A 113,794-nucleotide genomic window follows, 5' to 3' on the forward strand; every position below is an offset into this window, starting at 1 on the left:
CTTGCGCTTCCGGCAGCCGCTGATCCTGTGCAGCGCGCGGCACCGGCCGCAGGCTCCGTCATCGACCGCAAGGTCGGCGAGGAAGTCCGCTTCGTCGACCTGTCGAACTGGCAGAATGTCGATCTGCGCCAGGATCTGTTGGGCGGCGACGTGCTGCGCACCAATGCCACCGGCCAGCTCGCAATCCTATTCGCGGACCGCACGCAGGTACGCCTCGGCCGAAATTCGTCGCTGCAGGTCAAACAGATGGCACCGGCGGGCGATACGATCCTTAACCTCCAATCCGGTACGATGTGGGCCCGCGCTCAGCGTGGTGGCTCGGGCCTAACCGTTCAGACACCGGCCGCGGCAGCCGCCATCCGCGGCACCGACTGGACGCTGACGGTCAAGGGCGACCAGACCTCCCTGATCGTGCTGGAAGGCCGCGTGGAGCTGAAGAACGAGCACGGCAGCGTCGAGGTCGCGCAGGGTGAAGCAGCCGTCGCCACCATCGGCCAAGCGCCCCGAAAGCTCGTCATCGTTACGCCGGACGACCGCGAGCAGATGCTGTTTTACCTGACGCTGCGCGGCAGCTTCACCTTCATGCCCGCCTCGCCCCTCCCGGTGCAGAAGATGCGCGACGAACGCAGCCGCATCGAAGCCAAGGCACCTGCGGCAAGAAATGCGGAGGACTGGCTGACGCTAGCCGAGGTGCAACTGTCGCTTGACGGCCGGCAGAAGGCGCTGGAATCGCTGGTGAATGCGCGCACGCTCAAGCTTTCCGCCGCCCAGCGCGCCCGTGCCGACCTGATCGACGCCCTGATTGCCGGCGCCGAGATGCGATACGACGAGGCAGCAAGATTGTTCTCGCGGGCCGAACGGGTGCTCGATCCGCAGCGTCGGAGCATCGCGGCCTATGGCAGCTATTATTCGCGTTCGCTGCGCGATCCGAATCATGCCGAAAAGCCGCCGGAAAACATCACGGGACCCTATGCTGCCGTGATGAAGGCCTACACGGCAGGGTTCCTTGAGGATATCCCAGCCGCGATTGCGACGATGAAGCAGGCGGAAGTGCGATATCCGAACGATTCCACCCTGCCCGCCTTACGCGCGCAGCTGGCGATGCTGATCAACGACCGCATCCAGATGAAGGAGGCGATCGATCGATCGCTCTCGATCGACCCCACCGACCCCAATGCGTTGCAGGCCCGCGCCCGCATGCGCGCCGATTACGAAGGCAATCTCGATGGCGCACTTGAGGACCTGAACAATGCGATCAAGGTCGCGCCGGGCTCGTCCACGGCCTGGAACGATCTCGGCCTGCTCCAAGATGCCCGCGGTGCTACGCGTGAGGCGGAAGCCGCACTCAAGAGGTCCATCGAGCTCGATCCGGACGATCCGGTTGGCCATGCAAATCTCGCAATCCTCTATCTCGACCAGTCGCGCATGAAAGAGGCCAAGCGGGAGATCGATTTGGCGCTCGGCGCCGACCCGGCCTTCAACATCGCCATCTTGGCACGCGGCCGCTACTATCTGCAGATGGGCGAGAGGGAGAAGGCGGTCGATGACCTGCTCGCCTCCTCAACTGCCAACCCGGGCTATTCGCAGGCCCAGCTGATGCTCGCCGCCGGCTACTACGAGAATGGCAACCGCGAAGCCTCCGGCCAGGCGCTCGACAATGCCGATCGGCTGGACAAGAACGATCCTTCTGTCGCGGCATTCCGCGCAGCCGTTGCAATTGACGACTATGACTCCGATGGCGCGATGAAGAGTGCCCGTGAATACCTCAAGCGATCGCGCGCGCGGGGAGGATATTACGCCTCGCTTGGAGCCAACCAAAACGGCGGCTCGACGCTCAATGCGGCTTTTCGGCTCCAAGGTTTGGACGCCTGGGGCCAATATTACGGGGATGCGGTCTTCGATCCGTTTTCGGGAAGTGGCTATTTCGACCAGACTTTTCGTGGAAGCGTGAACCCGCTCGCCAATTCATTTCTTTATGGCGGGAACGTGGTCACCAACACCGCAAATGCGTCATCTTATTCATCCTTCATTCAAGGGTTATTGTTCGATCCCCATATGCTTTCAGGTCGTTCGCGGTCGGCAAATCTCGCGCGCATGCCCTTCCTGGAAGGCTCGATTGGCGCCGGAACAATGCTGACCCAAGAAAATGCGGGATTGTTGGGTGAGGCTGAAATTCAGGGCTTTTCCAACGAACCCCGGCCCATCAGCTTTTTCGCAAATTTTCAATGGGAAAAGACCTCGGACACGACCCGCGGATACAATAACGGCACACTTGATTTAAACACCGATACCAAGCTGGTCGCCGGCAATGGCTACGTGACGGCCTCGGTGACTCCGGACGATCGTATCGTCGCTTTCGTCAATCATTCAGATTCAAAATACGATCTCGACATTCCATCAAGAGCATTTCTGCCGCTGGTGCCGGGCCTCTACTATGGGCTGGATAACAAATTTTCCATTGCCGGAGTCGGCTTGAGCCACACGTTCGGATATCGAAATGTCTTAAATACAGCTTTCTTCTATTCATCGATCGATTCTTCGATGGATCAAAACATTCTGGTTCCGCCACTAATTCCCGGTCTGTTCTCAAGCCTGATACACACTAAGCAGGAAAATTACGTTGGCGCGATAAATCACACCTACGGAATGGATGACCTGACCTGGCGCTATGGTGTCGAAGGAGGATGGATCGACACAGAAACGACTACGGGCGTTTCATTGGTTGGCGTTCCTCTCGGTGAGGTGGAGGAACATACCGGTACACGCTATGGCAAGGTGTACATCGATCTCCTTCATGAGATAACGCCCGACTTGAAAGCGGAGTACGGGCTTTTCGGCACCTTTTACCAAGGCGACGAGGTAGATATTCAACGTCTCGAGCCCCGCATAGGAGTCGCGTGGTCGCCGGCGGAGGGCCATTGGCTGCGAGCCGGTTATTTGCGACAAGGCACGAACAGCACCACGCCAACCCTTGCCCCGGTCGGCATCGTTGGCCTGCAGCCTAACACATTCGGCATCGATCTTTCAGGGTATGCTGATACGTTCACTGTTCGGTGGGATGCTGAATGGAATGACTGGTTGTTTACAGCTGTTGACCTCCAGCATCAGGAACTTCGCGATCTCTCAATCGACAACATCATTGCGCTGGAGAGCTTTGGCACTCGCAAAGCGCGCGCAGATCGTGCTTCGTTTACAGCAAACATTGCATTGGGATATGGGTTTGGCCTGGCTGCGACATACGCTCTTAGCGATTCCGAAGATAACGACCCGTCAAGCGGCGGTTATGGCCAAGAATTGCCATTCCTTCCAAAGCACTCCGGACAAATTGCCCTCACGTGGGTGAACGAAGCCAATGTGAAAGCTACGCTTGCGGCCAACTATGTCGGTGAACGACACGGCGATCAATCCGATGAGATCCTTGACGATTACTGGACGCTCGATGCAAATCTTGTCTGGGAGCCACTTGATAAACGGTTCGCGCTGGAAGCCGCAGCTTATAATCTGCTTGATGAGGATTTTGAGGTCGCTTCAGGGTTCAACGGCTGGGGCCGCGTGTTCAAAGGCACGCTTGAAATCCGCTTCTGATGATCGCGGTCGCGGATACCGGGCATAAAATGCGCCAACCAGGCTGGCCGTTCAGCGGCCGGCCGGTGCGGCTGGCAGTACTAGTGCTTTTGACGCTGATTTCCATTTCGCTGCTCTCGCGTCTGCCCGCCTGGTCGCTGCTGGAACTGCGGAGCTTCGACTATCTATCGACCGTCGACGACCCGCTGCCGCCTGCCGATGCGCCGGTGATCGTTGCGATCGACGAGCCGTCACTGGCGGAGATGAATGAGCAATGGCCCTGGCCGCGCAGCCTGCATGCCCGGCTGATCCGGCAGCTGCGCGCAGCGGGCGCCAAGGCGATCGGCCTCGATATCATTATGGCCGAACAGTCTTCGCGAGAGGACGATGCGGCAATAACGGCGGCGGTCGGGCCGGACATTGTGCTTGCCGGTGACGAGACGCTAATCCAGACACCGCAGGCCGACCAGTTGATCCGCGCCACGCCTATGCCGCAACTGACAGAAGCCGGCGCGAGAACCGGCATCGCCTCGATCGACCTCGGCGGCGACGGCGTCTTCCGCAACATCCCGTCCTATCAGGACGGCTTTGCCATAACCCTTGCGCAGGTAGCCGGGAAGGCACCGGGGAGCCTGCCCGCCAACGCACTGATTCAGTCTTTCGGACCATCACGCAGTTATCCGACGGTTTCCTATTATCAGGCGCTGGACCCAGAGAACTTTCTGCCGAAGGATTTCTTCAAGGACCGCGTGGTGTTCGTCGGACTCAGCCTGCAGAATGCGCCGGAAATCGAAAAAGGCGGTGCCGATGCTTTTGCAACCCCTTACACGGTCCATACGGGCAGACTGGTCGCCGGCGTCGAAATCCAGGCGACGATCTACGACAATATCGTGCACCGCTATTCGATCGAGCTGGCGCGCCTTCCAGTGGTTGCCTTCGCCATCCTGATTGCCGCCATTCTCGCTGCTGCGACCGTCTGGAGATCCACGGGCTGGCCGACATTCGCCGCCACAGTTGTCTTCATCGGCGTGGCGGCGGCGCTGAGCTATGCCGGCATCCGCTTCGGCAATCTGTTCGTCTCACCGCTGGGGCCGGTTGTGGCTTATGTGTCCGTCGCCTTCGGCCAGGCGGCATTCGATTTTGCCGAAGAGCGACGCAAGAAGAAGCAAGTCACCCTCGCCTTCTCGCAATACATATCGCCCGATCTCGTCAAACGGCTTTCCGAGGATCCATCACAGCTGAAGCTCGGTGGCGAGCGGCGGACGCTCTCGGTCCTGTTTTCGGACGTGCGGGGCTTCACGACGATTGCCGAGACGCTGAAGGACGATCCGGAGCAGCTTACCAGCCTCATCAACCGCCTGCTGACACCGCTTTCCGATGTCGTGATGGATCACGCCGGGACGATCGACAAATATATGGGCGACTGCATCATGGCGTTCTGGAATGCACCGCTCGACGATGCGGATCATGCGCTAAATGCTGTTGCCGCCTCGCTCGCGATGCAGGAAGCGATCGCGAGCCTGAACAGGCAGCTCGAGAAAGAGGCCAGGATAAACGGAACGCCGCTGCATGCGCTGAAAATGGGCGTCGGCATCAATACCGGCGAGTGCGTTGTGGGCAACATGGGCTCGAACAGGCGTTTCGACTATTCCTGTCTCGGGGACGCGGTCAATCTCGCCTCGCGCCTGGAGGGAGCCTCGAAGAATTATGGCGTCGCTCTGCTTCTCGGCGAGCAGACTGCGAAGCTTGTGGCGGGCACCTATACGGTCGCCGAGCTCGACCGTGTCCTCGTCAAAGGCAAGACGCTCCCCACCCCGGTTTTCACGGTGCTGCATCACGCGGATGCCGCGGCGCTGGCGGCGCACCAGACCTTCGTGGAAATGAAATATGCCTGCAAGCTTTCGCCGGACGATCCCGTATTCGAGACGCTGTCGCAGATGATCCCTGAACTTGCGGCCTATTATGCGATCATTCGCAGCGATGTCTCGGGCACGGAAGGATAATCGTCCCGTTGCGCTTTCCCCGCTTGCGATTTTACGTTTAAGATCGCCGGACTCGATAACAGCAAGAGCATCTCAATGTCCGCAACAAGCCCCGCCACCGTTATCCCACTTCCGCAGCCAGTTCTGCTTCCCATCGAAGGCAGCAGTGACGTCTTTCCGGTGCGCCGCGTCTATTGCGTCGGGCGCAACTATGCGGACCACGCGATCGAGATGGGGCACGACCCGAGCCGCGAGCCGCCCTTCTTCTTCCAGAAGAACGCCGACAACCTGCTGCCTCCCGGCACGCCGTTTCCCTATCCGTCTCTTTCGAATGACGTGCATTACGAGGCAGAATGCGTGATTGCGCTGAAATCAGGCGGCGGGAACATTCCCCTCGGCAACGCGCTTGACTGCATCTATGGCTACGCCGTCGGTATCGATTTCACGCGCCGCGATCTGCAGGCCGAGGCAAAGAAGCTCGGCCGTCCATGGGAAGTTGCGAAGGCATTCGAATATTCGGCACCGGTTTCGGCAATCGTGCCCGCAAGCCGCCTCGGCCATCCGGACGCGGGCCGCATCTGGCTCGACCACAACGGGAAGCGCGTTCAAGACGGTGATCTGAAGCAGATGATCTGGAAGATGTCGGAAATCATCGCTGAGCTCTCCAAGCTCTTCGTCCTGGCGCCGGGTGATGTCATCATGACCGGCACGCCGGCCGGTGTCGGCGCCGTCAAGAAAGGCGATCGCGTCGAATGCGGCATCGACGGTATCGCGACGCTTTCCGTAACCGTCGCCTGAGGAGATTGCCATGCCCGTTTACGCGCTTGGAGGATTGTCGCCGAAACTTCCGCCGAGCGGGCTCTACTGGATTGCGCCGGACGCGCATGTAATCGGGCAGACGGAGCTTGGCGAAGGCGTCGGCATCTGGTTCGGCGCCGTGCTTCGCGGCGACAACGAGCCGGTCACCGTCGGCAACAACACCAATATCCAGGAAGGCGCGATGCTGCACACCGATCCGGGCTTTCCGGTGACGATCGGCGAAGGCTGCACCATCGGTCATCACGCGATCGTCCACGGCTGCACGATCGGCAACAATTCGCTGATCGGTATGGGCGCAACCGTCTTGAACGGCGCCAAGATCGGCAACAACTGCCTTGTCGGCGCCAATGCCCTGGTGACGGAAGGCAAGGAATTTCCGGACGCTTCACTGATCGTCGGTTCGCCTGCCCGCGCCATACGGACGCTCGATGAAAAGGCGATCGATGGGATTAGGCGCTCGGCGGAAAAATATGTCGCCAACTGGCAGCGTTTCGCCCGCGACTTGAAGCGGATCGACTAACGCCCCGCAATTGCGCTAGGCGGCGCAGGTCTCGCAAAGACCGCGGATTTCGATCGTCGTCTTCTCCGCCTTGAATTTCTTGCCGCGCGTCCAGTCCCTCAGCCGGTGATCGACCTCGTGATCGTGGAACTCCATGACATGGCCGCAGCTTTCGCAAATCGCGAAGGCAACGGTGCCGTGGCTGTGGCAATCCTCGTTCGGATGGGCGCACACGACGAAGGAATTGATACTCTCCAGCCGATGCACGACGCCATATTCGAGCAGCTTCTCCAACGCACGGTAGACCTGCAGCGGCGCGCGGAACCCGTGGTCGCGCAGCTTGTCGAGGATCGTATAGGCGCTGAGCGGGCCGTCGGCCTTTTCCAGCACGTCGAAGACCAGCGCCTGGTTCTTGGTCAGTTGCGGTGCGTTCATGAGCCTTGTCCTTGCGGTTCCTTGCGTCCCAGCCGCGGCAGCAGGCTGAGGAGGAAGAGAATGAGTGCGGCAACCACGATCGAAGGGCCTGACGGCGTGTCGTAGGTGAGCGAGCCGAATAGGCCGCCGACGACGGCGGCAGCACCGATCAGCGATGCGAGAACGGCCATGACCTCCGGTGTCGACGAGAAGCGGCGGGCCGCGGCCGCCGGGATGATCAGAAGCGACGTGATCAGCATGATGCCGACGATCTTCATCGCGATGGCGATGACGACCGCCATCAGGAGCATGAAAAAGAGTCGCGCCCGCTCAGGCTGCAGCCCCTCGGCCTCGGCAAGCTCGGGGTTGACGGTCGATGCCAACAGCGGACGCCACAGCCAGGCGATCGCGGCGACGACAAAGAGGCCGCCACCCCAGATCAACGCGATGTCGGTTTTAGAGACGGCAAGGATATCGCCGAAAAGGAAGGCGATGAGGTCGATGCGTACCCAGCTCATGAAGGCGACCATGACGAGCCCGATCGCCAGCGTCGCGTGCGACAAGATGCCGAGCAGCGCATCGGCCGACAGCGCCTGCCGCTTTTGCAGGAAGAGCAGCAGGATCGAAACCGTCGCCGCAACGGCGAAGACGGCAAGCGTCAGGTTGAATTCAAAGAGCAGCGACAGCGCGACGCCGAGCAGCGCGGAATGGGCGATCGTATCGCCGAAATAGGCCATGCGCCGCCAGATGATGAAGCAGCCAAGCGGCCCGGTGGTGAGCGCCAGACCGACACCGGCAAGGATCGCGCGGACGAAGAAATCGTCAAGCATGGCGCTCTCCCGCATGATGGTGGTGGTCGTGATCCGAGCGGTCGTGATCGTGGTGATGGCCGTCGTCTGGATGACAATGGTCCGTCACCGAGCCATCCGAATGCAGCACCCGGCCGTCCGGCAGATGCGTGTGGTCGTGGTGGTGGCTGTAAACGGCGAGCGTCTTTGCCGCGCGGCTTCCGAAGAGGCGCACATATTCCGGGCTCTGGCTGACCGTCTCCGGCGTGCCACGGCAGCAGACGTGGCCGTTGAGGCAGATCACCGTATCGGTCTCCGCCATGACGACATGGAGATCATGCGAGATCAAGAGGATGCCGCAGCCGGTAGAATTACGGATCTGCTTGATGAGATCGTAAAGCGCGATCTCGCCGGAGAAATCGACGCCCTGCACCGGTTCATCCAGCACGAGCAGATCGGGCTTGCGGGCAATGGCACGCGCAATCAGCGCCCGCTGGAACTCGCCGCCGGAGAGGTGCTGCACCTCGGCATTCGGCATATGAGCCATGCCGGCGGCCTCGAGCGCGGCCATTATCTCGCGTTCGGGAAGCGCACCGGTCAACGTCATGAGGCGCCGGACGGTGAGCGGCAGCGTCCAGTCGATCGCAAGCTTTTGCGGCACGTAGCCGACCTTGAGGCCGCTTGCCCGCTCCACCCTGCCCTCATCGGGCTTCAAAACGCCGATCGCCGCCTTGGCGCTTGTGGATTTTCCGGAGCCGTTCGGACCGATCAGGGTCACGATCTCGCCGCGTGAAATCGAAAACTCCACGCCCCGGACAAGCCAGCGGCCATCCCGCCGGACACCCACATTGTGGAGAAAAACCAGCGGCTTCGAGGCAGGGTTTGCGGGAGATAACATCATTTTTCCGACAGTGCTGTTGCGTCATGCTATCGCACACGTTATAGCATTACGCAATTGATGTAATAACATTACACTTGCTATTCAAGCGGAGCGTGAACATGAAACTGGTTATGAGCCTTTCCCTTGCGATTCCGGCGATCCTGCTGGCCGGGGCATCCAAGGCGGCGGATGCGCCGGCAGTCGTTACTTCGATCAAGCCGATCCATTCGCTGGTTTCGGCGATCATGCAGGGGGTCGGCACGCCGGAACTAATCGTCGATGGTGCTGCCTCCCCGCATACCTACAATCTCAAGCCGTCGGATGCGAGCGCACTGCAGAGCGCCAAGGTGATCTTCTGGGTAGGTCCCGGCCTCGAAGCATTCCTCGAAAAGCCGCTGGAATCGCTAGGCTCCGGCGCCAGCATTGCCGAGCTGGAGGATGCGCCGGGCCTTGTGAAGCTGAAGTTTCGCGAAGGCGGCGCCTTCGAAGCGCACGATGACGGCGACGAGGCGGAAGCCGGGCATGAGCACGAAGAGGCCGGGCACGATCATGACGCGCATGCAGAAGGCGATCACGGTCACGGCGAGTTCGACACGCATCTCTGGCTCGATCCGATGAATGCCGAGGCCATGGCTGCGGAAATCACCACGACGCTGGTGGCCGCCGATCCCGCCAACGCGCTGACCTACCAGGCCAATGCCAAGGCGCTGGACGCAAAGATCGATGCGCTGGACAGGGAAATCACCGACATCGTCACCCCGGTAAAGGAAAAGCCTTTCATTGTCTTCCATGATGCCTACCAGTATTTCGAGCACCGCTATGCCGTCCGCGTCGCTGGCTCCATCACGGTGAGCCCGGAAAACATGCCCGGTGCCGAGCGCGTTTCGGAGATTCACAAGAAGGTTGCCGACCTCGGCGCAACCTGCGTCTTCGCCGAACCGCAGTTCGAGCCGCGCCTGGTCAATGTCGTCATCGAAGGCACCGATGCGAAAGCCGGCGTACTCGACCCGGAGGCGGCAACGCTGGAGGCCGGTCCCGATCTCTATTTCACACTGATGCGCGGCATCGCCAACAGCATGAAGGATTGCCTTTCGCGCGAAAGCTGAGCGGGAAAGGGAAATGGCGGCATCTCCCGGCCCCCCTCGCAAGCTCGGAACTGCGCGCAGCATGACGGCGATCGCGATCAGGCCGTTTTGCTGTATCTGCGAGGGATGTGAACCGCTGCCGCGCATCGAGGGACTGAGCGAGCCCGCCGAGAATGAGGCCTGAGTCCCGCGGTGGCTGGCCAAGGCCCGGCCCTAAATGTGCGGTTTTCAAGCGACCTGGCATTCAACGGTGCTCAGATCGAGTAAAGCTCAATCGGCTTCTCAAAGCCCTTCAGGCGGTATGCCCGACCTTTGCTGTTGGCCGTTTGGCTCTGCGCCCGCTCGCAAACGGCCTTGGTGACGAGAATCCGCCCTGCATCAGCAACTGACTGCGCGCGAGCGGCAGTATTCACAACCGTTCCAATCGCAGTCAGGTCGCGATGCGATCGGCCGAACTCTCCGAAGCTGGCCTCGCCAGTGTCGATGCCGATACCAATGCCGAGTTCACTTCCGTCCAGCCCGGCACCTTCAGCCATGTGACGTTCACGACGCAACCGGCAGCGGTGCTGAATCTCCCGCGCAGCCAGCACAGCACGTTCGGCGTGGTCCTGGTGGTGGATCGGAAAGTTGAAAATTGCCATGATGGCGTCCCCGACCGTCTTGTTGAGAAGGCCGTCGTATTCCCAAATGGCTGCGGCACATTCATCGTAAAAATCATCGAGCAGCGACGAGACAGTATCTGCCGGAAGCGACTGCGAAAGCGTCGTATAGCCCCTCAGATCCGCAAAAAGCACGGATACATCAACAGTGATCTTGCGGGCTTTCATCACGCGTGTGAACATGAGTTCGCAAATCGTGCAGGTGTTCGGATTCATCCGGCTCGGGCGGATGCCGAAGGCGCGGAAGGGAATGGAAGCCGGTCCGCGCAGAGGCACCGGGAGGCGCATCTGCTGCCAGCAGCCCTTGCAAATCCTGGATTGAGAATACGACATCTTGCCGCCGCCCTGTTTGCGTGTCGTTTCGCCGATTTTCGCACATCCGGGCCAGAAAATCCTCAAAAAAGCCGGCAGGTGCTTTGCAACCGGGACCGCGTCATCAAAAACGCCCATTCGGCGATTTGCGACAATAAAAACTGGAGCGAAAGAAATTCAACGATGAAGCGACGATCGCAGACATGGAGTGTCGGAACCTGGTTTGGCCACCCGTCTTCAGGACAGACGTGCTATGGAGAACAGCGATGACTATCACTATTACCGCCTTTGAACGGTCGCCCGATGGCGGCAAAGGTCTGGCCCGGGACATGCGCGTTCGCTGGGCGTTCGAAGAGGTTGGCGAGCCTTACGAAGTTCGTCTTCTTTCGTTTAAAGCGATGAAGGAACCCGCGCATCTCGCGCTTCATCCATTTGGGCAGATTCCGACCTATGAAGAAGGCGATCTCGCCCTGTTCGAGTCGGGGGCGATCGTGTTCCATATCGCGGAGCGCCATGCGGGCTTGCTGCCAGACGATGCGAATGCCCGGGCGCGCGCGATCACATGGATGTTTGCCGCGCTCAACACGATGGAGCCGACGATCGTCGATCGCGAAGTCGCCAGGCTCCTGGAGGGTCACGAGACTTGGTACGAGCAGCGTCTGTCAGTCGTCGAGGAACGCATCCGCAAGCGGCTGAGCGAACTTTCCGATCGCCTTGGCGATGCCGACTGGCTAGACGGTGAGTTCAGCGCCGGTGACCTTCTGATGGTGTCGGTGCTGCTCAGGTTGAATGGATCGGGCATACTGGACGAATATCCGAACCTCTCCGCCTATGTCGCCCGCGGTGAAGCGCGGCCCGCATACAAGCGTGCTTTCGACGCTCAGTTGGCGGTTTTCATCGCCGCATCGACGGGCTGAAAAAGCCCGCTCTCTCGCCGGCTCGAAGCGGTCATGGGAGTCTTTTACTCAATTGTGGATCCTGACCCCGGAATCGCGCGACGGAGCGGTGTCGTGATCGGGTAGTGAGCGGACTTCAGATGATGCCGTGCTTCCCTAAAAGAGCCTGCTCGTCGCCTGACACCCAGCCGAAAACTTTCGGCTCCCCATCCAGCTCTTGGACGAAGGAATGAACATCAAAACCTATCGTTACGTCCGGTTCATCCTTGCGGACATAGGTTGCCCTCCACGCGACATGGCCACGCAATGATGTTCATCCATGGGGCGAGAGGTGGACATTGCGTATCGGCATCTTCTTCGTCCCTGTCGCCCGATAGCGCGCATAACCTTGCGCCAACTTGCTTGATTTGATCGTCGTTCTTTCCAGTCATCACCCCAGCAGGCGAGGCATCTATGAAGGCGGAAGCATACAAAGATGCGACCTCATCCGTTTCTATGTCGCTGCGAAAGGACTGCTTGAAACAGCGTTCGTGTCGCTCGAAAAAGCTTCCTTACGCTGGTCGCCATCAACAGCATTCACCATGGCTTCGTGAGAATATCTCCCATAAGTCGAGCCGCCCGCAGCGTCTTTCTGCGAGCGACTTTAGAGCCCAAAGGTGCCTTTTTAAGAACGCCCGATCAGCGGGCAGCGATGATGCTTGAGACAATCCCGCTCGTGACGCCGATCAGCAGGAACTCGTTGTCGACCCTGACCCAGCGGTAGCCGCGCGGCGGCGCCGACAGACGGTGGCGGCGGTAGTCGCGGACTTCGGCCATGTGGCGGCGTTCTGCAGCAGTCATGCGATGACCTTTCGTCCAGCGGTATTTGTGAACCACGACCTTCTTTTCGACAATGATCGGACGGCGGTGCTCGGCAGCACTTGCCTCTGATGCGAAAGCAATCGGCGTAATCAGGAAGGAAACGGAAAGCAGGGCTGTGAATATCTTTCTCATCGGGGAATCCTCGTGTTGAACGCCGCCGAAACTACGTCCACGAAAGTGAACCGAATCTGAAAATTAAATTACACTATTGTAATGGAAACTGACGCTTATAAGCATAATTTTATATCTTAGTTTCGCCTTTTAAAGCGGCCGCATTCAAGTTCGGCTGAAGATCAAAGCCATGTTGACGACGTCGAGATAGCGGCCGTCGATATGAACGGCGTCCCTGCTCACGCCCTCGCTAACGAAGCCGGCCTTCTCGTAAAGGCGGATTGCGCGGGTATTGTCGGCATGGACGCTGAGCTCGACCCGTATAATGTCATATTCCCTGGCCTGCTTCAGCGTGGTCTCCATGAGACGCAAGCCGAGACCCTGTCCGCGGTGGGCAGGGATGATGCCCATGCCGAGCGTTCCTCGGTGCGCATGTGCCGGGCGGGAATGCCGGCGGATATCGCACCAGCCGATCACCCCGCCGTCCTTTACTGCGACAAATTGCGGATGCCTGTTCTCGATCATGTCGAGAACGAATTTCCGTGTGTCTTCGAGCGGCGGGGCCTCAAGGAAGGTGAGATACCTGCGTTCACGCGCAACTAGGTCGAGAGCCTGGTGATAGCTCCCGATGTGCCGGACGGCGATCGGTTCGATGACACTATCGGACGCCAGTATCAAAGCTCTTCGTAGTTGAACCAGTCGAAATCGGCTGTCTTGGCACGCCCAGATGTGTCGAAGGCGAAGACGCCGGCGAAGGCACCCGTGAAGGAGCCGTGCTCGCCGCGGCCACCCTCGTCGGAGACGACGCCGGCATCGAGAACCGGGCCGATCGGCTGCCAGGCGCCCTTTCCTTCCGTCTGCCAGAAGAATTGCAGGTCGTTGTCGCGGATTTCCATGGAAAGCTGGACGCGGCCTTCCGCCGGAAGGGCGACGCCGCTGCCGGCCGGGAAGCTTAGACGACCGTTCGGATAATCCCCATTGCAGGAAAGGATGGTGACGCAGCGGCCGAGCTTTTCGTGCAGCGTCACCGCTACGGCGTGCAACTTGTGGCGATTGTAGTAATGCGTCAGGCCGGCGACCTGCTGGTAGGTGTCCGGGTCGAACTCCACGACAGTCTCGGCGCGGAAACTGTGATGCTCCTGGCGGCGGGCGACGAGCGCCTGCTCGAACCACGAGCCGATGCTTTCGCGGGCGATGAGGCGCAGGTGGCCGGGGCGTCCGGTCAGATCGAAGATGCGCTCCGGCTGCGGCGTGCGCAGCCACTGGAAATCCGCAGGCAACTTGCCGCCATCGAACCTATATTCGGTGCGAACCGGTTTTTCGGCGCGAACCGCGCCCTTGAGGCCCGGAACTTCGACATCCGGCACGGTCGTGCCGTTTTCGAGGTAGAGCCAGCCGTCCGCCTTCCAGACGCATTTCTGCAGGCTGGTTTCGCGGCCAAGCGTGCAGCGGCGCTTCGGCGGCAGCGGCCGCCCGCAAAGATGGGTGTGATAGACTTGCCCGTCGGGCGTCTCGACATACTGCCCATGCCCTGCCCGCTGCAGAACGGCTTCCGGATTGTCCTTGGAGCTGATGAGATGGATATTCGGATGCATCTCGTAGGAACCGTCGATGTTGCGCGAACGCGCCATGGTGACAGCGTGATCATAGCCCGTGCCGCCTTCGGCGGTCGTTAGGTAATAGTATCCGTTGCGCTTGAAGAGATGCGGGCCTTCGACAAGACCGAGCGGGCTGCCGGCGAAGATGTTCCGGATCGGACCTTTCAGCGCCTTCGTGACCGGATCCCATTCCTGCAGCAGGATGCCATCGAAGGCCGGATGCTTGGGTGCGCCGCCATAGCTTTCCGTGCGGTGGTTCCACTGCATGTTGACGAACCACTTGCGGCCGTCGTCGTCATGGAAGAGCGACGGGTCGAAACCCGAGGAATTGACATAGACCGGATTAGACCACTCGCCCTCGATGGTCGGCGAGGTGACGATGTAGTTGTGTGCGTCCTTGAAGTTGCCGTCGAAGCGCTTGACGTCGGTATAGACCAGCCAGAACTGCCCATCGGCATAGGAAAGACACGGCGCCCACACGCCGCAGCTATCGGGGTTGCCGCGCATGTCGAGCTGCGATTGGCGCTCCAGCGGACGGCGCACCAGTGTCCAGTTCACCAGATCGCGCGAATGGTGGATCTGCACACCCGGATACCATTCGAAGGTCGAGGTCGCGATGTAATAGTCGTCGCCGACGCAGCAGATAGACGGATCGGGATTGAAACCAGGCAGAACGGGGTTGCGGATCATGACGGCTGCTCCTCCGGATAGCCGCAGACTGCGGCACGTACATCAAACTGAATGAGAAATGCCCGGCCATTTCCGGACTGGCGTTGCTTGCGCCTATTCTCGCTCTGCGGATTTCGCCCAGAGATTGACGTCGGCCTCGCGGGCGTAGATATCGATCTCCTTCAGCTCTTCCACCGTGAAATCAAGATTGTCGAGTGCCTTGACGCAATCGACGATCTGCGACGAACGGCTGGCGCCGATCAGCGCCGACGTCACCCGGCCGCCGCGCAATACCCAGGCGATCGCCATCTGCGCCAGCGTCTGGCCGCGGCGTTCGGCAATGCTATTCAGCTTGCGGATGTTGTCGATGATCGACGGGCGGATGAAATCACGCTTCAGGAAGTGGTTCTGTGCCGCACGGCTGTCTTCCGGGATGCCGGCGAGATATTTGGTCGTGAGCATGCCCTGCGCCAGCGGTGAAAAGACGATCGAGCCCATGCCGACCTCGTCCAGCGTATCGAGCAGCTGGTCGTCCTCAACCCAACGGTTGAGCATGGAATAGCTCGGCTGGTGGATGAGGCACGGCGTGCCGAGATCCTTGAGGATCGCGGCTGCTTCCCGCGTGCGCGGCGAATTATAAGAGGAAATGCCGACATGGAGCGCGCGGCCGGAGCGGACGATATAGTCGAGCGCGCCGCAGGTCTCTTCGAGAGGCGTATCCGGATCGAAACGGTGCGAATAGAAGACATCGACGTAGTCGAGGCCCATGCGCTTCAGGCTCTGGTCGCAGGAAGCGATCAGATATTTGCGGCTGCCCCACTCGCCATAGGGACCAGGCCACATTTCGTAGCCGGCCTTCGATGAGATGATGAGTTCATCGCGCAGGCCCGCGAATTCGGTACGAAGGATTTCGCCGAAGGCGGTTTCGGCCGAACCTGGAGGCGGACCGTAATTGTTGGCAAGGTCGAAATGGGTGATGCCGAGATCGAAGGCAGTGCGGCACATGTCGATCTTGCGCTCATGGGGCGTGTCGCCGCCGAAATTGTGCCAGAGACCGAGGGAAACGGCAGGAAGCTTCAGGCCGGAGCGGCCCGTGCGGTTATACTTCATCTTCGAATAGCGGTCGGAAGCCGGTTGCCAGCTCATGGTCCTGATCCTTTTGAAACGTGCGCGCGGGCTGGAAAAGCCCGCGCGGAAAATAGCCCGTTGGAAGCCTACTTCAAGAGCGCCTGAGCCTCTTCGATGCCAAGCGCGGCGGGCTGCGTGCAGGTCGTCGTGAGTTCCACGAACCTGCCCTCCTCGCCAGATTTCAGGATCGAGGTCATGACGTCGACGCCATGCAGCGTGCGCTCCAGCGAGCAGCGCGCATCGCGGCCCTCGATTAGCGCGGCGACCATGTCAGCAAGACCTGCCGTGCGGTAGTTGGCGCGCGGGCCTTGCGGGCTTTCCTGGTTGAACCTGCCGAAGGGATGCTCCCAGGCTTCTAGCGGCTTGACATCCTTGTCGCGGCCGCTTGCCTCGACGACGCCGCCGAAGAAGTTCGGGTCGGGAACGAAAAGGGTGCCATCGGTGCCGTAGAGCTCCATATTGGCATGGCGATGCGACCAGACATCCCAGCTCGCCGTCAGCGTCACCGTCGCACCGCTGACGAATTCCAGCAGTGCCTGGACGGTCGTCGGCGTCTTGACCGGAATCGTCTCACCGTGGCGTGGCTGGCTGGTAATTGTGCGTGTCTCCGACGCCATCGAGGTGATCGCGCCGACGCGCTTCACCGGGCCGATGAAATTGATGAGGTTGGCGATGTAATACGGGCCCATGTCGAGGATGGGACCACCGCCCGGCAGGAAGAAGAAGTCCGGGTTCGGATGCCACATCTCCATGCCCGGCCCCATAACATAGCAGGCGCCTGAGGTGATGCGCCCGATGCCGCCCTCGTCGACATATTTGCGGGCAAGCTGGTGCGCACCACCGAGGAAGGTGTCCGGCGCGCAGCCGACGGAGAGCTTCTTTTCCTTAGCGATGCGGCGCAGGTCCTCACCCTGTTCCAGCGTCAGCACGAGTGGCTTTTCAGAGAAGACGTGCTTGCCGGCCTCAAGCGCCGCCTTTGAGACCGGATAATGCGCATCGGGGATCGTGAGGTTCACGACGACGTCGATCTCGTCATTGGCAAGAAGCTGCTCGATGGTCTGAGCGGTGACGCCGTATTCCTCGGCGCGAAGTTCGGCTGCCTGCACATTGATGTCCGCGCAGGCCAGAATTTTCAGCCCCTTGAAGAGGGGTGCGAGCGAAAGGTAGGTGGTGGAGATGTTGCCGCATCCGATGATGCCGACGCCAAGTTCCTTGGTCATGGTTTGCCCTCAGTAGGTCTTGAAGGATGCGATCGAGCGGGTGATCAGGCGATCGATGTCGCTTGGATTGTCGTGCTCGACGACGTAGTGCTTCACCCTGGTGCCTTTGAGCGCAGCGATCAGCTTCGGCCAGGCAAGTGTGCCGTGACCGATATCGGCCCAGCCGTCCTCGTCCTTGTTCTCGCCGACCGGCGCGATGTCCTTGACGTGTACGGCAGTGATGCGTGAGCCGAGCTTCTCGATCCAGCCGAACGGATCCGCTCCGCCGCGGACGACCCAGGCGATATCCGCTTCCCACGAAATATCGGGGGCGCCTTCGAAGATGCGCTCGATTGGCAGCGAGCCGTCGGCAAGCTTCACGAATTCGAAGTCGTGATTGTGCCAGCCGAATTCGTAGCCGGCGTCCTTATAGGGCTTGGCCATTTCCTGCAGGCGCTTGCCAAACGCGAGCCATCCGGCGCCGTCCGCCGGACGCTGGTCGGCGGCAAGATGCGGCGCGTAGATCGAATCCATGCCGAGCGTCTTTGCAATGTTCAGCGATTTCTTGACTTCGCCGTCGAGGAAATCCGGGCTGAAATGGCCGGTTGCCATCGTCAGACCGTTCTTGTCGAGATCGGCGCGCAGGCCCTTCAAATCAGCGTCACCGAGGTCGGCATAGATGCCGCCGAAGCCTTCGACCTCCGAATAACCGGCCTTGCCGAGCTTTTCGAAGATTGCCGAATACGGCTGGAAATTGCGGGCGCTATAAAGCTGGAAACTCAGTTTCGTCATCATTTACTCCTCGGGCCTCGTGCCCTTTCTCAAGATCAATCTGCCGACTGGCAGGAATGCAGGTCGTAGAAACGGAAGTCCGGAAGCTCGCCGTCTTGGAGCGGCTTTGCCGGGGTAAAGAGGATGCGGCGGGTCTCGCCAGCTGCCAGATCGAAGGCATTGTCGGAATATTTGCCGTCGGTCTCGGTCTCGATCATCACGAACAGCGCCAGTCCCTTGGCGGTGACATTTAGGCAAACCGAGCCGTCTTCCTCGACATATTCGCGGGTTACCTGGAGACCGGCAGGCTCCAATTCGAGTGCCTTGTAGGTGCCGTGGACGTAGTGCCCCTCACCGCCCATGCCGTTTGACGCCGTGAAGCGCCAGCCAAGCAGCGTGCCCTCGGGGATATCCGAGACATTGATCGCCGTTGCCGTCACGGCAGCATCCGGCGTGCAGACGGCTTGGATATCCTTCAGATGCCTGCGCTCGCCCTTCATCGTCAGAATGGAAATCGATAGATCGGCGCTGACCTCCGAAAGCGTGTCGTTGACCAGCGAGAATCGGATCGTTTTGCCGTCCTCCGATGGAATGGCGGCCACGGCGACCGGCTGGAAGAATCGCTTGACGAGATAGTGCATTGCCTTCCAGCGCCCGCCGTAGTCGAGGCTCGACCAGGATGCAACCGGCCAGGTGTCGTTAAGCTGCCAGTAGATCGTGCCCATGCAATGGGGTTTGAGCGACCTCCAATATTCCACCGCCGTCTTGATCGCCAGCCCCTGTTGGATCTGGCTGAGATAGACGAAGTTCGGAAAGTCCTTGGGGAAGCGGAAATAGCGGAACATCGTGCCCGCGATCCGCTCATTGCCGCCGGCATTCTTCTGATGCAACTCCATCACCGGCGATGCGACGTTCATGTCCCTCTTATCGGCATAAGTCTTGATGACCGGCAGTGAGGTGTAGGACTGGAAACCGAATTCGGAGCAGAAACGCGGCCGTACCGAGCGGTAATTGTCGAACGACTTGTTTTCGTGCCAGACCGACCAGTAGTGCATGTCGCCGGAGCCATCGGCATGCCAGGCGTCGCCGAAATCCAGGTAGCCGGAGGCGGGGCTCGACGGCCACCAGATCGCAGCTGGCGCAGCCTTCTTCATCGCCTGCTCGATCGTGCGGTTCAGCCGATCATAGGAGACGAGATAGCGGTCGCGGTCCCTCTTCGGCTCGTCGAACCAGGTGAGCGCACCGACCAGTTCGTTATCGCCGCACCAGAGTACGATCGAGGGATGCGAGACGAGGCGTTTGACCTGATAGTCGACTTCGAACGCGACATTCTCGAGGAAGTCTTCTGTCGAGGGATAGAGGTTGCAGGCAAACATGAAATCCTGCCAGACCATGAGGCCGAGCCGGTCGCACAGGTCATAGAACCAGTCGTGCTCGTAAAAGCCGCCACCCCAGACGCGGATCATGTTCATATTCGCGGCTTTTGCCGACTGCAGCAGGTCTTCCGTCTTCTCCGCCGACGACAGCGAAAACAGCGCATCCGCCGGAATCCAGTTCGCACCTCGGCAAAAGATCTCGCGGCCGTTGACCTTGAAAGCGAAGCGGCTGCCGGCCGCATCCGGCGTCGTGATGAGTTCGACGGTGCGAAGGCCAATCTGCTTCGTCACCACATCTGACGGCAGATCGACGGTCAGCGCATAAAGCGGCTGCTCGCCGCTGCCGGAAGGCCACCAGAGGCGCGGTTTCTCGACATAGAAAATATGATTGACCACCGTCTCGCCGGCATTGACACCGACATCGAGTCGGACACGCTCGCCGTCGAGCGCGAAATGCAACGGCACGATGCCGGGATCCTTCGCGAAGAGCGTTGCAGTGACCTGCAGTTCGACGCTGCCGTCGAGGCTGTGCGTCTGGCGCGTCGTGACGTGTTCGATGCGCGCCGTCTCGAGCTTCTTCAGTGCGATCGTGCCATAAAGCCCGAGCGGCGCGATCGCGATGTTCCAGTCCCAGCCGAAATGGCATTGCGGCTTGCGCAGCATATTGCCGTTGGCGATCGGCGAGTTGCCCGGGTGATAGGGTACGTAGAAAGGCTGCCTACCCTGCCGCTCTGCGCCGGCGGCAATGCTCGAATGCAGCACGACGCGGATCGTGTTTTCGCCTGCCTTCAACATGCTCGAAACGTCCGGCCGGTAGCGGCGAAAGCAATTGTCGACCGCGAGCACGACGAAGCCATTGATAAAGACCGAGGCAACGGTGTCGATGTAATCGAGGTCGAGATACCAGTCGCCTTCGGCATCATCGAGCTGGAAGCTTCGCTCGAGCACCCAATCCCGATGCGCGACCCACTGCACCTGCTCTTCGTTGCGGCCGAAATAGGGATCAGGAATGAGTTCTGCCGCGTGAAGCGCCGTATGGACGTCGCCCGGAAGGGTGATCGATGTGGTGACTTCGCCTTCCGCGGAGGCGAGATGCCAGGAACCGGAAAGATCGATGGACGAAGTATTGGACGTAGTCATTATCTGATCTCGAACATTGAAACGAGGGATGTCTTCGCTCGCACAGGAGCACGTGAGCGCCCCTCACCAGCCCTCTTCCCGCCTGCGGGGAGAGGGAACTTGCCGAACGCAATATTGCGATCGGGGAAGGCGTTGCGGCATACCTGCTTCTCCCAGGCTGCGGGAAGAAGGTGCCAGAAAGGGGAATGAGGGGCTGGTTACCGCCCTCGCCCACCGCACACGCGCCGCCTCCTAAATTCTCTCCTCCGTCTCAGCATCGAAGAGCGATGCCAGCGACATGTCGAAGCTGAGCTTCACCGGTGTTCCCACCTTGAAGCGGCGCGCGCCGTTGATGCGCACCGACATCGTGTGACCGGCGTGCTTCAGCCAGAGGAGGTTGTCGGCGCCCATCGGCTCCTCGATGTCGACGGTCGCATCATGCATTTCGGGGCCGAGATTTTCGTCGACCTTGATGTGCTCCGGACGCACGCCGAGCACCACCTTGCGGCCAGGTTGCAGCGGTTGAGCCGTATCATAGCCGTCGAGCGAGAAGCTGACGCCGTTTGATCTGAATACCGTCTTTTCGCTGTTCTTGGTCAGTTCGCCGTGCAGGAAGTTCATTGACGGCGAGCCGATGAAGCCTGCGACAAAAAGATTGCGCGGCCTGTTGTAGATGGTCGTCGGATCGTCGAGCTGCTGAATGATGCCGCTTTTCATGATCGCGATGCGGTCAGCCAGCGTCAGCGCCTCGATCTGGTCGTGGGTGACGTAGATCATCGTGTTTTTCAGCGACTGGTGCAGGCGCTTGATCTCGACGCGCAGCTCCGAACGCAGCTTGGCATCGAGGTTGGACAGCGGCTCGTCGAACAGGAACACATCGACATCACGCACCAGTGCGCGGCCAATCGCCACGCGCTGGCGCTGGCCGCCGGACAGTTCGGCGGGCTTGCGCTTCAAAAGCGGCTGGATCTGCAGGATTTCGGAGGCGCGCGCCACGCGCTTGTCGATCTCGGCCTGCGGCACCTTTGCAACGCGAAGTCCGAAGGACAGGTTCTTCTCGACACTCATCTGCGGATAGAGCGCATAAGACTGGAACACCATGCCGATGCCGCGGTCCTTGGGCTCCTCCCAGGTGACGTTCTTGCCCTTGATGAAGATCTGTCCCGCGGATGCATCAAGCAGCCCGGCGATGCAGTTGAGCAGCGTGGACTTGCCGCAGCCGGACGAGCCGAGCAGGACCAGGAATTCGCCGTCGTTAATGTCGAGGTTCAGGTCCTTGAGGACGCTGACGGCGCCGAAATTCAGCGACAGATCTTTGATGGAAACGCTTGTGTTCATGATCAACCTTTCACTGCGCCAGCGGCGATACCGCGGACGAAGAGACGTCCGGACACGAAGTAGACGATAAGCGGCACCGCGCCAGTGAGCAGCGTTGCGGCCATGTTGACGTTGTATTCCTTCACGCCCTGGACGGCGTTGACGATGTTGTTGAGCTGCACCGTCATCGGGAAATTCTGGTTGCCGGCAAAGATCACGCCGAACAGGAAGTCGTTCCAGATACCGGTGATCTGGATGATCATCGACACGACGAAGATCGGCAGCGACATCGGCAGCATGATGCGGAAGAACACCTGCCAGAACCCTGCCCCATCCACACGCGCAGCCTTGAAGAGTTCGGGAGGCAGTGATGCGAAATAATTTCGGAAGAGCAGCGTGTTGATCGGCATGCCGAAGATCGTGTGCACCAGGACGACCGCCCAGATCGTCGAGAAGATGCCGAGTTCGCGCATGATGATGACCAGCGGATAGAGCATCACCTGATAGGGGATGAAAGCGCCGAAAAGCAGGATCGTAAAGAAGACTTCCGAACCCTTGAAGCGCCAGTAGGACAGGCCGTAGCCATTCACCGAGGCGATCGCCACGGAAATAATGACGCTCGGAATGGTAATCTTGACCGACTTCCAGAAGCCGACGCTGATGCCGGAGCAATCAAGGCCTGTACAGGCCTGGCTCCATGCCTTGACCCAGGGTTCGAAGGTGATCTGCACCGGCGGCGCGAAGATGTTGCCCATGCGGATTTCTGTCATGTCCTTGAGGGAGGTCACGACCATCACATAGAGCGGCAGGAGATAATAAAGCGCGGCGACTGTCAGGATGCTGTAGAGGATGATGGTCGACGGCGCGAACATGCGACGCGGCCTTGCGCCTGCCGGCTCGACGACGCTGGCGATGCTGTTGGTGGTGGTGGCCATGGCCATGATCGTGCTCCCTCAGGATCGCTTCTGGCGGAACTCGGCGAGAGCCCACGGAACCAGGATGATGAAGACGGTGACGAGCATCACGGTCGAAGCCGCAAGGCCCTGCCCGAGATTGGCGCGCTCGAACATGAACGAATAGACGTATTTGGCGGGCACTTCCGATGCGAAGCCGGGTCCGCCCTGCGTCATTGCGACGACGAGGTCGTAGACGCGTACGATGCCGGAAGCGACGATCACCAGTGTGGTGACGAAGACGCCGCGCATCATTGGAATGATGATGAACAGGTATGTGCGCCACGCCGGAATGCCGTCGACGCGCGCCGCCTTCCAGATTTCGGAATCGATGCCGCGCAGACCGGCAAGCATCAGCACCATGACCAGCCCCGTCCCCTGCCACAGGCCGGCGATGACGAGCGCATAGATAACGGTATTCTTGTCGCCGAGCAGCGCGAGGCTACCCCCCGGAAGGCCAAGATCGTTCAAAACCTTCGGCAGGCCGAGGCCGGGATCGAGAATCCACTGCCAGACGAGCCCCGTCACAATGAACGACAGGGCGAACGGGTAGAGAAAGATCGTGCGGAATGTGTTCTCGAACCTGATCTTCTGATCGATGAGAACAGCCAGCAGGAAGCCGATGATGAAGACGAATGTCAGCACGCAGACGCCGTAGGTGGCAAGATTGAGAAGCGACTGGTTCCAGCGCGAATTGCCGAAGAGGCGGCTGTACTGGTCAAAGCCCACGAAATCGCTCGTCGGCAGTAGCCGCGACGACGTGAACGAGTAGAAAACGGTCCAAAGCGTGCAACCGATGAAAATCACGATGACGGTCAGCATCATAGGGATTGCTGCGACCTTCGCATTGAGGTTGCGCAAAAGGCCAAACGGCCGGCCGGCATGAGCCATCAATACCTCCTGTTGGCGGTCAGGGGCGCGACCAGACTGGAAAGCTGTCCGCTCGCGCCCCATAAAACCGTCTCAAGTTATGAGAGCGTCTGTGGCCTTACTGGGCCTGCGAGATGATGTCGGCCTGACGATCGATTGCATCGTCCACAGACATCTTGGAGCTGAAGAATTCGAGCGCGAGATCCTGCAGCTGGCCCTGCGTATCGGAATCGAGCATCTGCTCGGTCGAAGGCAGAACATTGTTGAGGTCCGACAGGATTTCGATGCCCTTCTTCATGCAGGCGTTCGCGGCTTCGAGATCGACGTCGCCGCGAACCGGCAGCGAACCCTTGACCAGATTGAATTTGACCTGGACTTCCTTGGAGAGAAGCATCTTGGCGAGTTCAAGCTGCGCCTTGGTGATTTCCGGATTGCTGTTCTTCGGGAAATAGAACGCGTCGCCGCCCGTATCGAGCTGCGCATTGAAGCCGAGACCGGGCAGGCAATCGTAGTCGGTGCCGGCAACCTTCTTCGCGACGCCGAATTCACCTTGAGCCCAATCGCCCATGATCTGAGCGGCCGCCTTGCCCTCGATCACCATGTTGGTGGCAACGTTCCAGTCGCGGCCGGAATAAGCCGGATCGACCATATCGCGGGCCTGGGCGAATGCGGTCCAGACCTTCTTGTTCTGATCGCTGCGAACGGCCTCTTCGCTCTTCTTGTCGTTGATCTGCAAGTAGAGGTCTTTGCCGCCGATGCCGGCCTGCATGACGTTGCGGATGCCTTCGACCTGCCACGGGGCGCCGGTGGCGAGCGGCGTGATGCCCTTCTCCTTCAGCTTCGGCGCGTCGGCTGCGAGCTCGTCCCAGTTTTTTGGAACAGCCATGCCGTTGTCTTCGAAGACGTGGCGGTTGAGCCACATCCACTGCCAGGAGTGGATGTTGATCGGCACGCAATAGATCTTGCCTTCATAGACGCAGGCGTCGAGCAGCTTGGCCGGACGGATGACGTCCTTCCAATGCTCCTCCTCGGCAAGTGGCGTCAGATCCGTCATGAGGCCTGCCTTGATGAGTTCCTCGGCGTCGCGGCCGGTGTTCATCTGGGTAGCGCCCATGGGGTTGCCGCCGAGAATTCGGCTAATGATGATTGGGTTGGCGGTGGTGCCGGAACCGGCAATTGCGCCATCGACCCACTTGTTGTTGCCACTCGCGTTGAAGCTGTCGGCAAGGACCTTGACGGCGGCAGCTTCACCGCCGGATGTCCACCAATGGGTGACTTCGAGATCGGTCGCGTTGGCCGCGCCAAGCGGCAGCACGACGGAAGCGGCAAGCACAGCCGCCATCGAACGAAAATTCATGAGTTCTCCTCCCTCACTGAAACGTTGCCGGAAAAACTTAGTGCAATCGACATTTTGGCGCAACAGCCCGCTGTCAAGATTTTAAGCGAAACGCGCCATTGCTACCCATGCCTGTTGTTCCTTCACAACTCCGCGACATATGGCGCTAGACTGGGCATTCAAGCTTGCATGATGACGAACGAAACAAGGTATTGATATTAAATATTAATTTCTATTATGGCGCATATCGTCTGAAGAAATCGCCTTCGCACGTGCAAAAGATCCGACCTTGAAACCGGAATTCAACCTAAGCGTCTAGTGCTGGTGCGAACATCATAAAAAGTGCTCGACATTTCCACTGTATCGTTACAGATTTAACGGCTCAAGTGACGAGTGTTGTTCAGCGGGGAATGTGCTTACGGCTTTGCGAAAACATTCTAAAAGCGGATCGGAATCGCGCGAGGGTGACATAAAGGGATGGAAAACAAGGGAAATTCCGGGGGAGCGGCAGCGGCTATCCAGCGCGAACGGCCGACGCTGAAGACGATCGCCTTCATGACGGGCCTGGGCATTACCACGGTTTCGCGCGCACTCAAGGACGCACCGGATATCGGCGCGGAGACCAAGGAGCGCGTGCGTATGGTCGCCCGCCAGCTCGGCTACCAGCCGAACCGCGCCGGCGTACGCCTCAGGACCGGCAAGACCAATGTCATCGCACTCGTTCTTTCCATCGACGAAGAGATCATGGGTTTCTCGAGCCAGATGGTCTTCGGCATTTCCGAGGTGCTGACCGGCACGCCGTACCACATCGTCGTGACACCGCACTCGCACAGCAAAGACCCGATGCTGCCGGTGCGCTACATCCTGGACACCGGCTCTGCCGACGGCGTCATTATTTCCCGTATCGAGCCCGACGATCCGCGCGTGCGGCTGCTCGCTGAGCAGAACATGCCCTTCGCGACGCATGGCCGGACAGATGCGGGACTGGTCCACCCCTATCACGATTTCGACAACGAATCCTTCGCGCACGAGGCGGTGAAGAGGCTCGTCGAGCGCGGGCGCAGGCGTATCGCTCTGCTCCAGCCGGCAAGCAAGCTCACTTACTATGCCCATACGAGGATCGGCTTCCAGACCGGCCTTCACGACTATGGCGCCGAGGAAGTCCCCCTGCGCGTCAACACCGATACGCCGCTGGAGGAGGTCAAGGCCGCGGTCGAAGCGATGATGCGCATGCCGAACGCGCCCGACGGCATCGTCTGTTCGGCCGGAAGTGCCGCTATTGCCGTCAACGCCGGCATCGAGGCGACAAGTAAGCGCGTCGGCTACGATATCGACATGGTTTCCAAGCAGTCCGCGCCGATCCTGAACTGGATCAGGCCGGAGATCATCACCGCCAATGAAGACGTTCGCCACGCCGGCCGCGAACTCGCCAAGGCGGTCATCGCCCGCATCGATGGCATTGAGCCGGAACTGCTGCAGAGCATCAGCAAGCCGGTCTGGCCGGACGATCGCAGATAGGGGTCACGTTTCCTGGTGCGCAGGCGCCGAATTATCCTGCTTCGCCGCAGTTCGGCACGGAAGAGACAACGGGAAGCGGACAAGCCAGCGCGAGGCTCCATGATCCTGCTTCGGTATCTTCAAAATAAAACAAGCCCGATCGAAACCGGGCTTTTCCTTGTTCGATTGATACCTCAGAACGTCGAAGCGCCGCTGCCCCATGGGCCATGGTGGAAATCCTTGCCGTCGAGGCGGTCGAAGCCGTGAGCGCCGAAGAAGTCGCGCTGGGCCTGGATGAGGTTCGCGGTGCCGCGGCCCTGGCGGTATGCGTCGAAATAGGTGAGCGCCGAGGTGAGTGCCGGAACCGGCAGGCCGGCGGCAAGTGCTGCCGCAACGACGCGGCGAAGCGACGGGATCGATTCCTTGACCATTTCGGAGAAGGCCGGCGTGACGATAAGGTTTGCCGCATCCGGCGCCTTGGTGAAAGCGCTGGTGATTTCGTCCAGGAACTGCGAGCGGATGATGCAGCCGGCCCGCCAGATCTTGGCGATCACCGGCATCGGCAGCGACCAGTTGAACTCGCGGGAAGCCTCCGCCATCACGGCAAAGCCCTGCGCATAGGCGCCGATCTTGGCGGCAAACAACGCCAGTTCCAGATCCTTGTCGAGGTCCTGACCGTAGGGAATCGGGAAATCGTATTTCGGCTTTCCGAAAATCCTCTCGGCGGCTTCGCGCTGATCCTTCATCGAGGAGATGCTGCGGGCGGCAACGGCAGCTTCGATAGCCGTCGCCGGAATGCCCATGTTCTGAGCTTCGATCGCCGACCACTTGCCGGTGCCCTTCTGGCCGGCCTTGTCGAGGATCATGTCAACCATCGGGCCCCCGGACACGGGATCGGTCGCGGCCAGCACCCTTTCGGAGATTTCGATGAGGTAGGAATTCAGGCGGCCCTTGTTCCATTCGCCGAAGATCTTGCTGATTTCGCCGGCGCTCTTGCCGAGGCCGTCGCGCAGGATGCCGTAGATTTCGGCGATCATCTGCATATCGGCGTATTCGATGCCATTGTGGATCGTCTTGACGAAGTGACCGGCACCATCGTTGCCGAGCCAGGCGACGCAGGGATCGCCGTTATACTTGGCGGCAATCGAGGTCAGAACCTTCTCGACACGCTTCCAGGAGTCTTCGGTACCGCCGACCATGATCGACGGGCCGTGGCGGGCGCCTTCTTCTCCGCCGGATACCCCCATGCCGATGAAGGTCAGGTCGGTATCCTTGAGGCGGTCGAAACGGGCGATCGTGTCACGGAAATTGGCGTTGCCGGCATCGATCATGATGTCGCCTTTGGAAAGGTGCGGCCGCAGCGCTTCCATCTGCTGGTCGACGGCCGCGCCCGCTTTGATCATGATGATGATCGGACGCGGCGGGCGGATAGCCTCGACGAATTCCTCGATGGTCTTGCAGGGGACGATCTGCTTCTTGAGATCACCGGCGCTTTCGTAGAATTCGTCCGTCTTTTCGGGAGTGCGGTTGAAGACTGCAATCTTGTTGCCTTTTTCCGCAATGTTGAGTGCCAGGTTGGAACCCATGACGGCAAGGCCGATCAGCCCGATTTCTGCCTTTTCCACGATACACCTCCGATGAGTCATTTTGGACCGGTGTTGTGGCACTCTCCGGGAAAAACGGCAAGTCTGGAAGGACGCCGATCAGTTCGCCAGCTCACAGTTCGGAGGCTGACCGGCCGTTTCCTTCAATACGCCGCTTCCTGTCTGCTATAATCGGCGGAGGAAACACCAAGGAATATCCGATGAGCACCCTGCCTGCCAAAATTGTTCACTGTTCGATCAATCGGCACTGGAAGGAGGTCTACGACTTTGCCGGCAAGCCGGAAAACATGTCGCTCTGGGCCTCGGGGCTGGCCTCCGGCCTCGAACCGGAAGGAAGCGACTGGATCGCGCACGGTCCCTTGGGAACGGTACGTGTGAGCTTCGTTCCGCACAACGAGTTCGGCGTCATCGACCATACGGTAACAATCGAAAGCGGACTACGGGTCTACAACGCGCTGCGTATCGTGCCGAACGGCGACGGCTGCGAGGTGATGTTCACGCTGTTGAAACAGCCAGGCATGACGGACGACCAATTCGCCGCTGATGCCGCCCATGTGCAGAAGGACCTCGGCGCCTTGAAATCGCTGATGGAGATGTAACCGATGGAAAAAAGCGCAAACGACCTGAAGATCGACTACATTGAATTCAACGTCGCCGACATAGCGGCGGCAAAGGTCTTTTACGGTAACGCATTTGGTTGGAGTTTCACTGATTATGGCCCCAGTTATTGCGAATTCGATGACGGCCGCCTGACGGGCGGCTTCACAAATATCCAACCGCCGCGCCCGGGTGGTGGCCCGCTTGTGATCCTATACGCCGACAAACTTGAGGAAGCGCTGGAGAAGGTCGAACAGGCCGGAGGCAAGATCGTAAAGCCGATCACCGCCTTTCCGGGCGGCCGACGGTTTCACTTCCTTGACAAGGATGGCTACGAACTGGCCGTGTGGAGCAAGACTTAAAGCGGGAAGCTAGGCAGCGATTGTCGAGATCGCATCGGCAGATTCCAGCACGACAAGCGCACCTAGAACTTGCCCGCATAGGTCGCGCAACGGCGACATGCGGCAACGCGTGCGCCTGCTTTCACCGCGCTGTTCGTAGTTGTATTCGACATGCTGCCCCGCGAAGCAGGCGTCGAACTTGGCCCTCGCTTGTGCCACGAACTGTTCCTCTCCGATGAATTCCATCACATGGCGGCCGATCATGTCGATCGGACTTCGTCCGAGATATGCACAGTTCACCGGGTTGGAATAAAGATAGCGGTAGTCGCGCGTGAGCACCGCAACACGATCCGGGAAGGTCTCGAGAATCGCCGAATTGAGAAAATTCCCGTTGTCGACATTGGTCACATAGGCCTTCGGTGCAGGTAGCGGCAATTCCCGCGGCAATGCAACATCCGCACGCGGCAGCGCGCCGAAACAGCGCTCCAAAAGGGATATGAGCCTGGTTGAGTGATGGCTGACGCTGGCAGCGTCACCGGCATCCTGCTGCAGCAGATAGCCGACAAACTGAAGCTGCATGTACACCTCCATGAGGTTGGCCGCGTGATGGTCCACAATTACTTCGACCAAAAGTTCGAAACCACCATCAAGGGTTGCAACGCGACGATCGTCGCCAAGACGAATTGCCTCTTCGATCTGCGAGCAGCGCGATGAGAAAGCTTGCAAAAGTTCGAGCAAGGCGCCTCCAGATCCCTTATTCTCCAATGGGATTCATATTCTCCCCGCTTTGGCAGAATTCAACGCATATGACATAAACATGAATCCCGCTACTCGCCCTAGTAGCGACGGATAACATGATTAGGATTCAGTTCAACGTGGACGACACATGGGTTTTAGTGGATGAGATATAAGAGGTTGAAAGCCCGTCACTTAAGAACTTCGTGCTTTACCTTCCAACGGTCGTGGTACCAGAGCCATTGGGCCGGGTATTCCCGCACCCAGCTTTCAACCTTGTCGTTCAGCATCTGAGCGGTCGCCGTCAGGTCGAGATTGCCCTTCTCGTCGCGCGGCATGTCCAGCTTCGGTTCGATCTCCAGCCGATAGCGGTTGCCGGCAAGCCGGATGCAGCGCGCGGGGTAAACCTCGCAGTTGAACTGACGGACGAGTTTCGGCAAGAGTGGGTTCGTCTTCGTGTCCAGGCCGAAGAAGGTGGTCTTCAGCCCTTTGCGGAACTTCTGATCGACGAGAACGCCGACACCCTGCCCGGCTTCGAGCTGACGCGCCAGCGCAAAGGCCGAGCCGGCATGCGACGGCACGAGCTTGCCCATGCGGGCGCTGCGGAAATCGAAGACCTTCTGGGCGACATAAGGATTGTTCGGCGGACGGAAGAGAACCGTCACATGCAGACCGAAGGCAGCGCTGCTGACGGGCAGGAGTTCGAAATTGCCCGTATGCGCCGTAAAAACGATGAACGGCCGGGGATTGTCCCGCAGGTCGAGGAAGATCGGGATCCCCGAGACCTCCACCCTGCCCGGACCGGTCCTTTCCGGATCGAAATCGAACAAACGGTCCAGAAAAACGTATTCGGCGGCGAGCCGTCCCATATTGCCCCAACTCGCCAGGGCGATTTCTTTTAGCTCCGCCTCACCCTTCTCGGGGAAGGCGTTGCGCAGGTTGAAGAGCATTAGCTTGTGGCGCGACGTGTGCGGACCGATCTTGCGGGTCAGCCAGTCAGCAAATCGGATCGCGCTGTCTGCCGGAAACAACTTCAGGAAATTCATGAAGCCAAAGGCCAGCTGAGCGATCAGCCATTGGCGGAAATGCTCGAGCTTCAGAACGATCCGGGTGAGGAAAAGCTTCACCGGTTCAGTCCATCTTCAGGATGATCTTGCCGAAGATCTGGCGCGATTCCATGCGTTCGAGCGCACGGTCGATATCGTCGAAGCGGACTTCGGTGTCGATGACCGGATGAATGAGGCCGCGGCCCATCTTCTGCATGGCATTCGCCATATTCTCGATGCGGCAGCCGAAGGAGCCGAGCAACTTCAGCTGCTGCTGGAAGAGCATCATCAGGTTCATGTCGGTGGAAACGCCCGACGTCGAGCCGCAGGTGACGAGGCGGCCGCCGCGCTTCATGCACAGCATCGAGCCCGCCCAGGTGTCCTTGCCCACGTGTTCGAAGACGACATCGACGCCCTTTTTTTTCGTGAGCTTGCGCACGAGGCCCTCGAAGCGGTCCGTGCGGTAGTTGATGACGTGATCGGCGCCGAGCGCCTTGGCCTTCTCGATCTTGTCGTCCGAGCCGACGGTGGTGATTACGGTGCAACCGATCTTCTTGGCGAGCTGGATTGCCGCCGTGCCGATGCCCGAACCGCCTGCATGCACGAGGATCGTCTCGCCGGGTTCGAGCTTGGCATTGTCGAAGAGCATGTGCTCGACGGTCCCGAAGGTGACGGGCGCCAGTGCCGCGCCGATGGCATCGACGCCGGGCGGGGCCGGAACGAGCAGGCGGGCCGGAAGGTTCACCTTCTCCTGCGCAAAGCCGTCAAGATGGAAGCCATGGACGCCGGAGACGTGTTCGCAGAGATTGTCGCGGCCTTCGCGACACGGACGGCAGAGACCGCAGGTGCGCGCGCCATAGATTGCGACCAACTGGCCGGGCAGGACATTCGCGACACCCGGGCCGATCGCCTCCACGACGCCCGAGGCCTCCGCGCCGATGACGAGCGGCATCTTGCGCTTGGCGAATGCCATGCCGCGCCAGCCCCAGACGTCGATATGGTTGAGGGCGACTGCCTTGACGCGCAGCGTCGCCTCACCGGCAGCGGGAGCATCCGGTTCCGGCAAATCGGTGATCTCAAGCTTGCGGTCATCGATCAGTTGCAAAGCGCGCATAAAAAACCTCTCGCCTCGAAGGCGTCTTCTCTCTTTTATTGTGTCGGCAACCGCTTAAGCCGGTTCGAGCGCCATGACAAGGCTGGCGTTCTGCCCGCCGAAACCGAAAGAGTTCGAAAGCACGGCGCAGACCTGCTGTTCGCGCTTCCTGTTCGGTACGACATCGAGAACGATAGATGGATCCGGGTTGTTGTAGTTAATCGTCGGCGGCAGCGTGCCGGTGAGCATGGTCTGCAGCGAGAACACCGCTTCGACCGCGCCAGCCGCCGTCAGCGTATGGCCGATCATCGACTTGTTGGAGGACAGCGGAATGGAGGCCATGCGCTCGCCGAAGACGGCAAGCATCGAGCCATATTCCATCTTGTCGTTTTCCGGCGTCGAGGTGCCGTGAGCATTGATGTAGCCGATGCCGCTTTCATCGATGCCGGCATCGGCAAGCGCGGCATGGATCGTCGCGATCGCCGGGCCGCCATCCGGCGACGAACGGGTGCGATGGAAGGAGTCGGCCTTTTCACCCGCGCCCTTCATGATGCCGAGTACCTTGGCGCCACGCGCGACAGCCGCTTCCAGTGATTCGAGGACCAGCGTCGCTGCACCTTCGGCGATGACGAAACCATCGCGATCCTTGCTGAAAGGCTTGGAGGCCTTGGTCGGCGGATCGTTCTGCGTCGACAGCGCGGAAAGCAGCGAAAAGCGGATGAGCGCTTCGGCGCTCAGCGAACCATCGGTCGCAACCGCAAGGGCGCGATCGGTACGACCCTGGCGGATCGCCTCGATGCCGAGCTGGATCGCGGTGGCGCCAGATGCACATGCGGTCGAAAGCGTCACCGGCAGCCCGCGCGTGCCGAAACGGTCGGCCAGACGCTCGGAGATCGCGCCGAAGAGTGCTGCTTCATGGAAGGCGGGATCCGTGCGCTGGCGCATCGCGGCCAGGAACCGCTCGTAGGCATCGCCCGGATGGTCGGACGGCGGCGAACGGTCGGCGAGATCGAAGCGGGCGCTCCATTCCGGCTCGATCGGCGGCGCGGCGAGAAAGAGCGGACCGTTGAAATCGCCGGAGATACCGGCATCGCAGAGCGCTTCAATCGTCGTTTCGCGGGCGAATGCGTAGGAACGCTCAACGGCGTTCGGCACCGGGATATCGATGAAATCAACAGTGCCGGCAATGCGGGTCGAAAGCCCGTCGGTCGGAAAGCGCGTGATGCCGTGGATCCCGGAAGTGCCGGAGGTCAGCGCCGCCCAGTTGTCCTTGAGCCCTTGGCCGAGCGAGGTGATTATTCCCATACCCGTGACCGCGACGATCGGGCGGCCAAGATGATCCTTGTAAGTCGCTTCTGTCATTTGATCACTCCTCACGCATCCGCGGAAAGAACGGCGACACCCTCGCCGCGCTGGTGGCCGACTGCGGTGACGACAGCGGCCGTGGTACCCGCGCTCATCGGTTTTTCCTGCGCGGCATCAAAAGGCGGCACCTTCGCGTTGCTGTCGACGGCGAGCGCCGCAAAGGCAAGTCCAAGGGTAAACTGCGCTTCGATGGCATGGCCGGACACGCCGCCGAAGCCGCGGATGGCCGCGCCCGGAAGCTGATGCTCCAGAACCGCCTTCTCGCGCTCTGCCAGATCATGCATGCCGGTCGAGCCCGAGAAGATCGCAATTGTTTCCGGCGCAAGATTCTTGGCCGGCTGCAGCAAGCGCTCGAGACGAACCTCAAGGTTTCCGGCATTCCGGTTACCGCGGTCGCCCTCGATGGAATCGATCGTCGCATAGATATGCGCCCCCCGCGCTTCCGCATGCTTGCGCGATTCCAGAACGAGAAACGCCCCGGCCGAACCCAGGATCATCCCGCCGCCTTCGGTATCCTTGCGCGACCAAAGCGGCGCCCATTTGCCCTGCAGGTGAGCGCCGATCGATTCGGGCAAAAGAATCATGTCCTGACGCTCGGCGACAAAGGCACCGCCGACGAGCGCATGCGAGGATTCGCCCGACTTGATCCGGTAGAATGCGGTTTCGACCGCGGAGATGCCTGCAGCCTCCTCCCCCATGAACGTCCGCGACGAACCGGTGACCTTATGGACGATCGAAATATTGCCGGCAAGGAGGTTGGAAAGCTGCGCCAGGAAGAGTGTCGGGCGCAGTTCAGTGGTCAGCTTCTCGTTGAGTAAGAGCTCGCGATCATTGCGCTTGAGGCCCTCGTCGACGATCAGTGTATCAACATTGATGTCACGCTCGCCGCCGCCGGCGGCAACGATCATGTCCATCCTGCCGCAGGTTTCCGCATTCTCCTTGAAGCCCGCGTCATCGAGCGCCAGGCCGGCGGCAAAGACGCCGATGCGCTGCCAGTTCTCCATCTGGCGCTGGTCGCCGCGCTTGGCGATCTGCTGCGACCAGTCGATTTCCGGCAGCGGATGCACCGGATAGGGCTTGAATTTCTCGGTCTCGATGATCGGCTCCGGTGCTCGGCCTGCCGTCAAGAGCGCGACATGCGCATCCTTGCCGACGCCCTGACAAGTGACGATACCGACGCCGGTGATGACGACATCATTTTGAGCCTTGCTCATCCCTTTACTCCCTGCGCGGCGATTGCATCCATCAGGCCGACCTCGACCGCGCGCTTTTTCACGATATCGCCGAGCGGAACCTCGCTGAAGGGCATGGTGCGCAACTTCAGTTGCGCATCGCAGACCTTCTTGCCGCCGCTCGTGATCTTTGCCTTGGTCACGGCAAAACCGGACCCGTCATGCTCCAGAAACGCCTCGATGTCGAGAACCGCCTCTGGCTCGACGAAAGTGCGCATCTTGGCGCCGTCCACCGACATCAGGAACGGCATCGCGGCAAAATCAGTCGCGGCCAGCACCAGCATGCCCGAGGCCTGCGCCATGGTTTCAATGAGAAGCACGCCCGGAACGAGCGGCATACCCGGAAAATGGCCTTCGAAGACGGGGCTTTTCGCCGGCACAACGGAACGCGCCTTGAGCACACCCTTTTCTAGGTCGACCGCTTCCACGCGGTCAATCATCTGGAAATATTCCAGCAGCATCGGATCCTCCGGCCCGGCGGGAAAGCAAGCGCCGGATACGCCTAGTTAGGAACAAAACCGCCCGGCCGCTACGGTTCGCAGAGGCAGGGCGGAGAAAAAAGATAGCTGTGTCGCTCAGGCCTTGGCGGCGCGAAGCTCATCGATCTTGGCACAGAGGTTCTTCAGCACGAAATATTCCTCGGTGGAAACCTTCCCCTCGTTGACTTCCTGCGTCCACTTTTCGAGCGGGATCTTGATGCCGAATTCCTTGTCGATGGCGAAAACGATATCGAGGAAGTCGAGGCTATCGATACCGAGGTCGTCGATCGTATGGCTCTCCGGCGTGATCGTCTCGCGATCGATCTCGCTGGTTTCTGCAATGATGTCGGCAACTTTATCGAATGTAGCGGTCACGCGCTGTACCTCTTTCAATGACGAATTCATCCCCCTCATAGGCAAATCCATTTCAAAAGCCAATGCTTTCGCATGATCTGCTTTCAAATTTGACGGGCAACTGTTGCCGAAACAGCAATTCGCATAGAGGCTCGGAACACCAGGCCAGCATTCTTATCTGGATAGCGCCGAAATTCTCCTGCGAAGCACAGTCAAAGCAGAGCGACGAATGCCAGAAACACGGCGATCGCCAGTATCATGCAACTCGCATTGAATACCGCGATCCCGTCTTCGACGTCCTTGACGGTGGCGGTGCCGCGGCCCGCGCCGTTGATCATAGGTTCGCTGACGACAATGCCGGAATAGACACGCGGACCTGCCAATTGAACATCAAGTGCACCGGCCATGGCCGCTTCCGGCCGGCCGGAATTCGGGGAGCGATGCAGACCGCCGTCGCGGATCGCTACCTGGAAGGCCTCGCGGCTGGCGCTTGCGCCGCGCCGAAGCCAGGCGCCAGCGGCGATCAGCAGGATGGCAAGACGGGCGGCCGGCCAATTCGCCAGATCGTCGAGGCGAGCCGAGGCCCAGCCGAAATCGATGTACTTGTCCGACTTGTGCCCGATCATCGAGTCGGCGGTATTCAGCATCTTGTAGAGGAAGAGGCCGGGCAGGCCGAGGACGACATACCAGAACGCCGGTGCAACGACGCCGTCGGAGAAGTTTTCGGCGAGGCTTTCGATCGCCGCACGGCAAATTCCCGGCTCGTCGAGCGTTTCGGGATCGCGGCCGACAATGCGGGAAATGGCCTTGCGGCCGCCGACGATCCCCTCGCCGCGCAAGGCTTCTGCCACCGCAGAAACGTGATCCGCAAGGCTCTTCTGCGCCATGAAGATCGCGACGCAGGCAACTTCGAGAAGAATTCCCACAAAGCCGAACAGTCCGAAGAACCAGTGCAGCACGAGCCCGGCGGCGGCGCTGAACGCCAATAACACGGTGATCGAGACGGTGCCGTTCAGCCGCCGCTCGGCCTTCGTCAGCGTCTCGCTGTTGAACTGCCGGTCGAAATTGGAAATCGCCTTGCCGAAGAGGACGACGGGATGCGGCAGCCGCGACCACAGCAAATCCGGATCGCCGACGATCCGGTCGAGAAGGAGCGCCAGCAACAGCACGAGGAGATTTTCGTCGATCGTCATCCGTCAAAACTTTCCAAAGCGACCACAAGCCTGTTGTCGGCGGCGAAATCGGGAGGGAGGCCGAAACGCAGCCATTCCGGCGCATAGTCGAACTTGCGGACGAGAATATGGTGGCGGCAGAGATGCGTGTGAATGCGGCCTGCGCGACTGTCTACGACGAGCGAAAAGAGCCGAGTACCGCCGGTCGTTTCCAAACCGGCGCCTTTCAACACGCCCTCCAAGGCATTCTGGCGCTCGGCGATCCTTCGGATGATCGGAGCCGTATCCGACCGCAGCAAGGACGCGGCAATCGACAGCGCCGGGCCGGACACCGCCCAAGGGCCGAGCCAATCCTCGAAACGCTCGCGCATATCGCTTGCAGTCACGACGAAGCCGAGCCGCAGACCTGCGAGTCCGAAGAACTTCCCGAACGAACGGAAGATGACGAGATTTGAAAGGCGCGATGCCAGAGGCACGAGACTCAAATTCGGCTCAGCATCGCCGAAGGCTTCGTCGACGACGAGACAGCCGCCCTGCCCTTTCAGCCGGTCATGCAGCGCGGCTAGCTCGTCCGGCTTATAGCTTTGGCCATCGGGATTGTTCGGATTGACGACGACTGCAAGCGCGTGCCGGTCGTCGACAGCCCCGATCCCATCGATCGCATCCACGATAAAGCCGGCTGACCGGAACGCTTTTTCGTATTCGCCGTAGGTCGGCGAGACGATCGCTACTCGCCCGCCGGGCTCGACCAGTCTGGGCAGAAGCTGGATCACCGATTGCGTCCCTGGAACCGGCAACGGCAGGAGATCGCCGCTGCGGTAATAGTCGCGGGCAGCGGCAACGGCGGATTGCACCAGATATTTGTCCGGCAGGCGATGCCAGGATTCAGCAGGAATGTCCGGCAGCGCCGCCGGGCACGGATTGATGCCGGTCGATAGATCAAGCCAATCCTCCGGCCTTCCGCCAAAGGCAGCGGCGGCGGCCGAGATCCCGCCGCCGTGCATGATCGGAACACTCATGCGGCGGCTCCGGCAAGGTCGATGAGATGCATATAAGACCCAGCGATCTGGCCGCGGCGAAGGCCGGCTTCACCGAGACTGATGCCGAGAGCATCGCTCACCGTGAAGAGCCTGTCGGCGTCGCCTTCGCGAACCACAGTGGAGTAATGATATTCATGGGCCGTCATGCCATGGCCGAAGAATGCCCCGTCGACCGGCTGAACGCGGCGATAGCCGAGATGCCGGCTGCGCTCTTCATAGCTGGTGACAAGCGGCAGCAGGCCGAGCATCTCGTGCCGCGTGCCGCCGGCGTCAATCAGCCCGTCGCCAAGAACCATGTAGCCGCCGCACTCGCCGTAAATGCGCGTGCCGCGCCTTGCAGCCTCGACCATCGCCCGGCGGAAATTCTGCGCATCCGCGATCTCTCCGGCATGCAGTTCCGGATAGCCGCCCGGCAGATAGATCGCGTCGGCATCGGCGGCGGGTGCTTCGTCGGCCAGCGGCGAGAAGAAGGAGATTGTTGCCCCGCGGCGGCGCCAGCCGAGCAGCATATGTTCGTAGCAAAAGGCAAAGGCGATGTCGCGGGCAACGGCAATCCGGCTTCCGAGCGGCGCCAGCCGATGGATATTCGCCGCCGAGGGAACGTTGAGGCCCTGGCGCGCGGTGCGCAGAAGAAACTCGAATTTGCACTCGTCGGATACGGCTTCGGCAGCATGCTCGATAAAGTCCTCCAGCCCCTGATGCTCGCCCGCCTGGACGAGGCCCAGATGCCGCTCCGGAAGCGCCAGCGTCTTGTCGCTGCGGATGACCGCGATGACCGGCATGCGGATCGCATCGAGCGCCTGGCGCAGCATCGTCTCGTGCCGCTCGCTGCCGACCTTGTTGAGAATGACGCCGGCGATGCGGACATCAGCGCGGAAGCTCGCAAAGCCGCTGACGAGTGGCGCGACCGAATGCGACATGCGCGAAGCGTCGACAACGAGCACGACGGATAGGCGAAGCATGGCGGCGAGATCGGCCGCGGTCCCCTTGCCGTCGGCCGCACCGTCGAAGAGGCCCATCATCGCCTCAATGACCAGGATGCGATCGCCGGACCGGTGCAGCGCGGCATTGGCGGAAATCAACTCCGGCCGCATGGCCCAGGCGTCGAAATTCAGGCACGGCGCGCCGCTGGCGGCGGAGTGAAAGGCAGGATCGATATAGTCCGGGCCGGCCTTGCCGGGAGCGACCGCAACGCCGCGGTTGCGAAGCGCCCGAAGCAGGCCGAGCGTGATCGTAGTCTTGCCGGAGCCGGAGGACGGCGCAGCGATCAGCAACCCGCTCATGCCGTCACCTTCCCTCCGGTTCGGCGAAACGGATCGGGCTGTAACCTGCGCCCCGCCAAGGCACCCAGCCAATCGAGCGACGGGCGCAATCTCACGACCTCGCCGACGACGACAATTGCAGGCGGCTCCAAACCGGACGCCGCGACAGCGGCCGGTGCTTCGCCAAGCGTCGTTTCCAGAACCTGCTGCCCGATGGTTGCCGCATTGCTGACGAAGGCGACCGGCTCCGACGGATTTCGGCCCGCCGCGATGAGGTTGGCGCTGATCTGGGCGATATGCTTCATCGCCATATAGATGACGATCACCGGCGAACCGCGGCCGATCGCCTCCCAATTGATCGCATCCGGCACGATTCCGGAAGAATCATGGCCGGTGAGGAACGTGACCGCATGGTTGATCTCGCGATGGGTGACTGGAATGCCGGCATAGGCGAGCCCGCCGATCCCCGCCGTAATGCCCGGCACGATGCGGAACGGGATGTTGTGCTCAACCAGCGTCAGCGCCTCTTCGCCGCCACGGCCGAAGACGAAGGGATCGCCGCCCTTCAGCCGCAGCACGCGTTTGCCGGAGCGCGCAAGTTCGACCAGGCGAAGCGAGATATCCCGCTGATTCGCGGAAGGCTTGCCGCCACGCTTGCCGGCATATTCGAGAACGGCATCGGGCCGCGCGAGCATCAAGCATTCCTCGTTCACCAGCGCGTCGTGGATGATCAAATCGGCTTCCGCCATCGCCTTAGCGGCAAGCAGCGTCAGCAGGCCAGGATCGCCCGGCCCGGCGCCGACGAGCCAGACGTTGCCTGGCTCCAGCGCCGGCAGATGGGAGAATGCGCTTTCGATCATTCAGGTGATCTATGCCCGGCAGCAGGCAAGGTCAACGGCAACGGTGAAAGCCCACCACAGGCTGCCGGATGGAAACTGACTCAATTTTGGAAAGGGTTGAATCCGAACTTAAGGAAAGCATGCCATCCCATTGATCGGATTCAGCAAGAACCGGCCGGAGGAGACGCCGGCCGGTCCGGCAATTCATCAGGCGCGCAGCAGCGTCTCGCGAAGGAGGCCGATCACTTTTTGCGACTCGACGCCGGTGCAGACGATCTGGCTCGGCAGGCCGTCCCAATCGCCGGGCGGGAAGCGGCGGCCGTCCGGCTTCACGATCGTCTGGCCGTCGGCAATACCGCCACAGACGACGCGAACAGAACCCGTGATGGTCGAAAAGAGTTCCGGCGCCACGACATAGACGCAGGCGCAGCTGTCATGCACCATCATTCCGTCATCGACCGCATGCGCGTAGAAATCGATGTAGAACTGCGAGAGATCGTTCAGCAGCTTGACGGCCTTGTCGCCCTCTGCGGCGGCAGCGGCGAGATAGCGCCGGCTCATGGTCGTGACCGCGGTCACGTCGAGGCCGATGACCACAACCTTCCAGGGAGCGGTCAGGACGATGTCGGCAGCTTCCGGATCGCCGTGAATATTGGCTTCCGCGACCGGCGAAACATTGCCCGGCACATAGAAATTGCCGCCCATGATGACGACGGCCTTCACGAGCTTGGCGATCTCCGGATCTTCCTTCAGCGCCAGCGCAAGGTTCGTCATGCGGCCGACGGCAACGAGCGTCACCTCGCCGGGATTGGCGCGCACGGTGTCGACGATGAACCGGTATGCCGGGCGCGGATCGAGCGGCACATCGACCATCTCCGGCACGTCGATATTGCCGAGGCCATTGTCGCCGTGCACGAAGGTCGGCCAGTCGATCTCCTTGCGCGACGGGTCGATCGTCGTACCCGTACCCTTGGCGACAGGGGCTGAAATATTCCACTCGCGCTTCAAAAACAGCGCGTTGCGCGTCGTCGCTTCGATCGAGGCATTGCCGAAAACGGTCGTGATGCCGATCAGATCGACGTCGGGGTGACGATGCAGGAACAGGAGTGCCATGGCGTCATCGACGCCCGGGTCCGTGTCATAAATGACCTTGTGCATGAGATTTCCTTTTATGCAGTTCGTCGCGTGCCGGAAAACGCCTCGCGACGTGGCGACACCATAGCGCCCGTTATTCTTTCTGCAACCGCATGCGGGCGATCGCCGCGGTCGCGTGCGCAGATTTGATCTTGGGCACGGCAAGCTCTGCGTTGCTGCCGCAAGCGGCAAGCGCAGCGGACTCGGCAACGCCGTGGCAGCCGACCCGGGCAAAGACGATGTCGGATGGATTCTTAAGCCGCGGCGTCTCTTCCTCAAGGCGTGCGGCACTGAAAAACAGCACCGGCACGCCGAAATGCCTGGCGGCCTCGAAAATAGCAGGCTCCCCGGCCCGGCCGTCGATCGACGCGATCGCGGCGAGTACACCGGGCGCCAGACCGCCGAGCCGCAAAACCTCGGCTGCAAGCGCCATGACTTCGTCGGGCGGCGTGCCGCGCTCGCAACCGAGGCCGAGGACATGGCGGCGTGAAATATCGAACGTGATTCCGGTCATCGGCCTATTTTGAAATGCATGCCTGTCCCACCAGCCATTGCAGCCGGAAGCCGGAAATGCAACATGGCGCGGACTTCATTCCTGCCTTCGAGTTCCGCCTTGTCCGACATCGCTCCCCATCTTCTTCTTCTCCTCTCACTTGCCGGCTTTTTTGCCGGCTTTGTCGATGCGATCGCCGGCGGCGGCGGGCTCATCACCGTCCCGGCGATGCTGATCGCAGGAATTCCGCCGCTCCAGACGCTCGGCACGAACAAGGTACAATCCGTTTTCGGAGCAGCGTCCGCGACGATCGCCTATGCGCGCAAGGGCCATGTGAACCTTCGAGAACAACTGCCGATGGCCATGTTGGCGGCTATGGGCGGTGCGCTCGGTGCGGCCCTTGCGACGATCGTGCCCGGCGACGTCCTGCGCGCCATCATGCCGGTGCTGCTTGTCGCGATCGCGCTCTATTTCGCCTTCAAGCCGAACCTCAACGACCTCGATACCCACCGCCGCATCACGCCTTTCGTCTTCGGCATGACCTTCGTGCCGCTGATCGGCTTTTACGACGGAGTTTTCGGCCCGGGGACGGGTTCCTTCTTCATGCTTTCCTTCGTGACGCTTGCAGGTTTCGGCATGCTGAAAGCGACGGCGCATACCAAGCTTCTGAACCTCGGCTCGAACATCGGCGCGCTCATCGTCTTCGCCTCCTTCGGAGCAACGCTCTGGACGGTCGGGCTGATGATGGGCGTCTGCCAGTTCCTCGGCGCACAGGTCGGCTCAAGGCTTGCGATGCGCACCGGCGCCAAGCTCATCAAGCCACTGCTCGTGACGGTTTGCATCGCGTTCACGGTCAAGCTTCTGTCCGACCCGACGAACCCCCTCCGCCTCTGGAGCCTGGCAATGGCCTTCGATTACCTGCCGGGAAATTGATCCGCAATCAGAACTCCACGCCGGGCTGTCCCTTGATACCGGAGCGGAACGGATGCTTGATCAGCTCCATTTCCGTGACCAGATCGGCGATCTCGATCAACTCGTCCTTGGCGTTGCGGCCGGTCAGCACGACGTGAGTCATATAGGGTTTCTCGGCCTTGAGAAATGCGGCCACCTCGTTGACGTCGAGATAGTCATAGCGGAGCGCGATATTGATCTCGTCGAGTAGCACCATGGAATTGCGCTCGTCGCGGATCATCTCCTTCGCTTTCTCCCAGGCAGCCCTCGCCGCTGCAACATCGCGCGCGCGGTCCTGCGTCTCCCAGGTGAAGCCCTCGCCCATTGTATGAAACTGACAAACGTCGGAGAAATGCTTCTCGATCAGGTCGCGCTCGCCGGTCCACATCGCGCCCTTGATGAATTGCACGACGGCTGACGGTTTACGGTGGGCGATATGTCGGAAGATCATCCCGAAGGCGGCAGACGACTTGCCCTTGCCTTTTCCGGTATGGACGATGATCAGGCCCTTCTCGTCGGTCTTCGTGGCCATGATCTTGTCGCGCGCGGCCTTCTTCTTGGCCATCTTTTCGGCGTGACGTGCATCGTCCTTCTCGCCGCTTTCCACTGGTTCTTCGCTCATTTTCTTCCCTATGAAGCTATGCCGTTTCTGTGTGACGTGGCGCTTCGAGATCGAAGCGCGCCGAATTGCTGCGCGGCGACCAGAGCCTGCGCTCGATCGCTTCGAGCAGACGCTCCTTCATGTCCGCAAGCGCCGCCGGGTTCTTCTCCGCCATGAAATCGCGGACTTTCGGATCGCCGACGAAGGCCTGGTAGACGGCCTCGAAATGGTGATTGCCGACGGCCCCCGTCGTCGCTGCGAAAGCAAAGAGGTAATCGACCGTCGCGGCGATCTCCAGCGCACCCTTGTAGCCATGGCGCATGACGCCATCGATCCATTTCGGATTGACCGCACGCCCGCGCACGACGCGACCGATCTCCTCCTCCAGCGAGCGGATCACCGGCATTTCGGGCCGCGAGTGATCGTTGTGGTAAATCGCGGGACGTACTCCTCCCAGTTGTTCGGCCGCAGCCGCCATGCCGCCTTCGAATTGGTAGTAATCGTCGCTGTCGAGCAGGTCATGCTCGCGGTTGTCCTGATTCTGCACCACGGCCTGGATGGAGCGCAGGCGCTCCTCGAAGACGCCGCGTTCGGCCCTGCCTTCCTCCGACGCGCCGTAAGCATAGCTGCCCCAGACAAGATAGGATTCCGCCAGATCGGCACGCCGCTCCCAGCCCTTTTCGTCGATCAAAGCCTGCAGGCCCGCACCATAGGCACCAGGCTTGGAGCCGAAGATGCGGTAGCCGGCGCGTTTTTGTGCGGATGCCCCATCGAGGCCGGCTGCGGCAAGGCGCGCGGCTTCGCCGCGCATGCGGGCGGCGATCGGGTTGTCGGTGGCATCTTCATCCAGAGCACCTACAGCACGGATTGCCTTGTCAAGTAGCGCGATCTGCTCGGGAAAGGCATCCCGGAAGAAGCCGGAGATGCGTAGCGTCACGTCGACCCGCGGGCGCCGGAGCAGCGCAGGCGGAATGATCTCGTAGCCGGTGACGCGCCGCGAGGTCATGTCCCAGACCGGCTTGACGCCGATCAGCGCCAGCGCTTGCGCGATATCGTCGCCGCCGGTGCGCATGTTCGATGTGCCCCAGGCCGTCAGCCCGAACGAGACCGGCCAGTCGCCATGGTCTTGAACGTAGCGCCGGACGAGCAATTCGGCGGATTTTTTTCCGAGTTCGAAGGCTGCGGGCGTCGGAACGGCGCGGCTATCGACTGAGTAGAAATTCCGCCCCGTCGGAAGCACGTCCGGACGCCCGCGCGTCGGCGCGCCGGACGGACCGGGAGCGACGAAGCGGCCGTCGAGGCCGCGAAGAAGGCCCGCGATTTCTGCCTTGCCGCAGGCGAGGATGGAAGGCTTCAGGCGGGTTTCGATCTCGGTGAGAACCGATTGGGTTGCAAGCCAGTCCGGCGGGCATGGAATTTCACCGGCGACCAGTTTCGCGGCAAGTAATTCGATGCGCTCGACGGCGTCGCCGTTGGTGCGCCAAGGGGTATTGCAGGTTTCCGCCAACAGCGATGGCCGCGGACCGAGCCAGGGCGCCGACATATCGCAATCGAGGGGGTCGAAGGATAGCGACTGCTCCCGAACGGAGAGAAGGTGGCCCGAAGGATCGGACGAGACGCAAGGGGCGGAACGTTCGGCCTGGCTGGCGCCTGCTCGTTCGCTCCTTTTGTCGCTTACCCCCTCATCTGTCCTGGCAGAGATCGTCTCTTCGCGCAGGAGAAGAGGGAACTCAAAAAACGCATCTGCCGCAATCGCACGGTGCAGGCTGGCATCGCCTCGCTCGCCCAGATTGCGCGGAACGCGGGCCAGTGCCACCGTAAGATCAGTCAGTAACCGGCCCTGCGGCGCAACACCGAACACATGCAGGCCATCGCGAATCTGCATTTCCTTCAGATCGCAAAGATAGGCGTCGAGCTTCTTCAGCGCCTCGTCCCCGCTCTCGCCTTTGGCGATCCCCGCATCCCGGTCGAGACCAATATCGGCGACGAGATCAAGGATCTGCTTGGCGAGCAGCCGAATGCGCCGCGGGTCGCCGCCGGAGGCCTCGTAATATTCGTCGACCAGAGCTTCCAGGTCCTTCAGCGGCCCATAGCTCTCGGCCCGCGTCAACGGCGGCGTGAGGTGATCGATGATGACGGCGCTGGTGCGCCGCTTGGCCTGCGTGCCTTCGCCCGGATCGTTGACGATGAAAGGATAAAGATTTGGCAGCGGGCCGAGGATCGCTTCCGGATAACATTCCGAAGACAGCGCCAGCGCCTTGCCCGGCAGCCATTCCAGATTGCCGTGCTTGCCCATATGGATCACGGCATCGGCGCCGAATTCCTCGCGGAGGAAGGCATAGAAGGCGAGATAGCCATGCGGCGGCACGAGGTCCGGTGAATGGTAGCTTTCTTTCGGATCGATGTTGTAGCCGCGTGCAGGCTGGATACCGATGAGGAGATTTCCGAAGCGGGTGAAAGGCAGGGCAAAACTGCCGTCCGTGAAATAGGGATCGGACGCCGGATCCCCCCAGCGGGCGGCAATCTCGTCTTGAATCTTTTTCGGAAGAGATGCGAAGAACGCTCTGTAGCCATTCAAGGAAAGCGTCTCGCGGATCACCTTGCCATCGTGTCCGGAATTGGTCGGCCCCTCGGCGAGGTGCCGCATCAGCGCATCGCCATCGGCCGGGAAACCGGAAATGGCGTAACCCGCATCCTGCATCGCCTTCAGCACCTCGATCGTGCTGGCTGGCGTATCGAGGCCGACGCCGTTGCCGAGGCGTCCGTCACGGTTTGGGTAGTTTGCAATCACCAGCGCGATGCGCCGTCCCGCTAGCTGCCTGTTTCGGAGGCGCGCCCAGTTGGCGGCGAGTTTCGCCGTATAGCGCATGCGATCGATATCCGGCTCGCTGGCGACGATATTGGCCTCGACGGCCGCGTCGTAACGGGCGGCAGACTTGAACGAAACGGCCCGCGCCAGCACGCGGCCATCGACCTCCGGCAGCGCGACGTTCATGCCGAGATCGCGAGCGGAAAGGCCTTGCGATGACGAGACCCACGCCTGCTTGGATGTGGCGGAGAAAATCGCCTGGAGAACGACGGCGCCGTTTGTTTCAAGCACGCTCGGCGCGCGATCGGCGCCGGGCGCAGACACGGCAAAACCGGTGGTGTTGATCACCACATCGGGCGGCGCTTCTGCAAAGATACGCTCGAGAATGGCGGCCGATAGCGGATCCTTGAGGCTATAGGCGAAGATCGGCAGAGGGCGCAGGCCTTCCGCCGCCAGCGCTTCGATGAGCGCTTCGACGGGGGCCGTTTCGCCGCTTTGCACGAGCGCTCGGTAGAAGCTGATGGCGACGGTGGGTTTGAATCCGGCCTCTTCCTTCGCGTTTGGGATAGCGGACGCGGAAAGAACTTTCCACTCCTCAACGTCAATCACACCTCGACCTGGCCACCAGATACCCGCCTTCATCAGCGGCGCAGCCGCGCCCGGCTTCTCATCGCCGGAGAGCATCGCCGTCGCGTAATCGAGAAAGCTTCGCGAATTCCCGTCGCCGCCTTCGATCAGATAAGACCAGAGCGCGTTGAGATCGTTGAGCGACACGTTCGAAAATGGCGTCAATCCCGCATCCGGCTTCGAATCCCCAGGCAGGACCGCAATCATGGCACCATGCCGCGCCGCGCAGGCGTGCAGCGCCTCCAGCGCGTAGTGGAAATAGCTCGCGCCCCCGAGCGCCCGGACGATGATCAGTTTTGCGCACCTCGCCGTGCGCTCGATATAGGCATCGACGGACATTGGGTGCTTGAGGCTCATCAGGCTGGCGAGCCGGAGCGTGAAAGGTCTTCCGGCTTGCGCGTGAGCCGCAGCGATCGCCGCAAGCTCGGTATCGGCCGCAGACAGGAACAGGATATCGGCGGGCGATTGGCCGAGGTCGACCGCCTCGTCGCCGTCGCTGATCGTTCCTCTCTGGGCAAGAAGCAGATGCATGGCCGAGCCTTAGACGAGTGCCTGGATGGCCTTGCGGACGGTGTTCTGATCCATCTCGTGCAATCCGATCACCACAAGCCGTGTGCCGCGCGCTTCGCCCGGCGCCCAGGCGCGGTCGAAATACTGGTCGATACGGCTGCCAACGGCCTGGACCTGCAACCGCATCTGCTTGCCCGCGACATCGGCAAAGCCCTTCAGGCGCAGAACATCGTGCTCGGCAATCACGCCTTTAAGCTTCTCGGCGAAGCCTGCCGGATCGTCGATCGGGCCAAGGTCGACCACGAAGCTGTCGAACTCGTCGTGATCGTGCGGCGTGCCGTCCTCATGCTCCAGCTCGTGATGAGACTTGCGGTTGCCGATGTCCTCTTCGGTCCCGATGCCGAGGCCAAGCAGCACGCTTGCCGGAACCTCGCCGTTCCTCGCCTCGATCATCGCCGGCTTGCGGGCGATGCGGGAGGCTACTTCGTGGCGCACGCGGCTGAGCCCTTTGCCGTCAAGGAGATCGGTCTTGTTGAGCACGATGAGGTCGGCGCAGGTCAGTTGGTCCTCGAAGAGTTCTTCGATCGGGCTTTCATGATCGAGCGAGGCGTCGTCTGCCCGGCGCGCATCCACCGCATCGTGATCGTCGGCAAAACGGCCGGCCGCGACGGCCGCACTGTCGACGACGGTGATGACACCATCGACGGTCACTTCGCTGCGGATATCCGGCCAGTTGAAGGCGGCAACGAGCGGCTGCGGCAGGGCGAGGCCGGAAGTTTCGATGACGATGTGATCCGGACGCTGGGCGCGCTCGAGAAGCTTCGTCATCGTTGGAATGAAATCGTCGGCAACGGTGCAGCAGATGCAGCCATTGGTCAATTCGATGATATCGTCCTCAGTGCAGTTTTCCGCGCCGCAGCCCTTCAATACGTCGCCATCGACGCCGAGATCGCCGAACTCGTTGATGATCAGCGCGATCTTCTTGCCGCCTGTGTTGGAAAGCAGGTTGCGGATCATCGTCGTCTTGCCGGCGCCGAGGAATCCGGTGATGACGGTTGCGGGGATCTTCTGCTGGCTCATAGGTTCAACCCTTCATTTTCAGCGGCAATCCGGCCGCGATGAAATACACGTCCGCGGCTTCCGCCGCTATCATCTGGTGCAGCCGTCCGGCATGGTCGCGGAAATCCCGGGCCATGCGGTTTTCCGGCACGATGCCTAGGCCGACTTCATTGGAAACGATGACGAGCCGCGCTCTTGCCTTCGGCAACCAAGCCGCAAGTGCTGCGAATTCCGCTGCCATATCGCGCTCCTCCATGATCAGATTGGTGACCCAGAGCGTCAGACAATCGACGAGGATCGCCCGGCCCCCGCGGTCGATAATGGAAAGACGGGCGACGAGCTCCAGCGGCTCCTCATGCGTCGTCCATTGTGGGCCGCGATCGGTTTTGTGGCTCTCGATCCGCTGACGCATCTCCTCGTCCCAGGCCCGGCCCGTCGCGACGTAGTGGCGCTCAAGGCCGCTATCGGCAACAAGCTGCTCAGCAAAACGGGATTTGCCGGAACGCGCGCCGCCGAGGACGAAGGCAGTGCCGCATGTGGGATGAGTCATCTGGAGTCCTGCGGCGTAAGAAACGGCGCTACCGACGCATGGCGCAGCCAACCCTCATTCTTGGGCGCGGAAGACACCCTGGAGATGGTTGTTTCATTCACGGCGCGGACGCGCCGTGGCCGGTTCCTTGTGACAATCCTCGGGTTAGACCCGAGGACAGGAATACGGGAAGTCGAAAGTGCGGTGTCCCGCAAAGACGCCACAAAATGCGGCATGGAATTCCATCGTTCAGCCATGACAACCTCCGTGCTGGCAGCGGGGAACAATGCCCCAGAATGGGCTCTTCGCCCGGCACGCATGGCAGGTCTCCTGGCTCGCGGGTGTCGGCCGACCGGGGCGACCCATCTAAGGTCGCCCCTGATCGCACCAGTGGATCTTCCTCGCCTTCCCGGCTGCATTCTCGTGAAAAGGCGGACGATTCGTAGAAATAGAGGCGTCCTGCCCCGGCTGATCACAATGCATTTCCAGTGGCTTTTCCGGCGCCCCAGCCACTTCACCTCATCCGCAACATGCGAAAGGAGCCGTGAACTGGCCTGAACGCCGGACGGAAGACCCTGACCGCTCTACAGTCGCGGGGTCGGCTGTGATGAAGACGCCCGGCTTGGGTCCGTCCCTTCACATTCCCTTTTCATCCGGAACGGCATCTGCCGTCCCGAAACCATCCGTAAGAATATTCATCGTTAGGCAAGCCGCCCTCCGAAGTCAATTGCGAGCACCCAAACGAGACCGGCGACGAACCGCTTCCAATTCGCGGTGCATTTCGCGCCGGGCTTTCGCCACATTTCGGGAGCAAGCGCCCCTATTGCCCTTGACGCTGTTGGCCGCCACCTAGTTCTTTGCATATGCTCACGAAATTGAATTTCCCGCGCCTCTACCGGCTCTACCGCCTGCTCGACGCCGGGCGGCTTCGTGCGCTTGCCCGCCGCAGTGAAATGGGCATGGTCTTCGCCGGGATCGCCGTCGGCGTGACGTCGGGCCTGGCTGTCACCGGCATGAGCCTCCTCTCACGCGAGCTGCATCGCTTGATCTTCGGCATCAGCGACATCGAACGGCTGAGTTCATCGCAGACAAACGACAAATTCCTGCTTCTGATGGCGCCCGTCTGCGGCGGGATGCTGCTCGGCCTTCTGTTTTTCATTCTCGCGCGAACCCGCAAGAAGCCCATGGTCGATCCCATCGAAGCGAACGCTTTGCATGGCGGACGGCTGTCGCTGACGGATAGCATCATCGTCGCCGTCCAGAATCTGGTTTCAAACGGCTTCGGCGCCTCCGTCGGCCTCGAGGCCGGCTATGTCCAGCTCGCGGCGGGTATCGCCTCCAAGCTCGGACTGAAGCTGCAGCTCCGCCGTGCAGATCTGCGCGTCCTTGTCGGCTGCGGCGCCGCCGGTGCGATCGCCGCGGCCTTCAACGCACCATTGACGGGCGCCTTCTATGCATTCGAGCTGATCATCGGCACCTACACGATCGTGTCGCTGACGCCGGTCGTCGTTTCCGCGCTCGTCTCGACGCTCGTCGCGCGCCTGCTGGCGGGAAGCGATTTCATGATCGATGTCGGTGCCTTCGGCACGGTGGTTCCGGCTGATTATATCCCTGCCCTGTTGCTTGGCGCCTTCTGCGCCGGCGTCGGCATCCTGATCATGCAGGGCGTAGCCTTCATCGAGGAGCTGGCGCGCAAAAGTTCGGTTCCGACGCCGCTTCGCCCGGCGCTCGGCGGCATCGTCGTCGGCCTTCTGGCGATGATTACGCCGCAGGTGCTTTCGGCGGGCCATGGTGCGCTGCATCTGAACCTTGGCCGTGATGTTGCCGTCCCGGTCCTGGTCGGACTTCTCCTGCTGAAATCCTTCGCATCGGCAATCTCCATCGGTTCCGGCTTCAGGGGCGGCCTCTTCTTCGCCTCACTCTTCATGGGCGCGCTGCTCGGCAAGCTTTTCGCCTATTGTGCCCCCTATTTCGCCCATGCGACACTCACGCCCGTAATCTATGCCGTGGTCGGCATGAGTTCGCTCGCCGTTGCGGTCATCGGAGGGCCGCTGACGATGACGTTCCTGGCGCTCGAGATAACCGGGGACTTTCCGATCACCGCGCTGGTACTTGCGGCCGTCATCACCTCGTCGCTCGTCGTGCGCAACACGTTCGGCTACTCCTTCGCGACATGGCGTTTCCATCTTCGTGGCGAAAGCATCCGCAGCGCCCATGATGTCGGCTGGATCCGCAATCTGACGGTCGACAAGCTGATGCGCTCGGACGTGAAAACGGCGAAGGTCAGCATCACGATTGATGATTTCAAGAAGGCCTTCCCGATCGGATCGAGACAGCGCGTCATCCTCGTCGATGACTCCGACAAATATGCCGGCATCGTGCTCGTTCCCGAAATCTACGCGAGCCCGGTCGACACCGACGACGAGGGCAAGGATCTGAAGGATTTCATCCGATACCGGAACGACTTCCTGCAGCCGCAGATGAACGCAAAGCAGGCGGCGGCGATCTTCGACAAGACGGAGAGCGAAGCACTCGCCGTGCTCAACAATCTGATCGAACGCCGCGTCGTCGGCCAGCTCAGCGAAAGCTATACGCTTCGCCGCTACAGTGAAGAGCTCGACCGCAGGCGCCGCGAAGTCTCCGGCGAAATCTAGCCGAGAAGACCGGCCAGCCAGCCTTTGTCGAGATGGGTTTCGAGTTCGTCCGCGACCTCGTCGAGCGCCTGGTCGACGCTTTGGCGGTAGCTCCGCCGTTCGCCGGATAGGCCGAAGCTCTCGAGAAGCTTGCCGCGATAGGCATCGCTGCAGAAAAGGCCATGCAGATAGGTGCCCATGATCTGGCCGCCAGCAGATACCGCGCCATCGGCCACCCCGTCGATCACCGCTGATGGCCTGGCGCAGTCCGGCCCGGTCGTGACGCCCAGATGGATCTGGTAGCCGGCAAGCGGAACGCCGTGTTCGGCCGAGACCGCCAGGCTGTTCCGCACGGTCTTTTCCGGTGCCATTTCGGTCTCGACATCAAGGAATCCGAGACCCGGTGTCGCAGTGCTCACCCCTTCGATGCCGAGCGGATCGCGAACCGTGCGCCCGAGCATCTGATACCCGCCGCAGATGCCTATGACGCGCCCGCCACGCCGGATGTGCGTCTCCAGATCGCGATCCCAGCCGGCAGCGCGCAGATCACAGAGGTCGGCAATCGTCGATTTCGACCCGGGCAGGACCACCAGCGCTGCATCGCCCGGCAACCGGTCTCCCTGCTTCACGAAGACGAGCTCGACATCGGGCTCGGCACGCAGAGGATCGAGATCGTCGAAATTGGCGATGCGCGGCAGAACCGGTACGGCGATCTTCAACGCGCCGGAGGCGCCCCTGGCGAGGCGCTCCAGTACGACGGAGTCCTCCGCCGGCAAGCGGGCGGCGGCCTTCAGCCAGGGCACCACGCCGAAACACGGCCATCCAGTGAAGCGATTGATGGCTGCGTTGCCGTCATCGAAGAGCGAAACATCGCCGCGGAACTTGTTGATGATATAACCGGAAATAGTCGCCCGGTCGTCATCCGAAAGGATAGCGTGCGTGCCGGCAAGAGAGGCGATCACGCCGCCACGATCGATATCGCCCACGAGCACGACGGGCACCTTGGCGCGGGTGGCAAAGCCCATATTGGCGATATCGCCGGGACGCAGGTTGATTTCGGCCGGCGATCCCGCACCCTCAACGATGACGAGATCGGCGCCTTCCGAGACGATCGCAAAACTCTGCAGGACATGTTCAAGAAGCAGCGGCTTTAACCTCTGGTAGTCACGGGCCTTCGCCTGCCCGAAGACCTTGCCCTGCACGATGATCTGACTGCCGTTTTCGGATTGCGGCTTGAGGAGAACCGGGTTCATGTGTATCGACGAGGACGTGCGCGCCGCAAGCGACTGCAGCCACTGCGCCCGGCCGATCTCCCCGCCGTCATCGGCGACAGCCGCGTTGTTCGACATGTTCTGAGGCTTGAAAGGCTTCACCTTGAGGCCGCGATTGGCCGCAAGCCGGCAAAGCCCGGCAACGAGCACCGTCTTGCCGACATCCGAGCCGGTTCCCTGCAACATGATCGACTTGGTCATGCGATGAGGCCTACAACGCGGCACGATCCGCGGTCAATCGTCTGTCCGAAATGCGAAAACCGCGCGGGCTGGCGGGCGCGCGCGGTTTGCCGAAAACTCTGGCGTATTCGCCAATACACGGCGAAACTCGTGTATCCTCCGGGACGCACTACCTGATCCGGAGAAAGCGGCGGTTGTCCCCCGCCGTGGTTCAACTGATAGCGTGACATTCTTACCGGAGTGTTATTGTGGAACTCAGCAATGGTGAATTTCGACTTTTTTTGACATTTTGCCGGTTCTCGATCCGCATGCAGTTCATTGAGGGCATTTCACCTCAAGCTCGACGCAGACTTTCGCTCGTGGATCAGCGGGAATATTAGATCATTCAAATCAGTGATTTAGCTCAAAAATATTCCACCACAGGCGGATTTCAATTGCCGTGTCAAAGGCGTAGGCTGCGAAACTATCGGAATGTTCCAGGCTGGCGGTCGCGATGCAAAAAACGCATGGCACTTGAAATTGCGACGGCCAAACTGCTGCATTGCATTCATTGAACGAATGCATTGGGCGGTTAGCATCACATCCAAAAGCTGCATGTCAGCATCAAAAATTGGGGAACGAGCGAATGAAGATCATCCCGGCTTCGCTGTTTATTGCTGTATGTCTCGTTGCCGGCGGCCGCGCCGCGCAAGCTGATTGCGGTAATGTTTCGATCGCGGAGATGAGTTGGGCCTCGGCGGCGATTGCCGCCAATTTCGACAGCTTCATTCTTAAAAACGGCTATGGATGCAATGTCAGCACCGTGGCCGGCGATACCGTACCCACGTTTGCTTCAATGGATCAGAAGGGCGAGCCCGATATCGCTCCGGAACTCTGGACCGCGTCCGTCAGGAACCAACTCGAGGCGGCAGTAAGGAGCGGGCGCCTGATCCAGGCCTCCGAGATTTTGTCGGATGGCGCAATCGAAGGCTGGTGGATCCCGAAATTCATCGCCGATGCAAATCCCGACATCCGCTCCGTGCAGGATGCCATGAAACGGCCAGACCTCTTCCCCGCGCCGAAAAATGCCTCCAAGGGCGCCGTCCACAATTGCCCGCCGGGCTGGAGCTGCCGGATTTCGACAGCCAATCTCTTCAGAGCCTTGAACGGCGAGAAGGTCGGTTTCGAGCTGATCGACAGCGAAAGCCCGCAAAGCCTGGATGATTCGATCGGCGCAGCCTTCGACGCCAAAGTCGGCTGGCTCGGCTATTACTGGGCACCAACGGCGATCCTCGGCAAATACGACATGACACGTCTCAGTATGGGTGTCAGCCACGATAAGGCGGAATGGCTGGCCTGCACATCGGTCGAAGGCTGCGCGCGTCCGCAGCTGAACGCCTATCCCGTCTCCCAGGCCTTTACCGTCGTCACCAAGGCCTTTGCCGACCGTGCCGGTCCCGAACTCGCCTACTTGCGCTCCCGCACCTGGGACAACAACACCATAAACGACATTCTGGCGTGGCAGGACGAAAACCGGGAAAGCAGCGAGAACGCGGCGCTGTACTTTCTGCGCAACTACCCCGAACTCTGGACACGGTGGATGCCGGCTGACGTCGCGGAAAAGGTGAAGGCCGCTCTTTGAGCAATTCCAGCCTCGCGTAGGCTATCGCTCCTAGGCTGACGGCATGTTCTAGTCAAACGACTGCCGGGCCGTGGCAGCAGCGTAATGGATGACCGATGACGCCAGCCGCTTCCTTTCCCGATCGCGACACTGTTGCCAGCAAATTTGCAAGCGCTTCTGAAGCGGACAGGTCGTATCTTGCTCTGCTCATGGAGAATGCCGCGCAGGACGACAGCCTGATCGCCGGCTTGTATCGGTATCTGGATCTGGCCGCGGCTGCGCCCTTTCTCAATTCTCTGAAACTTGAAAATACTGGAATGTGGATTGGTGAAGCCGCGCCGGCGCGGCTTCAGATCCGTTTGACCGAAGCGGCGAAATCAAGCCAGCATCCGGCCTATATTGCTTTCCGCACTGGCCTTAACCGATCGGGCGGCCTCGAGCGCGCCTATCCTGCCGCAACGGTCTGAAAAGATTTAGCGGCGTGCGGCGCGGTTGACAGAATGGCCGGCATCCTGCGTCGCGTTGACGGCGTTTGCCGTATCACGGCCCACGCCACGGATGGTATTGCCGCAGGAAGAAAGCGCCAAAAGCAGCATCAGCGCTGCGCCGATTTTGACCGTTATTGTCATTTTGGAAATCCTCTTTTGCAAACTAGAAATCGCGCGGCCGAAGCAGCTTGCTGCTTTCGCCGTTCAACGCGCGAAAATCCAATAAAGTTCCTCGCCGTCCGGATCAAGCGGCGGCGGCCTTTGCCTTTTCCGCGAAAGCAAAGCGGATGCTGTCGGCGACCGCCTCCATGGGCCCTGAGAGCTGGGAGGCCGTCAGCAGCCGGATGTCGAACGAGCCGAGTTCAGGCAGGCCTTCTTGCGCACCGAGCATCACCATGCCGTCGGCCACATAGGAGCGCGGCAGCGGCGCGATCGCAAGGTCGGAAAGCACGGCGGCGCGCTGCGCCATCGTATGGCCGCTGAGATAGGCGACGCGGTAAGGCCGCTTGTTGCGTTCAAGCTGCGCCAGTGCCTCCTGGCGCCAGATGCAGCCATCCTCCCAGATCGAGATCGGCAGGGGATCGCGCCTGTGGGCAGTACCGCATTTGGCGCCTGCCCAGACAAGGCGTTCACGAAACACGATCTCCCCGCCGGTCGGAAACGGCCGCGTGGCGCAATTGATCAGCGCCAGATCCAGCCTCTGCTCTTCCATGCGCTTCTTGAGACCGATGCTCATGTCGATCGTCACGTCGACCATGATGCCCGGATAGCTCTCCGCGAAGCTCTTCAGGATACTTGGCAGCAGCCGCTCGCCGATATCCTCCGGCGCGCCGAGCCGCACGACGCCGCTGAGTTCCGGCATGATGAAGCGCGAGACCGCCTCGTTGGACAGCGCCAAGATATTGCGCGCATAGGTCAGCAAGAGCTCGCCGTGCTGCGTCAGCGTCACCGAACGCGCATCACGCAGGAAGAGCGTCGCGCCGAGCTGTTCCTCGAGCTTTTTGATCTGCATGGAAACCGCCGACGGCGTTCGGAACACAGCCTCGGCTGCAGTCGAAAAATTACCCGTTTCCGCAATGGCGACAAAGGTTCTCAGAACATCATTGTCGAGCAAGGGGATCGGGCGGCGAAAGGGCATAGTCATCGTCGCATCTTTCAATTTTTCTGATCTTAAGCACCATATCATTTCGTTTGTTTGAAAGTCAACGCAAAGGTATTTTAGCACCATGGCTCGATAAACAAAGGAGGCCATCATGACCGAGGCTGCACACAGCATTCTGAACATCTTCTTTGCGTTCAGGGCAAAGCAACTGCAGCGCACCGCCCGGGAGAACACGATGCGGCAGATGACCGCGCTGCCCAGCCACCTGATCGCTGATGTCGACCCATATGCGCTCAACAATACCCGAGAAGGAGGCACGCAACCTTCTGCCACTCAACAGACTTCTGCACGTTGGGCGATGCAGACACTGCATGAAATGCGGTTCACGCCCGGCTCGTCCGCCGCCAGCTATCATCGCAATGTGTAGCTGGCTCCTAGGTGTGCAAGTTGGGGTTGCGCCTCCCACCGAACTATTGATGCCGCCAGACTCTCGACGCTGAAATCAGGAGGATCACGGCAAGCGCAGGCAATAGGACGACACTCGGCACAATACTGAGAAGTAACCCGCCGGTGAAGGTTCCGACAGTCGACCCCGCTGCCATCACGAGCAGAAATGCCTTGTTGCAACGGATAACCGAAAAGCTCTGATCCCGGCTGTAGCGGGTGAAGCCGACAAGCATTGTCGGCAGGCTCACCGCGAGCGAGAGGCTTCCGGCCAGCTTGATATCGGCGCCGAACAGGAGCACCAGAGTCGGGATCAGCAACTCCCCGCCTGCCACGCCGAGCAGCGAGGCTACCACACCGATAACGAAGCCTGCGATCACGCCCGCGATGAGCTGGGACGGCCCAGTCAGAACCGGCTGACCTGCACGAACGTCATGGCCGAGGACCAGCACCGCCGCGATAGCAACGAGCAGAACGGCAATAACCTTGTAGAGCGTTTCCGGTTTCAGGCGCGTTGCCCATCCAGCCCCAAACCATGCCAAGCAGGCTTCCAGCGAGCAGGTTGGCGGCGAAAGGCCAGTTTTCGGCGATAACGGCGAACGGCACCGTTCCGGCGCGGAGCGGCAGAGCCGTCGCGACCACGACGAGGCTCACGGCTTTGTTAAGAATGACGGCTTCCAGGGCCGCGAAATTGAAAGGACCAATCAGTAACGGCAAACGAAATTCCGCGCCGCCGAGGCCGATCAGCCCACCGAGCGCGCCAATAATTGCACCTGCCGCGAATGCCATGGGTAAGTTGCGCGATTGAGATGCGGCCGGAGTTTCGTGTGTCATCGATATAGCCCGATGCAAGTACCGACCTTGTAGCGGCTTTTCTTGGCGCAGGCGAGGTCAAGGGTCGCCGCCGCTAATGCTTCATCATGAATGGATGCGGCGAATCCGACAGCAGGAAGTGAGTGAAACGGCCGAGCAGCAGTTCCAGGAGATAGCCATGCTTGAAAGCGCCAATCAAGAGGCACGTCGCATTCGCCGACTTGGCGAAATCGAAGATCGCCTCTCCGACGGACTGGTTCGCGAGTTGATTGCAACGAGGGCGCCGTCAAGCCCCAGCTGATCAGCCAATTCCCTTGCCGTTGACTGGTAGCTTCCGTCCGGCTTGTCGTTGACACAGAGAACCGTCAAGCCATCGCCTGGCGGTGCACCCTGCGCATCATCATGCGGTTTCCAGCCGATCCACATGCCCCGGCAGATTGCCGGCATAGGCATGGGCAGGTGGCGCCCACATCAACTTGTGCTCATTGAAAAGGAGATCGTGAAAAGCGTCGCGGGCATCCATGTCGCCATAGCATCGGGCGACGACGAGCGCCGTCATACGGGCTTCGGCGGTCACGCAGCGATTGAGATCGCCGCGGCAGTCATCGAGAAGGGGCCGTTCTCGGCTGTGCTTGCCCTTCTTCCAATCCTCGAAGGTGCGGGCGACCCGCTCGAACCGGCCATGCGGCTAGCCTTCGGCCAGGTCCGCAGCATCTGCAGATCGATCTCCTCGGGCGCGGCGATCATCCGTTCCGGATCCGCACCGACATGGGCCACGGCATTGTTCATGCCCGCCCTCCTTTCGCGAGTGCTCCCGCCTCGCTCCCGGTCCATCACGTTTGAAAGTTTACTCCTTGGTCCCATGGAGCAAACGCCGCACTGGTTTTGCCATGGAAGTGACGGAAGGAACTATTCCATGTGCTTCATGACAACTCTTCTCGCCTTGCGCGTCATTGGCCCCCACGGCCGCCCAGGCCGAAATGGAGAATCTACTCGAAATGCGCCTCCTGCCCCGCGGCGGCCATCCCGCGCGGGCAACTGATCCGGACGAAGCCACGCCGCTTTCGCGCCACTTGCAGCATCTTTTGAACAATCAGGCAGTTTCCGCGTTCATTTGAAGGGCAAAGGAGCTCTTGATGTCATACGGATCGCTGAGTGCTTTTGGTGACACCTGGTGCCGGTACAGCCCGGACACCGAGACCCTCGAGGCCGCTCATGACCTGGTGGATCAATACCTCGTGTTTGCCGAGGAAGCGCAAGTGGGAAATGACATCATCGACGAGATCGAGCTGCCCGTCCCGAAGCCTGTCCTGATCAAGTCGTTTGGCCTTGTCATCGCTGCCGAGCACCGTCCGCAGATAAGAACTCTGCTGATCAAGGCCGGCATGACGCTTGCCCAGTACCGCGATGACGTCGGACCACGGATGCGGTTAAAGCCTACGACACCGCACGGCAGGCCGCGGGCGGCCCGATCGCGGGAATTCGAGCGCCGACTCGATAAGAAGCTTGTGGCGGTCGCTGCAGAACGGATCAACCTCGGCGCGTTCTATAGCCGCGCCTTTATCGAGGCCATGCATTGATGCCGGGTGCGGACGCACCTTGCCTTGGCCGCGAGGTTCAAATCGCCGCCTGCATCAGGTAGAGGGATCGTTCCGGAGGAAGCTGTGCCACCATTCTCATCATGATCTTGGGATCGACATGGGGAACGGATCGCAGTTGGCCGTCTCGGTAGATGATCGTCAAGACGCGCGTCTCTTCGTCATAATCGAGTTCAGCAATCGTTTTCGTGTACACCAGGAACCGCATGCCGCTTACACCTCGCTAGTCAATGGAACATCACCAAGGTGATGGTGCCGACCATGACCCACCCGGAAACGATAATCAGGGACATTCTTAACAACGCAGTCTTGATCGTCATGGAATACTCCATATCGCTTCAACCAAACTAGCTGTACTTTGGGACGAGCATGGCCTGTCGGGCCGACCCTCATCCCGGCTGGATTATATGTCTGACACCCCTAGGCGAGTATGGGAGCCGAAGGGGATTGGAATCACCTCCAGCGCGACTAAGCACACCCTCATAAAGGCAGTCGCGTGAAATCGACGTGACACACGTATTGCGAGAACAGCTGCATCGCGCGCCTCAATCTGTGCGCACAGCGATGAGGATAGCTAGACCGTATGTTCGTGAGGTTGAGGTGGCCCGCCCCCGCAGTAAGCTGAATTCGGGGGTTGCTCTGATAGGCCGGAGCCTTGCCAATGCTTAGCGAGGGCGAACCATGAAAAGCGTAATTTTCATCGGCTTGGATACGTCGAAGCTGAAGATTTCAGTGGCGGTTGCCGATGGAGAGCGTAACGGCGAGGTGCGGTTTTTCGGTGACATCTCGTCGGAGCCGGCGTCGGTCGCGTCGATGGTCAGTAAGCTTTCCAGGCGTGGAGCCAAGCTTCACTTTTGCTATGAAGCGGGTCCCACGGGCTACGGCCTTTACCGCCAGATTGTCGAACTGAGGCATGACTGCGTGGTGGTCGCGCCGTCCCTGGTGACCAAGCGGCCGGGCGACGGGGTGAAGACCAACCGCCGGGATGCCGTGAGCCTGACCCGTCTGCACCGGGCGGGCGAGCTGACCGCGGTCTGGGTTCCGGATGAAGGCCATGAGGCGATCCGCGAGCTGGTTCGGGCTCGCGAGGCGGCCAACGACGCGTTGAAGTTGTCCAACCTGATCCAGATCAGAAGTCGCCGAGCGCGTAGCCGGCGCCACGCACCGTCCGGATCACCTTATCGGCCTTTCCGAAACTGATGCCTTTCCGAAGACGCCCGATGTGTACGTCGACAGCGCGCTCATCGACACTGGCATCGTTACCCCACAGCGATGCCCTCAATTCCGATCGGGAGTGGACGCGGCCGGGAGATTTCATCAGAAACTCGAGCAGCCTGAACTCGGTGGGGCCGAGCTTGACTTCCTTCTTCTGCCTGTGAACCCGGCGGGCGTTTTTATCGAGCGTCAGATCCCCGACCTTCAGCGTGCTCTCCAGCAGCGCTGGATTGAGCCGCCGCAGGAGGTTCCGCAAGCGGATGAGGAGTTCCAGGTGGGAGACTGCCTTTATGAGGCAGTCGTCGGCTCCGGCGGAGAGGACAGCCAACCTGTCCTGCTCAACGGCCGAGTCCAAAAGCACCACGATCGGAAGGCGGGCGGTCGCTCCAGTCGTCCGGAACTGGCGGCATGTCGAAATTGCAATCGAACCAGGAGCCGGCGCACCGAATATCACCGCATCAGGCAGCCGCGAAGCCACGAGCTCGACCAGCGACGCATGCGGGTGAAGACAGTTCACCAAATATCCTTCTGTCTCCAGAGCATGCTTCAGTGTCGCGAGCAGATCTTCGTCCTGCTCGACAACAAGTATCCGCACCGACATCTTCTCCGGCCTCCCTGCTATGCTTCCATCGAATATCCTGCACCGCGGACGGTGCGGATGACGTCCTGCATGTTGGAGAAGTTAAGCGCCTTGCGCAGGCGACCGACATGAACGTCTACGGTGCGCTCGTCGACATAAATGTCGTGGCCCCAGACACCGTCCAGAAGCTGCGAACGTGAGAAGACGCGGCCGGGCGACGACATCAGGAATTCAAGGAGACGGAATTCGGTCGGGCCGAGACGGACTTCACGGCTCTTGCGGTGAACACGATGCGTTTCGCGGTCGAGTTCGATATCGCCGCATTTCAGCACCGTGGAAAGCACCTCGGGCTTGGCGCGGCGCAGCATCGCCTTGACGCGGGCAACGAGTTCGGGCGTGGAGAAAGGCTTGACCACGTAGTCGTCGGCGCCGGTGGAAAGGCCGCGCACACGCTCGCTTTCCTCGCCGCGCGCCGTTAGCATGATGATCGGCAGACGCTCCGTTTCCGGGCGCATGCGCAGGCGGCGGCAAAGCTCTATGCCTGACACGCCCGGCAGCATCCAATCGAGGATCAGAATATCCGGTGTGCGCTCCTGAAGCCTGATTTCGGCCTCGTCGCCGCGCAGGATGGTGTCGACCTCGAAACCTTCGGCCTCAAGGTTATAGCGAAGAAGCACGCTCAGTGCTTCTTCGTCTTCTACGACTGCAACTCTCGGGATCATTCGGTTCTGTCTCCTGAGGGCCGGTTGGGAATTGTCATTCCGTGACCGCGCCGACGGTGTTGGCAGTATCGTCCTTCGGACGTTCGCCTTCCGGCTGAGTGCCGGTCGCCATGTAATAGATCGTTTCGGCAATGTTGGTGGCATGGTCGCCGATGCGCTCGATGTTCTTGGCGCAGAAGAGAAGATGCGTGCAACTTGTGATGTTGCGCGGATCTTCCATCATGTAGGTCAGCATCTCCCGAAACAGCGAGGTGTACATCGCGTCGATTTCCTCGTCGCGCTCGCGGATCGACTTCGCCTTGTCGGCGGATCTCGAGGCGTAGACGTCGAGGACTTCCTTGAGCTGGACCAGCGCCAGTTCGGAAAGATGCTCAAGACCGCGGGCGAGCTTGCGCGGAACGCCGGTGCTCTGCACCGCGATGACACGCTTGGCGGTGTTCTTGCCGAGATCACCGACGCGCTCGAGATCGGCCGCGATGCGGATCGAGCCCATGATCTCGCGAAGGTCGGAGGCCATCGGCTGGCGGCGGGCGATCGTGACAACCGCCTTGTCGCCGATCTCGCGTTCGGCGTGATCCATGATCACGTCGTCGGAGATGACCTTCTGCGCCAAGCCCGCGTCGCCGTGGACAAGTGCGCGGACGGCGTCCGACACCATCTGCTCGGCAAGCCCGCCCATTTCCGAGATGCGGCGGGACAAGAACTTCAGATCGTCGTCGTAGGCAGAATAGATATGGGTCGATGCCATGGGGAACGTCCTTGATTGTCTCTACGGTTTCCGACGCCAACAATCAGCCGAAGCGGCCCATGATGTAATCCTGGGTGCGCGGGTCGTCCGGGTTGGTGAACATCTTGTCGGTGTCGTTCTCCTCGACGAGATTGCCGAGGTGGAACATGGCGGTGCGCTGCGAAACGCGGGCCGCCTGCTGCATCGAGTGCGTTACGATGACGATGCTGTAGTTCTCGCGAAGCTCGTGGATCAGTTCCTCGACCTTTGCGGTCGCGATCGGATCGAGTGCCGAGCAGGGTTCGTCCATCAGGATGACTTCCGGGCTGACGGCGACGGCGCGGGCGATGCACAGGCGCTGCTGCTGGCCGCCCGACAGACCGGTGCCGGATTCCTGCAGGCGGTCCTTGACCTCGTTCCAGAGGCCGGCCTTATGGAGGCTGCTTTCGACGATCTGATCAAGGTCAGCCTTCGACCGCGCAATGCCATGGATGCGCGGGCCGTAAGAAATGTTCTCGTAGATCGACTTCGGGAACGGGTTCGGCTTCTGGAAGACCATGCCGACGCGCGCACGGAGTTCCACGACATCGATGTCCGGATCGTAGATGTCCTCGTCGTCCAGCTTGATTTCGCCCGTGACGCGGCAATTGTCGATCGTGTCGTTCATGCGGTTCAAGCAACGCAGGAAGGTAGACTTGCCGCAGCCCGACGGGCCGATAAGTGCGGTAACGGTGTTTTCGCGGACGTTCAGGTTCACGTCGAAAAGCGCACGCTTTTCACCATAGTAAACGGACACTGTCCTGCCGACCATCTTGTAGGCGGTCGCGTTCATTTTCTGCTCCAGGGCCTTCTCAACTGCTGTCTCGGTCAACATGTTCATGATCCTTACTCCGTTACCAGCGGCGCTCAAAGCGCTGCCTGAGGAAGATGGCGATTGCGTTCATCAGAATGAGGAATCCCAGAAGCACCAGGATCGCTGCAGAGGTCCGCGATACGAAGCCGCGCTCCGGGCTGTCCGCCCACATGTAGATCTGGCTGGGAAGCGCCGTCGACGCCGCGAAAATTCCGTCCGGGGGGCTCGTGATGAAGGCATTCATGCCGATGAGCAGCAGCGGTGCCGTTTCGCCAAGAGCTCGGGCGAGCGAGATGATCGCGCCGGTCATGACAGTCGGCATGGCGAGCGACAGCACGTGGTGGAAGATCATCTCGTGCTTGGAGGCGCCGACCCCGAGAGCTGCCTCGCGGATCGAGGAGGGCACCGCCTTCAGCGACACGCGCGTGACGATAATGAGCGTCGGCAACGTCATCAACGAGAGAACGAGACCGCCGACGAGCGGAGACGACCGCGGCAGGCCGAAGCCGTTCAGGAACACGGCGAGCCCGAGGAGACCGAAGACCACCGACGGGACCGCCGCAAGGTTGTTGATGTTGATCTCGATGAGGTCTGTGAAACGGTTCTTGGGAGCGAACTCTTCCAGGTAGATCGCCGCCGCGATGCCGATCGGGAAGCTGATCGCGAAGCAGACGAGCAGCGACCAGAACGACCCCGAGATCGCGCCTGCCAAGCCAGCCAGTTCCGGGAAACGGCTGTCGGCGTTGAGGAAGAGCGCCCAGTTGAACGGGCTGGAGATCACACCCTTTGATACGAGCTGGTCCAGCATGCCGATCTGCTCGTCGCTGATGCGCCGCTGGCTCTCGGGCGTGTCCCGGCTGATCTCGCCCTTGACGAACTGGTCGGCCTGATCAGATAGCGGAATGACGAAGCTGCTCGAACCCTTGAGGCGTGCGGGATCCTTGATGACTGCATCGCGGACGAGGAACGGTGCCGACGATGTGAACAGGTCGAAGTAGGCCTTCTCCTGCCTGCGTGGCAGGTCCCCAATCTGGGTGCGCAGCGTATCGCGAACGGCGCCGCGCCAGTCCGCCTTCATCAGGTCGCTCGTATCGAGTTCCGCCTTGCTGAGGTCGATGCTGACGGTGGCGACCGTCTGGGTGAATGCCTTGTACCCGGTGAATGTCAGCGAGCCGACGAGGAAGGCGAGGAAGCCAAGCGCGAAGACGATCGCGATCAGCCCATAGGCCCGTAGACGACGTTCGGCTGCATAACGGGCCTTTCGACGCGCCTTCATTTCATCCGAATGCCAGTTGAAGCGCGTTCCGGCGACTGCGGTCGTGGACATCAGTATTTCTCCCGGTACTTGCGCACGGTGCGCAGCGCAATGAGGTTGAGACCGAGCGTGATCAGGAAGAGAACAAGGCCTAGGGCGAAGGCTGCCAACGTCTTGGGGTTGTCGAACTCCGAGTCGCCGATCAGCAGTGTCACGATCTGCACGGTCACAGTCGTCACCGCGTCGAACGGGTTTAGGGTGATCTTGGCGATCAAGCCGGCTGCCATGACGACGATCATCGTTTCGCCGACCGCTCGGCTAAGCGCAAGAAGTACGCCGCCGATAATGCCGGGCAAAGCAGCCGGGAGCAGAACCTTGCGGATTGTTTCCCCCTTCGTTGCTCCCAGGGCGAGCGAACCGTCACGCATGGCGCGGGGCACTGCGGCGAAGGCGTCGTCCGAAAGTGAGGAGATGAACGGGATAATCATCACGCCCATGACAAGGCCGGTGGCAAGCGCGCTATTGGGAGACGATGGGATGCCGACCGCCGCGCCGATGGCCCTTATTGCAGGGGCGACAGTCAGCACGGCGAAGAAGCCATAGACGACCGTCGGTACGCCGGCGAGAATTTCGAGAAGCGGCTTGACAACCGTGCGGAAGCGCGGATGTGCGTATTCCGTCAGATAGATAGCCGACAGGATGCCCGTCGGGACCGCGACCAGCATGGCGATCGCCGAGATGACGAACGTCCCAAAGATGACTGGAAGGACGCCAAACGCGCCCTGCCCCGCCACCTGGTCGGCGCGCATCGCGATCTGCGGCTCCCAGCGCAGGCCGAAGAGGAATTCGGTCACTGGAACCTTGGCGAAGAAGTGGAGCGCTTCGAAGACGAGGGAGCCGACGATCCCGAGCGTAATGATGATCGCCATGAGCGAGGAGAACATCATGAAAACCGTCACCGCCGTTTCGACACTGTGGCGGGCGCGGTAGCGGGGACTAATGACCTTCATGCCAAGGAACGCACCGACAGCGACGATGCACAGGCTGATGGCTGTCATTAGATAGGTGGAGTAGGTCTGGAGCGACCGAAGATGGTCGGCTGCCGCAGCCACTTCAGGCGATGGCTGGCGAAACAGGTTTCCGGCGGCAACCTGACGGATTTCCCCAATGAGCAGCGACTGTGCGGCACTGTCCATCGCATCGGAGCCAGGATACGACGCGACCACAAGCTGGTTTAGGACGCTGGATTGGAAGGCAAGCCAGAAAAGAAGAAAGATAAAAGCGGGAGCAGCGGTCCAAATCGCGGCATTGAGGCCGTGGTAAATCGGCCGGGAATGCGCCTTGATGCGGCCCGTTTCTGCCGTTGTCGCTACGGCGAGGGCGCGCGAGCCTCCCAAATAGGCCGCGATCACGGCCGCGCCAATCAATAAGAGAAAGAGATAAGCGGACATGTTGCCCCCATGTGACAGGAGGCCGCCCGCGAGGTGCGCGAGCGGCCGGTGAAGTTCGATACTACGAGCCGATCTTCTTGGCTTCCATGACAGCCTTCTCGACTTCCCCACGCTTGGATTCGTCGAGAGGCGTCAGACCACGTTCCGCAAGGTAACCGTCCTCGCCCATCGAAGACTTGGAAGTGTATTCTTCCAGGAACTCCTTCATGCCAGGAATGACGTCGCGGTGCGCATTCTTGACGTAGATGTAGAGCGGGCGGGATACCGGATAGGAGCCGTCCTTGATGGTCTCGAAGCTTGCCTCGACTCCTTCGATCTTGATGTCCTTGAGCTTGTCTTCGTTCTCATAAAGGAACGAATAGCCGAAGATGCCGACCGAGTTCGGGTCGGATTCAAGACGCTGGACGATAAGGTTATCGTTTTCGCCAGCTTCGATGAACGGGCCGTCCTGGCGCATGCGCGAGCAGGCTTCCGTGTACTTCTTCTCGTCGGCCTTCTTGAGGTCAGCCATGCCTGCGGTCTTCTCGCAGCCCGGATGCATGACCAGTTCTACGAAGGCGTCGCGGGTGCCGGATGTCGGCGGCGGGCCGAAGGCTACGATATTGACGTCCGGAAGAGACTTGTCGATATCCGACCACTTCTTGTTCGGATTGGCAACAAGGCCGCCCTTGCCGTCTGGAAGCTGGGCAGCGAGCGCCTGGAAGATCTGAGCCTTGGTCAGGTTCCAGTCGCCCGTGTTGGAGCGAGATACGGCGACCGAGAGGCCGTCATAGCCGATAAGGGCTTCAGTGATGTCGGTCACGCCGTTGCCGGCGCAGAGCTTGACTTCCGATTCCTTGATCGCGCGGGAAGCGCCGGTGATGTCTGCGAAATCTTCGCCGACGCCGCCGCAGAAGGCCTTGAAGCCGCCGCCAGTGCCGGTCGATTCGACAACCGGAGCCGGCTTGCCGGTCTTGTTCGCGAACTCTTCAGCTACGGCCTGGGTGTAGGGGAACACGGTGGACGAACCGACGATCTTGATCTGATCGCGGGCCGATGCGACGCCTGCGGTTGCCAGCACAATAGCGGCAACTGCGCAGCTTCCGAGATATTTCTTCATGGATACTCTCCCGTAGAATTTAACGATGACGCTTCGGCGTCGGCTCCCCTCTATAGAGTCTCCATTACAGTTTTGTGACAGTTTTATATCGCTCTGTTGACCTTGAAAATCCGGCGTGCGGCGCTCACCCGCAGAACCTTTGGGAATCCAATTGCATGCACCGCTTCGCGGGGTGAGACCGGAAAATTGCCCGTACTCAATCCAATCCGATCGAAGCCCTCGCGACGTCACTCCCTACCGATACTGCAACGCTCGTGCGGCCATCGGTATGCATCCTGAACAGTATCTTTGGGTGCCACGCAGACCTTCCTGCAGATCGTCCTGTACTATTTTTTGCGCTTCGGCACCGATCCTTCTGAGCAGCTCGCTCTTTGTCATACGCTCGACGCCGGGGAAGAAGTCAAGCTGGCTCATTGGGCAAGTCGCGAGATTTGCGATGGATGGGTAATCCGCGCAGCAGGAACTGACGTTCGGATTGCCAGTTATCCTGTCATCGTCCGACCACCTCTGCAGACACGGGCCAGTACGACCAGACCGCCGACCTGCGTGGCGATGGACTGGACTATTTCCATCGTCCCGACCGCCTGTTCTATCCGATGCTTGCAGTTCCAGGCGCCAAGGGTCCGACCTTCTAGGTTGCCTGCACCCGCAGGGCGTGAAGCGAGGATCAGCAGGACGGCAATGGAGATCACGGCGGGTCGCATAATCGGGATCCTGCTGCGAGGAAACCGCTCTCTACTACGGAGCATGAACTGAGGCGTTAAATCCCGCGCTAGAATCCAATGTTTTTCCCGCCAACGGATCCGCGTGTCCGTCATCAGCGTGGCGGTGATGTTACGGCTTGAATACATGAAAGCTTAATGAAACTGACATCAGACCTTCAAGAACCAGCGCTAAGCCCCGTCCTGTGCCGTGACGGCACGAGGGAACGTGGGGCACGTAGATGTTGGAACTGAACGAGTTGACACGTCGATTCGGTGGCAAGACAGCCGTTGATTGCGTGACATTGAACGCACCCCAAGGCCAGATGGTGGGCATCATAGGTCGCTCGGGCGCCGGAAAATCCACGCTTCTTCGCATGATCAACCGCCTGCAGGAACCGACTTCCGGCTCCATCCAATTCAGCGGCGTCGAAGTCTCTGCTCTCCGCGGCGAAGCCCTGCGCAACTGGCAGCGAGATTGCGCGATGATCTTCCAGCAGTTCAATCTCGTCCCTCGCCTCGACGTTCTGACCAACGTCATGCTCGGCCGCCTCAATCACCGCCCGACCATGCTGAGCCTCCTCAACATCTTCAGCCGCGACGAGCGCATTCATGCGATTGCGGCTCTGGAGCGCCTCGGCATCGAGCAGACGGCGCTGCAGACCGCCGGCACGCTCTCAGGCGGCCAGCAGCAGCGCGTGGCGATCGCGCGCGCCCTGATGCAGAACCCGAAGATGGTGCTCGCCGACGAGCCGATCGCCTCGCTCGACCCCCTGAACGCCAAGATCGTCATGGATGCGCTGCGCGACATCAACGAGCGCGAGGGCATCACCGTCATCACCAACCTGCATACGCTCGATACGGCGCGCAACTATTGTGAACGCATCGTCGGCATGGCCGCCGGCCGCGTCGTTTTCGACGGCAAGCCTTCGGAGCTGACAGCGGCTGCGGTCAAGGAAATTTACGGCACCGACAAGGATGGCGCCGGCATCGACGAGACCATGACGTCCACCTCGATCAACATGCCCGTGCCAGCCACCGCTCAAGCATCCGTCGGCCTGCAACCGGTTGCCCTGGTGGGCCTCTGAGAGACGGCGGCGTTCGACTGGCCCGCGTCAAGGGCACACTTCTTCGCAACAGCAAGACCACCGGGGAACCGGTCAATCAGGAGAGAACCATGTTGAAGAAAGCACTCTTTGCCGCCACAGCGCTTCTAGCGCTTGCCGGCGCTGCCGCAGCCGAAGACCTCAAGGAGTTCCGTGTCGGCATCCTCGGCGGCGAAAACGAGGCTGACCGCCTGCGCAATTTCCAGTGCCTGTCGGAAAAGCTTCCCGCTGCGATCGGCGTCGAGAAGGTCTCCTTCTTCCCGGCAGCCGACTATGACGGCGTCGTCCAGGGCCTGCTCGGCGGCACGCTCGACTACGCAGAACTTGGCGCCTCCGCCTATGCCAAGGTCTATCTCGCCAATTCCAAGGCCGTCGAACCGATCCTGACAACCGTGCAGACCGACGGCGCAACCGGCTACTACTCGGTCATGGTCGCCCGCAAGGACAGCGGCCTCAAGAAGCTCGAAGACATGAAGGGCAAGAAGCTCGGCTTTGCCGATCCTGACTCGACTTCCGGCTACCTCGTTCCCCTCGTCACGCTGCCTGAAGCCATTGGCGCTCCGGTCAAGGAATACTTCTCTTCCGCCGGCTTTGGCGGCGGCCACGAGAACCTCGTCTTGGAAGTCGTAAAGGGCAACTTCGACGCGGGCACCACCTTTGCGTCGGGCGTGGGTGAGTTCAAGGATGGCTACAGCTCCGGCAACCTTCGCAAGATGGTCGACAAGGGCATCCTGAACATGGACGACCTCGTCGAACTCTGGAAGTCGCCGCTCATACCGAATGGTCCGGTCGTCGTGCGTTCCTCGCTGAACGACGACATGAAGGCGAAGTTCAAGGCATTCATGATGGACCTGCCGAAGTCCGATCCGGCCTGCTTTTCGGCAATCCAGGGGGGCGACTTCAAGGGCTTTACCGAAGTCAACGTAGATTTCTACAAGCCGATCATCGACGTCCGCAAGGCAGCCATTGGCGGCTGATGCCAATTGCGCCCGCAAAGCCGCCGGATCTCTCCGGCGGCTTTGCCACATCCCACGTTCGACAGGCTGAAGATGAGCGACACTGCGCTGCGCCACCCCCCGAGTGAAACTGCAAGCATGATCGAGCAGCACTGGCATGAGCTTGCCTCCCGGCGCCGCGGCCAGACGTTGCTTGCGCTGTTTCTCGTCGTCGTCTTCACCGCTGGTTCGATGTGGTTCGCCAATGAGACCAATTCGGGCAAGTTCTGGGAACGCTTACCCTTTCTGGCAGACTTCGTGGGGCACCTCGTACCGCGCGACCCGTGGGAGCCGGGGCGCGCCCTGCTCGATCTCCCCTCCCCCTATTACGACGGCAGCCAGAAGTACGACTACCCTGAGGGCCGGTTCTACGTCACGCAGACCCTTTACGTTCCGGAATATGTCGAAAAGATCGTCGAGACGGTGAACATCGCCATCTTCTCCACGGGCGTCGGCTTCTGCCTGGGATTTGCACTGTGCTTCCTCGCTGCTAAAAACATGATGCCGAATGCCTATGTCCGGGGAGCGGTGCGCCGTTTCATGGAGATCCTGCGGGCGTTTCCCGAGGTCGTCATCGCCGGCTTCTGCCTCGCGATCCTCTCGCTTGGGCCGGTCCCGGCGATCATAGCACTATCCGTCCACACCACCGGAGCGCTCGGAAAGATGTTCTTCGAGGTGGTGGAGAACGCCGACATGCGTCCCGACGAAGGCCTGCGGGCCGTCGGCGCGACCTGGCTCGAACGAGTCTGGTTCGCAATGGTGCCGCAGGTCATGCCCAACTTCGTGAGCTATTTCCTCCTGAGGCTCGAGATCAACGTGCGAGCGTCCACGATCATCGGCGCGGTCGGCGGCGGCGGCATCGGCGAACTTCTCAGGCTCTCGATCGGGCAGGGTCATCCGGCTAAGACTCTTGCGATCGTATTCCTGCTTTTCTGCACCATCATTGCCGTCGACCAGTTCTCCGCATGGTTGCGTAGAAAGCTGGTCGGCGAGCAGTCGTTCCGCGCCGTGGCATGAGGTTGCATTGATGAACACGCTTTCGCCCGTCCAAAAGGCCGACATCGCCGCGCGCCACCCGCAGCTCTTCGACACCACCTCGCTGCGCCGCTACCGCGCTCCTCTTCTCGTCATTCTCGCTGCCGCCTATGTGGCGTTCTCGTTCTGGTTCTTCGCGTTCGGAAAGGTCTTCTCTCAGGCCGACTACTCGATCGCCGGCACCTATCTTGCCGACTGGATCTCCTTCGAGGTCCGTCCCGAGATCGACATGGCAGCCGACGGGACCATGAAGATTTCCTATTCGCGGTTCGATCCGCTTGGCGAACATCCGAACCCCGACTGGGTGCAGACCAAAAAATCCGTCGTCACCCATCAGACCGGCAGGGCCACACCGACGTCCGAGCCACAGACAAAGCCGAAAAGCAGTATATCGCTGATGGCTCCCGGTGCGGCCATGGGCTCGTCCGCACCTAAAGGGTCCGGCTCGCCCGCGCGGCCCCCGGCGTCGACCGCTCCGGCAATCGCCACCGAGGAGGTTGTCACACGTGCGCTGATCGCCATGAGCAGCAGTTCATCGATAGAAATGACTGCCAATAAGGCGGTATTGACGAGAGGTGGAGAAACGGTCGTCGTGCCGATGGGCAGGCCGGACATCCGCATTGGCGCTCCCCTTCCGGACTGGGCGTCGCAGAGGCGGCCGGGCGAGAAGATCATCGCCAGCTTCGGATTCGCCGGATGGGCGGAAGTCACGACCAACGACGTCAAGATCCACAAGCGGTTTCTCGGGTGGGCGAACTTCCTGTTCGACACGCGGTCTCCATTCTTCGGGAAGCCATATTCCGAGGTTGCGAGCCTCATCCTCAGCGGTCCACGCATCGACCCGGAGCGAAGCAACCTCGCTCTCGTCTGGGACAACATCCTTTACAACAGCGAATGGCAGCACCTCGACGTCTGGACAAAGCTCCTGCAGACCATCGTGATGGCGTTCGTGGGCACCCTGTTAGCCTCGCTCGTCGCTTTCCCCCTGGCATTTGTGGCGGCACGCAACATCACTCGCAACCGCCCCGCGAACCAGGTGACCAAAAGGTTCTTCGATTTCCTTCGCTCCGTCGACATGCTGATCTGGGCGCTTTTCTTCACACGCGGCTTCGGGCCTGGGCCTCTGGCCGGTATCTCGGCGATCTTCTTCACTGACACCGGGACGCTGGGCAAACTGTATTCGGAATCGCTTGAGAACATCGACGAGAAGCAGCGGGAAGGCGTCCGCTCCGTGGGAGCGTCGCCGATTGCAGTGCAGCGGTTCGGCGTCCTGCCGCAGGTGCTTCCTGTCTTCGCGTCCCAGGCCCTCTACTTCTGGGAGTCCAACACGCGCTCCGCGACCATCATCGGCGCCGTCGGCGCGGGAGGAATCGGCCTCAAACTCTGGGAGGCGATGCGCACCAACCAGGACTGGGAGAACGTCGGCTACATGGTGCTCCTTATTCTGATTGTCGTGTTTGCCTTCGACGCCGTCTCGAATGCGATCCGATCACGTCTGATGGGACGCCGCTGAACGCTTAGCAGGCTTCTGAGTGCTCCTGCGGGGATTTATCGAGGTTTCCTCGACTGCGTCTTCTGATAACGATGCCCGACGACCATGAATAGATCGCGCTTGTTACGATGGGCTGACGGCGATCCTCTTCAACGATTTCAGATGCCAGGTTTGGGCAGCTTAACGCTTGGCTTCTCGTCGGAGGCAGACCGGCATGGACCACCGGCGGGCGGAGATGGCCATTTCCATTATCGGTACACAGAAATGAAATTGTTTTGGGCATGCCTTTTGGTCGCACGCCAGGGGATGACAGCCAAGGGCTTCGTTCGACCGATGGACATCGCATAAGTCGAGGGCCACTTAGGGCCCGGAACGCGACGACGCCCTTGGCCGCATTGCGCCAGGCGTGGTTTTGCAAAACGATGGACCGTTTTTTTAGCTCTTCGCGAGGGTACCTTCTCTGCTAATCTAAAGCCAATGTTCCAGGGTGAATCATGCCGCAGAATATTTACGACGAGCCAATCTTCTTCGAAGGCTACAAGAATCTTCGCCAGAACGACACCGGTCTAAATGGGGCACTGGAGCAACCGGCTATTCGCGCTCTGCTCCCTGACCTCAAAGGTCTGCGTATCCTCGATATGGGCTGCGGCTTCGGTGATTTCGCTCGCTATGCCCGGTCGTCCGGCGCGGCATCGGTCACCGGATTGGATGTATCCGAGAGCATGATCGCTGAGGCGAAACTTCTCACCGACGACTCGCAGATCGACTATCTTTGTAGCTCAATTGAAGAAATCGCCTTTCCCCCCGAAAGCTTTGATCTCGTCGTCTCCTCGATGGCTCTTCACTATGTCGATGATTACGCCTCCATTGTGCAGAGAGTCTCCGCGTACCTTCCCATTGAAGGTCGGTTCATCTTCTCGGTGGAGCATCCGGTTTGCACGGCAAATCCGGTTGGTTGGACGACAGACGCGGATGGGCATCCGGTTAGCTGGCCGTTGGACAATTATCAGAAGGAAGGAGTGCGTCATACGAAGTGGTTTGTCGATGGCGTGGTGAAATTCCATCGCACTGCTGAAACGTATGTCACTACGCTTCTCAGAGCCGGATTTCGACTGGACCACTTCGGCGAGCCGACGCCACTTCCAGAGTTCCTGAGCGAGCGTCCTGCATTATCGATGAATCTTCGTCGTCCGCCGATTCTTCTTTTGGCTGCAACGAAGAGAGCGATGCGCGACTGAACGACAGTCCGCCGACGAAGCATTGCCCCTAGGCTGGCTTTTTCATCGATACGCCCTCAGGCATCGAATGACATCGTCAGGATCATTCCGATGGCCGCTCTTGTATCCGTGATGGTCATGGTTTCGACTGCACCTTCCGTGGCGTTCGATTATCGGACCGAGGCGTTCCCATTTCCGTCATCTATCGTCATGCTAGCTACGGCCGTAGCAAAGGCAATTGATCGAGACCGGCGCGGCAGCCAGCGTCGGCAATCTTGGCAATAGCACGCGCGGCGACGATCCTTCCGCAATTGTCGATCTCATGGAGCGGGGTGGTTTTAATGAGTGCCAGTGGAAGGCATCCGCATCCTTTCAGATCATCTCGATGCGCACAGCAGAAAGGTCCGGTATCCTTCCGTGGAAGACGGCCGCACCGGTATCACCACCGAGATTTTCTTTTTAGACAAAGAGCGCGGACTCGCTCGTAGCATGAACCGCTGGTACCATTTGAGGACCCCGTCACTCGTGCTTTGAAGAGATACCGAGGTTCCAATGAGATCGCACAGTGACGAAATCGACGACATCCTCATGATGCTGAGGAGCGCGGCCCACCAAAGACGGCCGCACGTAAATTTTCGCTGAAATGCTTTAGCCGCCAGCTCTGGTTGTGGTGCTCTACAACCAAAATTCGCAACCGAGGAGACTTTGCATCGGCCCCCTCAATGCTTGATCCGGACCGGATCGGACCGAGGCATGCGGCGTGGCCGTCCAATCATCCAGCTTCGTGTGTGTTGTTCGGAGTTCGTGAATGGAGTCTCTCATGAGCGGTCGCCTATTGTTTGTTACCTTGCTCGCACTCGCAGCAGCGGTTTATCCGACGCGAGGGGAAACAAAGTCGGGCCAGCAGAGTGTGGCGTAGTCCACGCCCCGACACGGTTCGTTACTGCCTTCCGAATGGATCAGCCAACGCCGAAGCCGGACGACTGATCGGATATTTGATGATAGAGACCTTCTCCGCGAGCTTAACATCGCCGTTTTCCTTGAGCAGCGTGCGAAAGCTCGGATGCATTCCACCATCCTGATAGGCCAGCGGCGTGAAATCTTTGGCAGCCAGCTCCTGGTATTTCTTTTCGTCAACGGATGATTTGGCTACGACCACAGGATCAGTTTGGTCGATGCGCTCCGGACATGCGGCGAGCGGATCGCTGGGATCGCCGTCCTTGAATTCGGCGTCGAAGACGTATTTCCTGCCGCAGGCGGCAACCCTGGGCTCGCGCCGTCGGACCTCAAAAATATCGTAGCCTTCCTTGAGGTTCTTCCAGAAGCCAAAGTTCGGGTCATCACGATGCGCCGCCAGGTTTTGCGGCGTCATGCGAAATGGAAAGGCTTGCACCTGGAACGCGCCCTGCTCGCCTTTCAGAGATTTCTCGACAACAGCATAAATTTCACCAACGCCCTGGTCGGTCAAAGCAAAGCACCCCGAGGATGAGCATGCGCCATGCACCATCAGGGCTTCGCCGGTATAGCCAAGGGCGGTCTCCAAACGGTTCGGATAACCGAGATTGAAGGAGAGATAGAATTGCGATCTGGGGTTCAGACCGCTTGTGGAAACACGGTAGAATCCCTCCGGTGCCTGCCGGTCGCCGGTCTTCGTTTTCGGACCCAATTTGCCGGACCAGCGACACATCGGATAAGTCTTGAGCAACACGTATTTGCCGCTGTTGTCGACCTTCCAGACCTCCAATTCGCTTTCCATTTTGAAGATGCGGATGAGAACCGGACTCTCCGGCTTCATACCTTTTGTCCGCATACTGGCCAGCAGCCTCGGCGGAATGTCATGAGAAGCTTCGCCGAGACCGTCGAGCGACTGTACACAGCCGCTCAGAAGTACGCCGACCACGGCAAGCGCCACCCAACGGAGCGAGTGCCAGCCCCGTGCTATTTGATTCAAGATCTTCGGTAATGACGTCAAACCACTGCTGTGGCTTGCAAATATATACAGGCGCAAAGTCATGCCCTTCCCTTTGGTCTGGAATTTCTAACGAAGAAATCTCACACGAAACCGATAGGGGGACGTTGCTCGACGGGCTCCAGAATGCCTGTGATCACGACAGAAGCGGTAATGCCAAACAATGTAACGGCGGATCGGCTATGAAGAGATTCAGGGGCCTGCGCCACGATGCCATCAGGCTGACAGTGTGATCCTGAAAGAGATCGGCCGTCACCGCGATTGTGTCCCCCGGAAGGCGAAGCGGCGCTAATGGAAACCTGACCGGCATGATTATGATCAACCGGCGCGGCGATGCAGGGCGCAGCAAGCGAACCCAGCATCATTGTCGTCGCGATAAAGATGTTGATCAGCAGGCGCATTGGCTCATTTGCACACGGGCCATCCATGATTCATCGTCACCATAATGGTGAAGTTCATCTTTTCGGTCAACGCGCCGGGTCCTACCTTCTGCTTTTGCCATCGCACTTGACCTTCCAACGATGGAAAGCTTCATCCTGCGCGAGCAAAAAGGAGGAGGTTTGTTTGTTCATTCAGCCCGTCGACTATCTTCTCTTTGTCTGGTTCATCCTCGCCGCCTTCAGCACTGCTTACGTTGCGTGGGATCAATTTCGCAATAATCCCGAACCGAACGTAATGAAGTGGGGTTTTATCCTCGTCACGCTCTACCTGGGTCCGGTCGGTCTAATGCTCTACGTCCTTGCCGACAAGGAGCCCCGGCCGAACACTCACGAGGAATTTGTTAAACCGCTCTGGAAGCAGGGTATCGGGAGCACGATCCACTGCGTCGCGGGTGATGCGACCGGCATCATTATTGCTGCGGCAATTACCGCCGTGCTCGGGCTCCCGATGTGGCTCGACATCATCATCGAATACATCGCCGGTTTTGCCGTTGGCCTATTCGTGTTCCAGGCGCTCTTCATGAAAAACATGATGGGCGGAACGTATTGGCAGAACGTCCGCAATTCCTTCATGCCCGAATTCATCAGCATGAACGCGATGATGGCCGGAATGGCACCGGTTATGGCGATCCTAATGATGGGACGCGACATGCGAGCCATGTGGCCGGGCGAAATGCTCTTCTGGGGCGTCATGGCGTTCGGCGTTGGCATCGGGTTCGCGACCGCCTACCCGTTCAACGTCTGGCTGGTGGCAAAGCAGCTGAAGCACGGTCTGATGACTGCGCGTGAGGACGAACAGAAAAACTTAACTGCCCACGAAATTTCGGAGCGCACTACCAACCACGAGATGGAAACGGGCCATCAATCAAATACTCACCACGGCATGCGGCCCTCTCATCAGCAACACATGTCTCACGGGGATAGTCACCAGCACGGCGAGAAACTGCCCCCGGCCTACGCCCCAACGCTGACCCAAATCGTGGCAATGGCATGCTTTTCGCTGATCATGCTGGCTGGAGGCTACGCTTATTCCTTCACGCAGGTGAACATGCGCCTGAGCGCCCATGACGTCGGTCGTGCGATCATGGCCCCGGGCATGATCATGACCTTCGATACGCCGGGTGATGCAATGAAGGACATGGCGGCGGTCGATCCGCGCGGGGTGACCTTTACGGCAAGCTCTGATGCTCGTGGTGCAACCATGCTTGAACCGCGCATCGAGAACGGCGTGAAGGTATTTGATCTCACTGCGTCGGTCATCCGATGGACGATCTTGCCGGACGTCACGGTCGAGGCTTACGCCTATAACAACCAGGTCCCCGGTCCAACGCTGCGAGTGACCGAAGGCGACCGCGTCCGTATCAACGTAAGAAACGACCTGCCGGAAAGCACGACCGTTCATTGGCACGGCCTGATTCTGTCCAACGAGATGGATGGCCCGGCGATGATCACGCAGAAGCCGATAGAACCTGGCCAAGAGTTTTCCTACGAATACACCGTTGGCCAACGGGGCACTTATTTTTATCATACCCATGACCATGTCGACCGGCAGCAGGCGCTTGGCCTCTATGGGGCTCTCATCATCGATCCCAAAAATCCAGCGGATGTCATTCCGGCCGATGCTGAATATTTAGTCCAGCTTCAGGAGTGGATAAAACGGGACTGGCTGACCTTCCCGTCGATGCCGATGGAAGGAGCGCTGCCGAACTACTTCACGATCAATGGCAAATCGTATCCCGCGACCGAAACTGTTCAAATGAAAGTCGGTCAGACGTTGAAGGTTCGGTTCATAGGATCAAACACCACCGCGATCCATCCCATGCACATTCATGGCGGACCGTTTGAGGTAGCAGCGGTTGACGGAGAGACGCTTGCCCCTTCCGCTCGCTACCTGGCTGACACAGTCAATATCGCGCCTGGGCAGCGATACGACGTCCTGTGGCAAGCGCGACGGCCTGGAAAATGGCTGATCCATTGCCATATCTCGCATCACACGACGAACAACAACGTGGAGACACAGGGCGGTGGTGGCTTGATGCTTGTCATCGATGTCACGGGCGATTGAACGGCTGATCATGTCGCCGCTTGCCCCGCTGCTATTCTTCCTATGTTCGCAGCAACGCTTACAAAAACTGAGGACAAGAAATGCCAACGGGAACAATAAAGTTCTTCAACCAGAGCAAGGGCTTTGGCTTTATCCAGCCGGACGATGGATCGACAGACACGTTCGTTCATATCTCCGCCGTCGAGCGGTCGGGCCTTACCAACTTGAGCGAAGGCCAGAAGGTCAGCTACGAGATCGTCCAAGATCGCCGGTCAGGGAAATCGTCTGCCGAGAATCTGAAGCCCCTGTAGATTTAAAGGGAGGCATGCACGTCAGGGAAGAAGAAGCGTTTCCGGTCTAACGTTGCTCTTGTCCCTGAGCATCGCTTGCGGCCGAAACGAGGCGTGCGGCGCAGCGTACTCGCCAAAGCAAATCGTCAAATCGCACTGCTGGCTTCATTGGCGGCCTTGCTCTTCCTCTGTGCCCTCGCCTTCGATCTGCTGGTTCTCGACTAAGATGGGCGCACGCTCATGAAAACTTCGGTCTTTCCGTCCTTCGACAGACTGTAGACGTCATACGACGCTTGCGGATCGTTGCCCATCCCGAGCGAGCCTGGTGGCATCCCTGGCACCGCCAAGCCAGCAATATCCAGCCGCTTGCTCATGACTGTTTCAACCGCCTCCAATGGAACGTGCCCTTCGAAGACATACGCGCCAGAGACAGCAGTATGGCAGCCCTGCATTTCCGCAGGTATCTTGTATTTCGCCTTGATCGCCGTCAGGTCATCGGGGTGTTTCACCGTGACAGTAAAGCCCGCGTTGGTGATCGCGTTTGCCCAGGCCTCGCAACAGCCGCAGCTCGGGTCCTTGTATACGATCATGCTTTCACCCGCCGCCCGCGCTACTCCGATCAGCGAAATCGATCCAACGGCCGCGACGGAACAAAGGAACTGTCTTCTTTTCATTTTGATTTTCCTTTCAGGTGACGTCCGGAGACGGAAGCAGGAGCTAAGGCGACCATCATCCCGGGCTTTTCTTGCTATAGTGGCATTATCGGAGCCGAACTGCGGGTGGTCAAAGCACGTTTCGGAGATAGACCGCCCGCAGTTCAAACATTGGCTTCAGCGGAAGAACACGTATTTTACCAGCGCCGCGACCACCAGAATGATGACTGCTGCCCCGATAAGCGCCGCGGGGCCTATTCCCCACATCATTCCGCTGCCCATCATGTCGCTCATCATGGCATACACCTTTCATTCGGCCGCTTCGTTCAGGGCATCCGCGCCAGGCTTAACATCGACCTGTGGAACCTCTGCACTGGCAGGCAGCCGCCAGCCCTTCACCAGTCCGTAGATCGCCGGGATCACCACCAGAGTGAGGAGCGTCGAAGACATCATGCCGCCGATCATCGGCACGGCGATGCGCTGCATGATTTCCGATCCGGTTCCAGTGCTCCAGAGGATGGGCACCAGCCCTGCCATGATGGCGACAACCGTCATCATCTTCGGCCGGACGCGTTCGACTGCCCCGACCATAATTGCGCGATTGAGATCAGCTCTTGTGAAGTCCCGCTTCTCTGTTTCACAGACGGTGCGGCGCTCCTTCAAAGCCTGGTCGAGATAGATCAGCATGATCACGCCCGTCTCAGCCGCGACGCCCGCCAAGGCAATGAAGCCGACCGCCACGGCCACAGACGCGTTGAACCCGAGCCACCACATCAGCCAGATGCCGCCGACCAGTGCGAACGGCAGGGACAGCATAACGATCATCGTCTCCGTCAGCGCCCTGAAGTTCAGGTAGAGCAGCAAGAAGATCAGCGCCAAGGTCAGCGGCACGACGATCATCAGGCGTGCCTTTGCGCGTTCGAGATACTCGAACTGGCCGCTCCAGGCGATGGAATAGCCTGCTGGCATCTTCACACTTTTTGCGACGGCCTCTTGAGCTTCCGCTACGTAGCCGCCCAAGTCTCGATTGGCGATGTCAACGAAGATGTAAACGGCAAGCTGACCGTTCTCTGTCCGGATTGTCGTGGCCCCGCGTGTGAGCTTGACATCGGCCACTTCCCCTAAAGGCACCGACCCGCCGCCCGGCAGCGATACCTGCACGTCCCGGGCAATAGATTGCGGGTCACTTCGGGAGGCTCGTGGATATCGGATGGCCACGCCGTAGCGCTCCCGCCCCTCGACCGTGGAGGTGACGATCTCCGAGCCTAACGCCATGCTGATGACGTCCTGGACATCGTTGACCGTCAAGCCGTAGCGGCCGAGCGCGGTGCGATCCGGAACGATGTCGAGATAGTAGCCGCCAATGACCCGCTCAGCGTAGGCGCTCGATGTTCCGGGGATGGTTTTCAGCACGCTTTCGATCTGGCGTGCGACTTTTTCCATCTCGCCAAGATCAGTACCGTAGACTTTGACACCTACAGGCGTCCTGATCCCCGTCGACAGCATGTCGATACGGGCGCGGATCGGCATGGTCCAGGCATTTGATACCCCGGGAAACTGCAGGGCGGCGTCCATCTCCTGTTTCAGGCTGTCGGTCGTCACACCTGGCCGCCACTGCGACTTCGGCTTGAGGGTGATGATCGTTTCGAACATCTCCGTCGGAGCCGGGTCGGTGGCGGTCAGTGCACGGCCTGCCTTCCCGAAGACGCTCTCGACCTCGGGAAACGACTTGATGATGCGATCCTGTGTCTGCATCAGTTCGGCCGCCTTCGTCACCGATATGCCTGGCAACGTGGTCGGCATATACATCAGCGTGCCTTCGTCGAGGTTGGGCATGAATTCGCTGCCGATGTGCTGGACCGGCCATGCGGTTGCCGCCAGGATCGCGACAGCGGCCAGGATGGTCAGCGTTTTAACCTTGAGGACTCCCGTGATCACCGGCCGATAAATCCAAATCAAAAAGCGGTTCAGCGGGTTCTTATGCTCGGGCACGATGCGGCCGCGCACGAAGAGGATCATCAATGCAGGAACAAGCGTGATCGAGAGAAATGCCGCCGCCGCCATGGCGAACGTCTTGGTGAAAGCGAGCGGCCCGAACAGCCGTCCTTCCTGAGACTCCAAGGTGAAGATCGGCAGAAACGACACTGTGATGATCAGCAGGCTGAAGAACAGCGCTGGTCCGACTTCGCTGGCGGCATCGACCAGTATCTTGATCCTTGGCTTGTCCGGTGGTGCACGTTCGAGATGCTTGTGGGCGTTCTCGATCATGACGATGGCCGCGTCGATCATCGCGCCGATGGCAATCGCGATACCTCCGAGGCTCATGATGTTTGCGCCGATGCCGAGCAGCTTCATCGCAATGAAGGCAATCAGAATGCCGACCGGCAGCATAATGATCGCCACGAGAGCACTCCGAACATGGAGAAGGAAGGCGACCGTTACCAGCGCGACGACGATGGATTCCTCGATCAAGGTGCCCCTCAGCGTCTCGATGGCGGACTCGATCAATGTCGACCGGTCATAGACCGGCACGATCTCCGTTCCCGCCGGGAGGCTGCTTTGAACCGAAGTCAAACTCTTCTTCGCGTTGTCGATGACGGTCAGAGCATTGGCTCCGAACCGCTGCAGCACGATGCCGCTTGCGACCTCGCCTTCGCCATTGAGTTCGGTAATTCCTCTTCGTTCATCCGGAACGAGTTCCACCTTGGCGACGTCGCCCAGCCTGAGCGGCGTGCCGCGCTGCGTCTTCAGCACGATGTTCTCAATATCGCTGATGCCCTTAAGATAGCCGCGTCCGCGCACCATGAACTCGAATTCGGAAAGCTCGATGGTTCGTCCGCCGACATCCGTGTTGCTGGCCCGGACCGCATTGGAAATGTCGTTAAGTGATAGACCCTGAGCCTTTAACCGAGAGGGATCAACGATGATGGAATATTGCTTCACAAAGCCGCCAACACTGGCAATTTCGGCAACGCCTTCCGACTTGGAAACGCCGAACCGCACGACCCAATCCTGCAATGACCGGAGTTCTGCGAGCGTGAGGTTCTTTGCGACGACAGCATACTGATAGACCCAGCCAACACCTGTGGCGTCTGGGCCGAGGGTCGGCGTCACGCCTTGAGGCAGGCGGCTCGACGCCGCGTTCAGATATTCCAGCACCCGGCTTCTCGCCCAGTAAGGGTCGGTGCCGTCCTCGAAGATCACGTAGACGAAGGAGACACCGAAGAAGGAGAAGCCGCGAACGACCTTCGACTTCGGCACCGTCAGCATCGACGTCGTCAGCGGATAGGTCACCTGGTCCTCGACCACCTGCGGTGCTTGGCCCGGATACTCCGTATAGACGATGACCTGGATGTCGGAGAGATCGGGAATGGCGTCGAGCGGCAGGGACCGTAGCGCATAGACGCCGCCCGCGACGGCAAGCGCTCCGCCGACGAATATCAAAACGAGATTGTGAGCGGACCAGGCGATGACGCGGGAGATCATGGCTTCACCTCATTCGGTGCCATGCCGCTCAGCGCCGAGTTTAGGTTGCTCTCGGCATCGAGCAGGAAGTTGGCCGCCACCACCACCTGATCGCCCGCTGCGATGCCTTTGGTGATCTCAGTCTGCTCCTCACCGCGCATGCCGAGAGAGACATCCTTTGGCTCGAACTTGCCGTCACCCTTGTCTATGAAGACGACCTGCCGGTTGCCGGTATCGATGATTGCACTGTTGGGCACGGCGACGACTGGTTTCTGTACGCCTGCTTCGATCTCGACGTCGGCGTACATGTTGGCCATCAGAATACCGTCCGGGTTTGGAAGCTCGATCCTGACTTTCGTTGTGCGAGTCTCCTGCTGGATTTCGGGATAGATGAGATCGACGGCTCCTTCGAAAGTCCTGCCCGGGAGGCTCCGAACCCTCACGGCAACCGGGACTCCCTTTTGAATGGAAGCCAGATCGAATTCCGGCACGTCGGCGATGACCCAGACATGGGAGGTGTCCGCAATCCGAAACAACGGATCACCCTGTTTCGCCATCATTCCGGTTGTCGCCATGCGTTCAAGGACGATCCCATTGCGGGGGGAAACATATTCGATGCTCGTTGGCACCTGATGCCTCTCGGCAATGCTCCGGATCACTTGGTCCGGTACGCCCAGGTTCTTCAGTCGAAGCGCCGAACCGGCATCGCTGTTGCGGAGATCGCCCTTCCCCGCAGCGAATTCAGCTCCGGTGGTGGCGATTTCCTTGGAATAGAAGCTGAAGAGGCTCTCTCCCTTGCCGATGCGGTCGCCAGTTGTAACGTTTGCCACGTCATCGACGAAAGCATCGGTGCGCATAGAGATGACGCTGATGAGCCGCTCGTCCAAGGTGACCGTTCCGGGCACCCGGATTTTGCGGGAGATGCTCGCCAGTTCGGCCTTCGTCGTTTTGACACCCGTGCGCTGCAGCTTGCCGAGCGAAACCTTGACCGTCGATGCGCCGGCCTGATCGCCTTCAAAGACGGGGATGTAATCCATTCCCATGGAATCCTTCTTCGGCACTTTGGAAGTGTCCGGAAGACCCATCGGGTTGCGATAATAAAGGACCTTGCGTTCTTTCGCAGGCGATCCCGACATCGACCTTTTCGGCTGGTCGGTCGTTTCGGCCGTTTTGACGCCTGAGGCTGTAAAGCTGATGTCTTCACTTTCGCGAACGGACACGAAATCGCGCCCGTCCGACGTTTTCTTAGGCTTGGCAGAATATTCGGGCAGCCCGTCCGGATGGCGGTAATAAATGACGGCCCCGGTCGGTTCAGGTTTGCTCGGCTGTGCTTCAGCGACGGACATGTCGAAAAGCCGGTGGAGTTGTTGCTTGCCTACTCCCTGGGCACCAGCCAGGTACGCTCCCCCGCCAACGAGGGCGAGGGAGGTAACGGCGGCCAGCCATGCTGCGGTCTTCACGGGGTGGCCTTGACGACGACTTCACCTGTGACGGTGTCGCCCTCGCCCTGAACTTTCGCCCCAAGCTGGAAGCGCCATCCGCCTTCCATGCCCAGATTGGTCTTGAACTTATAGATACCCGCCTGCCCGGAGGGCAGTTCCTCGACAGGCGTGGTCATCGTCTCCATGCCCTCTGGAGCCATGTCCATCAGGGTGGTGAAAATAACCGCGTCAGATACGGGCTGCCCGTTTCTTTTATCAACGAGACGAACAGAAACTTCGGCATCGGGTCCCTGTTTCACCTCTGCTGACACGAGCTGAAACTCGTAGTATTGAGGGCTGGCATAGGAAAACGTCGATGAGGCTGACAAAATGGCAATTGCAGCGAGGCTTCCTCGCGCAAAGTTCCTTGTGATTTTCATAGTTCACATCTCTATAGGCGGGCTACGACCCCGCCAGGAAACAGGTAGCCGCACTCGCGCTCACGCGAGCAGCGACGGTCAAAGAGGATGAGAACTAGACGCGTGGTGGTCGTGCCGGAGGTTCCACCACGGCAGATGCTAAACCCGCATCATGACCCACTAGGAAGGACGGCGCTCCCGGATAAGAAACCGATAGGCTGGCGGCGTCTGAGGCTTGCACAAGAAGCATAGACGCGCAGATGAGCGCCAACGGGCAATTCTTCGAGCAGTCAATTGGCGGCTGCTTCTCGTCCGGACAGCAAGGCATCTCCTCGGTGATAGAAGCGGTATCCGCAGACGCCAGCGGCATGTCCATGCCTGCCATCGCGGCAGGTCCCGACGAGGCCATCGCGCTTTTCGCCACGCCCATACTCACCGGGCCAAGAATGACCCCGAGCATTGCAAGGACGCAAAACAGGCGTTGAATGGCGGCGACGAACTTCATCTGCCTATACTCGCATGCCACCTTGGCCGAAGAAAGCGGGCTCACGAAAATTTGTGCTATTTGCGATATCCGCGAAGCTCATTGTATTTGGCAATCTGCTCTGGCGTCAGGATCGCTTTTACCTCCAAGTGCGCTGAAAGATGAATCATTCGCAGGCGTGAGCGACTTTCCTCAGCGTTATCGATCAGGGCCGGTAGTTGGCTTTCCGCAACCGACCTGTTCTTGAAGACGGCATCAAGCTCGCGCTCGGCCGCCACGAACCTCTGCCCTTCCTGTATCGCGCGACGCTGCATGTCGGCGAATATGGACTGGACGCGATGAACCTGCTCTTGCGTAAGCCCGATTTCATTTTTCATCGCAAGCAGGTGCGATGGGCCCGGATACCCGTTCAGCTCGGCAGGTTTCGCAAGGCCCCAACCGCCCCCACGCATCAGTTCGTCGATGTCAGCTTCGGAAAGCGATTTGATCTGGCGTCCAGTCTCTTCGGTGTACGGCGACATCGTGTGGTGCTGGTGCTGTTCAGTCGCGAAGGCGGCATTCGAAAGAAGAACGACGGCGATAGTCGAAACAAACTTCATGAGGGTTCCTCAGGTGGACGCCCTCCACGCTTGCCCGCTTTCGCCCCGTAGGACATGATCGCTATCATGTCCGATCTCTTTCTCGACCATTTTCTGGAACTGTCGACAGGCAAAGCAACCTTTGCGGCCGGACAGCATATCTTCAATCAAGGTGACGCGATCACATGGCTGTATCTGATGCGGGCCGGAACAATCCATCTTGTCCGACACCAAGCCGATGGGAACGTCGCCGTGCTTCAGCGGGCTTCGCCAGGCATGGTCGTCGCAGAAGCTTCCGTGTTCTCGTCCCGGTATCATTGTGATGCGGTCGCCGTAACGAATTCCGAGGCGCTGATCATTCCCGTAAATTCCGTCAGGGCGCTCCTCAGGAATGAGCCCGCATTCGCAGAAACCTGGGCTTCTTATCTGTCGCATCAGCTGCAACAGGTACGTAAGCGTGCGGAAATCGCGAGCCTCAAAACCGTTTCAGCGCGTTTAAACGCGTGGCTTGCTTGGAATGATGGGTTACTGCCATCAAAAGGTGAGTGGAAACACCTCGCTGATGAGATCGGAGTGTCGCCGGAAGCGCTTTATCGAGAACTGGCAAAGCGCGGCAAATCTTTTTCGCACAAGACTTCTTGACCTTCCCATGGTGGGAAGCCCCACATGTGAATGGCCGCAAATTACGGAGACGACCATGTACGAGTTCGAAATTCAGAATATGACCTGTGGACACTGCGCCGGTACGGTTGAAAAGGCGATCAAGGCTGCCGATCCAGCAGCGTCTGCCAGCATCGATCTTACTGCGAAGAGTGCCAAGGTCGAGACTAGAGTTGATCCGGCGACCATCAAGGCTGCAATCGAGAACGCGGGCTACCCCTCAAGTTTTAGGCAAATTTGACGGCGGCCGGAGCACCGGATTGAAGCGGTGCTCCGCTCCGACTCTCTAGGCTGCCTTGCTCGGTGCAGTCATCATTTCCTGCTTCACCGCATCAATCGACGGTCGCTCGTAGGACGAGATTATCCTACGCCCGTTACCATTTGGGTGCGCCCGTGGTGGACATAAAATTCAGCAGGGACCTTGTAGCATGGTCCTTACTCTCACCTCCGACGACGGCGACGCTGCTAAATGTGCCGCCGAGGAGAGGACGGAGCGAATCGATGCCCTTCAGGCTTCGTAGCCGACATACGCCATCATCAAGTTTACGCTATTGCCCTTCACGGTTTGCGGCAATCGCTGGCTCGATACGAAGATCGACTTCGTTTCCGCCAAGACCTGATCCAGGATTGTCGTGTCACCGGGGCAACTCATAGGTCTGGGGCGACAGTCGATATGCTTCTTCACAAAGCGGCGAACAAAACCACGGCCCCTGAGGGGCGGCCCGCCTATAGGATGAATACGGTGCATGCATCTTACACACCGGATCGATCCAGGCCGGGTCAGCCGACGGACCAAGCTCGATCTCATAGAGAGGGACTTCCCCGGCTACCGATCTAATCGCCACCATCCCGAGGTCTCGCACTAGAATACCTCTGGCGGCAGCCGCCTCGGCAATGGGTTGAGTGGCAAGCAATTGACCAGGCGATGCGAGCGCGGCGATGCGGGCAGCAACGTTGACAGTCGATCCAAAGAGATCGCCTGCTCTGCGGATCACCGGCCCATGGTTCAGCGCCGTCCGAGTAAGCGGTAGCCGCGATTCTTTACGGCATGCCTGCAACAGCGTTCCGAGTACCTGGATCGCTGTATCGGGCTCAGGAAACGAGAGCATTGCCTCATCGCCGATCCATTTGATCGGGGGCTCATAGCCGCTGAGGGCGTCGCGGACCATGCTTTCGAATACTTCAAGCACGTCAAGCGCAGCCGCGTCACCATACACGTCCGCAATAGCGCTGAAACCCGCGATATCTATGAACGCAACGGTGGCGGGAGCTTTATCCAAATTCTCTCGCTGCCTCACATCGCTCTCCTTGGCCCGAAGATTTGATCGCTAGCAACGCCGCATTCTCGCTCGCGTTCGCTTCCTAAGCAACGTCTGAAACTCATCGCCAACAATGAGTCCTTGACCTTCCCATCATGGGAAGGATTACTTATGTATGCAGTTCAATGAGGGATCGTCCCATGACTGCCATATCACAGATGGAAAAATCGACCGCGCTGCCCATCCCGACCGAGTTCGGGATCGAAGGAATGTCCTGTGCGTCGTGCGTCGTCCGGGTCGAGAAAGCCATCAAATCTATTCCCGGCGTCAATGCCGCGTCAGTCAACCTTGCGACAGAGCGAGCAACGGTAACTTTCAAGGATGCGGTCGATACCGTTGCCGTCCTGCAGGCCATCGAGGGTGCTGGCTATGAAGCAAAGATCGAAACGCAGGAATTTCTCGTCGAGGGTATGACTTGCGCGTCTTGCGTCTCGCGCGTCGAGCGTGCCCTCAAGGCGGTTCCCGGCGTTACGGAAGCCAACGTCAATCTTACGACGGAGAAGGCGACAATCCGTTATGTGTCAGGCGCAACGACCTCAGCGGCTCTCTCCGCAGCCGTCCGCAATGCGGGTTACGAGACCAAAGCCACTGTCAATGTTGCCCCTGAGGATCAAGAAGATAGCCGCGACGTTGAAATTCGGTCTCTCCGCAGAGAGCTACTTCTCGCCGCCGCTTTAACGCTGCCGTTGTTCACCGCGGAAATGGGCTCGCACTTCATTCCCGGGGTGCATGGCTTCATCATGGACACGGTCGGAATGCGTGAGAGCCTGTACGCCCAGTTCGGGCTGGCAACCATCGTATTGTTCGGCCCAGGGCTTCGTTTTTTCCGCAAGGGTGTCCCAAACCTGTTGCGTTGGACACCTGATATGAATTCTCTTGTCGTTCTCGGGACAACGGCGGCGTGGGCCTATTCAGTAGTCGCCACGTTTCTTCCGAGCGCCCTGCCCGCTGGTACCGTTAACGTCTATTATGAGGCAGCAGCCGTCATCATCACGCTGATCCTTCTGGGTCGGTACCTTGAGGCTCGGGCGAAAGGCAAAACCAGCCAGGCAATCAAGAGGTTGCTCGGCCTTCAGGCCAAGACTGCCTTTGTCGATCATGGCGGTGAATTCGTAGAAATACAGATCAGCGATGTCGTCGTCGGAGACGTCATTCGAATTCGCCCTGGCGAAAAGGTGCCGGTCGACGGGACTGTCGTTACTGGTGCATCCTACGTCGATGAAGCCATGATAACGGGTGAACCGGTACCAGTCTTGAAGACCGCCGATAGCGAAGTTGTCGGCGGCACCATCAACAAGACCGGTTCCTTTACGTTCCGCGCAACGAAAGTCGGTAGCGACACTCTGCTCGCGCAGATCATCAAGATGGTCGAGGCAGCGCAGGGCTCGAAACTGCCGATCCAGGCGCTGGTTGACAAGGTCACCGGCTGGTTCGTGCCTGCTGTGATGGCCGCAGCTCTCCTGACGTTCGGCGCTTGGATGCTGTTGGGGCCATCTCCGGCTTTGAGCTTTGCGCTGGTCAATGCAGTCGCGGTCCTGATCATTGCCTGCCCCTGCGCCATGGGCCTCGCGACGCCAACCTCAATCATGGTCGGCACCGGACGTGCTGCAGAGCTTGGCATCTTGTTCCGCAAAGGCGAAGCACTTCAAAGCTTGCGGGATACGCAAATCATCGCAGTCGATAAGACGGGTACACTGACCAAGGGCAAGCCCGAACTCACCGACTTCCAGGTGTTGCCAGGCTATAGCCGTGATGATGTGCTCTCTTGGGTCGCCAGCCTTGAAACCCTCTCGGAGCATCCGATTGCGGAAGCTATTGTTGCAGCAGGAAAGGCAAGTGGGCTTCTGAACCTGGAAGTATCTGGTTTCGAGGCATCGCCGGGCTTCGGCGTGAGCGGTATCGTTGCCGGGCGTAAAATTCTCGTCGGTGCTGACCGAGCGCTGGCCCGCGAAGGCATTGAAGTCACAGCCTTCGCCAGCCTCGCAAGCGATCTTGGTCGCGAAGGAAAGTCGCCCCTTTACACAGCTGTCGACGGACAACTGGCAGCCATCATTGCGGTGTCCGATCCGATAAAGGAAACGACGCCAGCCGCAATCCAAGCACTACACGCCCAAGGCTTGAAGATTGCGATGATTACCGGCGACAATCGTCGCACGGCAGAGGCAATTGCCGCGCAATTGGGTATTGATCAGGTTATCGCGGAGGTTCTTCCGGACGGCAAAGTAGAGGCCGTTAAAAAGCTTCGCGAAAACGGCCAGAAGGTTGCGTTCATCGGCGATGGCATCAACGATGCCCCGGCCCTGTCTGAAGCTGACGTCGGCCTGGCGGTCGGTACCGGTACCGACATCGCCATCGAAAGTGCGGATGTCGTGCTGATATCAGGCGATCTGACCGGTGTGGCTCGCGCCATTGCACTCAGCCGGGCGACGATCCGGAACATCATGCAGAACCTGTTCTGGGCCTTCGCCTACAACGTCAGCCTGGTGCCGGTGGCAGCCGGTGTCTTGTATCCAATTAACGGCACACTGCTCTCGCCGGTCTTCGCAGCGGGGGCGATGGCAATGTCCAGCGTCTTCGTCTTGGGCAACGCGCTTCGTTTGCGTCGTTACCAAGCCAACTGATAGCAGAGCTGCATCGCGGATTCCCGGTGCAGCTCCCTCGCAATGATAGGAAAAAACGATGAACATCGGACAAGCAGCCAAAGCCAGCGGCGTGTCGGCGAAAATGATCCGCTACTACGAGCAGATAAAGCTGATCACGCCAGCGCATCGTACGGAATCGAGTTACCGGACCTACTGTGAGAACGACATTCATACGCTCCGCTTCATTCGCCGAGCACGCGATCTCGGGTTTTCGGTTGAACAGATGAAAACCTTGCTCGCGCTATGGCGAGACCGTTCACGCGCGAGCGCCGACGTCAAAAGTATTGCGCTGGAGCACATCGCCGAACTTGAGCGGAAGGCAGCTGCGATCCAGGCAATGACGCAAACGTTGAAGCACCTCGCCAACCATTGCCATGGCGACGAGCGGCCGGATTGCCCAATCATCGAGGAGTTCGCGAACTCGGCTAGCGATGATGACCTGCCAGGTATCAATGCCCGGTTTGGTGTGAATGGTCTGCGGACTGAGCTGCCCTCGCGCTGATCAGTGTCCGAAGGCTTCAGAGCCGCAACATGTGCGATTTGGTTGATCGGCAAATGTCGTCCGCCAGCGTTAGCGGCTTCATTCACTGAGAACGCTCAAAATTGGACAGTACATCGCATCTCCGAATTCGCAAAGCTCCACCGTGCTGGCGAGCGTCTGTTCCATTCGGCGCAGATCGGCAATCTTCTGGCGAATGTCCGTGAGATGCGTGAGCGCAACCGTCTTCACCTCGCCGCAGCTGAATAGTTTCGATGTTTACGCTCGACAGACGCGATAGTTCTCCGATGGGAAACGTCCCGGTTCTCAAGGACGTGACAACACTCATAAAAAAATCCCTTGCTTCTGTAGTCGCTACAGGAAGCACAATAGCACATCCGACGAAATGAGGAGTATGTGCATGACAGCGCGAATGAAGATTGGCGAGGCCGATGACCAACCCAAAAAGGAGACCAGACAATCAATCAATGGCCTCCTGGCGGCTGGTGGCATCATCGCCGCACTTGGCGCGTCCTCATGTTGTGTCGTACCACTTGCGCTACTCGCGCTCGGCATAAGCGGCGCTTGGATAGGCAATCTGACCGCCTTTGCCCCCTATCAGCCTCTCTTTGTCACGGCTGCTATTGGCTGCCTCGCTGTGGGTTTTTTGCGCGTCTACTTCCCACAAAAGGCGTCATGTGCGAACGGCACCTCTTGCACGCACCCGCGTTCGTCGCACCTAACCAAATTTTCCCTTTGGGTGGCGGCGGTGCTGGTCACCGTGGCTGTGGCGTTTCCCTACCTTGCTCGTTTTTTCCTCGAAACCTGATCGAGCACTGACATGAACACTCTTCTTCGGACCATTTTGATCGTCTCTGCCCTAGTGTCGGGTCGCGCTGTGGCTGGCGAGCGCACCGCGACGCTTGATGTCGAAAACGTGAGCTGTGCCGTTTGTGCGCCGATTGTAAAGCGAACTCTGTCGCGAATGCCGGGAGTGCGCCAGGCCGCATTAGTTGAACAGGACGGCACGGCGACAGCGACCGTTAGCTTTGACGACGAGCAGGTGACGCAGGAGGCGCTGGCAGCGGCGGTCACGAATGCAGGCTTTCCTACGCAGGTGCAGGTCACCCAGCGCTGATCAGAATTTGTAAGCAAAAGGAGAATCTATGGTGCAACTACGCTCAACGCTGACATGTCCGCACTGCAGACAGCAGGCAACGGAAATCATGCCGACAGATGCGTGTCAGTATTTCTATGACTGCAGAGGTTGTGGAGCGATATTGCGACCGAAGGACGGCGATTGCTGCATTTTCTGCTCTTACGGTTCCGTTCCCTGTCCGCCGATACAGCAGATGCGAGAGTACGAAACACCAGACAACTGCAGCCCCATTGCGTAACCAAATTCTCACTGCACCCGAAGCGGTCAAGCCTTAGAACAGGCTACTCGGCATACGAAGCGTCATCCCCACTCCTAAGGAGTCGCGTCAATATTTGTGCTGTCAATCCGACATACGGAACTTGGTGTGGCAGGTCGTACAGGCTTGCACCATAAGGTGAAATGCATGCTCGGCTGGGATCGCTGACAATTGCGCTTCGTTTTGAACATGCGTTCCCAGCGGCCCACCGCCCATCGGCTCTCCTGGTTTCATGCGCATGCTCTCCGTGATCGCCGCAGGATTTTTGTCGGCGGCTGCGTCTAGTGCGGTCGCGTATGCCTTCAGATCGTTCGCCAGACGATCAAACCGCTCGCGCTCTTCGACGATATTTGGTTTGCCTTCGACTTTGGATCGGCGGCTTCGGCCGCAAAATGGGCGATCAGCCCCTCCCCGGATTTGTCCCGAATGGTGTCGGCGGCCCACTTGAACTCGCCTGGGGAGTATGTGGCTGGTACCTTAAACATTCCGGCGATGGACTTCGTGGCGGCGGCAATCGCTTTCATATCGGATTGCCTCGCAACGATATCGCCAGCAGCAACGACCGCCGACGCAAGCGCAAAGCAACAGATAACCGCATAGAGAAAAAAGTTGGGCTTCATTTCAAACTCTTCATTCTTTCCACCAACCAGTCGTGTCCAGCAGGCTCCTGCCATGGATTTAGAAGTCGAAAGGGAGGGCAAAGTGCCCAGCTCCTAACAAAAATGCAAATCGATGTATCTTCAAACACCCAAATTTACGAAAAATTTAGGCTAATTTTATCGATCTAAATCTGCTCGTTTCGGCCTGAAAAAAGAAAGTTTAGGTTGCACCAACGCGTCCCTTTGGCGTGCCCCAACCTTTTCAGAGACAGTCACGGATCGTCGCAATGACTATTGTCTATTCAGATTCTGCATATTTTCCTTCAGCGCGAAGTCTCTCTTCTCATACAGCCGAAAGGGTGCAATCCAGGGCGGTTGGTCCCGATGTTCTCCGATCATTGGCGATCCTTCTCGTCATGCTCGTGCACCTCCCTATCGAGGCGACACCGTCGATGCTCGTCGGCGTCCGCAATTATGCATGGGTGGGAGTGGATATTTTCTTCGTTCTGAGCGGATTTCTGATCGGAACCCAACTCTTCAAAGAGATTTCACGGACAGGAGGCGTGGATTTAAAGTCCTTCTATCTCCGTCGCGCCTTCCGTATTTTTCCGGCGTTTTTTATTGTTCTCGGCCTCTACGCAATTTTTCCCATTCTCCGCGACGCCCCGACGATGCAATCGATCTGGAGCTTTGCGACCTTCACTGTGAACTTCAACTTCGATCCGCGCGTAGGCCGTGCCTTTACGCAGGCATGGTCGCTTTGTGTCGAGGAGCATTTCTATCTGGTCCTGCCGCTCCTCGTATTGCTCCTGCATCGCCGGATCAGCATGCGCTGGACGCTTCTGATCGCTGCGGCAATGGTGATTGCGGGAATGATCCTTCGGTACACGATCTGGGAGAACCAGATCGGAGTCCTCGTCGACGCCGACAAGCTGAGAGATGCTTTCGCCGTCTATCTCCGGGACGTATACTACCCGACATACACCCGCCTAGATGGCCTGATGTTCGGTGTGATCCTTGCTGCTGCGAGATTTTTCAAACCGGAACTCTGCAAGCGTTACGCGCCTGCGCGTGTGGCCCTGCCGATAGGCGTCGGCCTCGTCGCGGCCGCTCTTGTGCTGTTTTCGATTCGAGGGCCACTTGCCGGAACAAACCTCTTTCTCGTCTTTCAGGCGCAGCTTGGTTCGGTTGCCGGATTCCCGCTCATTTCAATCGGTATCGCTCTCATTCTCGGCGCTATGCTCGACCTGGAGCATGTTCTCAAACGATGGCCGGTTCCGGGTGCCATGGTCGTCGCCACCTTGTCATATAGCCTGTATCTGACCCACAAATCGGCCTTTCATATCGACAGGCTCATCTTTGGGGAAGCGAACCTCCAGGGCGGCTCCGGCTTCGTGGTCTATCTTGTCACCAGCTTCGCTGCAGCAGTTGTGCTGTGGTTCTGTGTCGAGAGGACGTTCCTTCTCCTTCGGGATCGGGTTCTCTCTCCGAGCAAATGACCTGAACTTGCCAGCTTCGATCACAACTCGAAGCTGGCAAAAGTCAGTTTCTCGCGATGGACTTCTGCAACAGCTCCAAAGTTGGGCAGAGGTAAATCGTCGCTCCTGTCGCGCGTTGGCATCATCTTATCAACTTGGGTGACAGCAATCCACGAACGAATCCTGCTGCAACCGAAGTGCGAGAAAAGCCCCTTAAATACCCTCAGCAGACGGAAACCTTCGACTACTGATGCTTCTCCCGAAATCGAGCATGACATACTTTGCACGTCTGGAGCATCAGGTGGAACGAGTGTTCTGCGGGGATCGAGCCAAGCCTTTTAGCCGAGACGTCCGTGCCGAAAGGGCCGCCGCTCATCGGCTCTCCAGGCTTCATCCGCATGTCGCTAGTCATCTCGCCGAAATTTTTCTGCGCCGCCGCTCCCAATGCATCGGCGTATGCCTTAAGATCGTCGGCAAGTCGGGCAAAGTGATCCCTTTCCTCAAGGATATCTGCTTTGGCGTCGGACCCCGCCGCCGGTACTTCGAAATTGAAGTGCTCGATGATGGTCTTTCCAGACTTGGCGCTGATCGTTTGGGCAGCGTTACCAAAAGCTTGTGCGTCATAAGTAGTCGGATCGAGAAACATGTCGGAGATCGCCTTAGCCGCCGCCGAGATGTCTTTCATATCCTGCTTTCGCAGCGGGACCAGGTCACTTCCCGAGAAGCTTGGCTCCGCTAAGGAGCTCAACCCAATGACTAGAAGGAGACCTATAAAAAGCCTCTCCTGCGACTGTCTCATAACGATCACCTGTTCGCCCAAGAGAATGGATGCGCGAGATAGGCTATTTGCAATTTGGTAACATTATGATTTTGCAAGAGGAGGCGGCAGCCGCCTCCCCTTAACGCAGCATTTAAGCCGCCATTTTCTCGCAGCTTTCAGCGCAACGACGGCACGCACCGACACAGCTGTCCATATCGCCGACGCGTTCACAATCAGCCGCACACTGCCTGCAGATTTCTGCGCATTCTCGGCAGGTGTGCTTGTGGTGCTCTGTGCCGACCAGCATGAAATGCGCCGACGTCCTGCAGATTTCAGCGCAGGCCATCATCAGTCGAAAGTGATCTGGCTTCGTATGCTCACCGCCCATTGCCAGGCAGTGTGTCATCGCCATCGACAGACATTCCTGATAACAGGCGAGGCAGTTGTCGATGCACTCCTTCATCTCGGAAGATACGTTATGCATGGTCGGGTCTCCTGTTACTTGGCTTCCTTGTCGAGCCACTTGGTCATGTCGACGATCTCTTTCTTCTGAGCATCGATGACCATCTGAGCCATCTCCTTGGCTTCCTTGTTGTCGCCGTACTTCAGCTCGACCTCAGACATGCTGATCGCACCCATGTGATGGGCGATCATTCCGCAGATGAAGGAGACGTCGGCATCCTTCTTCATCATTCCCTGCATCATGTTCATGTGCATGGACTTCATTCCGTCCATCGATGCCTTCTGGTAGTCGGTCATCTCGCCCATAGGCATGTCGCCGCCCGACGACATGCCCATCTTCGACATGTCCATTCCTTCAGTTTTGCACTTTTCGGGATAAGTCATCTCCTGGGCCGATACCACAAGCGGAGCCAGCGACAGCAGAGCAGTTGCGCCGACAATGGCGAGCGAAGTTTTCACGAAAACGTTCATTGGATTCTCCTTTTGAGATCAGTTGATGCTTGAAGACCTTCAGACGCCGGTAGCCTTCGGCGGCGGATCAATCGGCCTGATCAGGAGAAGCGGACTGGAGGTGGCAACCGACGGTCGAACGACGAGCGGCTCCGAAAGTGGCTGCGCGGCGGTTGGAAGTGTGGGCATGATCGGACAACAATGCATGCTCACGCAGCACAGTCCCGGGAGACGATCCAGCTGATGACCTTGCGAGTGACCCGCAGGCACACGCAGAGAAATGCAGCCTTCATCACCTGCATTGGCGAGGCCGCCCGGAATGTTGACCAAGGTCAACGCCACCAGCAGTATGACGGCTAGACGGCAGATTTTACTCCAGCTGACCATACGTCGAGATTCCCTTCCGCCGGAGAACTCTCGCGGTAGAAAGATGTTCCGCTACCCTCTGAATTGGATCGGCCGAGCGAGAAGGCAACGGCCCGGAAATGCCTTAACCGAAGTTCAAGGGACGTGCGATACGACTGGTGGCATTGAGGGATTGAGATGACGCCGCGCTACTCGCTTTCGCAGATTGTGCTCCATTGGGCTGTGGCCGTGCTGATACCCATCCAGTATTGGACAGGCAGAAGCATCGAGCGGACGCATCACGCGGTTCACATGGGCCTGTCCCCAGACCCATGGGACGTGATCCAGCATCACGTTCATAACTACGCCGGGATTGCTATCGGGGCGCTCATGGTTTCCCGGTTAAGTCTCCGGGTCATTCATCGCAGCGCCTTGAAGCATCCAGCGAAAAGCCCGGCGGATCGGCTTGCACGCGCGATGCACTTTGCATTCTACGCTGCGATTATCGCTCAAGCGGCCATGGGCTTCGTCGCAAGCTACTTATGGTTCGGGATCGCACCGGTTCATGTCCTGGGCTCGCGCGTCATTCTGGCGCTATTGGCGCTGCATATCGCTGCGGCGGCGTGGCACACATTTTTTTGGCGCGACGAAACTGTCGACCGGATGATCTTTCCCAGACGCACACTTTCTTGAGGTTACGACATCAATTTCAGAGTGGCCAATGTCAGGACGACGTAGCGCCCTGTCTTAGCGATGAATACCAGGATCGTGAACGTCAAAAGCGGCTCGCGCAATACGCCCGCTACGATGGTCAGGGCGTCTCCGAACAGCGGCATCCAGGATAGCAAGAGCGACCATCTTCCGTATTTGTGGTACCACCGGGACGAACGTTCGAGCGATTTCTCGCTTACGGGGAACCAGCGTCGATCACGAAAGCGCTCGATACCTCGCCCGAGGAACCAGTTGACAACGCTGCCTAGTGTATTTCCAACGCTCGCCACCGTAAGAAGCAGAATCCAGGAGAATTTTCCGCTGAGCACCAAACCAACGAGCACGGGTTCCGATTGCATCGGAAGAATGGTGGCAGCCCCGAGAGCGACCAGGAAAAGGCTCGCATACGCGGAAATGTCAGAAAACATTGATTCCGTTACTCGTAATCCTGCTCTCTCGGAAAGCCTGTTTGTCCCCTACACAGCATTTCTAAACGTATTCGGCATATTAACCGATACTTGAGGGCGAGAAATAAACGGAGCGGAATGGTCGCCGAAGGACGTCATTTCGCCTTGACCTTCCAACCTTGGGAGGCTCCATGTTCCTCTAGCTTGCAGGACCGCCGTCACAGAAACGACGCGAATCTTTGGCAGCTATTCGTCGCAATTGAAAGTCGGCTGCTGTGATAGTAGTCGACGGAGCATGGGCAAAATGTATCGAATCGCACTGAGCAAACTGCTCTTGATTGTGCGGCTGGCGATCATCGTATCGCTGGCAGGCTACAGCTTGTCCAATGCGAACGCGGCCATGCACGGCACGGCATTTCCTGAATTCGAGCAAGCCGCTTCGCAGGTTATGCAGCACGGCGACCATGACGAAGTCCAAATGTCTGGACACGGTCACTCCCACGATCATGCTGCTGGTGACAACGACGGCACCAAGTCGGTGAAGAAGGATTGCTGCAGCGACTTTTGCGCGGGCATTGGCATCATTTGCAACAGTCATGACGTTGGCGGACCCGTTGTGACCTCAATTCGGCAGTTCGTTGACGATCAGCAAACCTTTGGCGAGCTGCCTCCCCTTCACCGCCCCCCGAATATCTGAATAGCGAGTCCATCCGCGTGCGCGGATGAACCTCGGCTTGTCTCGGATCGCGTCTGAGACAAGCCGGACTGCACTCATATTTCGGAAAAATTCATGAGACCTTCTATTATATTGGTGGTCGCATTGCCGCTCATCGTAAGCGGATGCGCAGCCACAGTTCCTCCTGACGTTGACACACCCGACGCTCAGCTTTTGTCCAGCGCCAATCCAGTACGGTATCGCAGCCCGATTTCCGGCTATGTCAATCGCCAGCCGGTTGATCCGAAGCCATGGCGGCAACAGAACCAGTCGCAGTCTCCTGCTGAAGGAGACCCGTCATGACCCCGACGAAAACGCTCGCGGCCATCGCAGTTATTCCATTTGTCCTAGCAGGCTGCGTCAGCAGCGCGGAATATGCAAAGAAGGAAGCCGGTTTCAACACCGTCTCCAACAAGACTGCTGCCATCGCCTCTAAACGAACCGCCTGGGTGCAAAATCAGCAGCAGGCGCAGGCAGCATCTGCTCAGGTCAAGACGCTCCTGGCTCGCAAGAAGTCACTCGACGTCGAGACCGCCGTACAGATCGCATTACTGAATAACAAGGGCCTCCAGGCGGCGTATGCCGACCTTGGCGACAGCGCGGCTGACGCCTGGCAAACGACAATGTTCCTGAATCCGACTGTAGCCGTTGGCTTGACCGGCATCGGGACGCCCGGGCTGGAAGCCTTCAAGACAGTCGAAGGGGCAATCGTCACCAACATTCTGGCGCTTGCCACAAAGAAACGTGACATCGAAATCGCTGACACGCGGTTCCGGCAAGCACAGTTGAACGCTGCGTCGCGTACGCTTCAGCTTGCCGCCGACACCCGTCGCGCCTGGATCAACGCCGTTGCTGCCTGGGAGAATGTGGGCCAGTTACAACGCGCCCAAGCGACTGCGGACGCAGCCTCCGAGCTGGCGCAGAAGCTGGGTGAAACCGGCGCAATGACCAAAGGCGCTCAAGCTCGCGAGCATGTGTTCGTAGCCGAGCTTGCGGGCGAAACCGCAAAAGCACGTCTCGCGGCCCGGCTGACAAAGGAAGAGCTTACGCGCCTTATGGGGCTGTGGGGCTCAGACCTCGACTATCAAGTCCCGAATAGCCTGCCGTCCCTGCCAAAGGCTGTCGCGAAGCGCGATACCATTGAGGCGGAGGCACTTCGCAACCGCATCGATCTGCAAGTCGCCAAACTTGAGTTGGAGGCAACCGCTCGCTCCTATGGGCTGACCGAGGCGACACGCCATGTGACCGATCTGGAAATCCTGACCGGGCTTGAAACGGAGCGCGAAATCGAGGACGGCGACAAGAAGGTCGACACGACTGGATTTGCCGAGCTGGAATTCGCGATCCCGATCTTCGACACCGGCAAGGCTCGCATGAGGAAAGCCGAGTTGGCTTACATGCGGGCAGCGAACCAGCTCGCCGAGAAGGCAATCAATGTCCGGTCGGAGTCGCGATCTGCCTACGAGGCGTACCGGTCGAACTTCGATATCGCCCGGCACTACCGCAACAGCGTCGTGCCGCTGCGCACCAAGGTCGAAGAGGAGTCTCTGCTGACCTACAACGGCATGATCACCAACACGTTCGAGCTGCTCACCGACACGCGCGACAAGATCAATTCCATCCTGCTCTCCGTAAACGCCAAGCGCGACTTCTGGCTGGCGGAGGCCAACCTCGCGCCAGCCATCTACGGCGGCGGCGCTTCGGCTGCGTCAGCAGAGACGGAAGTTGCCTCTACTTCCGAGAGCAGCGGCGGCGGCGGCCATTGAGAAAGGAAATCGCTATGTTCAATAGAAGACAGATCATTGGAGCCAGCGCCGCTCTGCTTTCGACGGCCGCCTGGACTAAGACGTCGGCAATGGGCTTGCCGGACGCACCAACGATGGAATCGGCGGACATGCAGCCACCGCTCCAACCAACGTCGGGACCAGATTACCAGCCAGTGGTTACGCTGAATGGCTGGACCCTGCCCCATCGGATGAACAACGGCGTCAAGGAGTTCCATCTCATCGCCGAGCCCGTCGAACGCGAGATGGCCGACGGCATGACGGCCTATCTCTGGGGCTACAACGGCCAATCTCCGGGTCCGACCATCGAGGCGGTCGAGGGAGATCGCGTCCGAATCTTCGTGACGAACAAACTGCCGGAGCACACGACGATCCACTGGCATGGCATGATCTTGCCGTCCGGCATGGATGGCGTCGGCGGATTGACGCAGCCGCATATCCCTGTCGGCAAGACCTTCGTTTACGAGTTCGACCTCGTGAAGTCGGGCACCTTCATGTACCACCCGCATTCCGACGAGATGGTGCAGATGGCGATGGGCATGATGGGCATGTTCATCATCCACCCCAAAGACCCGATGTTCATGCCGGTCGACCGGGACTTCGTCTTCCTGCTCAACGCCTACGACATCGATCCTGGCTCCTACGTGCCGCGCATCATGGAGATGACCGACTTCAACATGTGGTGCTGGAACAGCCGCGTCTTCCCGGACATCAGCCCGCTGGTCGTTTCCAAGAACGACCGCGTCCGCGTCCGCGTCGGCAATCTGACGATGACGAACCATCCAATCCACATGCATGGCTACGACTTCGAGGTGACGTGCACCGACGGCGGATGGGTGCGGCCCGAAGCGCGGTGGCCGGAGGTCAGCATCGACATCCCGGTTGGCGCGATGCGGGCTTACGAGTTCGACGCCAAGTATCTCGGCGACTGGGCGATCCATTGCCACAAGTCGCACCATACGATGAACGCGATGGGACATGACATCCCGACATTCATCGGGGCCGACAAGTCGAAGGTCGCCGAGAAGATCAAGAAGCTGCAGCCGGAATACATGCCCATGGGCACCAAGGGCATGGCCGATATGGGCGAAATGGAAATGCCTATCCCCGAGAACACCATTCCGATGATGACCGGCTGGGGGCCGCATGGCCCCATCGAGATGGGCGGCATGTTCTCGGTCGTGAAGGTCCGCGAGGGCATCTCGGCGGGCGATTACTCCGATCCGGGTTGGTACGAGAATCCGCCCGGGACCCAGGCTTGGGAATGGACCGGCGAACTGCCGGACGCGACCAAGGCCAAAGACGCGAAGACACAAATCACCCCGAAGCCGACAAATGGCTGAGGCTCAATCTTCCACATCAAAAGGATTTACGCATGAAGAACTATGTATTGGCACTGGCGCTCGTCGCCCTCGCAACCCCAGCCTTGGCTACCGGCAATCACGCTGGCGGTCACGGTGAAAAAATGGCCATTGGCGAACCTGGTGATAAAGCCAAGGCGACACAGACGATCCGCGTCACGATGAAAGAAACCGACGACGGGAAGATGCTGTTCACCCCCGCCGTCTTCAACGTCCGCAAGGGGCAGACGGTCAAGATCGCGATCAAGAATGCCGGAACAGTCGACCACGAGTTCGTGCTCGATCAGGAAGACAAGATTCTTGAGCATAAAGCGGTCATGGAAAAGTTCCCGGAGATGGAACATGACGATCCGAATTCGATCCGACTTCCGGCCGGTCAATCCGGCGAGATCATCTGGAAGTTCACCACCGACGGCCAGTTCAAGTTCGCCTGCCTGATCCCCGGTCACTACGAGGCTGGCATGCACGGCGACGTCACCGTCGGCGGGAAGTAAAGTAATTGAACCTAAGGAGTTACAGAAATGAAAACCGCAATGAAACTTGCCGTTGCTGCCTTGCTCTCGCTCAGCACAGCATTTGGAGCTTTCGCCCAGGAATTCACCAAGGGCGTCGTCAACAAGGTCGACACCAAAGCAAAGAAGGTCACCATCAAGCATGAAGACCTCAAGGGCCTCGACATGCCCGCGATGACCATGGTTTTCCGCGTCGAAGACCCGGCTCTGCTGGAAAAGCTGAAGGAAGGCTCGAATATCGAATTCGTTGCCGAGCGCGTGAACGGCAAAATCACTGTCACTCAGGTGAAGTGAGCCAGCCCGCCGTCGCTGAGGCGACTTTATACGCGGCCGTCGTTGGCGGCCGCGTAACCTTATCCACATCAACTTCGACAACGAGCGCGTCCGTTATAAAACACGCAGGCGCAATCGAATACCTTCCGGTAACGACCGCCATGAAATCTGTAATCGGCGCTCATTGGAATTACGCGCGAGAAATTCGTTCGATCCTTCTGCGGTTTGTCGCCTTCGCCATTCTTCTCGCCAACCTCTTGCTAGGCGGCAACGAAGGTGCCGAAAGGACGCATTTAATCGTCGTCGTCAGCTATCTCGTCATCAGCATCGCATCCGTCGCGACAGCGCGATTCCTTCCTGATCGCTCTTGGCTGAAAACGCTCTTTGTCGTACTCGACGCCTTGCTGGTCGTCTTAATTTTGTATGCGCACATCCTTGGCGGACCGGTTACCGAAAACCACAATTTGACGACAACCGGCTTGGTGGTGGCATTCATCCTGCTCAACCATGTAGGCCTCAAGCTGGATCGGCGGCTCGTCCTTATCTTCTCTGGCCTCGTCCTCGCTTCCTGGATGACCATGCTGGCTATCACCGCCGCGAGACATCATTCGGCTGACATGGTGTCGTTGATCGGATCGTTCTTTAATCAGGACCTGGGCCTCACGGTCAGCTTTGGCTTCACCGCCCTTGCAATTTATCTTCTCGCGAAGGACCACGACCGGACGCATAAGGAGGCGCTGCGAGCGGATGAGCGGCGTCTCAACCTTTCGCGATTCTTCTCGCCGCTCGTGGTCGCAGACCTTGAGGAAGGCAGCTCGGCGATCGATCTGGAACGTCGTAACGCGGCGATCATGTTCGTTGACCTGCGGAATTTCACAAGCTTTGCCGAAAATGCGCCTGCACGCGAGCTAGCCTGGGTGCTGGGGGAATATCGGCACCTTGTTTCCGGCACCATTTTTGAGCATGGCGGGACCGTCGATAAGTTTATCGGTGACGGGGTCATGGCGGTGTTCGGCCAACCCTCCCCCACAGAAGACGACGCAGACCGTGCCTTGGCATGCGCTCTCGATCTCGTCGATGCGCTCAGCGATTGGAAGAACCACAGTGTGCGGAATGGTTACCCTGCCCTGAACGCAGGTATTGGCTTGCACTACGGCACGGTCGTCGGCGGGGTTCTGGACAGCGGATGCCATAGCGAGTTCACCGTGATCGGTGATGCGGTTAACGTCGCCCAGCGCCTGGAATCTCTGGCCAAATCATTCGATGCGCCGCTCGTCGTATCGTCAGCGCTGATGGCGCAATTGCGTGAGCCAGTTCCGACCGCGCTCTGGATACCACAGAGTTCGGTGGTTCTGCCGGGACGTCGGCTCCCGATAGATGTGTGGTATTTGCGCCGGGAAGCAGGCTTTACTCCCGCCGAGGAGAACACAAACTACGAGACGGGGGGCGTGCAGACCGCCTTCCATAGATCGTCCTTCCAGTTATCGCCTCCCGCCCCCGATATGTGCACCGGATAATCGATGCCTCGGACGGATACCTTGGCTGGATAGCCACATTTCACGAATGCTCGATGCTTTCCCGGGTCGCTGTAACCGCCACCCGCAGCATTGCCTTGTGAAAGCGAAATGAGGACGTCGAAATCATATCCAGCTCGCTCTGCGGTGTGATTGCTTATAAGGCCAAGGCTGACCACGGTGTCGTCGTCGAAATGCGCCGTATGAAAAATCAATGGTTCCATTGCCTTCGCATTGGAAACCAATGACAGCCCGGCGACAAATACGATCAGATTCCAACGCATTCACCCCTCCCGTGGTTCATGCGAATACAGACCATATCACTTCGACGGCCGTGCTGCTATCAATTCCCAGAGATCAGGCCGAGAACAGATGCGGCTATCGGCTACACAAACGCCTCATGATCGAAGTGGCATCGCATTGGCAGTCTGTTGTGCCCAATAACGCCGTAGCCATTGCTTCATCCATTGATGGGATGGTTTGTCGAGTGCGTGGTAACATGCCATTCCCACAGCCATGCAGGCGACAAAGACGGCCGCGAAGAGGCTTAACTGCTGGCCGAGCGGTGCGTTCCCAGCCTCAAACCCAGTTTTCTCAAAGATGTACTTGCAGAAGGCGATGGTGATCAGATGCGAGAGGTAGATCGCGTAAGAGGCATTGCCGATGTGACAAAGAAATTCGACCTTCCGCAGCCTTCCGTTGCGCTCGTACGAGAGTGCACCAATCAATAAGAGCGCCGCAGGCAATCCCCACATTACGGCTCTCCGAAATCCACCCTCGGGCGGCTCCACCCAGAACGAAAGCGCGATACCAGCCACGCCTAGCGCGATAAAAAGCGTGTCCATGGTTTTTGGAAGCGCCTTACCAGAAACGTACCAGACAGCGATGAAAATACCTGCGAGAAACTCCGACAACAAGGGTGACGCGATTACTTTAACGGCGGCGACTTCGCTGGAGAGGAACCGCGCCAACATCAAACTTCCCAAGGTCACCGTGAGGTAGGTTAAGCGATGTCTTTCCTTTAACAGCAGCCCGAACGCGAATACGAGATAGAAGAACATTTCGAAGTTGAGCGTCCAGCCCACGGCAAGTGCTGGTTCTACAGCTCCGTTCCGGGCAGAATACGGAATGAACAACAGCGATTTCGCAACCTCAGAAACAGTCGAGGATGCCTCATCAAATGGCCCTGGGGACAGTGTCGCGCCAACGACAAATATTATGGTGAAGAGCGAGTAGAGCGGGACGATCTTGATAATTCGATGTGCGAGAAACTCGGCAGGCCCCATAGATTTTCCGGCGGTAACCGACCACATAATGAAGCCGCTGACGAGGAAAAACAAATCGACGCCAGCCGCAAGCGGCCGCCACTCCCAGCCGAAGATGAAACCGATGTGATAGACAGCGACTGCCGTTGCGGCGAACGCTCTGAGATATTGAACCGAGTAGATCATTTCCCCTGGTACGCTGAGCCTAGCATTGCTCATTGTCCGTCTCCGTGTTCGAGGAGAGTCGCTGTTCGTCGACGGCCTTCACACGTCGAACTGCCAAAAGGTCGACAATCTGCCAGCTATGGCAATTCGCTTTCGACGAGCCACTTTCCTGTCGTTCTAAGGATGTTTGTGGATAAAGAGGCTGCTTACCCGCGCCTCAAACCGCAATTTCGAACCGGGGCGGCCGTTCGATTCCATAGCCGAGCCGCTTTGCTTGCTGGGATGGCTCTTTTAGGAAACGCGCACCTGCGAGAGCTTCGGAGCCTCGATGTGATTGAAGCGCTGGATAGAATTTTTCGTGAGTGTGGTCGGAGCAATGTATCTCAGTTGCGGCGTCGGCCGCCGCTAGTGAAACATGTCGACTGCAGTCAGCCGAATACTCTACCTGGCTTGCCAAGGGGATTAAGGACGAACTGATAGAGCTTAGTTCATGCGCCAGCTGGTGGCGTCCGGATAGAGGCAGAAGGAAAACAGTGAGCGCAGCAACTGCAACGATCAGCCTCAAAAACCTTTTTCCTAAGCCGCGTTTCACCTTGTCACACTCCACATTCTTGCGCTTTGCAAGCAAGAAAGAAGAGCATAGCGAAACCTCGACTTCCTTGTAACTCGTCCAAAGGTACTACTCCGAGCTGCCCTGCCTCTCATAAATTCGGCCATCAACTTGAACGAAGATAAGCCACCCGCGCGGGATTGCAGACTTTTGGCCGACGCGGTAGCTCTTTCCCATGCGAGAGCCTGATATCGACGTGGATGGTTGGTGCTTAGATGATGGGGAGGAATACCATCGGGCCGCACCCGACACTTTTTGGATTCCTGATCGTGAAGCTCGCGAGGCGCTGCAGCCCGGCGACTTGGCGAAGCTGATCTTCCGTATCAGCGTCGATGATCCGGAAGCGCCTGTTGCGGTGGAACGCATGTGGGTGCTTGTGCGTGAACGCATCCCAGGTGGCTATTTCGGTATCTTGGACAACGATCCTGAAGCCATCGACGATAACGAGGAATTCTGGAGCGGCATCGAACTGCCCTTCGCCGCCCGTCACGTCATTAACATTGATGGGCGGGACGAAAACACCATCGCGCTTGCGGCTCAGGAGCCGAAACGGCGATGGCAAAAGTCCTGAAGAGCGAAGCCGCGAACTCGGTCGGCCTCGATGATTGGCTCGCGTAAAACCAAGTCTCTCGAAATCCGCCTTGAATGATTTTCTGAGTTCTTTATCCGCGTAGCCCGTCTGTAGCGTCTCAGGTAGTTTCGTTGACCTGCCACTGAGAATTTCCTCCAGAATGGATTAGAGTTCGGCCTATTAAAGGACGGACGAATGAAGAAGCAGCGATTTACGGAAGAGCAGATTATTTCGGTGCTGAAGGAGCAGGAGGCTGGCGCGAAGGTGGCCGACCTCTGCCGCAAGCACGGAATTTCAGAAGCAACGTTTTATAATTGGAAAGCCAAATACGGCGGCATGGAAGTCTCCGAGGCGAAGCGGCTGAAAGCGCTTGAGGACGAGAATAAACGCGACGCCGTCGCGCATCTGAAGACCGTCATGAGTCTTTCGGAACGGCGGGCCTGCCAGATTATATCTGCGGATCGGAAGATGGTGCGATATCGGTCCTGCCGACCGCCGGAGGTAGAATTGCGGGCGAAGCTGCGCGATCTTGCCAATGAGCGAAGGCGTTTCGGATATCGGCGACTGTTCGTCCTGCTTCGGCGGGACGGAGAACCGGCCGGCGTCAATCGCATCTACCGGCTCTATCGCGAGGAAGGTCTTTCCGTTCGCAAGCGGAAAGCCCGGCGGCGTGCGGTCGGCACGCGTGCGCCGATCCTGGTTGAAGCGAAGGCCAATGCCCGCTGGTCGCTGGACTTCGTGCATGACCAGTTTGCCTGCGGCAGACGCTTCCGCGTGCTCAACATTGTCGATGATGTGACGCGCGAATGCCTGGCGGCGATCCCGGACACATCCATCTCCGGTCGACGTGTCGCCCGAGAACTGACGACGCAGATCGAACGACGCGGCACCGAACTAACGTCGAATGCCATCCTTGCCTGGTCGAAGGATCACAAGGTCGAGTGGCACTACATCGCGCCGGGAAAGCCGATGCAGAACGGCTATGTTGAGAGTTTCAACGGTCGGATGCGCGACGAGTTGCTCAACGAGAGCCTGTTCTTCGGCCTCGATCATGCCCGAAGCGCCATTGCCGAATGGGCGGACGATTACACTACTTTTCGGCCGCACTCATCGCTCGGATACCAAACCCCGGCAGACTTTGCCGGGACCATCGCCGCAACCGGCTCCAACGCTGCGCAAGATGAAAGCTTCGCGTTTCCGCCGGTTGCTCAAACCGCGCCTGTTGGCGTATTCAAAACCGCCGGGGCTCTAGTCGCCGCTGGATGAAAGTTCAGTGGCAGGTCACACCTTACAAAGGGCCAGAACGAAACGCAGCGAGTGCCTCGTCAGGAATGTGCTCCTCAGCGGGTAATTTAGGTGCTCAAGCAGCGATTTTCCGTCAGGAACCCGAAGATCACGACCGCTCTAACGCTTTGGAAAGTCACAAAGCGACAAAAAATTAAGCCATTGATTTTGTTAGATCTCGGAAATTTTCTGACTCTAAACCCCATATTTTTTCCGGAAAGATCGAAATAATTTCCGACAGAGTAAAGTAATGCCCGCCAACACTACTGTCGCCACAACGCAGCTGAGATTCGATCAACCCATTGATTTTAAGAGTCCCAACCAAAAAATGTCGATTCTCTGGCACTCATTGGGCCCGAGTTCATGGCCCTTAGCATTGATACCCTAGTCCGCTAAAGTACTCGTTCATCACCCCTCTGTCACGAACCGAGGGGTGATAATGTACGGGAAGAATGCCGACGCCTCGAATAGCGCGTAAAGCCTGAGCCACCGATAAGTGTGGATGTTGATTTATGGCGAGGATGGCCATGATCTCTGCGCCGCCGATGTACCGTGCGCGAAAGGCGGTAGCGTCGCTAAACTTTATGCCATTTAAAGGGAGCAGGTTGCTGGTAATTAGCGTGGAAACTTCTTTGCACGACACGCCAATATAAAAACCAGCCTCGTAATTGGAAAGCACCACGTCATTCATCCAGTCCTCTCGGACTGCCTGCGAGACTATCTTCCGTAAATGCTCGACGTCTTCAATTCGAAGACGATGGATCAAAGGTCGATTTCCATCAGACATCGTTACCCTTAACGTTCCTTCCGTCACCTCGCCCACGACCGTCGGCCATGCGAGGAAACCTCCGGAAATTGCAGTTACCGCTTTGTAGAGGGAAACGCTCCCGGGCGTGTCCGGTTTAGCGATGTCATGAATGCGGGTTGATAGGTCCTCGAGGTGCTCTGGGTTCTCAACTAGGAATTTGAAAAGCTTAGGGTCTGGGTGTCGAACAACTCCGTTTGCGTAGAGTCTGACGAGGTCAAGAAATGGAAGACCGCTGGCCTTAAAGTCCGACCTGACGGCTTTTGAACTTCGGGACAATACTGTGGCGAAGAGCAGCTTGTCGTCTTGATCTTTGAGCCTGAAGCCGTCCTGTTTGGCTGTTCGCGCGCGCGGCCTGCGAAAACGCTGCTCTTTCGTCTCGGGCAACTTTGGCGGCGGACGTCTAGCCGCCAACCCTGATCGAAGCTGGTCTTTCACCAAACGGAAAAAATTTATCCCAAACAGGTTGCGAGAATGGAAGACCTCGGCGATGACCGGGTTCTCGGAACCGTGTCCCATGGTCAGCGTCGGGAATCGCCAAGTATCTTGAACCCTCTCCGCCAAATCAATAACGCTAGTCGGCCAATTTCGGATCGCCAGGGCCGCTTCATCGAGCGCCTTTGGAGAGACCGCTCCTTGCAAAAGCGTTCCGCGCTGCCGATCGACCAGACGTGCCAGCAAAAGTGAAAATTCGAAAACCTGTCCCCTATCGAGGCAACGCAGATCGTGATGAAGGGTTCTCACCGTATCGCGCTTTGGATCGAGCGCCGGGTCGACTAAGGAGCACGCAAAGTCTATGTTTTCATACGTTGCCAAGTCGACGGTCGGCTGCCGGAAGTCCCTTAGGTCTGTTGTTGCGCGACCCGTGTCGGGATTGCGGCAGGAATGACAATGGTAGAGTCCCAGCGTTTGATTGAATGTCAGCATTGCTCCGCATTCAGGATTCGGGCAGTGATCCATCAGGTGCTCGTGGTTCCCGGGATCGAACGTCAGCGGCAAGAGTGACCAGATTGCTTTTTGGTATCCGTTCGACGCGAGAAAGCTCGGTGACACCCGCCGGTGCGGTGCAAGTTGTGAGACAAAAATCGTAGTGCCGAAGAACCTTACAGTTCGAGGACCTTGTCTCACGTACCGGAGAGGTGCGATATCGCTCTCCCCTACTGGCGCTCCGAGATAGTCGGCGAAGGCCGCGTCGTCTTCGACCAGGTCGACAAAATTTCTATGGCTGAAATATGCCTTTTTCCTGCCGAACGCAGCTTGCCACAATCCGGACGGATACTCCTCGCCGTTGCGATCAGTCGCCCTGAGAAATATATCGGGCAGGCCCTCGCCTACTTGCGGCGAGACCGGAAGCGCAATGCGTCGTCCAGACAGACTGTGCCATCTCTCAGCAACGGAGACAGACGATGCGACCGGGTGACCGAAGAACTCCCCTTCGGGTAGATAATGATACAGCGGCTTCAGGTCGTGGTCCGCCTGCTGGTGACGATCTAGCTCTGCGGCACCGTCATTAATTGAAGGCTTCTGTCTCATGTCGTTCGGCCCCGTATAGCTTTCAAATCCACCAGCCCACTCCCGGAAAGAAACTCTGTGACTCCCGCTCGCGACCAAAGCGTAGCGCTAGGTAAGGTCTGCCGAACCACAGGAGAACTTAAAAGCGAGCGCCTGACGGCACCGGGAGCTGCGGTCCCCTCCAACCGGATACGGTCTACGATCTCAGTCGTGAACATCCAGTCCCTCCTGAAAACGGTGACATCCTTCGCAGTCACAGTTGCCGGTAGGAAGTTTTGAACAATTAGCTCGCGGGCTATTCTGGGGTTTTTGCCCAGCGCCATCGCGACGTCATTTTTCGTAAAGAGCGCATGAGTGCCAAGGGCGGCTGCCGTCGCGCATTTGTCGACGGACGTCAGTACGTCATCAATTCGACAACGTAACCGCTGCCAAACGGGAAGCGCTGACGTCTGATCTACATAAGCCGGCAACGCGCCGGTGCAAATATCCCTTAGGACGGCGGCGCATTGAGCGCCGCTGATGTCCGTCATCGTGAACAGTGCCGATGAAACCGATATGGTATGCTCGTCTGGACGGGTCGAAGGCAGCTTGCAGATCGAATCGATAAGCGCAATCGGTGGGTTCTGTATAGAAGGAACGATGTTCGCCAGCATACCTGAAAGCTCGGGCAGCAATCCGGCTGCAACAAGGTCTAGCAACCACGGAAACGGAAGGCCCAAGTCTGCGGAGAGTTTCCTGCATTGGGCAGAGCTTCTCAACAGGCTCAAAGCAATCTGTCCCATCTCAACTTCATGTTTGGCAAGCATCCCTGCGAGCACCGTTCGACCGACGAAGTGGCCCGAATTAAAGTTTGCAACAGATTGATCACCCTGCTTTGACAGCCGACTTATTGCCCCGCTCCGCAAGTTGAAGTCTACGCGTCGCTTGAGTAGAGCTCGAGTCTGACGAGAGAGCGTCGGGTCATTCTGCAGCTTGTGGAGCGGGTGCATTCCGCGACCATGAGGGTCCTCAGCTTGAATTTGATCAAGGAGATCATCGAAACCACTCGGCCATTCCAGCAGTGCGCGGCCAGCCTTCTCGATGTCTTCCACATCGAGAGGTTTAAGTCGGCTCCGTTTGCCGAGCGCCGCGCCAACGCTGACTGCTAAATGGAAAAGCTCACCTCGCCCAATTGCCGAGAAATCGGAATGTAGCCGGCGAGAGGTTGAGGTCGCATCAGGCTCGATTTGAGATCGAAATAAACCGATCGCTTCCACGTCACGAAACTCGACGATCTCCTGTTCGAACGCACGCAGATCGACTGCACCGCGTAGAGTGTTCGTGTCATCATGGCATTTGTCACAAAACGAGACACCGTAGCTCCTCGCCCAACCGAGTTGCCGTCCGCAAACCGGGCAGTGATCGAGCAGCCGCTCCCCGGTTTCGAGGTCAAAGCTGAACGGTCTAAGTGCCCATATCCTCTTCTGACGTTCCGCGAGCTTCAACGATCGTGGTGCCACGCGCCGGTGACTGACTATCTGAGATCGTCGTACCTTGAGTTCCCCCAGACGGCTCCAGTCTCGACTGTTGTTTCGCTCGTCCGACAGCAGGTTCTTGACGTGCTCCACGTCTGTGCGGAGACCGAGAACGCCAACAAGTCGGTCCAAGTCTTCGGCGGCTGCCCCTTCATGCAAACATGAAAGTCTACGGAATGAACGGGCAGCACTGAGATCAATTACGAAACTCGTAGCTGGAAATCCGTTCCGTGCCGCGGCCTGCATTGCCGCGCCCCTAACGTCCTCTCCTGGCAGCAGGTCGACAGGGAGCGCAAAAATCTGTCCTCTCTTCTCGTGCCGATCAATGAAATACTGTGCGGGCGGTAAGTTACGCGGGGTGCACGCCAACATCACGCCGCTTTCCTGCCCTGAACGCCATGCTTGGCCACCCACCGCTTGAATGGATTGTACGTCGCGAGGCCCTCGCCGATCGTATATTCGTCCGAAGCTGTAGACAGGTGTTCCCACCGAACGCTCTGTGCCCCTTGTTCCAGAGCATATTCGACCGCGTTGGCTATGATGTTGGAAGCGTGCCCGAGGTATCCATTTGAGGCCACGAACAGGCACGCGACCGTCGGGCGACCAATGAAATTGGAGCGCTTCGGCATCAGGCCGTGTCTCTGCAACTCCAGTCCGACCAGACCGCAATAGTCATGGAAACACTTGCGATGCTCAAGTTTTTTCCAGTTCAGTTTCCCGATCCATAGCCGCTTCGGGCATCGCGCGCTAATCTGACCGTCGCTGAAAACCTTCTTCTCAGCTTCCTCCGTGCCAACGAAGACAACAGGCACTCCGTCGAGCAGAAAACCTTTCAGGGTGTTGTGAACCCGTCCCGCTTCGCTCCCAAGATGTCCCGACGATCCTACGAGAAGGTGTTGCATCTCGTCGAATATCAGCAACTCGGTACCAAAATCCTTGATATATTTTAGAATTCTCTCCTTCTTCTTTCCAAGTGTCTTCCCCTTCTCCGGATTAGGATCGCCGTACGCACGGAGAATGTCTTCGAGCAAAGACATCAAAGTAGATGTTCCCGAGACAGTGATGTGGATCACCTTTCGCTGCTCTTCAGCAACGATGTGACGAGGCGTTTCAGGCGGGAATAGCCCGATCCTATAGCAGTAATCGACTACATTCTGCTGAATGTAGATTCTTACGATGCTGGATTTCCCGCTTTGCCTGGGTGCAAACAGACATGTTCCCCGAGACTCAGCCTTGAAAGCGTGGCCGGAGATAATCCTACGACGGACCGCACGCAGCTTGTCGAACCGTTCGTGCGCTCGCGTAAGAAAGATGTGAGGAATTGCGATGATATTGCGATACACGTACTCGAATTCGTCTTCGGTGAAAATGTCCTGCATGGATTTCTCCCTAGCTCCATCGAATGGTGAAACTGCAGCGTGCGTGGTTCGAGGCGCTTTCTAGTGCCGAGTGAAAGGCATTGCGGAGGACGGCCGTGACGGAAAGTCTTCCGTAGGCACCAGCGCAACTAAAGGCATGGTGCCGAGGCCGACACTAAGCCCGCCACTGGCCCCGGAGCGAAGGCTTACGACTAAGATGCGGCCGGGGGTTAAGCCCTCGCTGACGACGTAGATGGGTGCCGCGGCGCGCTGATGGAAACGGCGACCGTTAGCCGTTTTCTCAAAAATCCCCGCGCCTGCCAAAAAATTGGTCGTCACTTCGTCTTCATGATAACGGCCGTAATCCATCAAGATTCCCGTTGGCGTCAGCGTCTGGATCGACACCCGGGCGTTTCCGAGCGCGAGTTGGCGACGCAGGTTTGCAACGAATTCAGCCCGAAGGCCGCGGAAGAGTTCGTCTTCGGCGAAGAGAAGCTCGGATTGAACGTCGGAAGAAGACAGGCTTCGCGTCATGTCGTTTGCCTCATTGCTTCGTTGAAGGCGTGAAAGAGGGCGTCTGGAAACCGTAAGCCCGAGCAAGTTCGTCGAGGTTGGCATCATCGTCTTCTGAGTAGGCGTCGAACGCCTCGAACTGCTGGTCCGAAAGAGCGGATGCGGAATGCTTGGAGGGAACGGGAGGTTTGCTGGAGGCCAGCTCGATTGTGGGTGGAGCATGGACCGCTGGTGCGGGAGCCTGTCGAGCTCTTCCCCCGCCGTTTGTGCGAGGTCTCCTGCCCTTGATTGCAGTCACCTCGTCGACCCGCTCGCCCAGCGCCGCGCTGATCGGAACCTCGTCCGGCTTCACGCGGCCCTCAATCGACGCAGGTACCTTGATGTCGACTATGCGGCTACCCGGTCCGAACTCGGGCTTCTCGCCTCCCCGCAATACCCTTATGGTCTGCTTGGCGACCCCGTGACTGCTGGTAGCGGTAAGCTTTTCCAGGTCCTTGTTGAACTCGGCGCGCAGTTTGGCCTTATCTTCTCTGGTGTGCCAAGCCTTGTTCAGCTTGGTCCGATAGGCTCTTTCAGCCTCGGAGAATGCGAACGAAACAGGCTTCTCGACGTAGAAGCTCTCGGAATTCGGTATCTCCACAATTTCCTTAGTACGCGGGTTGATTACAGCGATGCTCGAGACATCCATTTCGTCGTAGAGGGCGTCCGCTCGGAAACTTTCGGCCTGAAGGCGTTTTCCTTTCTTGGCACGCCCGGCGTTATCGCTCATGAGCTTTGAGATCAGCCTCTGATCCGTAAAGTGGTGCCCCTCGAAATTGATGCCGTTCGGAGTGACGGTGACCTTATCATGGCGGCGAAGGAGAAGCCTGTATGACCGCGCGTCGTCGACGGTGGTGCGCCCATGCTCTTCCAGTCCTTTGGTCCACATTCGGGCCGGAGCCATTCCGATGCCATCATGAATTTCCAGATGGTATTCCATGATCTTGTGGCTCAGGAGTTGCCTGAGCGCATCTAGGCTCAGGATCGCGGCGTCCCTTGGGTCGAGCATACCGGCTTCCTCGGAGTCCTTGTGGGGGATGGCTCCGGGCAATGTCCGGATCGCGACATTCATCGTGGCGTTGAAACGCTCGATCCACGGTTTGAATTCGGGTGTGTAGATCGGTGCATACTCAATGAAGAACCCGGCAACGTCCCCTACGGTTTGCAGCGTGCGGCCGATATGGGCCTTCGCGTTATCGAGAATGAGTGTGTAAAATGAGCCGAAAGCGTCTGTTGCACCTTTGCATGCACCAAAACGGGCTATCCAATCTTCCTTTGGCGTTATGACGTGCCGCAAACCTGCCATGAGGGTAGCGATATTCGGCGGGTCGTATGTGAGAATGAAACCAACGACCATT

At 59.1% G+C, this 113,794-nt stretch carries 107 protein-coding genes, 3 pseudogenes and 1 riboswitch (2 of these 111 only partly in view); of the genes and pseudogenes, 42 read left to right on the forward strand and 68 right to left on the reverse strand.

Annotated features, from left to right (window positions below; all coding sequences use genetic code 11):
- From RGR602_RS11005 to RGR602_RS11020, 4 genes are all read left to right on the forward strand, one after another.
- Window positions 1–3,585, forward strand: partial view of a FecR domain-containing protein gene (locus RGR602_RS11005; RefSeq protein WP_052451530.1) — the 3' portion only. The gene continues 63 nt to the left of window position 1, outside the view; 3,585 of the gene's 3,648 nt are visible here — the last part of the coding sequence; the start codon falls outside the window, past its left edge; it ends in the stop codon at window positions 3,583–3,585.
- Between the two features lie 29 nt (window positions 3,586–3,614).
- Complete coding sequence (locus tag RGR602_RS11010) at window positions 3,615–5,567, forward strand: adenylate/guanylate cyclase domain-containing protein (protein ID WP_039846801.1); 1,953 nt, start codon at window positions 3,615–3,617, stop codon at window positions 5,565–5,567.
- A 75-nt stretch (window positions 5,568–5,642) separates the two neighbouring features.
- Window positions 5,643–6,344, forward strand: a complete 702-nt coding sequence (locus tag RGR602_RS11015; protein WP_039845128.1) for a fumarylacetoacetate hydrolase family protein — start codon at window positions 5,643–5,645, stop codon at window positions 6,342–6,344.
- A 10-nt stretch (window positions 6,345–6,354) separates the two neighbouring features.
- The gene (locus RGR602_RS11020) at window positions 6,355–6,885 is read left to right on the forward strand and encodes a gamma carbonic anhydrase family protein (protein WP_039845129.1); all 531 of its coding nucleotides are present in this window, start codon (window positions 6,355–6,357) and stop codon (window positions 6,883–6,885) included.
- A gap of 15 nt (window positions 6,886–6,900) precedes the next feature.
- On the opposite strand, the gene RGR602_RS11025 is transcribed toward RGR602_RS11020, so the two are convergent.
- From RGR602_RS11025 to RGR602_RS11035, 3 genes are read right to left on the reverse strand one after another with little or no spacing between them, the layout of a single operon-like run.
- Window positions 6,901–7,299: a Fur family transcriptional regulator gene (locus tag RGR602_RS11025; RefSeq protein WP_039845130.1), complete on the reverse strand. Its 399-nt coding sequence runs from the start codon at window positions 7,297–7,299 to the stop codon at window positions 6,901–6,903.
- A complete protein-coding gene (znuB, locus tag RGR602_RS11030) occupies window positions 7,296–8,108 on the reverse strand; it encodes a zinc ABC transporter permease subunit ZnuB (RefSeq protein WP_039845131.1) in 813 nt (270 codons plus the stop codon). Before znuB ends, RGR602_RS11025 begins: the two co-directional genes overlap by 4 nt.
- Window positions 8,101–8,964 (reverse strand): ATP-binding cassette domain-containing protein, encoded by an 864-nt coding sequence (locus tag RGR602_RS11035; RefSeq protein WP_039845132.1) that lies wholly within the window; start codon window positions 8,962–8,964, stop codon window positions 8,101–8,103. The genes znuB and RGR602_RS11035 overlap by 8 nt, the downstream gene beginning before the upstream one ends.
- Window positions 8,965–9,065: 101 nt before the next feature.
- Between RGR602_RS11035 and RGR602_RS11040 the strand changes: the two genes are divergently transcribed.
- Entirely contained in the window at window positions 9,066–10,052 is a 987-nt protein-coding gene (locus RGR602_RS11040; RefSeq protein WP_039845133.1) for a zinc ABC transporter substrate-binding protein, read from the forward strand.
- 233 nt (window positions 10,053–10,285) lie between these two features.
- Here RGR602_RS11040 and RGR602_RS11045 read toward each other — a convergent pair whose 3' ends face one another.
- Window positions 10,286–11,023 carry an adenylate/guanylate cyclase domain-containing protein gene (locus tag RGR602_RS11045; protein ID WP_039846802.1) on the reverse strand — a complete coding sequence of 246 codons (738 nt, stop codon included), beginning with the start codon at window positions 11,021–11,023 and terminating at the stop codon, window positions 10,286–10,288.
- Window positions 11,024–11,268: 245 nt separating this feature from the next.
- Between RGR602_RS11045 and RGR602_RS11050 the strand changes: the two genes are divergently transcribed.
- Window positions 11,269–11,919 (forward strand): glutathione S-transferase family protein, encoded by a 651-nt coding sequence (locus tag RGR602_RS11050; protein ID WP_039845134.1) that lies wholly within the window; start codon window positions 11,269–11,271, stop codon window positions 11,917–11,919.
- Between the two features lie 657 nt (window positions 11,920–12,576).
- Here RGR602_RS11050 and RGR602_RS11060 read toward each other — a convergent pair.
- The 11 genes from RGR602_RS11060 to RGR602_RS11110 form a co-directional block, all read right to left on the reverse strand.
- Window positions 12,577–12,891, reverse strand: coding sequence for an RcnB family protein (locus tag RGR602_RS11060; protein WP_039845135.1), 315 nt, complete (start codon window positions 12,889–12,891; stop codon window positions 12,577–12,579).
- A gap of 144 nt (window positions 12,892–13,035) precedes the next feature.
- The gene (locus RGR602_RS11065; protein ID WP_039845136.1) at window positions 13,036–13,548 is read right to left on the reverse strand and encodes a GNAT family N-acetyltransferase; all 513 of its coding nucleotides are present in this window, start codon (window positions 13,546–13,548) and stop codon (window positions 13,036–13,038) included.
- Complete coding sequence (locus tag RGR602_RS11070) at window positions 13,545–15,158, reverse strand: glycoside hydrolase family 43 protein (RefSeq protein ID WP_039845137.1); 1,614 nt, start codon at window positions 15,156–15,158, stop codon at window positions 13,545–13,547. The genes RGR602_RS11065 and RGR602_RS11070 overlap by 4 nt, the downstream gene beginning before the upstream one ends.
- Before the next feature lie 93 nt (window positions 15,159–15,251).
- Window positions 15,252–16,283, reverse strand: coding sequence for an L-glyceraldehyde 3-phosphate reductase (gene mgrA / locus RGR602_RS11075; RefSeq protein ID WP_039845138.1), 1,032 nt, complete (start codon window positions 16,281–16,283; stop codon window positions 15,252–15,254).
- Between the two features lie 68 nt (window positions 16,284–16,351).
- Complete coding sequence (locus RGR602_RS11080; protein WP_039845139.1) at window positions 16,352–17,485, reverse strand: Gfo/Idh/MocA family protein; 1,134 nt, start codon at window positions 17,483–17,485, stop codon at window positions 16,352–16,354.
- Between the two features lie 9 nt (window positions 17,486–17,494).
- Entirely contained in the window at window positions 17,495–18,256 is a 762-nt protein-coding gene (locus tag RGR602_RS11085; protein WP_039846803.1) for a sugar phosphate isomerase/epimerase family protein, read from the reverse strand.
- Between the two features lie 35 nt (window positions 18,257–18,291).
- Window positions 18,292–20,751, reverse strand: a complete 2,460-nt coding sequence (locus RGR602_RS11090) for a beta-mannosidase (RefSeq protein ID WP_039845140.1) — start codon at window positions 20,749–20,751, stop codon at window positions 18,292–18,294.
- 231 nt (window positions 20,752–20,982) lie between these two features.
- Complete coding sequence (locus RGR602_RS11095) at window positions 20,983–22,068, reverse strand: ABC transporter ATP-binding protein (protein WP_039845141.1); 1,086 nt, start codon at window positions 22,066–22,068, stop codon at window positions 20,983–20,985.
- 2 nt (window positions 22,069–22,070) lie between these two features.
- Window positions 22,071–22,988: a carbohydrate ABC transporter permease gene (locus RGR602_RS11100; protein WP_039845142.1), complete on the reverse strand. Its 918-nt coding sequence runs from the start codon at window positions 22,986–22,988 to the stop codon at window positions 22,071–22,073.
- A 12-nt stretch (window positions 22,989–23,000) separates the two neighbouring features.
- Window positions 23,001–23,891 carry a carbohydrate ABC transporter permease gene (locus RGR602_RS11105; RefSeq protein ID WP_039845143.1) on the reverse strand — a complete coding sequence of 297 codons (891 nt, stop codon included), beginning with the start codon at window positions 23,889–23,891 and terminating at the stop codon, window positions 23,001–23,003.
- 97 nt (window positions 23,892–23,988) lie between these two features.
- Complete coding sequence (locus tag RGR602_RS11110) at window positions 23,989–25,227, reverse strand: ABC transporter substrate-binding protein (RefSeq protein WP_039845144.1); 1,239 nt, start codon at window positions 25,225–25,227, stop codon at window positions 23,989–23,991.
- A gap of 456 nt (window positions 25,228–25,683) precedes the next feature.
- Here RGR602_RS11110 and RGR602_RS11115 point away from each other — a divergent pair, with 456 nt between their 5' ends.
- A complete protein-coding gene (locus tag RGR602_RS11115; protein WP_039845145.1) occupies window positions 25,684–26,724 on the forward strand; it encodes a LacI family transcriptional regulator in 1,041 nt (346 codons plus the stop codon).
- A 173-nt stretch (window positions 26,725–26,897) separates the two neighbouring features.
- On the opposite strand, the gene gndA is transcribed toward RGR602_RS11115, so the two are convergent.
- Window positions 26,898–28,349, reverse strand: a complete 1,452-nt coding sequence (gene gndA, locus RGR602_RS11125; protein WP_170250924.1) for an NADP-dependent phosphogluconate dehydrogenase — start codon at window positions 28,347–28,349, stop codon at window positions 26,898–26,900.
- Window positions 28,350–28,507: 158 nt separating this feature from the next.
- Between gndA and RGR602_RS11130 the strand changes: the two genes are divergently transcribed.
- Window positions 28,508–28,906 (forward strand): SRPBCC family protein, encoded by a 399-nt coding sequence (locus RGR602_RS11130; protein WP_039845148.1) that lies wholly within the window; start codon window positions 28,508–28,510, stop codon window positions 28,904–28,906.
- 3 nt (window positions 28,907–28,909) lie between these two features.
- A complete protein-coding gene (locus tag RGR602_RS11135; RefSeq protein WP_039845149.1) occupies window positions 28,910–29,266 on the forward strand; it encodes a VOC family protein in 357 nt (118 codons plus the stop codon).
- 9 nt (window positions 29,267–29,275) lie between these two features.
- Here the strand turns inward: RGR602_RS11135 and RGR602_RS11140 are convergent, their stop codons facing one another.
- The 13 genes from RGR602_RS11140 to RGR602_RS11200 all read right to left on the reverse strand — a co-directional run bounded on the left by RGR602_RS11140 (window position 29,276) and on the right by RGR602_RS11200 (window position 41,510).
- Window positions 29,276–29,983 carry a PAS domain-containing protein gene (locus RGR602_RS11140; protein ID WP_039845150.1) on the reverse strand — a complete coding sequence of 236 codons (708 nt, stop codon included), beginning with the start codon at window positions 29,981–29,983 and terminating at the stop codon, window positions 29,276–29,278.
- Window positions 29,984–30,171: 188 nt separating this feature from the next.
- Window positions 30,172–31,107 (reverse strand): lipid A biosynthesis lauroyl acyltransferase, encoded by a 936-nt coding sequence (locus RGR602_RS11145; protein WP_039845151.1) that lies wholly within the window; start codon window positions 31,105–31,107, stop codon window positions 30,172–30,174.
- A gap of 4 nt (window positions 31,108–31,111) precedes the next feature.
- On the reverse strand, window positions 31,112–32,140 hold the full coding sequence (locus tag RGR602_RS11150) for a zinc-binding dehydrogenase (protein WP_039845152.1): 1,029 nt from the start codon (window positions 32,138–32,140) through the stop codon (window positions 31,112–31,114).
- Window positions 32,141–32,194: 54 nt separating this feature from the next.
- The gene (locus RGR602_RS11155) at window positions 32,195–33,481 is read right to left on the reverse strand and encodes a beta-ketoacyl-ACP synthase (RefSeq protein ID WP_039845153.1); all 1,287 of its coding nucleotides are present in this window, start codon (window positions 33,479–33,481) and stop codon (window positions 32,195–32,197) included.
- An 11-nt stretch (window positions 33,482–33,492) separates the two neighbouring features.
- Window positions 33,493–34,698, reverse strand: a complete 1,206-nt coding sequence (locus tag RGR602_RS11160; protein ID WP_039845154.1) for a beta-ketoacyl-ACP synthase — start codon at window positions 34,696–34,698, stop codon at window positions 33,493–33,495.
- Window positions 34,695–35,177 carry a 3-hydroxyacyl-ACP dehydratase FabZ family protein gene (locus RGR602_RS11165; RefSeq protein WP_039845155.1) on the reverse strand — a complete coding sequence of 161 codons (483 nt, stop codon included), beginning with the start codon at window positions 35,175–35,177 and terminating at the stop codon, window positions 34,695–34,697. Before RGR602_RS11165 ends, RGR602_RS11160 begins: the two co-directional genes overlap by 4 nt.
- Window positions 35,178–35,291: 114 nt before the next feature.
- Entirely contained in the window at window positions 35,292–35,600 is a 309-nt protein-coding gene (locus RGR602_RS11170) for an acyl carrier protein (RefSeq protein ID WP_133940147.1), read from the reverse strand.
- 161 nt (window positions 35,601–35,761) lie between these two features.
- Window positions 35,762–36,742, reverse strand: coding sequence for an adenosylcobinamide-phosphate synthase CbiB (cbiB, locus tag RGR602_RS11175; protein ID WP_039845156.1), 981 nt, complete (start codon window positions 36,740–36,742; stop codon window positions 35,762–35,764).
- Window positions 36,739–37,740 carry a threonine-phosphate decarboxylase CobD gene (gene cobD, locus RGR602_RS11180; RefSeq protein WP_039845157.1) on the reverse strand — a complete coding sequence of 334 codons (1,002 nt, stop codon included), beginning with the start codon at window positions 37,738–37,740 and terminating at the stop codon, window positions 36,739–36,741. Before cobD ends, cbiB begins: the two co-directional genes overlap by 4 nt.
- A complete protein-coding gene (locus tag RGR602_RS11185) occupies window positions 37,737–39,044 on the reverse strand; it encodes a cobyrinate a,c-diamide synthase (RefSeq protein WP_039845158.1) in 1,308 nt (435 codons plus the stop codon). Before RGR602_RS11185 ends, cobD begins: the two co-directional genes overlap by 4 nt.
- Window positions 39,041–39,883, reverse strand: a complete 843-nt coding sequence (gene cobA / locus RGR602_RS11190) for a uroporphyrinogen-III C-methyltransferase (protein WP_039845159.1) — start codon at window positions 39,881–39,883, stop codon at window positions 39,041–39,043. The genes RGR602_RS11185 and cobA overlap by 4 nt, the downstream gene beginning before the upstream one ends.
- Window positions 39,884–40,069: 186 nt before the next feature.
- Window positions 40,070–41,020, reverse strand: coding sequence for a nucleoside hydrolase (locus RGR602_RS11195; protein ID WP_039845160.1), 951 nt, complete (start codon window positions 41,018–41,020; stop codon window positions 40,070–40,072).
- A gap of 70 nt (window positions 41,021–41,090) precedes the next feature.
- Window positions 41,091–41,510 (reverse strand): cobalamin biosynthesis protein, encoded by a 420-nt coding sequence (locus tag RGR602_RS11200; protein WP_039845161.1) that lies wholly within the window; start codon window positions 41,508–41,510, stop codon window positions 41,091–41,093.
- 99 nt (window positions 41,511–41,609) lie between these two features.
- On the opposite strand from RGR602_RS11200, the gene RGR602_RS11205 reads away from it, so the two are divergent.
- On the forward strand, window positions 41,610–42,422 hold the full coding sequence (locus RGR602_RS11205) for a TSUP family transporter (protein ID WP_039846804.1): 813 nt from the start codon (window positions 41,610–41,612) through the stop codon (window positions 42,420–42,422).
- Between the two features lie 7 nt (window positions 42,423–42,429).
- Here the strand turns inward: RGR602_RS11205 and cobO are convergent, their stop codons facing one another.
- From cobO to cobU, 4 genes are read right to left on the reverse strand one after another with little or no spacing between them, the layout of a single operon-like run.
- Window positions 42,430–43,062 carry a cob(I)yrinic acid a,c-diamide adenosyltransferase gene (gene cobO, locus RGR602_RS11210; RefSeq protein WP_039845162.1) on the reverse strand — a complete coding sequence of 211 codons (633 nt, stop codon included), beginning with the start codon at window positions 43,060–43,062 and terminating at the stop codon, window positions 42,430–42,432.
- 16 nt (window positions 43,063–43,078) lie between these two features.
- Window positions 43,079–47,008: a cobaltochelatase subunit CobN gene (gene cobN, locus RGR602_RS11215; RefSeq protein ID WP_039845163.1), complete on the reverse strand. Its 3,930-nt coding sequence runs from the start codon at window positions 47,006–47,008 to the stop codon at window positions 43,079–43,081.
- A gap of 9 nt (window positions 47,009–47,017) precedes the next feature.
- Window positions 47,018–48,067 carry a cobalamin biosynthesis protein CobW gene (gene cobW, locus RGR602_RS11220; RefSeq protein ID WP_039845164.1) on the reverse strand — a complete coding sequence of 350 codons (1,050 nt, stop codon included), beginning with the start codon at window positions 48,065–48,067 and terminating at the stop codon, window positions 47,018–47,020.
- Between the two features lie 4 nt (window positions 48,068–48,071).
- On the reverse strand, window positions 48,072–48,596 hold the full coding sequence (cobU, locus tag RGR602_RS11225; protein ID WP_039845165.1) for a bifunctional adenosylcobinamide kinase/adenosylcobinamide-phosphate guanylyltransferase: 525 nt from the start codon (window positions 48,594–48,596) through the stop codon (window positions 48,072–48,074).
- A 282-nt stretch (window positions 48,597–48,878) separates the two neighbouring features.
- Window positions 48,879–49,274, reverse strand: a riboswitch (cobalamin riboswitch).
- Window positions 49,275–49,438: 164 nt separating this feature from the next.
- Here cobU and RGR602_RS11230 point away from each other — a divergent pair.
- A complete protein-coding gene (locus RGR602_RS11230; RefSeq protein WP_039845166.1) occupies window positions 49,439–51,229 on the forward strand; it encodes a chloride channel protein in 1,791 nt (596 codons plus the stop codon).
- Here RGR602_RS11230 and RGR602_RS11235 read toward each other — a convergent pair.
- Window positions 51,226–52,680, reverse strand: a complete 1,455-nt coding sequence (locus tag RGR602_RS11235) for a cobyric acid synthase (protein WP_039845167.1) — start codon at window positions 52,678–52,680, stop codon at window positions 51,226–51,228. The genes RGR602_RS11230 and RGR602_RS11235 overlap by 4 nt on opposite strands.
- Window positions 52,681–53,284: 604 nt before the next feature.
- Here RGR602_RS11235 and RGR602_RS11240 point away from each other — a divergent pair.
- Together RGR602_RS11240 and RGR602_RS11245 are read left to right on the forward strand one after the other, a co-directional pair.
- A complete protein-coding gene (locus RGR602_RS11240; RefSeq protein WP_039845168.1) occupies window positions 53,285–54,280 on the forward strand; it encodes a glycine betaine ABC transporter substrate-binding protein in 996 nt (331 codons plus the stop codon).
- Window positions 54,281–54,375: 95 nt separating this feature from the next.
- A complete protein-coding gene (locus RGR602_RS11245) occupies window positions 54,376–54,726 on the forward strand; it encodes a hypothetical protein (protein ID WP_039845169.1) in 351 nt (116 codons plus the stop codon).
- Window positions 54,727–54,732: 6 nt separating this feature from the next.
- On the opposite strand, the gene RGR602_RS11250 is transcribed toward RGR602_RS11245, so the two are convergent.
- Together RGR602_RS11250 and RGR602_RS11255 are read right to left on the reverse strand one after the other, a co-directional pair.
- Window positions 54,733–54,888: an entericidin domain-containing protein gene (locus RGR602_RS11250; protein ID WP_039845170.1), complete on the reverse strand. Its 156-nt coding sequence runs from the start codon at window positions 54,886–54,888 to the stop codon at window positions 54,733–54,735.
- A gap of 103 nt (window positions 54,889–54,991) precedes the next feature.
- Window positions 54,992–55,933 carry a LysR family transcriptional regulator gene (locus RGR602_RS11255; protein WP_203226147.1) on the reverse strand — a complete coding sequence of 314 codons (942 nt, stop codon included), beginning with the start codon at window positions 55,931–55,933 and terminating at the stop codon, window positions 54,992–54,994.
- Between the two features lie 67 nt (window positions 55,934–56,000).
- Here RGR602_RS11255 and RGR602_RS11260 point away from each other — a divergent pair, with 67 nt between their 5' ends.
- On the forward strand, window positions 56,001–56,276 hold the full coding sequence (locus RGR602_RS11260) for a hypothetical protein (protein ID WP_039845172.1): 276 nt from the start codon (window positions 56,001–56,003) through the stop codon (window positions 56,274–56,276).
- Between the two features lie 43 nt (window positions 56,277–56,319).
- Here RGR602_RS11260 and RGR602_RS11265 read toward each other — a convergent pair.
- From RGR602_RS11265 to RGR602_RS38255, 4 genes and pseudogenes are all read right to left on the reverse strand, one after another.
- Window positions 56,320–57,127 (reverse strand): annotated as a pseudogene (locus tag RGR602_RS11265) (sulfite exporter TauE/SafE family protein).
- A gap of 73 nt (window positions 57,128–57,200) precedes the next feature.
- The gene (locus RGR602_RS38245) at window positions 57,201–57,305 is read right to left on the reverse strand and encodes a hypothetical protein (protein ID WP_323808225.1); all 105 of its coding nucleotides are present in this window, start codon (window positions 57,303–57,305) and stop codon (window positions 57,201–57,203) included.
- A 201-nt stretch (window positions 57,306–57,506) separates the two neighbouring features.
- A complete protein-coding gene (locus tag RGR602_RS38250; RefSeq protein WP_203226148.1) occupies window positions 57,507–57,665 on the reverse strand; it encodes a hypothetical protein in 159 nt (52 codons plus the stop codon).
- Between the two features lie 14 nt (window positions 57,666–57,679).
- Window positions 57,680–57,895 (reverse strand): hypothetical protein, encoded by a 216-nt coding sequence (locus RGR602_RS38255; protein WP_052451531.1) that lies wholly within the window; start codon window positions 57,893–57,895, stop codon window positions 57,680–57,682.
- Between the two features lie 347 nt (window positions 57,896–58,242).
- Here RGR602_RS38255 and RGR602_RS11275 point away from each other — a divergent pair, with 347 nt between their 5' ends.
- Window positions 58,243–58,686 carry a hypothetical protein gene (locus RGR602_RS11275; RefSeq protein WP_039845173.1) on the forward strand — a complete coding sequence of 148 codons (444 nt, stop codon included), beginning with the start codon at window positions 58,243–58,245 and terminating at the stop codon, window positions 58,684–58,686.
- 37 nt (window positions 58,687–58,723) lie between these two features.
- Here the strand turns inward: RGR602_RS11275 and RGR602_RS11280 are convergent, their stop codons facing one another.
- On the reverse strand, window positions 58,724–58,912 hold the full coding sequence (locus RGR602_RS11280; protein ID WP_039845174.1) for a hypothetical protein: 189 nt from the start codon (window positions 58,910–58,912) through the stop codon (window positions 58,724–58,726).
- A gap of 473 nt (window positions 58,913–59,385) precedes the next feature.
- Between RGR602_RS11280 and RGR602_RS35130 the strand changes: the two are divergent.
- Window positions 59,386–59,817, forward strand: a pseudogene (locus RGR602_RS35130) (IS110 family transposase); the annotation flags it as partial.
- Window positions 59,818–59,833: 16 nt separating this feature from the next.
- Here RGR602_RS35130 and RGR602_RS11290 read toward each other — a convergent pair.
- From RGR602_RS11290 to RGR602_RS11320, 7 genes are all read right to left on the reverse strand, one after another.
- Complete coding sequence (locus tag RGR602_RS11290) at window positions 59,834–60,520, reverse strand: winged helix-turn-helix domain-containing protein (protein ID WP_039845176.1); 687 nt, start codon at window positions 60,518–60,520, stop codon at window positions 59,834–59,836.
- Between the two features lie 17 nt (window positions 60,521–60,537).
- Window positions 60,538–61,221, reverse strand: a complete 684-nt coding sequence (phoB, locus tag RGR602_RS11295; RefSeq protein ID WP_022714998.1) for a phosphate regulon transcriptional regulator PhoB — start codon at window positions 61,219–61,221, stop codon at window positions 60,538–60,540.
- A gap of 34 nt (window positions 61,222–61,255) precedes the next feature.
- Complete coding sequence (phoU, locus tag RGR602_RS11300) at window positions 61,256–61,969, reverse strand: phosphate signaling complex protein PhoU (RefSeq protein ID WP_039845177.1); 714 nt, start codon at window positions 61,967–61,969, stop codon at window positions 61,256–61,258.
- Window positions 61,970–62,012: 43 nt separating this feature from the next.
- Entirely contained in the window at window positions 62,013–62,828 is an 816-nt protein-coding gene (pstB, locus tag RGR602_RS11305; protein ID WP_039845178.1) for a phosphate ABC transporter ATP-binding protein PstB, read from the reverse strand.
- A 13-nt stretch (window positions 62,829–62,841) separates the two neighbouring features.
- On the reverse strand, window positions 62,842–64,128 hold the full coding sequence (pstA, locus tag RGR602_RS11310; protein ID WP_039845179.1) for a phosphate ABC transporter permease PstA: 1,287 nt from the start codon (window positions 64,126–64,128) through the stop codon (window positions 62,842–62,844).
- Window positions 64,128–65,507 (reverse strand): phosphate ABC transporter permease subunit PstC, encoded by a 1,380-nt coding sequence (gene pstC / locus RGR602_RS11315; protein WP_039845180.1) that lies wholly within the window; start codon window positions 65,505–65,507, stop codon window positions 64,128–64,130. The genes pstA and pstC overlap by 1 nt, the downstream gene beginning before the upstream one ends.
- Window positions 65,508–65,568: 61 nt before the next feature.
- Window positions 65,569–66,606: a PstS family phosphate ABC transporter substrate-binding protein gene (locus tag RGR602_RS11320; protein ID WP_039845181.1), complete on the reverse strand. Its 1,038-nt coding sequence runs from the start codon at window positions 66,604–66,606 to the stop codon at window positions 65,569–65,571.
- 943 nt (window positions 66,607–67,549) lie between these two features.
- Between RGR602_RS11320 and phnC the strand changes: the two genes are divergently transcribed.
- From phnC to RGR602_RS11360, 6 genes are all read left to right on the forward strand, one after another.
- Window positions 67,550–68,395 carry a phosphonate ABC transporter ATP-binding protein gene (gene phnC, locus RGR602_RS11335; RefSeq protein ID WP_039845184.1) on the forward strand — a complete coding sequence of 282 codons (846 nt, stop codon included), beginning with the start codon at window positions 67,550–67,552 and terminating at the stop codon, window positions 68,393–68,395.
- Between the two features lie 89 nt (window positions 68,396–68,484).
- A complete protein-coding gene (phnD, locus tag RGR602_RS11340) occupies window positions 68,485–69,390 on the forward strand; it encodes a phosphonate ABC transporter substrate-binding protein (RefSeq protein WP_039845185.1) in 906 nt (301 codons plus the stop codon).
- Between the two features lie 72 nt (window positions 69,391–69,462).
- On the forward strand, window positions 69,463–70,425 hold the full coding sequence (phnE, locus tag RGR602_RS11345; RefSeq protein WP_039845186.1) for a phosphonate ABC transporter, permease protein PhnE: 963 nt from the start codon (window positions 69,463–69,465) through the stop codon (window positions 70,423–70,425).
- A gap of 10 nt (window positions 70,426–70,435) precedes the next feature.
- Complete coding sequence (gene phnE, locus RGR602_RS11350) at window positions 70,436–71,956, forward strand: phosphonate ABC transporter, permease protein PhnE (protein WP_039845187.1); 1,521 nt, start codon at window positions 70,436–70,438, stop codon at window positions 71,954–71,956.
- A 473-nt stretch (window positions 71,957–72,429) separates the two neighbouring features.
- The gene (locus tag RGR602_RS11355) at window positions 72,430–73,173 is read left to right on the forward strand and encodes a class I SAM-dependent methyltransferase (protein ID WP_039845188.1); all 744 of its coding nucleotides are present in this window, start codon (window positions 72,430–72,432) and stop codon (window positions 73,171–73,173) included.
- A gap of 217 nt (window positions 73,174–73,390) precedes the next feature.
- Window positions 73,391–73,615: a hypothetical protein gene (locus tag RGR602_RS11360; protein ID WP_039845189.1), complete on the forward strand. Its 225-nt coding sequence runs from the start codon at window positions 73,391–73,393 to the stop codon at window positions 73,613–73,615.
- Window positions 73,616–74,092: 477 nt separating this feature from the next.
- Here the strand turns inward: RGR602_RS11360 and RGR602_RS11365 are convergent, their stop codons facing one another.
- On the reverse strand, window positions 74,093–75,166 hold the full coding sequence (locus RGR602_RS11365) for a L,D-transpeptidase family protein (protein WP_203226149.1): 1,074 nt from the start codon (window positions 75,164–75,166) through the stop codon (window positions 74,093–74,095).
- A 288-nt stretch (window positions 75,167–75,454) separates the two neighbouring features.
- Here RGR602_RS11365 and RGR602_RS11370 point away from each other — a divergent pair, with 288 nt between their 5' ends.
- Window positions 75,455–77,626, forward strand: coding sequence for a multicopper oxidase domain-containing protein (locus RGR602_RS11370; RefSeq protein ID WP_407692029.1), 2,172 nt, complete (start codon window positions 75,455–75,457; stop codon window positions 77,624–77,626).
- 80 nt (window positions 77,627–77,706) lie between these two features.
- Entirely contained in the window at window positions 77,707–77,916 is a 210-nt protein-coding gene (locus tag RGR602_RS11375) for a cold-shock protein (protein WP_039845190.1), read from the forward strand.
- Between the two features lie 200 nt (window positions 77,917–78,116).
- Here RGR602_RS11375 and RGR602_RS11380 read toward each other — a convergent pair whose 3' ends face one another.
- From RGR602_RS11380 to RGR602_RS11405, 6 genes are all read right to left on the reverse strand, one after another.
- Window positions 78,117–78,569 (reverse strand): DUF411 domain-containing protein, encoded by a 453-nt coding sequence (locus RGR602_RS11380; RefSeq protein WP_039845191.1) that lies wholly within the window; start codon window positions 78,567–78,569, stop codon window positions 78,117–78,119.
- 288 nt (window positions 78,570–78,857) lie between these two features.
- Complete coding sequence (locus RGR602_RS11385; protein WP_039845192.1) at window positions 78,858–82,034, reverse strand: efflux RND transporter permease subunit; 3,177 nt, start codon at window positions 82,032–82,034, stop codon at window positions 78,858–78,860.
- The gene (locus RGR602_RS11390; protein WP_039845193.1) at window positions 82,031–83,473 is read right to left on the reverse strand and encodes an efflux RND transporter periplasmic adaptor subunit; all 1,443 of its coding nucleotides are present in this window, start codon (window positions 83,471–83,473) and stop codon (window positions 82,031–82,033) included. The genes RGR602_RS11385 and RGR602_RS11390 overlap by 4 nt, the downstream gene beginning before the upstream one ends.
- Window positions 83,470–83,874 carry a FixH family protein gene (locus tag RGR602_RS11395; RefSeq protein ID WP_039845194.1) on the reverse strand — a complete coding sequence of 135 codons (405 nt, stop codon included), beginning with the start codon at window positions 83,872–83,874 and terminating at the stop codon, window positions 83,470–83,472. The genes RGR602_RS11390 and RGR602_RS11395 overlap by 4 nt, the downstream gene beginning before the upstream one ends.
- A 94-nt stretch (window positions 83,875–83,968) precedes the next feature.
- Complete coding sequence (locus tag RGR602_RS37930) at window positions 83,969–84,358, reverse strand: hypothetical protein (RefSeq protein WP_170250228.1); 390 nt, start codon at window positions 84,356–84,358, stop codon at window positions 83,969–83,971.
- Between the two features lie 56 nt (window positions 84,359–84,414).
- A complete protein-coding gene (locus RGR602_RS11405; RefSeq protein ID WP_039845196.1) occupies window positions 84,415–84,936 on the reverse strand; it encodes a Spy/CpxP family protein refolding chaperone in 522 nt (173 codons plus the stop codon).
- 66 nt (window positions 84,937–85,002) lie between these two features.
- Here RGR602_RS11405 and RGR602_RS11410 point away from each other — a divergent pair, with 66 nt between their 5' ends.
- Both RGR602_RS11410 and RGR602_RS11415 read left to right on the forward strand, forming a co-directional pair.
- Window positions 85,003–85,557 carry a Crp/Fnr family transcriptional regulator gene (locus tag RGR602_RS11410; protein WP_223843936.1) on the forward strand — a complete coding sequence of 185 codons (555 nt, stop codon included), beginning with the start codon at window positions 85,003–85,005 and terminating at the stop codon, window positions 85,555–85,557.
- Window positions 85,558–85,612: 55 nt separating this feature from the next.
- Window positions 85,613–85,816 (forward strand): heavy-metal-associated domain-containing protein, encoded by a 204-nt coding sequence (locus RGR602_RS11415; protein WP_039845198.1) that lies wholly within the window; start codon window positions 85,613–85,615, stop codon window positions 85,814–85,816.
- A 394-nt stretch (window positions 85,817–86,210) separates the two neighbouring features.
- Here the strand turns inward: RGR602_RS11415 and RGR602_RS11420 are convergent, their stop codons facing one another.
- Window positions 86,211–86,873, reverse strand: a complete 663-nt coding sequence (locus RGR602_RS11420; RefSeq protein ID WP_039845199.1) for an adenylate/guanylate cyclase domain-containing protein — start codon at window positions 86,871–86,873, stop codon at window positions 86,211–86,213.
- 161 nt (window positions 86,874–87,034) lie between these two features.
- Here RGR602_RS11420 and RGR602_RS11425 point away from each other — a divergent pair, with 161 nt between their 5' ends.
- Entirely contained in the window at window positions 87,035–89,515 is a 2,481-nt protein-coding gene (locus RGR602_RS11425; RefSeq protein WP_039845200.1) for a heavy metal translocating P-type ATPase, read from the forward strand.
- A gap of 58 nt (window positions 89,516–89,573) precedes the next feature.
- Window positions 89,574–90,038, forward strand: a complete 465-nt coding sequence (cueR, locus tag RGR602_RS11430; protein WP_039845201.1) for a Cu(I)-responsive transcriptional regulator — start codon at window positions 89,574–89,576, stop codon at window positions 90,036–90,038.
- A 78-nt stretch (window positions 90,039–90,116) separates the two neighbouring features.
- Here cueR and RGR602_RS39660 read toward each other — a convergent pair whose 3' ends face one another.
- A complete protein-coding gene (locus RGR602_RS39660) occupies window positions 90,117–90,266 on the reverse strand; it encodes a MerR family transcriptional regulator (RefSeq protein WP_170250226.1) in 150 nt (49 codons plus the stop codon).
- A 169-nt stretch (window positions 90,267–90,435) separates the two neighbouring features.
- On the opposite strand from RGR602_RS39660, the gene RGR602_RS11435 reads away from it, so the two are divergent.
- Genes RGR602_RS11435 through RGR602_RS38260 form a run of 3 tightly spaced genes read left to right on the forward strand, consistent with a single transcriptional unit; the run spans window position 90,436 to window position 91,411 of the window.
- Window positions 90,436–90,843, forward strand: a complete 408-nt coding sequence (locus tag RGR602_RS11435; protein ID WP_223843937.1) for a mercuric transporter MerT family protein — start codon at window positions 90,436–90,438, stop codon at window positions 90,841–90,843.
- A 12-nt stretch (window positions 90,844–90,855) separates the two neighbouring features.
- Window positions 90,856–91,152, forward strand: coding sequence for a cation transporter (locus RGR602_RS11440; protein ID WP_052451535.1), 297 nt, complete (start codon window positions 90,856–90,858; stop codon window positions 91,150–91,152).
- A gap of 28 nt (window positions 91,153–91,180) precedes the next feature.
- Window positions 91,181–91,411 carry a GDCCVxC domain-containing (seleno)protein gene (locus tag RGR602_RS38260; protein ID WP_082046526.1) on the forward strand — a complete coding sequence of 77 codons (231 nt, stop codon included), beginning with the start codon at window positions 91,181–91,183 and terminating at the stop codon, window positions 91,409–91,411.
- Between the two features lie 102 nt (window positions 91,412–91,513).
- On the opposite strand, the pseudogene RGR602_RS11445 reads toward RGR602_RS38260, so the two are convergent.
- A pseudogene (locus RGR602_RS11445) lies at window positions 91,514–91,953 on the reverse strand (cytochrome c).
- A gap of 491 nt (window positions 91,954–92,444) precedes the next feature.
- Between RGR602_RS11445 and RGR602_RS11450 the strand changes: the two are divergent.
- A complete protein-coding gene (locus RGR602_RS11450) occupies window positions 92,445–93,527 on the forward strand; it encodes an acyltransferase family protein (RefSeq protein ID WP_246703692.1) in 1,083 nt (360 codons plus the stop codon).
- Window positions 93,528–93,750: 223 nt separating this feature from the next.
- Here RGR602_RS11450 and RGR602_RS11455 read toward each other — a convergent pair whose 3' ends face one another.
- From RGR602_RS11455 to RGR602_RS11465, 3 genes are all read right to left on the reverse strand, one after another.
- Complete coding sequence (locus tag RGR602_RS11455; protein ID WP_246703691.1) at window positions 93,751–94,191, reverse strand: cytochrome c; 441 nt, start codon at window positions 94,189–94,191, stop codon at window positions 93,751–93,753.
- 226 nt (window positions 94,192–94,417) lie between these two features.
- Window positions 94,418–94,750 (reverse strand): four-helix bundle copper-binding protein, encoded by a 333-nt coding sequence (locus RGR602_RS11460; RefSeq protein WP_039845204.1) that lies wholly within the window; start codon window positions 94,748–94,750, stop codon window positions 94,418–94,420.
- A gap of 14 nt (window positions 94,751–94,764) precedes the next feature.
- On the reverse strand, window positions 94,765–95,199 hold the full coding sequence (locus RGR602_RS11465; protein ID WP_039845205.1) for a DUF305 domain-containing protein: 435 nt from the start codon (window positions 95,197–95,199) through the stop codon (window positions 94,765–94,767).
- Window positions 95,200–95,721: 522 nt separating this feature from the next.
- Between RGR602_RS11465 and RGR602_RS11470 the strand changes: the two genes are divergently transcribed.
- On the forward strand, window positions 95,722–96,216 hold the full coding sequence (locus tag RGR602_RS11470) for a cytochrome b (RefSeq protein WP_039845206.1): 495 nt from the start codon (window positions 95,722–95,724) through the stop codon (window positions 96,214–96,216).
- A 2-nt stretch (window positions 96,217–96,218) separates the two neighbouring features.
- Here the strand turns inward: RGR602_RS11470 and RGR602_RS11475 are convergent, their stop codons facing one another.
- Window positions 96,219–96,662 carry a YqaA family protein gene (locus RGR602_RS11475; RefSeq protein WP_039845207.1) on the reverse strand — a complete coding sequence of 148 codons (444 nt, stop codon included), beginning with the start codon at window positions 96,660–96,662 and terminating at the stop codon, window positions 96,219–96,221.
- Between the two features lie 283 nt (window positions 96,663–96,945).
- Between RGR602_RS11475 and RGR602_RS11480 the strand changes: the two genes are divergently transcribed.
- From RGR602_RS11480 to RGR602_RS11505, 7 genes are all read left to right on the forward strand, one after another.
- Window positions 96,946–97,338 carry a hypothetical protein gene (locus RGR602_RS11480; RefSeq protein ID WP_039845208.1) on the forward strand — a complete coding sequence of 131 codons (393 nt, stop codon included), beginning with the start codon at window positions 96,946–96,948 and terminating at the stop codon, window positions 97,336–97,338.
- 93 nt (window positions 97,339–97,431) lie between these two features.
- Complete coding sequence (locus RGR602_RS38265; RefSeq protein WP_082046527.1) at window positions 97,432–97,659, forward strand: hypothetical protein; 228 nt, start codon at window positions 97,432–97,434, stop codon at window positions 97,657–97,659.
- Window positions 97,656–99,122: a TolC family protein gene (locus RGR602_RS11485; protein WP_039845209.1), complete on the forward strand. Its 1,467-nt coding sequence runs from the start codon at window positions 97,656–97,658 to the stop codon at window positions 99,120–99,122. Before RGR602_RS38265 ends, RGR602_RS11485 begins: the two co-directional genes overlap by 4 nt.
- Before the next feature lie 14 nt (window positions 99,123–99,136).
- The gene (locus RGR602_RS11490; protein ID WP_039845210.1) at window positions 99,137–100,483 is read left to right on the forward strand and encodes a multicopper oxidase family protein; all 1,347 of its coding nucleotides are present in this window, start codon (window positions 99,137–99,139) and stop codon (window positions 100,481–100,483) included.
- Between the two features lie 32 nt (window positions 100,484–100,515).
- Window positions 100,516–100,995, forward strand: coding sequence for a cupredoxin domain-containing protein (locus tag RGR602_RS11495; protein ID WP_039845211.1), 480 nt, complete (start codon window positions 100,516–100,518; stop codon window positions 100,993–100,995).
- Window positions 100,996–101,022: 27 nt separating this feature from the next.
- Entirely contained in the window at window positions 101,023–101,307 is a 285-nt protein-coding gene (locus RGR602_RS11500) for a copper-binding protein (RefSeq protein ID WP_039845212.1), read from the forward strand.
- Window positions 101,308–101,447: 140 nt separating this feature from the next.
- Window positions 101,448–102,803, forward strand: coding sequence for an adenylate/guanylate cyclase domain-containing protein (locus RGR602_RS11505; protein ID WP_039845213.1), 1,356 nt, complete (start codon window positions 101,448–101,450; stop codon window positions 102,801–102,803).
- A gap of 395 nt (window positions 102,804–103,198) precedes the next feature.
- On the opposite strand, the gene RGR602_RS11510 is transcribed toward RGR602_RS11505, so the two are convergent.
- Window positions 103,199–104,284 (reverse strand): acyltransferase family protein, encoded by a 1,086-nt coding sequence (locus tag RGR602_RS11510; RefSeq protein ID WP_052451537.1) that lies wholly within the window; start codon window positions 104,282–104,284, stop codon window positions 103,199–103,201.
- Window positions 104,285–105,015: 731 nt separating this feature from the next.
- On the opposite strand from RGR602_RS11510, the gene RGR602_RS11515 reads away from it, so the two are divergent.
- Together RGR602_RS11515 and RGR602_RS11520 are read left to right on the forward strand one after the other, a co-directional pair.
- Entirely contained in the window at window positions 105,016–105,411 is a 396-nt protein-coding gene (locus RGR602_RS11515; protein WP_039845214.1) for a hypothetical protein, read from the forward strand.
- Window positions 105,412–105,606: 195 nt separating this feature from the next.
- Window positions 105,607–106,677 carry an IS3 family transposase gene (locus RGR602_RS11520; RefSeq protein WP_082046529.1) on the forward strand — a complete coding sequence of 357 codons (1,071 nt, stop codon included), beginning with the start codon at window positions 105,607–105,609 and terminating at the stop codon, window positions 106,675–106,677.
- A gap of 388 nt (window positions 106,678–107,065) precedes the next feature.
- Here the strand turns inward: RGR602_RS11520 and RGR602_RS11525 are convergent, their stop codons facing one another.
- The 5 genes from RGR602_RS11525 to RGR602_RS11545 form a co-directional block, all read right to left on the reverse strand.
- Complete coding sequence (locus tag RGR602_RS11525) at window positions 107,066–109,033, reverse strand: hypothetical protein (protein ID WP_039845215.1); 1,968 nt, start codon at window positions 109,031–109,033, stop codon at window positions 107,066–107,068.
- Window positions 109,030–110,772, reverse strand: a complete 1,743-nt coding sequence (locus tag RGR602_RS11530; RefSeq protein WP_203226150.1) for a hypothetical protein — start codon at window positions 110,770–110,772, stop codon at window positions 109,030–109,032. The genes RGR602_RS11525 and RGR602_RS11530 overlap by 4 nt, the downstream gene beginning before the upstream one ends.
- Window positions 110,773–110,897: 125 nt before the next feature.
- A complete protein-coding gene (locus RGR602_RS11535; RefSeq protein ID WP_039845217.1) occupies window positions 110,898–111,905 on the reverse strand; it encodes an ATP-binding protein in 1,008 nt (335 codons plus the stop codon).
- A gap of 60 nt (window positions 111,906–111,965) precedes the next feature.
- Window positions 111,966–112,418 (reverse strand): hypothetical protein, encoded by a 453-nt coding sequence (locus RGR602_RS11540; RefSeq protein ID WP_039845218.1) that lies wholly within the window; start codon window positions 112,416–112,418, stop codon window positions 111,966–111,968.
- 10 nt (window positions 112,419–112,428) lie between these two features.
- Window positions 112,429–113,794, reverse strand: partial view of a hypothetical protein gene (locus RGR602_RS11545; protein WP_039845219.1) — the 3' portion only. Its footprint extends 1,001 nt past the window's final position; the window shows 1,366 of its 2,367 coding nt (coding positions 1,002–2,367); its start codon lies beyond the right edge, outside the window; the stop codon is at window positions 112,429–112,431.

This window comes from Rhizobium gallicum bv. gallicum R602sp, from assembly GCF_000816845.1.
GTDB classification, from domain to species: domain Bacteria; phylum Pseudomonadota; class Alphaproteobacteria; order Rhizobiales; family Rhizobiaceae; genus Rhizobium; species Rhizobium gallicum.

Excerpts from the sequence above, each read along its gene's own strand:
- RGR602_RS11010 (WP_039846801.1), top strand. The coding sequence starts at position 3,615 with ATGCGCCAACCAGGCTGGCCGTTCAGCGGCCGGCCGGTGCGGCTGGCA.
- RGR602_RS11015 (WP_039845128.1), top strand. The coding sequence starts at position 5,643 with ATGTCCGCAACAAGCCCCGCCACCGTTATCCCACTTCCGCAGCCAGTT.
- RGR602_RS11020 (WP_039845129.1), top strand. The coding sequence starts at position 6,355 with ATGCCCGTTTACGCGCTTGGAGGATTGTCGCCGAAACTTCCGCCGAGC.
- RGR602_RS11025 (WP_039845130.1), bottom strand. The coding sequence starts at position 7,299 with ATGAACGCACCGCAACTGACCAAGAACCAGGCGCTGGTCTTCGACGTG.
- znuB (WP_039845131.1), bottom strand. The coding sequence starts at position 8,108 with ATGCTTGACGATTTCTTCGTCCGCGCGATCCTTGCCGGTGTCGGTCTG.
- RGR602_RS11035 (WP_039845132.1), bottom strand. The coding sequence starts at position 8,964 with ATGTTATCTCCCGCAAACCCTGCCTCGAAGCCGCTGGTTTTTCTCCAC.
- RGR602_RS11040 (WP_039845133.1), top strand. The coding sequence starts at position 9,066 with ATGAAACTGGTTATGAGCCTTTCCCTTGCGATTCCGGCGATCCTGCTG.
- RGR602_RS11045 (WP_039846802.1), bottom strand. The coding sequence starts at position 11,023 with ATGTCGTATTCTCAATCCAGGATTTGCAAGGGCTGCTGGCAGCAGATG.
- RGR602_RS11050 (WP_039845134.1), top strand. The coding sequence starts at position 11,269 with ATGACTATCACTATTACCGCCTTTGAACGGTCGCCCGATGGCGGCAAA.
- RGR602_RS11060 (WP_039845135.1), bottom strand. The coding sequence starts at position 12,891 with ATGAGAAAGATATTCACAGCCCTGCTTTCCGTTTCCTTCCTGATTACG.
- RGR602_RS11070 (WP_039845137.1), bottom strand. The coding sequence starts at position 15,158 with ATGATCCGCAACCCCGTTCTGCCTGGTTTCAATCCCGATCCGTCTATC.
- mgrA (WP_039845138.1), bottom strand. The coding sequence starts at position 16,283 with ATGAGCTGGCAACCGGCTTCCGACCGCTATTCGAAGATGAAGTATAAC.
- RGR602_RS11080 (WP_039845139.1), bottom strand. The coding sequence starts at position 17,485 with ATGACCAAGGAACTTGGCGTCGGCATCATCGGATGCGGCAACATCTCC.
- RGR602_RS11085 (WP_039846803.1), bottom strand. The coding sequence starts at position 18,256 with ATGACGAAACTGAGTTTCCAGCTTTATAGCGCCCGCAATTTCCAGCCG.
- RGR602_RS11090 (WP_039845140.1), bottom strand. The coding sequence starts at position 20,751 with ATGACTACGTCCAATACTTCGTCCATCGATCTTTCCGGTTCCTGGCAT.
- RGR602_RS11095 (WP_039845141.1), bottom strand. The coding sequence starts at position 22,068 with ATGAACACAAGCGTTTCCATCAAAGATCTGTCGCTGAATTTCGGCGCC.
- RGR602_RS11100 (WP_039845142.1), bottom strand. The coding sequence starts at position 22,988 with ATGGCCATGGCCACCACCACCAACAGCATCGCCAGCGTCGTCGAGCCG.
- RGR602_RS11105 (WP_039845143.1), bottom strand. The coding sequence starts at position 23,891 with ATGGCTCATGCCGGCCGGCCGTTTGGCCTTTTGCGCAACCTCAATGCG.
- RGR602_RS11110 (WP_039845144.1), bottom strand. The coding sequence starts at position 25,227 with ATGAATTTTCGTTCGATGGCGGCTGTGCTTGCCGCTTCCGTCGTGCTG.
- RGR602_RS11115 (WP_039845145.1), top strand. The coding sequence starts at position 25,684 with ATGGAAAACAAGGGAAATTCCGGGGGAGCGGCAGCGGCTATCCAGCGC.
- gndA (WP_170250924.1), bottom strand. The coding sequence starts at position 28,349 with ATGACTCATCGGAGGTGTATCGTGGAAAAGGCAGAAATCGGGCTGATC.
- RGR602_RS11130 (WP_039845148.1), top strand. The coding sequence starts at position 28,508 with ATGAGCACCCTGCCTGCCAAAATTGTTCACTGTTCGATCAATCGGCAC.
- RGR602_RS11135 (WP_039845149.1), top strand. The coding sequence starts at position 28,910 with ATGGAAAAAAGCGCAAACGACCTGAAGATCGACTACATTGAATTCAAC.
- RGR602_RS11150 (WP_039845152.1), bottom strand. The coding sequence starts at position 32,140 with ATGCGCGCTTTGCAACTGATCGATGACCGCAAGCTTGAGATCACCGAT.
- RGR602_RS11155 (WP_039845153.1), bottom strand. The coding sequence starts at position 33,481 with ATGACAGAAGCGACTTACAAGGATCATCTTGGCCGCCCGATCGTCGCG.
- RGR602_RS11160 (WP_039845154.1), bottom strand. The coding sequence starts at position 34,698 with ATGAGCAAGGCTCAAAATGATGTCGTCATCACCGGCGTCGGTATCGTC.
- RGR602_RS11165 (WP_039845155.1), bottom strand. The coding sequence starts at position 35,177 with ATGCTGCTGGAATATTTCCAGATGATTGACCGCGTGGAAGCGGTCGAC.
- RGR602_RS11170 (WP_133940147.1), bottom strand. The coding sequence starts at position 35,600 with ATGAATTCGTCATTGAAAGAGGTACAGCGCGTGACCGCTACATTCGAT.
- cbiB (WP_039845156.1), bottom strand. The coding sequence starts at position 36,742 with ATGACGATCGACGAAAATCTCCTCGTGCTGTTGCTGGCGCTCCTTCTC.
- cobD (WP_039845157.1), bottom strand. The coding sequence starts at position 37,740 with ATGAGTGTTCCGATCATGCACGGCGGCGGGATCTCGGCCGCCGCCGCT.
- RGR602_RS11185 (WP_039845158.1), bottom strand. The coding sequence starts at position 39,044 with ATGAGCGGGTTGCTGATCGCTGCGCCGTCCTCCGGCTCCGGCAAGACT.
- cobA (WP_039845159.1), bottom strand. The coding sequence starts at position 39,883 with ATGATCGAAAGCGCATTCTCCCATCTGCCGGCGCTGGAGCCAGGCAAC.
- RGR602_RS11195 (WP_039845160.1), bottom strand. The coding sequence starts at position 41,020 with ATGCACAAGGTCATTTATGACACGGACCCGGGCGTCGATGACGCCATG.
- RGR602_RS11200 (WP_039845161.1), bottom strand. The coding sequence starts at position 41,510 with ATGACCGGAATCACGTTCGATATTTCACGCCGCCATGTCCTCGGCCTC.
- cobO (WP_039845162.1), bottom strand. The coding sequence starts at position 43,062 with ATGAGCGAAGAACCAGTGGAAAGCGGCGAGAAGGACGATGCACGTCAC.
- cobN (WP_039845163.1), bottom strand. The coding sequence starts at position 47,008 with ATGCATCTGCTTCTTGCCCAGAGAGGAACGATCAGCGACGGCGACGAG.
- cobW (WP_039845164.1), bottom strand. The coding sequence starts at position 48,067 with ATGAGCCAGCAGAAGATCCCCGCAACCGTCATCACCGGATTCCTCGGC.
- cobU (WP_039845165.1), bottom strand. The coding sequence starts at position 48,596 with ATGACTCATCCCACATGCGGCACTGCCTTCGTCCTCGGCGGCGCGCGT.
- RGR602_RS11230 (WP_039845166.1), top strand. The coding sequence starts at position 49,439 with ATGCTCACGAAATTGAATTTCCCGCGCCTCTACCGGCTCTACCGCCTG.
- RGR602_RS11235 (WP_039845167.1), bottom strand. The coding sequence starts at position 52,680 with ATGACCAAGTCGATCATGTTGCAGGGAACCGGCTCGGATGTCGGCAAG.
- RGR602_RS11240 (WP_039845168.1), top strand. The coding sequence starts at position 53,285 with ATGAAGATCATCCCGGCTTCGCTGTTTATTGCTGTATGTCTCGTTGCC.
- RGR602_RS11245 (WP_039845169.1), top strand. The coding sequence starts at position 54,376 with ATGACGCCAGCCGCTTCCTTTCCCGATCGCGACACTGTTGCCAGCAAA.
- RGR602_RS11250 (WP_039845170.1), bottom strand. The coding sequence starts at position 54,888 with ATGACAATAACGGTCAAAATCGGCGCAGCGCTGATGCTGCTTTTGGCG.
- RGR602_RS11255 (WP_203226147.1), bottom strand. The coding sequence starts at position 55,933 with ATGATATGGTGCTTAAGATCAGAAAAATTGAAAGATGCGACGATGACT.
- RGR602_RS11260 (WP_039845172.1), top strand. The coding sequence starts at position 56,001 with ATGACCGAGGCTGCACACAGCATTCTGAACATCTTCTTTGCGTTCAGG.
- RGR602_RS38250 (WP_203226148.1), bottom strand. The coding sequence starts at position 57,665 with ATGACGGCGCTCGTCGTCGCCCGATGCTATGGCGACATGGATGCCCGC.
- RGR602_RS38255 (WP_052451531.1), bottom strand. The coding sequence starts at position 57,895 with ATGAACAATGCCGTGGCCCATGTCGGTGCGGATCCGGAACGGATGATC.
- RGR602_RS11275 (WP_039845173.1), top strand. The coding sequence starts at position 58,243 with ATGTCATACGGATCGCTGAGTGCTTTTGGTGACACCTGGTGCCGGTAC.
- RGR602_RS11280 (WP_039845174.1), bottom strand. The coding sequence starts at position 58,912 with ATGCGGTTCCTGGTGTACACGAAAACGATTGCTGAACTCGATTATGAC.
- RGR602_RS11290 (WP_039845176.1), bottom strand. The coding sequence starts at position 60,520 with ATGTCGGTGCGGATACTTGTTGTCGAGCAGGACGAAGATCTGCTCGCG.
- phoB (WP_022714998.1), bottom strand. The coding sequence starts at position 61,221 with ATGATCCCGAGAGTTGCAGTCGTAGAAGACGAAGAAGCACTGAGCGTG.
- phoU (WP_039845177.1), bottom strand. The coding sequence starts at position 61,969 with ATGGCATCGACCCATATCTATTCTGCCTACGACGACGATCTGAAGTTC.
- pstB (WP_039845178.1), bottom strand. The coding sequence starts at position 62,828 with ATGAACATGTTGACCGAGACAGCAGTTGAGAAGGCCCTGGAGCAGAAA.
- pstA (WP_039845179.1), bottom strand. The coding sequence starts at position 64,128 with ATGTCCACGACCGCAGTCGCCGGAACGCGCTTCAACTGGCATTCGGAT.
- pstC (WP_039845180.1), bottom strand. The coding sequence starts at position 65,507 with ATGTCCGCTTATCTCTTTCTCTTATTGATTGGCGCGGCCGTGATCGCG.
- RGR602_RS11320 (WP_039845181.1), bottom strand. The coding sequence starts at position 66,606 with ATGAAGAAATATCTCGGAAGCTGCGCAGTTGCCGCTATTGTGCTGGCA.
- phnC (WP_039845184.1), top strand. The coding sequence starts at position 67,550 with ATGTTGGAACTGAACGAGTTGACACGTCGATTCGGTGGCAAGACAGCC.
- phnD (WP_039845185.1), top strand. The coding sequence starts at position 68,485 with ATGTTGAAGAAAGCACTCTTTGCCGCCACAGCGCTTCTAGCGCTTGCC.
- phnE (WP_039845186.1), top strand. The coding sequence starts at position 69,463 with ATGAGCGACACTGCGCTGCGCCACCCCCCGAGTGAAACTGCAAGCATG.
- phnE (WP_039845187.1), top strand. The coding sequence starts at position 70,436 with ATGAACACGCTTTCGCCCGTCCAAAAGGCCGACATCGCCGCGCGCCAC.
- RGR602_RS11355 (WP_039845188.1), top strand. The coding sequence starts at position 72,430 with ATGCCGCAGAATATTTACGACGAGCCAATCTTCTTCGAAGGCTACAAG.
- RGR602_RS11365 (WP_203226149.1), bottom strand. The coding sequence starts at position 75,166 with ATGACTTTGCGCCTGTATATATTTGCAAGCCACAGCAGTGGTTTGACG.
- RGR602_RS11370 (WP_407692029.1), top strand. The coding sequence starts at position 75,455 with ATGCAGGGCGCAGCAAGCGAACCCAGCATCATTGTCGTCGCGATAAAG.
- RGR602_RS11375 (WP_039845190.1), top strand. The coding sequence starts at position 77,707 with ATGCCAACGGGAACAATAAAGTTCTTCAACCAGAGCAAGGGCTTTGGC.
- RGR602_RS11380 (WP_039845191.1), bottom strand. The coding sequence starts at position 78,569 with ATGAAAAGAAGACAGTTCCTTTGTTCCGTCGCGGCCGTTGGATCGATT.
- RGR602_RS11385 (WP_039845192.1), bottom strand. The coding sequence starts at position 82,034 with ATGATCTCCCGCGTCATCGCCTGGTCCGCTCACAATCTCGTTTTGATA.
- RGR602_RS11395 (WP_039845194.1), bottom strand. The coding sequence starts at position 83,874 with ATGAAAATCACAAGGAACTTTGCGCGAGGAAGCCTCGCTGCAATTGCC.
- RGR602_RS37930 (WP_170250228.1), bottom strand. The coding sequence starts at position 84,358 with ATGAAGTTCGTCGCCGCCATTCAACGCCTGTTTTGCGTCCTTGCAATG.
- RGR602_RS11405 (WP_039845196.1), bottom strand. The coding sequence starts at position 84,936 with ATGAAGTTTGTTTCGACTATCGCCGTCGTTCTTCTTTCGAATGCCGCC.
- RGR602_RS11410 (WP_223843936.1), top strand. The coding sequence starts at position 85,003 with ATGTCCGATCTCTTTCTCGACCATTTTCTGGAACTGTCGACAGGCAAA.
- RGR602_RS11415 (WP_039845198.1), top strand. The coding sequence starts at position 85,613 with ATGTACGAGTTCGAAATTCAGAATATGACCTGTGGACACTGCGCCGGT.
- RGR602_RS11425 (WP_039845200.1), top strand. The coding sequence starts at position 87,035 with ATGACTGCCATATCACAGATGGAAAAATCGACCGCGCTGCCCATCCCG.
- cueR (WP_039845201.1), top strand. The coding sequence starts at position 89,574 with ATGAACATCGGACAAGCAGCCAAAGCCAGCGGCGTGTCGGCGAAAATG.
- RGR602_RS11435 (WP_223843937.1), top strand. The coding sequence starts at position 90,436 with ATGACAGCGCGAATGAAGATTGGCGAGGCCGATGACCAACCCAAAAAG.
- RGR602_RS11440 (WP_052451535.1), top strand. The coding sequence starts at position 90,856 with ATGAACACTCTTCTTCGGACCATTTTGATCGTCTCTGCCCTAGTGTCG.
- RGR602_RS38260 (WP_082046526.1), top strand. The coding sequence starts at position 91,181 with ATGGTGCAACTACGCTCAACGCTGACATGTCCGCACTGCAGACAGCAG.
- RGR602_RS11450 (WP_246703692.1), top strand. The coding sequence starts at position 92,445 with ATGCTCGTGCACCTCCCTATCGAGGCGACACCGTCGATGCTCGTCGGC.
- RGR602_RS11455 (WP_246703691.1), bottom strand. The coding sequence starts at position 94,191 with ATGAAAGACATCTCGGCGGCGGCTAAGGCGATCTCCGACATGTTTCTC.
- RGR602_RS11460 (WP_039845204.1), bottom strand. The coding sequence starts at position 94,750 with ATGCATAACGTATCTTCCGAGATGAAGGAGTGCATCGACAACTGCCTC.
- RGR602_RS11465 (WP_039845205.1), bottom strand. The coding sequence starts at position 95,199 with ATGAACGTTTTCGTGAAAACTTCGCTCGCCATTGTCGGCGCAACTGCT.
- RGR602_RS11470 (WP_039845206.1), top strand. The coding sequence starts at position 95,722 with ATGACGCCGCGCTACTCGCTTTCGCAGATTGTGCTCCATTGGGCTGTG.
- RGR602_RS11475 (WP_039845207.1), bottom strand. The coding sequence starts at position 96,662 with ATGTTTTCTGACATTTCCGCGTATGCGAGCCTTTTCCTGGTCGCTCTC.
- RGR602_RS11480 (WP_039845208.1), top strand. The coding sequence starts at position 96,946 with ATGTATCGAATCGCACTGAGCAAACTGCTCTTGATTGTGCGGCTGGCG.
- RGR602_RS38265 (WP_082046527.1), top strand. The coding sequence starts at position 97,432 with ATGAGACCTTCTATTATATTGGTGGTCGCATTGCCGCTCATCGTAAGC.
- RGR602_RS11485 (WP_039845209.1), top strand. The coding sequence starts at position 97,656 with ATGACCCCGACGAAAACGCTCGCGGCCATCGCAGTTATTCCATTTGTC.
- RGR602_RS11490 (WP_039845210.1), top strand. The coding sequence starts at position 99,137 with ATGTTCAATAGAAGACAGATCATTGGAGCCAGCGCCGCTCTGCTTTCG.
- RGR602_RS11495 (WP_039845211.1), top strand. The coding sequence starts at position 100,516 with ATGAAGAACTATGTATTGGCACTGGCGCTCGTCGCCCTCGCAACCCCA.
- RGR602_RS11500 (WP_039845212.1), top strand. The coding sequence starts at position 101,023 with ATGAAAACCGCAATGAAACTTGCCGTTGCTGCCTTGCTCTCGCTCAGC.
- RGR602_RS11505 (WP_039845213.1), top strand. The coding sequence starts at position 101,448 with ATGAAATCTGTAATCGGCGCTCATTGGAATTACGCGCGAGAAATTCGT.
- RGR602_RS11510 (WP_052451537.1), bottom strand. The coding sequence starts at position 104,284 with ATGAGCAATGCTAGGCTCAGCGTACCAGGGGAAATGATCTACTCGGTT.
- RGR602_RS11515 (WP_039845214.1), top strand. The coding sequence starts at position 105,016 with ATGCGAGAGCCTGATATCGACGTGGATGGTTGGTGCTTAGATGATGGG.
- RGR602_RS11520 (WP_082046529.1), top strand. The coding sequence starts at position 105,607 with ATGAAGAAGCAGCGATTTACGGAAGAGCAGATTATTTCGGTGCTGAAG.
- RGR602_RS11525 (WP_039845215.1), bottom strand. The coding sequence starts at position 109,033 with ATGAGACAGAAGCCTTCAATTAATGACGGTGCCGCAGAGCTAGATCGT.
- RGR602_RS11530 (WP_203226150.1), bottom strand. The coding sequence starts at position 110,772 with ATGCAGGCCGCGGCACGGAACGGATTTCCAGCTACGAGTTTCGTAATT.
- RGR602_RS11535 (WP_039845217.1), bottom strand. The coding sequence starts at position 111,905 with ATGCAGGACATTTTCACCGAAGACGAATTCGAGTACGTGTATCGCAAT.
- RGR602_RS11540 (WP_039845218.1), bottom strand. The coding sequence starts at position 112,418 with ATGACGCGAAGCCTGTCTTCTTCCGACGTTCAATCCGAGCTTCTCTTC.